Origin of the sequence: Pseudoalteromonas sp. BDTF-M6, assembly GCF_018334135.1 — a bacterium.
GTDB lineage: Bacteria > Pseudomonadota > Gammaproteobacteria > Enterobacterales > Alteromonadaceae > Pseudoalteromonas.
This window is the reverse complement of the sequence record NZ_JAGXTQ010000002.1, coordinates 57,672-173,014: the sequence shown is the minus strand read 5'-3', so window position 1 is coordinate 173,014 and position 115,343 is coordinate 57,672. Positions and strand designations below refer to the sequence as shown.

Here is a 115,343-nt window from a genome sequence, read left to right as displayed (position 1 = left end):
GGGACGATAAACACCTTGCCTCAGGTGCCGATGCAGGGCCAAACCATCACCACCGGTGAGCAATAATTGCACATCTCGTCCACGGCCGTGATGCGCCAGCGCATATTCGATGGCACCGAGGGCACCGATAAGAGCGCCATTTTTAACCGCTGCCGGGGTTGAACGCCCCGGTTTGGGGTCTGCAACCAGGTCATCGACGGTAAAAACCTTTTCGGCACGGCTCACTATGCTGTGCTCACTTAGACTTAATCCCGGAAGAATATAGCCGCCAAGATGATTATGAGCATCATCGATTAGATCTAGGGTCAGCGCCGTGCCGGCGTCAACCACTAAGGTGTAGCCATTGGGGTTAGCACAGTAGCCGGCGATCACCGCTAGCCAGCGGTCGATGCCCAGGGTGTGATAATTGTTATAGGCACAACTAAGTTGTAGCCACTGTGCCGCCACTTTGGCGCGGCGCACCCCAACCCCATGCGCTTCGGCTTCTTTTACCATTGCATTCAAAGCGTCTGAATCCGCTACCGCAGAAACAACTACTTCGTCTATCTGTGTCCACGGTAGAGCCGCAGGCTCTACTTGCTGTAGCTGAATGTCCTGCTCCGTTTCGGGGCCCGAGGCCAACATCATTTTAAGCGCCGTATTCCCGGCATCGATTAATAGTTTCATGACTAACCCGTAGACTTAACGCGCAAGCTGATTTCACCGCCAAAGTAACGCTTGCTTTGGCCATCGACACGCAGCACCACGGCACCTTGCTCGTCGATACCTTCACAGATGCCACGCCAGGTATTGGTGCCCGAGCTCAGCTCCACATATTGGCCGCTGAAGGCATGCACCCTATTCCACTGCTGATACATACCCTGCAGACCGGTTTGGCGATATTGGACCAGGCGCTTTTGTAAAAAGCAGGTGAGCACGGCCACCAACTGGTTTTTATCCAGCTCACCGGCGAACTCGTTGAGATCGCACCAGGGCTGGTCGATCTGCTCGGCCGCGGCCTGAGGCATGGAAATATTGAGGCCTATACCGATCACCAGATGACAAGGCCCCTCGGCGGTACCATCGAGTTCCACCAGCACGCCCGCCAGTTTGCGGCCATCAACCAGCACGTCGTTTGGCCATTTCAGCTGCACCTCTAGATCATAGAGGGCCTTTAGACTGTCATAGACCGCCAGACCCACGGCAATGGACAACCCCATGGCCGCATGCATGCCATCGTCTAAGCGCCAGTAATAGCTGTAATAAAGGTTTGCAGCAAAGGGAGATTGCCAGGTGCGGCCGCGCCGCCCCTTACCTTTCTGCTGCATTTCTGCCACCAGCACACTGTTGTTGCTTGCCTCGGCGCTTTGCACCCGGCGCATCAGTTCGGTGTTGGTGGAGTCGATAATGGGCTGTACTTCAAAATGACAGCCGCTGCCGTCTAACTGTTGATAGGCCAGCTCGATATCCGCTTGCTTAAGCAGGCTCAAAGGTCGACTGAGGCGATAGCCCTTACCATTGACCTTGTAAATATCCAGCCCCATTTCCTGCAAGGAGGTAATATGCTTGGCCACGGCGGCACGGCTAATGCCCAGTTGCTCGCCCATGGCTTGCCCGGAAATAAACTCGCCCTTATTTAAGGCCTGCAGTATGGCCAGCTTGTTACCGTCAGGCGCCTTCATGAGTGGTCCCTACATGAATTTCTTGCAGCTCGCCCATCAATCGCACCTCATGCTCCAGGTCAATGCCGAAACGCTGTGCTACCACGCTTTGAATATGCTTGATCATCTCCAACAATTCTTCAGCCCGGCCCGCACCACGATTAACCAGCACTAAGGCCTGTTTATCATGCACGGCGATATCACCAATATGAAAGCCTTTCAGTCCGGCCTGCTCTATCAGCCACCCGGCGGCCACCTTTTGCTGCTCGGCATCGACGTCATAGCAAGGCAGTTGCGGATATTGCTCTTTTAAAACGGCGACCTGAGGGCGTGGCAGGATGGGGTTTTTAAAGAAGCTGCCACAATTGGCCAATACCTTGGGATCCGGCAGTTTTGCCTGACGCACCGCCACCACCTCATCAAACACCTGCTTGGCGCTGGGCTGCTGTAAACCCTGCAAGGGCCCATAGCTGATATTCGGCTGCCATTGTTTAGGTAGGCGCAAGCCGACCTGGGTAATAATAAACTGGCCTTTCAGCTCATGCTTAAAGATGGAATCACGATAGCCAAAGCGGCACTGTTCGGCACTGAGCCGCTGGGTTTCGCCACGAGCGATATGATAGCCCTCGACATATTCGACAAACTGCGCCAGCTCGACCCCATAGGCACCGATATTCTGCACCGGCGCGGCGCCAACATTGCCGGGAATGAGTGCCAGGTTTTCCAGCCCGGGCATATTCAAAGCCAAAGTGTTCTCCACCAGCGCATGCCAGTTTTCACCCGCCGCACAATGTAGCAACCAGCTTTGCGCCAACTCCTCAATACGCACCCCTTTATTGGCTATCAGCATCACAGTCCCTTGATAGGGCGTGGTAAAGATGGTGTTGCTACCCTCACCGAGCACACAAAACGCTTGGGTGTAATCGAACTCGCAAAGCTGTGCCGGGTCTGTGATGGTCACAAGCTGGTGACAGGGGACGTCCAGCGCAAAGGTATGATGGCGTTGTAATGCAGGCAAAAGAAATATCTCTATTAGCTATTTGCCCTAAGTGTACCCCAAGCCAGCGAACAGACATAGCTGTCAGTCATTGTCTATATCTGATATAACAAGCACTTCTTATTTCACCCGTTCTGAGGATGCTATGAAATTAAAACCTCTTGCTCTTGCCTTAGCGCTTGGCGGCGTAAGCCTGCACAGCCTGGCGGCCAGCGACGAGCACACCTATGCCAACCTAGACGATGTGGTCTCCACGCATCTGTATTTAGATCTTGATGTCGACTTCGCCGACAAGCAATTAGAAGGCTTCGTTGAGCATAGCCTGAACTGGAAAAATGACGCCGCCCGTACCCTGGTGCTGGATACCCGCGACCTTGAAGTCGACCGCGTGATCTATCAGGATGCGCAAGGTAAATGGCACAAGGCAAAATTTGATTTAGCGGCTCGTGACGATGTGAAGGGTTCAAAACTGACCATTCGCTTTAAGAAACAGGCACCTAAGGTGCGTATTTATTATAACAGCTTGCCACAAGCATCTGGCCTGCAATGGCTGACCCCAGAGCAAACCGCCAGTAAAACCCAACCCTTTATGTACAGCCAGTCGCAGGCCATTCACGCCCGTAGCTGGATCCCGGTACAAGACACGCCGGCCATGCGCGTAACTTACAGTGCTCGTATCGAAACGCCGGAAAATGTTCGTGCGGTAATGAGTGCCGACAACACAGGTGCCTTTATCAAAGATGGCGACTACTTCTTCGATATGCCACAGGCCATTCCGCCTTATTTGATCGCCATCGGTGCCGGTAACCTGGAATACAAAGAAATGTCGCACCAGACCGCGATTTTCGCCGAGCCGCAAATTCTCGACGCTTCAGTGGCTGAGTTTAACGACACCCAGGCGATGATCGATAAAACCGAAGTCATGTACGGCGAATACGCCTGGGGTCGCTACGACTTACTCATGCTACCTCCTAGCTTCCCATTCGGCGGCATGGAAAACCCGCGTTTATCTTTTATCACCCCGACCGTAGTGGCGGGCGATAAGAGCCTGGTTAACCTAATCGCCCACGAACTGGCGCACTCTTGGTCAGGTAACCTGGTTACCAACGCCACCTGGGAAGATTTATGGCTGAACGAAGGTTTCACCTCATATGTTGAAAACCGCATCATGGAAGAAGTATTCGGTCGCGAGCGTGCGGTCATGGAGCAATCTTTGGATGCCGCCGGCCTAAATGCCCTGCTGAAAGATATCCCGGCGCCGGATACTCGCTTGAACCTGGAGCTAAACGGTCGCGATCCGGACGACGCTTTTAGCTCTGTGCCTTATACCAAAGGTCAGCTGTTCCTAATCTATTTAGAAGAAAAGTTTGGTCGCGACGTCTTTGATGAGTTCGTGAAGGGTTACTTTAAGGCCTATTCATTCCAGTCGGTGACCACGGCGGAATTTGAGCGCTACCTGGAAGAGAATCTGATCAACAAACACCCTGGTGTGGTCAGCATGGAGAAGGTCAATGAGTGGATCCATCAGCCGGGTTTACCTGCCGATGCACCACAGCCAACCTCGGACGTATTTGACAAGGTCGATGCCGAGACTCAAGCCTGGTTAGCTGGCAGCAAAAAAGCCAGCGAATTACCTACCGCAAACTGGACCGTGCATGAGTGGTTGCACTTTATCAACAACCTGCCACGTGACCTGGCTGGCGAGAAGATGGTAGAGCTGGATACCCAGTTTAACCTGACCGCGTCAACCAACAAGGAAGTCGCCTTTGCCTGGTTTATGCTGGCGGTGGGTAATGGCTATGAAGCGATTTACCCGGCGTTGGACAAACACCTGAGCGGCATAGGTCGTCGTAAATTGATCGTGCCTCTATACAAGGCGCTGATCAAAAACAACAAGCGCGATTGGGCGTATGAAGTATACCAGGGCGCTCGTCCGGGTTATCACCCATTGGCGCAAGGTACGATAGACGCGTTATTTAACTAATAGCGACACGCTAAGTAAAAAGGGTGCAGATGCACCCTTTTTTATTGCCTAAAGGCAGGCAACTACCTCCTTTGTCGACGCAGAGCATCGACCTACAAGGCGCAAAGCATCAAGATTGGCGTGGAACCTTGTAGGTCGGGCTTTTTGCCCGACAAATAAGCAACGCGGGAGCATATTGCCGATAAGCCCGACAAATGAGCAACACTGAAGCACATTGCTGAGAAAGCGCCCCCGCTGTCGACGCAGAGCATCGACCTACAAAACGCAAAGCATCACTGTTGCGACTGCACCTTCTGTAAAAATGCCTGGCGCTGTGCCGGCGTAGCCTGCTGCCACCAGAACTCTAGCATGGCGGCGGCACTGACATTGCCACCGGCTTGAGAGGCAGGTGCAACTGCCGATGCAGACTTGGTCGAAACCGCCGGAGCCGGGGCTATATTGGCTGGTATCAAGGTTGGTGCTGCCAGCGCAGGCGCGGCTACGCTGGGTGCAACCACACTAGGCGCGGCCGCTTTAGGCATAGGCACTTCCAGCTGCTGACCCTCGGCGCGTAAACGCACTATGGGGCTTTGCGCATACAGTTTAGCGGCGGCCACCGTGTCTGCTCTATCGAAAATGACCTCGTAATCCTGCCCAGCAGCCACCTCTAAGGTCACCCAAAAGGGTTCCGACTCGATCACCTCGTGGTCGTCAAAGCCGCTTTCGTACAGATCACTGTATTTAAGCTTAAGGCGATAGTTACCCGGAGCCAACTCAAGCTCGTCGACGGTATTAAAAATAGAATGCGAAATGGTTTTATCGTTCACCTGTAAGGGAATGATTTCGCTCGCAAAGGACACAGTTTCGGCGTAAGCCGAAGGCGTTAGCAACAAAGCCAGTGCCGCTGCACTAGAGAGTTTTTTCCACATGAGGTACCTACCTTCCATTTAAGCTTTGGTTCTCAGTTTGACACTTATGCTTTTCTTTGTCATTACTGACACTCTGACAGTTAAACTAAGGAGCTCGCCGTGAGCACAGAGACCATTTTCACTAAAATTATCAATCGCGAGATCCCCGCCGATATCATTTACGAGGACGATCAGGCGCTGGCCTTTACCGACATCAATCCTCAGGCTCCCTTTCATGTCTTGATTATCCCAAAAACCCCAATAGCGACCATTAATGATGTGACCACGGAAAATGCCGCCATTGTCGGTCACTTACATGTGGTTGCCGCCAAGCTGGCTAAAGAGCATGGCTTTGCTGAGGACGGCTATCGCGTGGTGATGAACTGCAACAGTCATGGCGGGCAGACCGTGTTCCATATCCACCTCCATATGCTAGCCGGAAAAGCCATGGGCTGGCCTCCATACCAGGATAAGCTAAAAGTATAGTAATCATCATCTTATTAACTTATTCACATACTTTTTTATGGTGCGATTAGGCGCGTTTTGGCGCCTAATTCTGGGCTTTCGTAACCTATTGTTTACAAATGTCGAGCAAATAGCCATTAATCATCTTTTTTCACTATTAAATCTAATCCCCCTAATACAAAAGAAGTGAATAGCGTGTTAGGATAGTGCAAATAGTTTTGAATGAGCTAACCACCCAATGAGTAAGACCGTATTTTTACTGCTTGAGCAGGAGCCGATTAACCAAATCGGCCTGAATGTCTTGGCACCGCTGTTGCGCACCCAAGGTTTTGATGTCCACAAAGGCACCGATGTGAGCCAGGTGCAACCGGATACGGCTTATTTATTTATCGAGACATCGAACGAGGATGCCTGGGGTCGCTTAAAGCACCACTTGGTCAATCTTAAGGTGGAATGCGATATCGTTCTTTTCAACCTGGATGAAAACCCTGAATTGGCTAACCGTGCGCTGTTAAGCGGTATTCGCGGGGTGTTCTATACCTCGGATAACGCCGATGTGATGATGAAGGGCATTCGTTTATTGCAAGAAAACCAATTATGGTATCGCCGTGACGTCATGTGTAACGTGCTTAATCGCATGCTGCAGTTCAACAAGGACTCATTACACAAGCTGACCGAGGGCGATATTGAGCCGGTTAAACTCACCAAGCGTGAAAAAGCCATCGTTGGCTTAATGAGTAAGGGTGCGAAGAACAAAGAGATCGCCGAGCAACTCAGCATCAGCCCGCATACGGTTAAAACGCACCTTTACAGTGCCTTCCGTAAAACCAAATGCCGTAACCGCATCGAGCTGTTGTCTTGGGCTCAGACCAATATACCGAACGAATTACGTTAGGGTCTGTTTTTAATCTCAAAGCCGGCGACATGCCGGCTTTTTCTTATCCGCAATAAATTGCCTCTCGATACTTACACATAGCCAAGCAGAGATTTTTCCGTATAGTAGAAACTAAATACCCATAACCAATACATATCACGGATGCTAGACACGTCGACCCTCTTCTATACCAGCGCCGCGGCCATCTTTGTGATGACCTTGCTCAATTTTATTACCTGGCGCGCCAATCGTAACTTCGTCGGCATCGGCCTGTATGTGTGGTACCCGGTGTGCTTACTGGTGGGCATTATTATCTCCGCCATCGAAGCACCACAACAACACGATCACTTTATTACCCTGGCTAACTTTTTCTTTATTTGCGGCTCGGTGATCCATGTTTTGGCCATCAATCGCTTCCTCAACTATAACGGCCTGCTGACCTACTTCTTTATCTTTGTCAGTGGCTGTTTGTTTATCAGCTTTACCTACTTTATGTTTATCGCCGCGGATATTTCCGCCCAGGTGCTGCTGATCGACTTGCACCGCTTCGTCGAAGCCGCCTGTCTGTTCTACATCATTAGCCGCTATGGCCGCAGCAAATATCCCAGCGCCAGTTTGGTGTATCTGATCGCCTTAAGCATGTCGCTCCTTGTATTTGCCGCCCGCGCCCTGGTGATGACCCACAGCGATCACACCACCCAGTTTGATAACGATTGGTTTAGCGCCGCACTGCTGGTAAAGGGCGTGCTTGCGCCCATGCTGTTTGCCGCCGGCGTGGCGCTGTTTTGTAATGAGCGCCGCGAACTCAACCTCAATCAACTGACGGCAAAAACACAAAAGGATTTAGAGATCCGCGGCATGTTTTTATCCACCATCAGCCACGAGATCCGCACCCCTTTAAACGGCATACTCGGCAGTGCTCAGCTGATCATGAATCAGGCCAGCACGCCAAAAAACAAACCCTACTGCGAAGCCATTATCAACTCCGCCGAATCCCTGACCCTGTTGATCGACAAGGTATTGGAATATGCCAGCCTGGAGCAAAGCGACGAGGCCCTGTATGAAGAGGATGTGGAGTTGCACACCTGGCTCAATAACCTGTGCTTGTTGCTGAGCCCGCTGGCGGAGCAAAAAGGGGTGAAATTTGAGCTTAATTATAATCTGGCAAAGCAGGCCTGTTATTACTGCGACCACCAAAAGCTCAGACAAATTCTCATTAACCTGGTGGGCAACGCCATTAAATTTACCGATCAGGGTAAGGTCACCCTCAAGGTCGACCTGCTCCATGGCGGTCAGGAGGAACATACGCTCGGCTTTAGCGTTATCGACTCTGGGCCGGGCATCGAAGAAGATGAAATCCAGTATTTAACCGAACCCTATGTGCAAAGCAGCGCCGGTAAGCTCAAGGGCGGCTCCGGGTTGGGGCTGGCGATCACCAGCCGTCTACTGGCCCATCTTGGCAGTCAGTTACATATTACCAGCCGCCTGGGTGAGGGCAGCACCTTTAGCTTCGCCGTTAAGCTCACGGTCGGTGAGCTCAGCCTGGTGGAAAAACGCCCGAAGTCAGACAATTACCGCACCGGTTTAGATGTACTGTTGGTTGAGGATTTAGAACTGAACCAGAAAATCGCCATTGAATTTATGGCCGAGGATGAACACAGGGTCAAACTGGCCACCGACGGTCGCAGCGCCATTGAGCTGCTCAAGCAGCATCATTTTGATGTCGTGCTCTTGGATATGAACCTGCCGGACTTCAGCGGTCAGGAGGTGATCCGCAAACTCAAAACCATGGATCACCGCAATCATCGCACCCCGATTTTGGCCTTTACCGCCAGCCTTAGCCCGGATGAAGTCAAGGAATACCTGGCCCTGGGCATCAAGGACATAGTGGGCAAGCCAATTAAGCAGGAAAAGCTGAGACAGGCGCTCAGCGACTCACAATCGAACCAGACCCCGAATATCAGCGTCGCCCTGAAGGACGTACTCTATGATGAAACCGCCGCCGAGCTTATGGCCAACACCTTTGCCGAGCAAGAGCTGAGCTCCATTTACAATGAGTTTGTACTTTCGGCGCGCAACAAGCTGCTGCGCTGTCAGCAACTGGTGGGCAATGATAAGGAGCAGTGCATCAAGCTGCTCCACCGCCAAGCCAGTACCGCCTTGCAACTGGGCTTTAATCGCTATGGCATGGCGTTGAAAAAAATCGAGCGGCGCCTGCTCGAGGGCAAAACCATAGATGAGGGCTTGGCGGAAGGTCTTGACCTTTGGCAGCAAAGCCTGGAGCAATACCTCAAGTTTATGCGCAGCCAAACGCTGCGCTAGCAGCAGTGCCTTAGCGGCCGTAATCGTCGTCAAAGCGGATAATATCGTCCTCACCGAGATAGTCGCCGCTTTGCACCTCGATGATGATCGCCGCCTCAGTGCCGACATTGGTCAGGCGATGGCGCTGCTGTGCCTGTATATAGATGGACTGGCCACCGCTGAGTCGATGCTCCTGCTGCTCAACCTGAACTAAAACGTCGCCACTGACCACCACCCAATGCTCCGAGCGATGCTGATGCGCCTGCAAGGACAAGCGCGCCTGCGCATGCAGCTCTATGCGCTTCACCTTGTACTGCTCTCCCTCGTTCAACACTTCGTAATGCCCCCAGGGGCGGAAGGTTTGCCTGTGATAACGGCGTTGCTGCGGATGCTCGGCCGCCACCTTGGCCACCAGCTTAGGCATCTCCTCCAGATGCGCCTTGGCAGCCACCAGGATGGTGTCGCCACTGTGCACTATCACCGTATCCTCAATGCCTAAGGTCGCCACCAGATGCTGTTCTTCGGCGGCGATCAGGTTACCCCGGCTATCGACGCACACCGCGCTGCCGAGCACCACATTATCATCCTGGTCACGGCTGTGATATTGATACAGCTGCGCAAAGCTGCCGAGATCAAACCATTGCAGCGGTAGCGGACAAAGCAACAGCTGCTCACTGCGCTCAAGCAGCGCATAGTCCAGGGAGTCCCCTTCCAGCAGTTGCCAGGCGTGTTCATCGACACGGGTAAAGTCCAGATCACTGCTAAATGTTGCGGCGCTACGCACTTGGGCCAATAACTGCGGCCGATGCTCTTGAAACTGCTCAATAAGCACGGCGCAACCGGCCAGCAACATGCCCGAATTCCAATAATAGTGGCCCTGCTGAAGATAATACTCGGCGGTGACCCGGTCGGGCTTTTCGGTAAAGCCGGCAACTCGATACAAACCTTCGGTGAGTCCTTCGGTACAGTCTGCAGACGAAGCAAAACGTTTGCCCTTTCGGATGTAGCCAAAACCGGTTTGCGGCTCGCTGGGGGTAATCCCAAATAAGACCAAGTGCTGCTGCGCTATGGCGTCAAGCTCGCCGAGTTTGTCGCTGAGGAGTTCGAAGTTGGCAATGGCATGGTCGGCGGGGGCGAAGAACAATCTGGCATCCGGCTGGTGCTGCTGCGCCCACAGTGCCGCCAAGGCCGCCGCCGGCGCGGTATTTTTCCCTTCAGGCTCGAGAATAATGGCACTGGCACACATATCTATCTCCAGCAACTGCTGCGCCACCATAAAGCGGTGCTCGGCACTGCAGATCACCAAAGGCGCCAGACAGCCCGCACCACGAAAACGCAACGCCGTTTGCTGTAGCAAGGAATGCTCGCCATTAAGACGCAAAAACTGCTTGGGATGATCCTGGCGCGACAGCGGCCATAACCGGGTGCCGCCGCCACCGGCGAGAAGTACGGGTAAAATCAAGATAGGGGCTCGGGTTCGCTAAGTCATATTAGCATTATACCACTGCCCCGGGGCTCCTGCCGATGACCTTACAACTACCCTAGCGCAAGTCAAAAGCGTCGGCATCCTGCCAGGCGGGGAAGGCCTGGCGGTATTCCTCTAACGCATCTTTATCCAGAGTCATAGTGAGGACTTGTGGCTGGTCATCTGTGGCCTGAGCCAAAGGTTCGCCGCCAAAGTCATAGGCCGCAGTACCACCATTATGCGCTATGCCGTGACCATCATCGCCAATACGATTGACAGCCAACACATAACATTGGTTTTCGATGGCGCGTGCGCGCAGCAAGGTATCCCAGGCGCTGCGCCGGGACGCCGGCCAATTGGCGATATTGATCATCACTTCATAGTCATTGCGGTTGCGGGCAAACACGGGAAAACGCAAGTCGTAACAGATCTGCGGCAAGATGCGCAGACCCTTTAAGGTAAAAATGACTCTTTGCTTACCTGGGCTCAGGTACTTACCCTCTTGCCCGAGACAAAACAGGTGCCGCTTATCATAATGCTGCAGCGCACCATCGGGAGACACCCAGTACAGGCGGTTAAACTTTTGCCCTTGCTCGGCGACAAGCACGCTGGCGCACAGCACCGCCTGGTGGCGCTGCGCCTGCTCCTTCAACCAATCCAGGATCCGCTCGGCCGCCTTATGCACCTGGCTATCGGCCACGGCGAATCCGGTAGCGAAGGTTTCCGCAAGGATAATTAAATCGACCTCGCCGATGGACTCAAGGCACGCACTTAACTGAGCAAGATTGGTATCGGCATCGAGCCAACGAATGTCGTGCTGAACCAGGGCGACGCTAAGACTCATGGGCTTGGTCCCTATACCCCGGCGTTATAGGGCCAGGTACAAAAGGTTTTGATATACAACTGCTCAACCTGCTCTCGCGCCCAGGGAGTACGGCGCAAAAATTTCAGCGACGATTTCACCGAGGGGTCTTTCTTAAAGCAATTGATGTTAATCTGCTGCGCCAGCTCCGCCCAGCCATAATGTTCTTCCAGGCGCGTAACGATTTGTTCCAGCTTAACGCCATGTAGCGGATTTTTGGGTTGTTCTTGATGCATGAAACTGCCTCGAAACATGTGATAACCCGCAGTTTAACGCAGTTAGCAAGCACTCGCCATGCACTACTTGTACATGGCGTACATTTCATCCAGGGTTTGCGACAGCCCATCCTCTTGCACCACGCGCACATGCTTGCGATTAAGGCAGCGGATATTATTGACGCCACAGGAATGGGCGATCAGGCCAATACCATAATGAATATACTTGTTGTAATTGGCCACCCGCTGGGTTTTATCTACCACATCCAAGCCCTTCATTAATTTAGGGTTATGCGTGGTAATACCGGTCGGGCAGGTGTCTTTATTACACTGCAGGGCTTGAATGCAACCCAAGGAAAACATGTGGCCACGAGCCGAAACCACAAAGTCGGCCCCCAGAGCCACCGCCCAGGCCACCTTGGAGGGCACGATCAGCTTGCCCGAGGCGATAATGCGAATGCGCTCGCGAAGGGCGTGGCGCTCAAGCAGGTTCACCACCCAGGGCAGACTTTCTTTTAGCGGCAAGCCAACCGAGTCCAAAAGTGGCTGGGGCGCTGCGCCGGTGCCGCCATCAGCGCTGTCGATGGTCATAAAGTCAGGGGCCGATGCCGGGCCGCGATTATTAATTTCTTCGGCCAGCTCTTCTAACCAGGAGGTTTCACCAATCACCGCCTTAAAACCCGTGGGTTTGCCGGTTACGGTACGCACATGGGCTATCATATCGAGTAAATCGCCCACACTCCTTATTTCCGGATGACCATTGGGACTAATGGAATCTTTGCCCTCGGGAATACCGCGGATTTGGGCAATTTCTGCATTGACCTTAATCCCGGGCAGCATGCCGCCCTTGCCCGGCTTGGCGCCTTGGCTCATTTTAATTTCGAACATTTTTACCTGTTCATGGGCGGCGATTTCCTTGAGCTTGGCATCGCTTAATTTGCCATGCTCATCGCGCACCCCATATTTGGCGGTGCCGATTTGAAAGACGATGTCGGCGCCTCCTTCCAGATGATAAGGACTCAGCCCCCCTTCACCGGTATTCATCCAGCACTCGGCCTGGCGGGCACCTCGAGACAGTGCCAGCACCGCGCGCTTGGACAGAGCGCCGTAGCTCATGCCGGAAATATTAAACACCTTTTTTGCCCGGTAAGGATGAGGGCACTGCTCACCTATGGTCACCGGCTCGGGTTCAATGGCGTCTTCTTCCAGGGTCGGAAAGGCGGTATTCATAAACATGATGGTGCCCGTGGGGTCCAGGCTTTGCGTGGAGCCAAAGGCGGCGGTGCGGTCGAGGTTCTTGGCCGCCTTATATACCCAGCTGCGCTCGGCGCGATTGAAGGGCATTTCTTCACGATCCATGGCGAAAAAGTATTGTCGGAAAAACTCCCCCTGACGCTCGAAAAAGTAACGAAAACGGCCGATAACCGGGTAATTTCGGCGTATTGCATGCTTATTTTGATGGATATCGACAAAATAATAATACATGGTCAACAGTACTAAAAAGCCGATAAAGAGTAAAAAGAGACTGCTCATCAAGTCGATGGCATGGATCAAAAATTCGCTCATGGTCATACACTTTTTCTATCCCTAGTAAAGCTCAGATTTACATAAGATTAGGTAATTGACCAGCATAAAAGTAAGGTTATTTTCCCTCCAGACCCAAGACAAAACAGGCGACCCTGGCGCCGTCGTTATGCGGCATTCGCAGGGACATCATGCTAGTATGGCGGCACCCGTATTTCCTGGTCTTGCTATGTCCACTTGCATTCGTCTTGCCAAGTATTTGTCCCATGCCGGAGTTTGTTCCCGCCGGGGCGCCTCGCGCCTAATTGATGCAGGCAGGGTAACGGTCAATGGCCGCGCCGCCAATCATATCGACCATGTCAGCGAGCAGGATGAGATATTCCTTGATGGTCAGCGTATTGATGGACTGGCGCCCAAGCGCTATTACGCCTACCACAAGCCGGTGGGCATAGATTGCAAACTCAAAACCGAAGATCCGAGCAGCCTGGTCCATCACTTACCGCCCGAGCAACGCACCTACCCCATTGGTCGGCTAGACAAGGACTCCCGTGGCCTGCTCATCCTCACCAATGATGGCGAACTTTGTAATCTACTGGCTCATCCGGATCACAACCATGAAAAAGAGTATTGGGTTGAGGTGGACAAGCCCTTGGACGAGGCATTTTTTTCTCGCATGAGCGCAGGTGTACCCCTGGATGGCACACTCACCAAACCTTGTGTTTGCACGGCGCTTTCAGCCACACGTTTTAAGATCATCCTTACCCAGGGTCTCAATCGACAGATCCGTAAAATGGCCCGTTATTGCGGCTATCGCGTGGTCGACCTGCTGCGTGTGCGCATCGGCCAACTGCACCTGGACCCAACGCGCTTAGCCGAAAATCAATTTACCGAGCTCACCACGGAAGAAGTTAACTTGTTGAAAAAATAGCTTGATCATTTTGACTACAAGTGTAATCCTAAGTTCAAGGATTACATTTGTGAGCAAAGTTATGATCGAGTTATCCAAAGCAGAGTTTGAGGTCATGGAAGCGCTGTGGCAGGGCCACCCGGCGAAATCGAGCGAAATTATCGAACGCCTCAGCGATGACACCCAATGGCATGATAAAACCATCAAGACCCTACTGGGTCGCCTCGTTAAGAAACAAGCGGTGAGTTTTGAAAAGCAAGGCCGCCTCTACCAATACAGCCCCACCATTGGCCGCGAAGATTACACCCTTAAACAGAGCAAGAATCTGATCCAGCGTTTCTTCAGTGGCCGCATTGCGCCTCTGGTCAGTGGCTTTGCCAAAACCGAACAGCTGTCACAGCAGGATATCAACGAACTCAAAGCCGTTATTAAAGAGTGGGAAGACCAACAAGGAAAGTAATATGTTGTCATGGCTTATTTCACAACAGGCACTGCTGTGCACCTTACTCGCCGCCTTGATTATCGCGGAGCGTTATGCCCTTAAGGCACTGAGTGCACGCTTTATCTATGGCCTCTGGTTGTTGCTCCCAGCGTTGCTGCTGGCGCAAAGCATAGAGCTAAAAAATACGGTAGCCGCTCCGGCCATGATTGGCCAGTATGTGGTGACACCCTTGCGCCAGGCAAGTGCCGAGGTAAGCATTAGCTGGGAGCTGGCCTATTGGCTTATTGCCGCCGCCTTGTTCGCCCTGGTTGCCTCCCAACATCTGGTATTTCAGCGCCGCCTGAACGCCGCCCCCCTTGATAACCAGCTGCCGGGACAGGCAGGCAATACGACTCTGTATCGCAGCAAGGCGATCAGCTCACCCATGGTGGTTGGCTTCTTTAACCCACGCATTGTACTACCGCAGCGTTTACAGCAAGACGTCGATGCCTCGGCCCTCACCCTGATGCTCGAACATGAGCGGGTGCATCTGGAGCGCCGCGATAATGTCATCAACCTGATTGCTCTGAGCGCCGCCATTTTAATCTGGTTTAACCCGTTTGGCTGGGTGGCTTATTTCAGCCTTAGACGCATTCAAGAGCTGGCCTGCGATGAGCGGGTGCTAGCCGATAAATCCGCCGCACAGCGTTTGCAGTACGGCAAATCCATGGTCGAGTGCGCCAGCCAGTCACGGCTGCATAGCTTGGCTTATTCTTACTACGGAGATAAAAACATGATGTTACAACGCCTATACAATATGCAATCGGCCAATAAGGGCTATGTCCTGGCCAAGGTGCTGGCCCTGCTTATTGCCCTGGGAAGTTTCACCCTGGTTGCCGGCACTCAGGCTGGTGAAGGCCATAAGCAAAAGTCTGCGAGTCAGCCAAAACCCCTGATGCGTATTGAGCCCATTTACCCTAAAGAAGCAGCGGAGCAAAAAATTTCTGGCTCTGTGGTTTTACGATTCCAAGTTGACGAGGAAGGCGCTGTTCGTAATGTGGTGGTGGTGCAGTCTCAACCGGCCAAGGTATTTGATAAAGAAGCGGTGCGTGCGCTGCAACAATGGCGCTATGAGCCTTACGCATTTCCACAAGAAGAACACCTAGTACAACTGGATTTCGCACTCAGCGCAGATGTGCAACTACCTGATTTAACAGAGCGTATTAATGTAATCTCACACTAATTCGCAACGACCAAGAGTATAAAGCAAGCCCCTTAATAAAGGTGCTTGCTTTGTGTTTTTATAAAAACTAATCAGGTTAAATACATAGGGCGATCATGGCCAAGGGGCAGGCCAGGGACAGGGCCCAAATCAGCGAACGAGCCACATGCCAGTTATACCAATAACACAGGCAGTAAAGCACACGGGCAAGCAAATAGGTAATGGCAAGCATATCCATCACAGCCCCCGAGTTGTTGGTGCCCAGCACCACGGCCAGGGCCACGGCGAACACGATCAGGGATTCGAAGCTGTTTTGATGTGCCGCCAAAGCGCGGGCGCCAAATCCGGTTAAGGCCTGCTGTTGTGCCCGAGGGTGGCGGTTATCGTAGCCACCGCTTTGTTGCTGGGCCCAGGCCAAAGGGGCTTTAGCAAGGAAGGGAATTAAACACGCCAAGAGCGCGCAAATCACTAAGGTACTCATGCTTGATCCTTATTTTTCTTCTTGTTTTTATCATTGTGCGCCGCTTTGCAAGCAAGCTCAATAGCCAAATTGAGAGCAAAAAAATGGCCAGCATGGCTGGCCGAGCTTCCACTCACAAGATGTAACATCACCGCCCGTATAAAGAGAAAGCACAAATTGCCGCACCCATCAATTATTGCGCTTTTATCACCACAAACATAAGAGTGATAAGGCATTAAGACGGTTAGGTTAAATATTTGTAACAATTTCCTTGCATTTGTACCTATTTAGTCTATTTTCCGATCGGAGGTCACTCCTCCAACCAGAAAGATAAAAATAGAATCAACAGGAATACACATGAAAACAAAACTACTCACATTGGCGCTGGCACTGGGCATAAGCCAGGGTGCCATGGCCGCGCAAGGAGTCGCATTTATCCATGGCACCGGCCAGCAAACCGACGCCTATAACGACTATTGGACCGGCGGCTTCATCAATACGGTGCGCCAAGGCCTGACCAATACCAACAACTACACGGTTATTAATTGTGATTTTGAACAGTATATGTGGACCGACGGTGCCGCCGGCTGTTTAGCCTCACAACTCACCAGCTTTATTAATAATAAAAACATCACCGAGCTGACGCTGATCACTCATTCCAACGGGGGCAACGTGGTGCGCTGGATTTTATCCAACCCCACCTGGGATAACCGCTACCCCAACATCATTAATAAGGTCACCCGTACCATAGCGCTGGCGCCTTCCAGTGGTGGCACCCCCTTAGCCGATGCAGTGGTAGCCGGCAATTCCTTTGAGCAAAGTCTTGGCTGGCTGTTGGGCTTCGCCAATGATGCGGTAAAGCAGCAACAGGTATCCTGGATGGCGTCATACAATGCTCAGTGGCTTTATGGCACCCCCAATCGCCCCAGCCTACCGTCCTATTTTGAAACCGTGGTCGGCAGCGACGTGGACTCGGCCATTTGGGATAGCGACAGCTATTGCGGCGGCTACCAAAATCAGGTGTCGCTGGAAGTCACTCAGAATTGGTTAGACAGCTGCTCCGACGGCTTCTTAAATTGCAGTTCACAATCCTTGGCTGGCGCGGTGTGGTTTCAAGATAAATCACGCACCCGTGGCAGCGAACCACTCAGTCACCAACAAAGTCGCCGTGACTGTTTTGGCCTTGGCGACATGCTGAAGAACCGTATCTAGGAGCTAAAAAATGAAAAAATTAACCACAGTCTACGCCCTGATGATGTTCAGCAGCACAGGCGCCATGGCGGATGCCGGCAACACCCAGACCGTTTATCAATTCCCGCAGGTGCAAGCCACACCCGCAACGCCCTTACGCTCATTGGAAAAAACCAGCGTTGAATACTGGCAACAAGTCTCGGGTAAAGAACTGAAGCAGGGGGTGCCGGTGTTTGTTAACCAAGCCGATCACCTGATCCGCGTTGCCCCCAAGGCCCGCTTTGAAAACGGCGAGGTGATCAAGCCCTATGACCTGCAACTTGATAAATTTTCCGTTCGCGATGCCCAAAGCCAGCGCCTAATGCCAGTGCAGGCCATCGCCGCGCGCGAGCAGATGCAGCAAGCCGGCTTTAACGACGGCAGCGTCGGCCTCAAGCTGGGGCAGATTAATGGCAAGGGCCAGCCCATGCTGCACACCACTCAGGCACTCAATGACCAGGATATCTATCTGGTTCATGTAATCGAAAAAGGTTCAGGTAATGCGCTGCAGGCTCGTACCCAGTTTACCCTGTCCGAGCACCAGCAACGCCTAGGGGTCGAGCTCAACATGGGATCGCAAAAGCTGCAGGATAAAAATGTGCAGCTTAAGCTCCATAGCCCAACGGGAGAGCGGATAGGTGCTCGCTACCAAGGTGGCGAAGCGATTTTCGATCAGCCACTGACCTATCTGGGCGCCGCCAATGGCTACTACGAACTGGAGGCCAGTGTCGACACCCAGGTTAACGGCAAAAAGGTCAAACGCTCGGTGAAAATGCCCTTTGTGCACAGCATGCAAACCATCAGTATGAGCGATGCCAAGGTACAGGCCTTAGGTGGTAATCAATACCGGGCCAGCGTCCCGGTGGAAGTAACCGACAGCGGCCGCTATGCCATTCGCGCCACCCTGACCGGCCGTGCCGATAATGGCGAGCGCATTAGGCTGGCAACGGTTGAGGTAGCCAAGGAACTTGATAGCAACGGGCAGTTCCTTATGCCCTTTAGCGCCACACAAGGCGCCAATGCCCCCTACCGCCTGGTGGACATTGAATTAACAGACCAAACCAGGATGCTGAAGTTTACGCCGCAGTAATCACTGCTCTGAAAGTTATGGACCCAACCCAAGTCGGTGCCCAGCACCGGCTTTTTTGTGGCTGGAGGACTTGCCAGCTCATAACGCCAAGACCCAGCATTTGCTGTACAAAATCAACAGGCTAATCTAGGTTGTTAATTGAATGAACTTAAAAAACGCTCTGCAAGCGGTGCGTGATACTTGTATCCAAATAAGGAGATAAGCCATGACTCAGGATGAAATTAATCAGGCTGAATGGAGCAATGACGATAACTGGACAAGATTAAAGTGGATGGGGCTCTATTTTAGCAAAAAAGACTCACGAGCCTGGGTACCGAAGCCCTACCCGATCCTAGGGTGGACGGTAAACCTAGCCAACCCGGGTGGTGTGCTTTCATTAAGTAGCATTATTGCCATGCTCATGTTGATTTCGGGTCTTGTTGGCTACAACTTGGCACTATAAAACCGGACAAGTGGTGAATTACTGCTGTCTCACCCTTGCCAAAGAGAATAACATACGCCCCTGTCGAATTGGCCTTGTACAAGCCTGAGGTTAGCACGCCCAATAATTTGCTCACCTCTGGATAAAAGGAGGCCTCCCACTCAAGTTACCAACTTGTTTTTATTAAGGAAGTTTAGATGGGGATATTTGAACGTTACTTGTCTGTCTGGGTAGCAATCGCCATTACCACGGGTGTCGCTGTTGGCGTTATTTACCCACCCCTGTTCGAATTTGTTGCCACGCTGGAAGTGGCGCATGTCAATGTCGTCGTTGCCCTGTTTATCTGGGTAATGATTTACCCCATGATGATACAGGTAGACTTTAGCACCATAAAAGAAGTGGGAAAAAACCCGCAAGGCCTGATACTCACCTTAGTGATCAATTGGCTTATTAAACCATTCTCTATGGCGGCCTTGGGTTGGCTGTTCTTTGAAGGTATTTTTGCAGACTGGGTCTCTCCCGAAACCGCGCAAGAATACATTGCCGGCATGATCCTGCTTGGCGTAGCCCCTTGTACCGCAATGGTGTTTGTCTGGTCGCAGCTCACCAAGGGCGATGCGAACTACACCCTAGTGCAGGTCTCGGTCAATGACATCATAATGATCTTTGCTTTCGCACCCATAGCCGGCTTGCTTTTAGGGGTTACCGATATTCACGTCCCCTGGAAGACCCTGTTTATTTCGGTGGTACTGTACGTGCTTTTACCTTTGATAGCGGGTGTTTTGACTCGCAAAACGCTAAACCGCTCCGGAAGGAATGAAGCGGTGGTTGCTGATTTGCTGGCACGACTTAAGCCATTTTCTATCATGGGCTTGTTAGCCACCGTGGTGCTGTTATTTGGCTTTCAGGCCAAGACCATTCTCGCCCAACCCTTAAACATAGTCTTGATCGCGATTCCGCTGATACTGCAAACCTACGGCATCTTTATTCTGGCTTACTTTATCGCTGTGAAGCTCAAGCTCAAGCACAACATAGCCGCTCCCGCATGCTTAATAGGCACGTCAAACTTCTTTGAATTAGCGGTCGCGGTAGCAATCTCTTTGTTTGGCTTACATTCGGGAGCGGCCCTGGCCACGGTCGTGGGTGTGTTGGTTGAAGTGCCGGTTATGCTGTCCCTTGTAGCCATAGTCAATAAAACTCGACACTGGTTTAGCCATTAGCGCCCAGCTGTGCCATGCCCGGGGAGGGAGGTGACAATCACTCTCCCCTATTACCAGTATGTAAATTCCTCATTCGCCAGCTCTGCATGGCCATGCTAACTTGGTTTTTTAAGTCCCTATTAACCCGCTATGACTTGGATTTTCTTTACTTTTTTAGCCGCATTCAGTCAAAGCTGGCGCAACGCCCTGCAAAGCAAATTAAGCCAGCATACGGCCAGTTTAGCCGTGACCTTAGCGCGCTTTATTCTTGCCGGACCCATTGCCGCCTTGTATCTGTTTGGCTTATATCAATTCGAATCCGCGCCGGCGCTTGAGCCCTCAGGCTTATTTATTTTTTACATTGTCGGAGCTGCGGTTATGCAGATCATCGCCACCGCCCTTATGGTGCGCCTATTTAAAATGAACAACTACGCCGTGGGGGCGGGGCTGGCCAAGAGTGAGGCCCTGGTCGCGGCGATTCTCGGCATGCTGTTCTTTGGTTCGGCGCTGAGTTTACTGGGTTGGCTGGGTGTCATACTCGGTGCCGTTGCCGTCATCTTGCTATCCGGCCCCAGTATTCGCGGCTTAAACCTTAAAACCGTGGGGATGGGTTTAGCCTGCGGCAGCAGTTTTGCGCTTACCTCACTGTGGGTGCGCGAAGCCAGCCTGTCGTCGGGGTTGCTATTTCCTCACAGCGCAGCCTGGGTTTTACTCTTGGTGATTGGTTTACAAACAATACTGCTGCTGATTTATCTGGGAATTAAGAGCAAAAGAGCCTTGCTCAGTCTGTGGCAACATAAGGGCTTAACAATGTGGATCAGCCTGACCAGCTGTATTGGTTCCATAGGCTGGTTTAGTGCCATGAGCTTGCAGCATGTGGCTTATGTGAAAACTCTGGGGCAGGTCGAGGTGTTCTTTACCATCGCCATTTCATATTTGTGGTTAAAGCAGCCGGTAAAACGCCGCGACAGCCTAGGCCTGGTACTGATTGCCCTGGCCGCCATCGCGGTCATGTGGGGTTAAACCCTAATCGATTTCAAGCCACTGTGTCGCCGTATCAAGATCATGGAAGCGCTTGCCCGTCACTTGCATCAGAATAAGCTGTTCGCCAACGTGGCTGCTCATTAAGACGCTTTGCCCCAAGGGTATTTGTTCACTTTCACTGCTGGCTTGCAGCCAGTCCTGCTGTTTGATCTTATAGTTCATATTGGCGCTGTAATATTCCCCGTCATCACTGGGAAACAGGGTAACCGACAGTAAATGCTTATCCTGCTCACCGATTTCAATCCGCGCTTCTTTACCGGCACTGGTTATGAGGCGTGGTTGATGCTCCAACTCAGCCCGATTAAAGGCGGCAATAATATTTGGGGGCGACTGGTCCGTTTGCATGCGATAAATGTCAACCTTAACGGCCACCAGGGGCGACTCGGCCAGAGCTGGCCAGGCACCTAGGGCTAGTATTAAAGCGGTTGCTAGGTATTTCATGGTCTTGCTTCCTTCTTGTTATTTGCCCCTTAATGCTAATAGCAAATCGCGACATCATCTACGTAAGCCAATAATATTCCTAATATTCTTACTAATGAATATGATTCAAACACTAGGCATACTTAACATACTAGGCAACAATAGAAGAAAAACCCAGGCTTTAACATGGAACTGGCCGAGCAGCTTATCACCTTAAGAAAACAACAAAACTGGACCCAAGCCTTTGCCGCTCGGGAAATTGGCATACAGCAATCCTATTTGTCCAAACTGGAGAACAACAAGGTGCTGCCCTCCAATGAGGTTTTAGCCAAGCTGGCGCAGGCCTACAACGTAAGCGCAGCCGATTTGCTGCCAAGGGCACAGCCTCAATCCCCACAAGGCTCGCACCGACTTCCTCTGTGCTGGATATTATCGGTCGCTGGCTTGCTAGTCTTAGCCACTGTGTTGTGGGCGCTGGCATATTTCGAGCTTCTCTATGCACAAACGCACTATACCTATCAGTTTGTCAGTACCGACAACGCCCATTCCCTAAGCGGTTATCATCTAACTCAGACTTATTTAGGCGAGGCGGCGATCAGCGCCGATGGCAGCACCCAGTATCGCTTTTATGGAGAACGTGATATCAGTCGAGAGGAAAATCGCTGGTTGTTTGCCATCAGCATTTTACTGCTGATAACGGCGCTTATCGTCACCGCGGTGGGGGCCTTAAAAAAGCCTACGCGCATACGCTCGTAGGCTTGCCAATAGGCTTCTTTTAGTAACAAATATTAAGCGCTTAGTGAGCTAGTTTCAGGGTGATCACCCCGGCAATAATCAATAGCACGCCAAAGTAGCGCATCAGCGATGAGCTGTCGCCGTAGAAGAGAATACCCACCAGGAAGGTGCCAGCGGCGCCGATGCCGGTCCACACCGCATAGGAAGTGCCCATGGGAATGGTTTTTTGTGCCAGCCAGAGCAAAAAGCCGCTAATGGCCATAAAGATCACCGCCATGGCAATGCCAAACCAACGGGTTTGCGGCTCCTGCGCCAACTTCAGTCCCACCGGCCAGCCAATTTCAAATAATCCCGCACAAATCAAATACACCCAGGCCACTAGCCGTTCTCCTTAACCAATTTTACTTCGTAGAGATCGCCGCGACGATCCTTCAAGTTGCGCACTGTACCTTCACTGTGCAGGATCTTCAATTTATCCATGTCCAAATCGGAGAACAGCAGCATTTCGGTGTTAGGGGTAGCCTCATTAAGGCAGGCATCATGGGGGAAAGAAAAGTCCGACGGTGTCAGCACCGCGGCCTGCGAATACTGCACGTCCAGGCTTTCCACCTCAGGCAGGTTGCCGACGCTGCCGGCAATCACCACATAGCATTCGTTTTCTATGGCCCGCGCCTGGGCACAATGGCGCACTCGTAAGTAGCTGTTTTTGGTATCGGTCCAAAAGGGTACGAAGAGAATATCCAGCCCCTGCTCGGCGAGAATACGTGACAGCTCTGGGAATTCCACGTCATAACAGATCTGAATGCCGACGCGCCCGGCATCGGTTTCAAACACGGCAATTTTATCGCCGCCCTGAATCACCCAGTCATAGGCCTCGTGCGGAGTAATATGAATTTTGCGTTGCTCGTCCACCTTGCCGCTGCGATGGCACAAGTAGCTGGCATTATAGATAATGTCACCGTCTGCCAAGGGCATGGAGCCGGTGATGATATTGGCGTTGTATTCCACCGCCATACGCGACATGGCCTTAACGAAGGTGTCCGTGTATTCCGCCAGACTGCGAATGGCCTCGGTTTGGTTGCGGTGTTCATGCAGCCCCATCAATGGCGCGTTGAAAAACTCCGGGAAGAGGATAAAGTCGCTTTGATAGTCGGACACGGTATCGACAAAGTACTCCACCTGTTTAAGCAGTTCATCCACGCTTTCCACTTGGCGCATCTGCCATTGAACCGCACCAACCCGCACCACGGTCTTGGTGCTTTCAAGCACAGTATCGGTCGGCTCAAAGAGAATGTTGTTCCACTCTAACAGGGTGGCGTAGCCCTCCGACTCTTCATCCTCCGGCAGGTATTTTTTCAATAGCCGCTTTACCTGAAAATCATTCGCCAACTGGAAGCTCAGAATAGGGTCATACACCTCCCTGCGGTCCACCTTTTCGATGTACTCCATGGGTGACATTTGCTCGCGGAAGTTGTGATACAAAGGGATGCGGCCACCGGCCAGAATCGCTCTCAGGTTATACTGGCGGCACAACTCCTTGCGCGCGTCGTATAAACGCCGGCCCAGGCGCATGCCGCGGTGGCTCGAGGCAATGGCCACATCTAAACCATAAAGGGCGTCGCCGTTGGGGTCGCTAAACACCCGGTCATGGCTATCGACGATATCGTCATAGGTATGGGGGTTAGAAAAACGCCCGTAATCCACCTGCACACTCAGGGCAATGCCTACCAGCTTGTCATCGTCGACTATGCCTATTTGTCCCTCGGGAAACTGGTCTATCAGCCGGAAAATGGTGTGACTGGGCCAGGCTCCGCCGAGCTCTGGGTAGGTTTCATCCATCAGGGTTTTGATTTGCGGGTACTGCTCTTTCGCCAGATTACAAATAGCCAAACGGGTTGTTTCGACCGACATGCTCATCTCCTAATAATTAGGGTCTGTTGACCTTTGTTGTTTGTTTCTGCAGCAATTTGTAGTGTATTTATACAAGGCGGCACATGTGTGGTGTAGTTATTCTACATAAACATGTAACAACACGGTAGAAATGCGCTACAAGCGCTGCCCTGCGGGTTCATCTAAACGCATCCTGCTCTGTGTTGCTCGCTATGTACATAGGCGAGCAAGACCGAAGCAATGCTTCGCAGCTTAGCGAGGTGAGCGCATGGATGCGCGATGTAACCAAGCTTCATGGATGAATTTAACCACATAAATCAGTGATTATATTCATCAGAATGCGTTTAGATTGAACATAAAGTAAACCGCAAAGATAAACAGACCCTCAGACTATTGTGGTGATAATCTCACCAAAACGAAAGACTATTCGCGATGAAATGCATAACGATTGATATTGGAGAACGCCATCAGAATATCGCGGGCATAATTCACTCGTGGATGCGCCAAGGCGCCCTTGCGCCAGGCCAGATAAATATTATTCTCCGGTCCCTGAGGCCCGAGGCTGACCAGGCGCCCACTGCGTAGGTCGTCATAACATAAATAATCGGGTAACACGGAATAGCCCACGCCGGTGCGCACTATGCCGGCCAGGGCGCGGATATCCGGACAGGTGGCAATAATCTGCGAACGGCAATGGGCCTTAAACACCACATCGAAATACTCACGGATCAGCGGCAACTGGGTGCTATAAGCGACTACCGGCAGGGTGTTGAGCAAATTGGCATCTACCTCCTGAGTCGGCAATGAGTCGGCCAGCAGCTTATGGGTCACTAACATCAACCGTTCCGAGTCCAGCACCTGATAGTCATACATGCTGCTATCGGGCAAGGAGGCGGTAATGGCCAAATCCGCGACGCCGTTATCCAGGGCCGAATAAATCTGCTCACGATTGCCGGGCAAAATACTGACATCGACATGGCCACCCTGCAGCAGGTTGGCCAACTGGGCCGAGGCTACATAACTGATGTATTCCGCCGGCCCGGCCAGGGTAATGGAGCCACGTACTTCATTTGAACGGCTGCGGGTCGAGGCCATTTTCTGCTCTATGGCATCAAAATGACCGCCGATTTGCGCCGCCAGCTCATGAGCCAAATTGGTCGGTTCAACCCCTCGGTGCCGTCGGGTGAACAGGGTCTTGCCCACGGTCGACTCCACACTTTGAATATGTGCGGTTGCCGCCGGTTGAGACAAACCAAGGTTTTTCGCCGCCCGGGAAATATTCAGGCAGCGATACACCTCAACAAAGGTACGAAGCTGGACAAAGTAAGACATCAGATATTTTATACCTAACCCAAATTAAACTGAATTCTACTTATTATAGAGCTTAACTATACTGGATACATCTTTCACCTAACTTGATTAGGGTCTGTTGACCTTTGTTGTTTGTTTCTGCAGCAGTTTGTAGTGAATTTATACAAGGCGGTACATGTGTGGTGTAGTTATTCTACATAAACATGTAACAACACAGTAGAAATGCGCTACAAGCGCTGCCCTGCGGGTTCATCTAAACGCATCCTGCTCTGTGTTGCTCGCCATGTACAGAGAATGACTATGCAGCATAACGAGCGTCGTGATCAGAATGCGTTTAGATTGAACATAAAGTAAACCGCAAAGATAAACAGACCCTATTAACCAGAGGCACAGATGAGTTTGAAAAAAATTGCCGCGGTCTTCGCAACCGCTCTGTCACTGACGGCCACCAGCGCCGCACAGGCACAAGAAAATAGCGAACAGATACTGGTGTTATTATCCAGCGAAACCCAAATGCAACTTGCCGATGGCAGCAGCTATGAAACCGGTTATTACCTCAATGAATTCGGGGTACCGGCGGACGAGTTACTTAAAGCCGGTTATGAACTGGTTCTCGCCACCCCCAAAGGCAACGCGCCGGCGGTTGATAAAAATTCGGTGCAGGCCATGTATTTTGGCGATGACGAGGCCGAAATGGCACGCATTCAAGAGGTGATTGCCAACCTTGAGGGCATCAACGACACCCACACGTTGAGGGAGGTGATCGAACAGGGCCTGGACCAATACAGCGGTGTCTTTATTCCCGGTGGCCACGCGCCGCTAATCGATTTAGCCAATAACGAAGATGTTCGCACCATATTGCAGCACTTTCATGAGCAAAGTAAGCCAACAGCCGCAATCTGCCACGGCCCCATCGCCTTGCTATCGGCCCAGCAAAGCCCAGTGGAGTACGAGCAAAACATTGCTCAAGGTGCCGAGGGAAAAGCAACTGACTGGCTGTATGAGGGTTACAGCATGACCATCTTCTCTAACCCTGAAGAGGCGACTTTTGAAGGCTCATTAAATGGTAAGAAGCTACGTTATTACCCGGCAAAAGCCATGGCCACCGCGGGCGGCAAGATGCAATTTGCCGCCGATTGGCAACCCAATGTGGTGGTCGACCGTGAATTAATCACAGGACAAAACCCCTTTTCAGACAAGCAATTAGCTAAGGCATTAATTTCTGCTTTGCAGCAGCGCAGCAAATAAGAGGTAGTAACAGCACTATGTTGAATTTTGAGTTTAAAAACACCACGGAAATTCTCTTTGGCCAGGGCCAGGTAAAGCAAATCAGCGCACGCCTGGCGCCCAGCGACAAGATTTTATTCTTATATGGCGGTGGTTCGATTAAGAAAAATGGCGTGTATGACGATGTTGTCAACGCACTGGAAGGATTCGATTTTGTTGAGTTTGCCGGTGTCGAACCCAACCCCACCTATGAAACCCTGAGCGAGGCCTTAAACGTGGTCAAAGCGCATAATATTAGCTTTATTCTCGCGGTAGGCGGCGGCAGTGTCATCGATGGTGCCAAATACATCGCCGCCGCGGCACACTATGAGGGCGATGGCTGGGATATTCTCGTCAATGGCGCCGAGGTAAAAAGCGCGCTGCCCATAGGCGCGGTACTCACCCTGCCGGCAACCGGCTCGGAAAGTAATGGCAACTCAGTGGTTACCAAGAAGGCGACGCAACAAAAACGCGCCTTTGGTACACCCATAGTGCAGCCACAATTTGCCGTGCTCGACCCTACCTACACCTATTCGCTGCCACCACGCCAGGTAGCCAATGGTGTGGTTGACGCCTTTGTGCATGTGATTGAGCAATACCTCACCTACCCGGTTAATGCGCCGCTGCAGGACCGTTTTGCCGAAGGCATTTTATCGACCCTGATCGAGCAAGGCCCACAGGCACTGGCCGAGCCGCAAAACTATGACGTGCGGGCCAATGTGATGTGGTCGGCGACCATGGCACTCAATGGCTTAATCGGTCAGGGCGTACCCCACGACTGGGCCACCCATATGATCGGCCATGAGCTCACGGCGCTTTATAACCTGGATCACGCGCAAACCCTGGCCATAGTATTACCGGCGTTGATGTTCGAGAAAAAAGCGCAAAAACGCGAGAAAATCCAACAACTGGGCCGTCGTGTATTTGCCCTTGAAAATGCCGATGAAGAAGCCTTGATTGACGCCACGATCAAAGCAGTTCAGGACTTTTTCGAGCAAATGGGCGTTAAAACGCGCTTAAGTGATTACGACCTACAGGAGCAAGCGGTGACCGAGGCGGTAGACAACCTGCGCCGCAATGGCCTGACGGCACTCGGTGAGCACGGCGATATAACGCCGGAGGTCGCCACCAAGATCCTGACGTTAGCGCTTTAAAATCTTGTCTTCAAAGGCCGCCTGACGGCCTTTTCTCTTGCCCATCCCCCATCGCTTTGTTAGCGTGTTCGCTACTTAATCAGTACCTTCTAACCCCTTAATGCGCTTTATTACCATCACCGCCGAACTCAACGAGGCCATCGCCTCCCTGTTACACCGTTTTAATGAGTGTGGCTCAGCCCATCAACATGTGGCGCAAGCGCTGGCGGTGATCTACAAGCCCATAGAACTGCATGCCCTGGGACGCATTTTAGCACACAGTGAATTACGTGGCCTTGAGGAAATTACCGACAAGGCGCTCAAACATATCATCGCCGATTTATGCACCCTGGAGTTGGTACAACAAAGCCGTCACGGTTACATCATCAATCGCCTGATTGCCAATGCCCTGGTAAAACGCAGCATAGGCAAAAACCTCTTCGTTACCCTGTTAACCGCCGCCGAGCAGGTGGCGCCCGTACTTAACAGCTACCAATGGCAAGATAACACCACAGACAAGCGCCGCTTGCTGCGCGATATGTATTTTCTTGGTGAGCTAGGACGAGTGAAGGAACTGATGGGATTAGCTAAAAATCCCATGCAGCTTGATTGGCAGCACACACCGGCGCTATGCAGCCTGGTGTTTTACCCTTTTAATCTTGATGAATTTCAGCTTCTGGATGAACGCCTGCAGTACCAGGCCTTCGCCACCTTGCTGGCGGCACACAGGCACAAAGGGCAAAGTACCGCGCAGCTTTTACATTGGCTGCATCAGGCCTGCGACGCCTTACCGGCTAACCGCTGGCTGCATTATTTAAAGGCCGAGCAATACCTGCTGTCGGGGCAACTGGACAAACTAAACGCGCACCTCGATGAGCAAGATAACTCTCTCTATAGTCTGTTATTGCAAGCCAGCTGGGCATTTTTGCAGCAGCAATACGCCAAGGCCATGCGCCTGTTTACCCAAGCCGAGCAGGAAAAAGGCCGCTATCAAAAGCGGAAAAAGCCCTATATTGAAGGGCTGTACGGTATTTTCTATCAGCTAACCCTACTGGTGCTGGACAAAGGCCAGCAGGGCGACACCTCATCCTGGCTGACGCTGCAAACCCAGCTCGACAACCAGCAGCAGGACAAACAGCGTGGCGAATTTGCCCTGTCCATTGATTTGGTGCTGCGACGCCTGTTATTGCATCTGCAAGGGCGAGATACTTATCTGTTTCGTCAGGAATATTTAAGCTACTGCCAAAAAGGTGAGCTGAACTATTACCTCTATGTCTGTTTTGCCCTGGCCGCCTACACCTGGAGCGCTCGCACACCCGAACCCTGGCTGCTGGCATTAAAGGCCGATGCGATACGATTCTTTGAACACACCCAACTCCCGTTATTTGCCGACTTTTTAAGGCAACTATCCGGTGAATCGCCAAAGTTAACGTTCGATATAACCCAACTTATGCGCTCGCAGGAAAGCTGGGATATCGCCCTGGAGCAATTGCTGGCGTTGGATACCCCAGCGGCTAAAAACAGTGAAGAGCCGAGCCGCATAGTGTGGCAACTGGATATTGGCCGTTTCGAGTCCAGCCTGAAAGCGAAAGAGCAAAAGCGTACTAAGCAGGGCTGGAGTAAGGGCAAGGCACTGAGTTTAAAACACCTGGTTAACGAACCAGAACGCTTTCATTTAAGCGAGCAGGACAAGGCCATCTGCGCCCTTATTGAAACAAGCACGGGCAAGGATTATTACCGCAGTAAGGAGTATCGCCTCAACCTAAGTAACGCCCTCCCCGCTGTGGTGGGTGCCGCTAATGTGATTGATAGCGAAGGCCGCGCCCTTGAGCTGGTGCAGCGTGAACCGACCATTCGTATCGTCGCCCACGGTCCGGACTTAAGCGTGAGTATCGCTCATCTTCCCGCGTTAACCACGCACTCTGAGCCCCCCTTGGTCAGCCTTAAGCAGGTCCGTGACGGTCTGGCAGAATTTAGCATTTTCAACGCCAATCACCTTAAAGTCGCCAAAATTATCGGCGAGTCCGGCTTGGTGATACCGGCCCATGCAAAACAAAAGGCCATCGATGGCATTAAGGCCATAGCGCCGCTGATCAATATCGAATCGGATATCGACGGCATTGGCGAAACCCTGGCCCAAACCGAGCCGGATAAACACCTGGTGATCAATATCACGCCGCTGAAAACCGGCTTGAACTTCGATTGTGTGGTCATGCCCTTTGGCGAGCAGGGCCCGGCAATGAAGCCCGGCTTAGGCAGTCGCCATGTGAGCGCCCATGTCCAAGGCAAACGCATCGCCCTGGAGCGCGACCTCGCCTACGAGCAACGCTTGCTGGAGCAACTGGATAGCCAATGTCCGGATTTTCAATCGATGCAGGACACCTGTTTGGCTCAGACGGATTGGCAGCTGGCATTGGCCACCCTGGAGCAACTACAACTGGCCCTTGGCAAGCCCAATCAGGAGCTGCCGATAAAGCTGCGCTGGCCCAGGGGCAAAACGCTGCATATGACTAAGCCGCTGAAAAGCGAAAACATTCAATTAAGTATTAACCAGCATAACGAATGGTTCGATATTAGCGGCAGCGCCACCTTGGACGATGGCAAGGTGCTGGAGTTACGCCAGCTTCTCGATGCCCTGGCCACCAGCGGCGGGCGCTTTATCACCCTGGAAGACAACCGCATACTCGCCCTTAGTGAGCAATTAAAAACCCAGCTGGATGTGCTCAACGGCGCCGCCGTTCAAGGCTTCTATCACCCCCTCAGCAGTCGCCTTATTCGTGACCACACCACCGGCATGCGGATGCAAACCGTACCCGGCTGGGAGCAATTACATCAACGCATGAGCGAGGCCAACGCCCTAACCCTGACCCTGCCCAATACCCTGCAGGCACAGTTGCGTGACTATCAGGTCGATGGCTTTGATTGGGCCATGCGCCTGGCCCACTGGGGCGCGGGCGGCTGTTTGGCGGACGATATGGGGCTGGGTAAAACCCTGCAGGCGTTGGCGGTCTTGGTGGCACGCGCAGCAAAGGGGCCAGCATTGATTATTGCGCCCACCTCGGTCTGTTTTAACTGGCATCATGAAGCCGCTAAATTTGCCCCGACCCTCAGGGTGCGGCTCTTTAGTGAGTTAAAAACTGCCGAGGCGCAGCAAGCAACCATAGAACAAAGCGGTACCTTTGATTGTTTGGTGATCAGTTACCAGCAAATGCAGCGTCATATTGAAACGCTGGAAAAAATTCGCTGGCATACGATCGTGGCCGACGAAGCTCAGGCCTTGAAAAACCCGTTGGCCAAGCGCACCCGTGCCGCCTATGCCCTAAAAGGGGATTTTCGCCTGATCACCACGGGCACGCCGATAGAGAATAACCTTACCGAGCTGTGGAGCCTGTTTCGATTTATCAACCCAGGGCTGCTCGGCAACCTAAAGCGTTTCGGTCGCCGCTTTGTGCTGCCCATAGACAATCAGGAACAGGAGCCCGCCAAGGCACTCAAGGCCAAGCGTGTACTCAAAGAGCTGATCAAACCCTTTATTCTGCGCCGCCTGAAATCCGAGGTGCTAACCGAGCTGCCGCCGCGCACCGACATTGATCAACTCATTACCCTGAGTGAAGACGAGCAGCACCTTTATGAAGCACTGAGACAAAATGCCCTGGAGCAATTAGCGCAATTACAGCAGCTCGATAACCCGGGGGAACAACGCATTCAATTGCTGGCCCAGTTAACCAGATTGCGCCAGGCCTGCTGCCATCCCCAATTGGTGGCCAAACAAAGCACGCTAACCAGCAGCAAGCTTTCGGCCCTGGGACACCTACTTGAAGAGTTACGAGAAAACAATCATAGGGCGCTGATATTCAGCCAATTTGTTGGCCACTTGCAGTTGATCCGCGAGTACCTGGAGCAACAGGGGATTGGCTATCAGTATCTTGATGGTTCGACGCCTGCGGCGGCCAGACAAACCCGCATTGACGCCTTTCAAAATGGCGCTGGCGAGGTGTTTTTGATCAGCCTTAAGGCCGGTGGCTCTGGCCTGAATCTGACCGCCGCCGATTATGTCATACATATGGACCCCTGGTGGAACCCGGCGGTGGAGCAGCAGGCCTCGGATCGCGCTCATCGCCTCGGGCAAACCCGTCCCGTTACCGTCTATCGCCTAATTGCCAAGGGCACCATAGAAGAGAAGATCCTCGCCCTGCACCAGCATAAGCGAGATCTCGCCGACAGCCTGCTGAGCGATTACGACACCCCACAATCCCTCTCGGTTGAGGAAATGATGGCCACCCTGAAGGAAGTGTTTTAAAGGCGGTTCCCACCCATAAAAAAGGCCCGCATACAGCGCGGGCCAAAGGTACTCACAATAATTAACGACGTTACGGCGTGGGCATCAGCACGGAATCAATAACGTGGATCACCCCGTTGTCTGCAGCAACATTAGCGGCTACCACCTGCGACTGGTCGATATACAGCATGCTGTCTTGAACCGACAAGGTAGCCATATCCCCATTAGCCATGGTGATTTCCGGATTATCCGAGTTGGCCACGGCAATGGCGGCATCCGATTGCACAGTCGTATCGGGCAGAACATGGTAGAGCAAGAGATCGGACAGGGCCTCGGCATCGGCAAACAAGGCCTCTACGGTCGCTTCGTCTAACTTATCAAAAGCCGCATCATTAGGTGCGAAGACGGTGAATTCGCGCTCCATATCGGCCAGCACCAAGTCCAACCCAGTGGTTTGCAGCGCTGCAACCAAGGTGGTGAAATTGCCATCGGCAACGGCAATATCAACAATTGACTGAGCCGGTGCGGGCACTTGAACGTCGCCGACCACCACGGTGTCGAGCACGTGGATAATGCCGTTGGTTGTCATGATATCCGTCATGGTCACGGTAGCGTCACCAAATTTAAGGGTGTCGGATTCGGGGTCAATCATAATATCAATCATGTTGCCGGACAGTGTCTCGGCTTGCGTGCCGTTCAGGCTGAAAGCCGTGACCGCATCAACCTCGCCGCTGACCACATGCTGAAGCAAAATTTCGCTTAGCACCTCGGTATTGTTTAACAGGGTATTGATGGTCTCTTCGCCCAACGCCGCAAAGGCATCATCGGTGGGCGCGAAGACCGTATAGGTTTCACTCTCGTCGCTTAGCGCGGCGACCAGATTAGCGGCCTCAAGGGCGGCGGCCAGAGTTGTAAAGTTACCTGCGGCGACGGCCGTTTCGACTATATTCATGGTCGGCATTTCGTCGCTTTGCGCGGGCGGCATCAGCACCGCATCGATCACATGGATCACGCCATTAGTCGCGGCGATATCCACCTGAGTGACCGTTGCAGTATTCACCAGCAGGTCGTCTCCAGATAAGGATAAGCCAATCGAAGCACCATTGACCGTTGCCACGGTGGAGCCCGCGGCGGAGACGGCGGCACCCGATTCAACGCGAGAGTCGAGAACATGGTAGGTGAGAATCTCAGACAAGGTGTCCGGGTCTTCAAGCAGTGCGTTAATGGTGTCTTCGCCCAGCAAGGCAAACGCATCGTCTGTAGGCGCAAAGACGGTGAACTGGGCGTTCATGTCGCTGAGCGTCGCATCCAACCCGGTTGCTTCGAGTGCTGCAACCAGGGTCTCGAAATCGTCAGACGCAGCAGCCACATCCACCACGGAGGTTTGCGGCTGTTCCGGTTGCATCGGAGTCTTATCGTCGTCATCGTCACTACAGGCCGTAGTAAGTACCAACAAACTGGGTAACAACAGGGTTTTAAGTAATTTATTCACGTTTTAATCCCTCATTAGTGTAACTAGATAGCCCTTGTTACTACGAGGGGGTGAGCAAAAAGCGATCAAAAAATTTACTGTTTTTTCTTAGCGCCAGCATAACCCGTTGAAAATTTTGGCCATTACCGAGGACTCGGAGTGCTTAAAAAGAAGGGAAATTACCTAAAGTATTAACATGGCTCAGGCGAGCGTTTACCGAAGAGTTCGCTGCAGAGCTCGTCGGGGGGTAGGTATAGGCATACCGCACTAATCATCTTAATGCAGTATGCCAAGGCACTTACTTCTCTTTCATATTCCAAAGAATACCCTGATCCGAACCCATAACCGTGGTTGGCATTTGTCCGTTCCATGTTTGTGCACGCATGTACTCAACCAAGGTGGCGTTGTTCTTAATGGCTTCGGCTTTCTTTTGCATGGCTTCGGCTTCAGCCAAACCCTTCATACGAATAGCCTCCGCTTCGGCCTGGGCTTCAACCTTGATCGCATAGGCCAGACCATCGGCCTTGGCCTTGGCGGCATCACGTTGCGCATTAGCTGTGTTCACTTCCTGCTGCGCCTGCAGATTCTGGCGCTCTAGCTTGTGCTTTTCTGCCGCCGCCAGGTTTTTCTCGGTTTGCTTGGTTTCGATGGATTGAATGTATTTAGGTGGCAATACCAGGTCTTCAATTTGCGCCGAGTCCAGCTTAACCGGATAGCTCTTCATTTCTTCCAGCAATAACTCTTCAATGCGGGCGATAACCTGCGAGCGATTTTGGATCAGCTCTTCGGCCTTATAACGAGCCAGGGCATCCTTAGTCGCGGAACGCAATTTAGGGTCAAGAATACGACTTTCGAACTGAGTTAAACCACCATAGCTTTTGAATAGATCAAAGGCCTCTTCGCGATTAACCGTCCAGTTGATGCTCACTTCTGCGGTCAGTGGCATTTGCTCATGGGTGGCGGCGCGCAGCTTTTCGACGTTTTTACGGGTACGGATCTCCAGCATTTCCACAGTGTCGACAAAAGGGATCTTGGTATGCAGACCAGGGTTAACCTGCTCGGTGGCTTCACCAAAGCGCTTGATAATACCGACATGACCTTCATCCACGGTATACATGCTCTTGAACCCCACAAGTAGCAATACCAGCACCACGAAAATAGTGCCGATCAGCCCCTTCTTTTTGCCCACCGAGGCAGTGAGATCTGGCAAGTTATTGTTGTTATTCATTCTTTATACTCCTTGTGGTTAAGAACAAGGAGTATAAAGTAAGCGATTACAGATGTTAAATTAAGGTTTCAATACTTCACCACCCAGACTGCGATAAAACAGGGTGATCACCCGCTCTTTCGGCAACCAGTCCGCGTATTTTAAATTCAGTTCGGCAAAGGGGTCGGCGGCTATCACGGCATCCAGGGTCTGCTCTTTTTCCATGGCATCGAGCATAAGGGTCTTGGCCTTGGCGACCAAAGCCTGATACCGCATTAGCCCGGCCTTGTCGCTGACCGGTCCATGACCCGGGATCACCTGGGTATTGTCATCGATTTGCTCGCCGATACTTTCCAGCGCCGCCAGGATACCATCGACACTGCCACCGCCATCAACATCGACAAAGGGCAGGCCTCCGGTGTTAAAGTAGATATCTCCCATATGCACCACATTGGCATCGCTAAAAAACACCACAGCATCGCCATCGGTATGGGCGTGGGCATAATGTACCAGGCGTGCGTGCTCACCGTTAAAGTGCAAGGTCAGGTCGGCACCAAAGCTCAAGCGCGGTAAAAATTCAGAACCCGCACCATGCTTTTCTTCCAGGCGTTTGTGGACATTGTGATGGGCGATAACATGGGCACCCGCCTGCGCAAAGACCTCATTACCGCCGGTGTGATCGCCATGATAATGGGTGTTCAACACGAATTCTGCGGCATTGGGGTTAAGTTCTTTAAGCTTGGCTTTGATTTGCGGCGCCAGCTTGGCGAATTGGTCATCGATAATATAGGTGCCGTCTGCGCCCACATGAGCGGCAATATTACCGCCGCGACCGAATAATACGTAAATATGTTTATCCAGCTGCTGACTGGTTACCTCAACGTCCGCTGCCTGAACGGCCTTTGTCGTCAGCGCGGTCACCACACCGACGGCCAAAATGGCGAGCATCATGCTGTTTTTATTCATTATTGTATCCTTGGTAGCTTGTTTTCGATAAACCTAGTGTAGTATATCGCCGGCAAATTGCCCGAACCGATAAGCCCTATTCACCAGTTAACAAAGGCCGCAACCTAACTCGGGTTGCGGCCGCTGATGGAGCTAGCGAGCCGGACGGATCTCCAATCTATGCTCTGGCGCGCCGGGCAGCAGGGGCGTGGCCTGGTGAGTGGCATACTGCTCATAACCAGCACGGTAAAAGGCCGACAAGGGATGCGCCGATTGGCCGCCGGGAATGGCCATAATCGCCTGCTCTAGCCTTCCAGGCTGGGCAATAAAGCGTTGTGAGGCGCCAAAGTCGGTGCGCTGTACCGCCGGCATAAAGCTATCGCCAAAGGCCTCGACTTTAGGCATGTTCAACCAGCTTCCGAGCTGCGGAATTTGCTTGGCAAAAGGATGCTTCAGCTCCAGGGCATTAACATTACCCCAGCGCCAATTCGCCGTATCTTCGCCAAATTTAGCGCGCAGACGCGCCAGTGCCAGATTAAAGCTCTTACTGAGCAGCTGCTGTTTATCGGCAAAGCCCCAGACACTTGGGTTTTCTAGCAGCTGCCAGGTGGCCGGCTCTAAATTTCGCTTAATGGGCCCGAGGGACAGCTGATGCCTTGCCAAACTGCTTTCAATATCGGCAAACAGGGTATCCATCACGGCGCTGCGAAAATAGCGCACCATTGTATAACCGATGGAGTCAGCACAGGCACAGCCCTGCCATTGCTCAACCAATGGTAAATTCTGGGTGCTGCCTTGCTCTTTGAGCGTTGCGACTAACAACGCCTGCCACTTAGCCAAGAAGCGCGCCTCATTATCGAGCTGCAAGGCTAAGAACGCCTGCTCGTCGAACCTGGATTGGGCGAAAAGGCGGTCGCGAATTTGCTGCTGGCGGGCACCGAGGGCATAACCGCCATCTCCCAACCTTTCGTGCTCCCGGGTCGATATCACCCGGGCATTGGCACTCCATAAACGACCTGAGTTGGGGTTCATAACTCGCGGGCGCTGTGGCTCATTACTGAGCCACTCAGCCTGAAACTCTTGTGCATCGAGGGCGACATCGCTGGGGTTTGTGCGTGCCGCAATGGCGCCCATGGGTTGCCAGCCAATTTGTCCTTGCTTATCCACCACCATTAAATTTTGTACCGGCATCCCGGCGTTATCGGCGATTTGAAAGGCTTGGGTGACAGAGGCGGCGGTGGCAAGGTTCGCCAAGTCTAGGTTCACGGCATAATCGTAGTGGCCCACCCAACTAAGCGCATAGCGCTGGCCATTAACCTCTTGTACCGGGCCATACTCACTCACCGACAGGCTGAATGCATGCGTTTTACCGCCGGCAATGGCGATGGTTTCCTGCACCTTTTCCACGGTGTCATCGCCGTCGAGGCGGATCCAATCCGAGGTATCAACATAAGCATTGGTAAAGCCCCAGGCGATATTATCGTTACTGCCAACGACGATGGCCGGTGCCCCGGGGAGCGACACCCCGGTAACCTGTATATCGGCAATGTTCAGCTGAGCGCGATACCAAATAATGGGCACGGCCAAACCCAGGTGCATATCATCGGCGACCATAGGCTGGCCACTGCTGGTCAGCTCCCCGGAGACCGCCCAGTTATTGCTGCCCACCTCGCGCGAGGCGATAATTTCTGGCACCGAGGCGCTGAGTTTCGCGGCTGACAGCATGGGAATGGCCTGCTCTTTCAAGCTGATTTCACTGCCATCCAGCGCCGATTGATAGGGACTGGGCTGAGTTAAAAACTCGCGCATCTGCCTAGAGTAAAGCCGCTCGATTTGCTCCAGCACCATGTCGCGCTCGAAGTTACTGGCCTGCAAATCCAGATACATGCTGTAGATCACCAGCAGGCTATCCTCTGGCTGCCAGGGTGTGACCTCGGCGCCGCTCAGCAGGTACTCAAAGCCTTTGAGGGTCTGCGCCTGCTGCGCCTCATTGACGCCCCGGCTATAGCTGCTCAACAAGGCCTGCTGGGACTGGGGTAATTGCGCGAAAATACGTTCACTGCGCTGGCGCAGCTGATGAAAACGCATTTTTTTATCCAGCTCCAGTGCCGCCTCGCCGAATAATTCACTGAGTTCACCGGCGGAGTTGCGACGCAATAAGTCCATTTGGAAAAATCTGTCCTGACCATGGGCAAAGCCCAAACCATAGGCGGCATCATTCATGCTTTGTGCATCGATAATGGCCTGCCCCAGGGCATCGCGTTTAATAGTAACCGTGCTCTCGAGCGCATCACTGCTGCCGCGCCCGTCCAGGGTTGGTAGACTCAGAGACAATGCCCCGTACACACCCGCGGTGCCCAGTAACAGTAAAATGATCACGCCGACCACCAGACGCTGCACCCACCTCAACATAAATATCCCATCCTTTTAACCAGTTATTATTATTCTGCCCATCAGTGTATGACATTTTTTCACGTTTGTTGGCGTTATCACCGAGTTTGCGTCTTTTGCGTGAAAACATGATGACCAAAAAGGGCGGTTATTAAGGGCTAGGCAGCGTTTTGGCCCCTTGAAACAGGCCACAACTCAGGCGCTTGGGGATGTAGATGGGTGCGCCTTATCCGCGCTTTAACTTTTAGTTAAATACTTACATAATAGCGACTCACCATTGAGCTCAAGCGGGGGAGTTATGCGAGCCGAAATCGTTGCCGAAATGAAGGTGCAACCAAGCATTGATGTTAACCAGGAAATTGCCCGTCGTGTGGCATTTATTAAGCACCGTCTACAGCAGGCCCATTGCCATAGTTTGGTTTTAGGTATTAGCGGTGGCGTCGATTCCACCACCTGTGGCCGTCTGTGCCAGTTGGCGGTGAACGAACTCAATGAGGAACATAACACCCAGCGCTATCAATTTATTGCCGTGCGCCTACCCTATGGCGTGCAGGCCGATGAACATGAGGCCCAGTTGGCCGTTGACTTTATTCAGCCAAGCCAGCGCGTAACCGTAGATATCAAACCGGCCAGCGATCATATGCATGAGCAGGTTTTGGCTGGCATCGCCTCTGGCACAGCCGAAACTTCAATGACCCTGCCGGCCCAGTCGCAGGTGGATTTTGTTAAAGGCAATGTGAAGGCCCGACAGCGCATGATAGCCCAGTATGAGATCGCCGGTCTGACTCAGGGTCTGGTGGTCGGCACCGATCACAGCGCCGAAAACATCACCGGCTTTTATACCAAGTTCGGCGACGGCGCCTGCGATCTTGCTCCTTTGTTCGGCCTGTCCAAACGCCAGGTGCGTACCCTGGCCGAGGCCTTAGGCGCGCCTCGTGATCTGGTACACAAGGTTCCCACCGCGGATCTCGAATGTGACCGCCCGGGACTGGCCGACGAAGTCGCCCTTGGCTTAAGTTATGATCAAATCGATGACTTTTTAGAAGGCAAGCCGGTGAGCGCCGAGGTTGAAGAGCACATTATCGGCATCTATCAGCGCACCCAGCACAAGCGTCAGCCAATCCCCACTATTTACGACTGATCTGGTCGGGCACCGGTGTCTTATCGGTGCCCTGCTTAGCCACCTGCCCAATACCTTTTCTTTGCTAACACAGTGATCGCCCACGCTTTTGTAAACGTAAACACTGCAATCACGAACTCATTTGTTTATAGTAAAGGTTATAAGCTCTTAGCCTTTGGAAGTTATGTCTTTTCCTATTTTAATTACAGGCGCCGGGCAGCGCATTGGCCTTGCTCTGGCCACCCATCTGCTGGCCCAGGGTCACGACGTCATTATTAGCTACCGTACCCGCCACCCGGCGGTGGACGAATTGGCGGCGCAAGGGGCGACCTGCATCGCCGCCGACTTTAGCGACGATCACAGCATTATGCAGTTTATTGACGAGCTACGCGGCCACACCCATGGGCTGCGGGCCATCATTCACAACGCCTCGAGTTGGGATTGCGAAGCCAACAACAGCGATTATGCTCAACTGTTCGACGCCATGATGCGTATTCATGCCAAGGTGCCCTATTTGATCAATCAGTACTGTGCCGATATGCTCCAGCAACAGCAGGGCTACGCCGATGTCATTCATCTGACCGACTATGTGGTCGAAACAGGCAGCCCGAAACATTTGGCCTACGCAGCCTCCAAGGCCGCACTCGACAATCTGACCAAGTCGTACGCCGCCAAATGGGCGCCAAAAGTGAAGGTCAACGCCATTGCCCCGTCGTTGATCATTTTCAACGACCACGATTCTGAGCAATATAAACAAAAAACCTTAACCAAATCCCTTATGGGCATCGAGCCCGGCTGCCAGGAAATTATCGCCGCCGTAGAGCTGCTGCTCAATAGTCACTATATTACCGGGCGCAGCCTCGCCATCGACGGCGGCCGCCATTTAAAATAGACGAGAACACTATGCACGACGATTTAAAAAACAGCTTTAAGCAGATCATCAGCGCCGTCGGCGAAGACCCACAGCGAGAAGGCCTGCTCGACACCCCCAAGCGCGCCGCCAAAGCCATGGAACACCTGACCCAGGGCTACCGACAAACGCTGGAAGAAATCACCAACAATGCGGTCTTCACCTCGGATGCCGATGACATGGTCTTGGTTCAGGACATAGAGCTTTATTCCATGTGTGAGCACCATTTACTGCCCTTCGTCGGTAAGGCTCATATCGCCTACATCCCAGATGGCAAGGTACTGGGACTATCGAAATTTGCCCGCATCGTCGACATGTTTGCGCGACGCTTCCAGATTCAGGAGCAGCTGACCCACCAGATCGCCAAGGCGGTGGAAGAGGTGACCGGCGCCAAGGGCGTGGGCGTTATCGTTGAGGCGCAGCATATGTGCATGATGATGCGCGGTGTGGAAAAGCAGAATTCGAAAATGCGCACTTCGGTGATGCTGGGTAACTTCCGCACCGATCCGAAAACCCGCAATGAATTCCTACAGCTGGTGAAAAGCTAGGACCGTTTATGACCAATGCCATTATCAATGTGACCAACCTCAGGCTGCGCACCTATATCGGCTTTAACCCCGAAGAGCGGGAAAAAAAACAGGATGTGGTGATCAATCTGGAGATTCATTACCCCGCCGACAAAGCCTGTGAACAAGATGAAGTCGAGCAGGCGCTAAACTATAAAACCATCACCAAGGCGGTGATCGAGGTGGTGGAGCAGGGGCACTTTCTATTATTGGAAAAACTGGTGGCAGAGATTCTGGCCTTGTGTCATCGCCACCCTAGCGTGCATTACGCCAAGGCCCGCGTCGACAAGCCTCATGCGCTGCGCTTTGCCGACTCGGTATCACTGACCCTGGACTGGCAGCGACCGAGCGCTTAAAACAGCTCTTCAAACCCAAGCGCCATCAGGATCACCAGCAGGTATCGGGTGCCCTTACCTATGCTCACCAGCAGCAAGAACAGGCTAAAGCGCACCCGAAACACCCCGCCAATTAAGGTCAGCGGGTCGCCAACGACCGGCAACCAGGCGAACAGCAGACTGTACACACCAAAGCGGTTGAATTGCCGCTGCGCCCTCGCCATGGCCTTGGCGGAAACGGGAAACCATTTTCTATCGGCAAAACGCGTAACCTGGGTGCCAAGGGCATAGTTCACACAACTACCCAGCACATTGCCACAGGTAGCACTGAGCCACAGCAGGGACAGAGAAAAGCCGCCCTTGACCACCATGGCGCTGAGCATCAGCTCCGAAGAGCTGGGCAGCAGGGTGGCAGCAATAAAGGCGCTCAAAAACAGGCTTAAATAGGGCAAAACAGCTCCCTGGCCTTAACCGCCGAACACCGAATTGGGCATCTTGCTACCGATCTCACCGCTTATAAGAATCTAATCGTCAACGGATAACTAAACTCTTTGCCCTCGTAGGCCTTAATCGATGCCACGATCACCATGATAAAGGAGAACAAGGCGACGATTGGCAGTAGCAAAAGACCCACGGCCACGAAAATCAGTAAGAAACAAACGATGTAGGCGATCAACATGGTGAACTGGAAGTTCAATGACTCACGGCCATGGCGATCGACAACAGGCATGTCTTCTTTTTTAACCAACCAGATAATTAAAGGCCCTAAGATTGAGCCAAAAGGCACGATAAAGCCGGCTAACGCGGCCAAATGGCAGAGCATCGCCATGCTCTTCTCATCATTGCTCTTCGCTTGGTTGTTGTTCTCAGGTAATACCGGTTCCATGTTCACTCCTGTGATTGTTGTTAAGTTACTGAGATTCTCAGTTTTATTGCTTAGTGTCCAGCTTTTCGCCAAAGCAAAATTCTATCCTTCATCAACAATTGCCGCTAGACTAACGGCATTGTCATTCTTTCTGTGGGAGTCAGTGTGAACACAGACGTCGTTAATATTCTCACCATGGCAAAGGTGATTCAAACCGCCGTTGCCCCAGTTTTCCTTATCACCGGCATCGCCGCCACCCTAGGGGTGCTATCAAGTCGCTTGGCACGCATCACCGACCGCGCCCGCACCTTAGAGCGCAAGCTTAAAATTAGCAGCGATGAAGATTTTAACCACTCCCTGACCACAGAATTACGTGCCCTGCTCAAACGCGCCCGCTATATCCATTTTGCCTTCAGCTTGAGCGTGCTCAGCGCCACCCTGGTCAGTTTTGTGGTTATGTTACTTTTTATGGCTAATATTCAATCTGTTAACCTAGGCACCGCGATAGCCCTGTGCTTTATGATCGCCATGGTGTTGCTGATCCTGGCGTTTATTTCCCTGCTCGCCGAGGTTTATCTCGCCTTTAGAAGCATGCGCCGAGGAATGATTTTTGCCGATATCGACCTGGGTGAGTAAATACTTCTTAACATTACTCATAGGTCTGTGCAGTGATTAATGCGCCACTAGGCTTGTGTTCACTGCATCCCTTAGGTAAAAAGGGACATAATTTTTATAATAATGGACTAATGGAATGAAACTACACTCTATTATCACTGCAATCGCGCTGGCTGCCAGCTCATCATCTGCCCTAGCAAACTCGGTTTTCGAAAAACCAGAAGATGCTATCGACTACCGTAAATCGGCTTTTTCACTGATCCGTGTACAAATCGCCGACATGGGTGACATGCTTAAAGGCAAGGTGCCTTTCGACGCCGAGCGCTTTGCCATGCGCGCCAACAATGCCGCAGCACTATCGCAAATGCCTTGGGAAGCCTTCGGTGCTGGCACAGATAAGGGCGACACCAGCGCACTTCCGGCCATCTGGGAAGACCGTGCTACCTTTGACGCTAAGGCCGATGCCTTTGCAAAATACGCACAAGAACTAGCAGTAGCGGCGCAAAGCGGCGACAAAGAAACTATCGTACCGGCTTTCCAAAACTGGGCGAAAGGCTGTAAAGACTGTCATAAGTCGTTTAAAGACTGAGCTCTTTAAGCAATAAAAAAACGGCGCAATAAGCGCCGTTTTTTGTGCCCGGATATAACTGAGCATTGCTACAGCAGGGCTTGCAGCGGCTCATATCCCCAGGTTGTTGCCAGCACACCCAATAAAACGGCAAAAAGAGCAAAGGCCGGCCAGCTGGCTTTCAGTCGTGCGGCGTTGCTCACTTGCTGATTACGGCCGGTCACCATAGCCGGGACCAGTTTTTTACCACGCAGGGCATAAACAATAATGGCGACAAGGTGCAAACCTATGGCGATTAACAGCCAATCAAAATTCTGATGATGCAGCGAGGAGGCCCATTCAACCCACTCATAAGAGACGTATTGCACCAAGGGACCGTCAACCATAATGTCGTCGGTGGCCATCAGGCCGGTAACCAGTTGCAACAAAATTAAGGCAAAGAAGACCAACACCATATAGCTGCCGGCGGCATTGTGTCCGGGCGTTAAATGCTTGGCCTTGAGTGCCTCTGCAACCGCCTTAGGGCCGTGCAGTAACGCCGATAGCCGTGCGGTATCACTGCCAACCAGGCCCCAAATTAAACGCGTTACCAACAGCGCCAGGGTGATATAACCCAGTACAAAATGCAGCTCCATGGCTCCTTCCTCGGCGGAGAAATATAAGCCGACTAAACAGCTCACCAGGGCCCAATGGAAAAACCGTATATATCCATCCCAAACTTTCATAACTGCTCCACTTCTTTTGCAATAGCCGTGATTATGCCAAACTCTAGCGTCGGTGCGAAATCAACTTGGTTATTTTTTAACTATGAGTAATTCAATGGGCCATGCCAAAGGCTACTCCAGCCACACAAAACGCGCTGCTAAGCTGCGGCAAAGAGCCTTTATTAAGGGGCAACTCGATATGATGCCCCTTAACCTGGCCGTGCTGCCCTGGGGGCTATTATGCGGCTCGCTGGCGATGCAGAATGGTTTTAGCCTTATAGAAGCGCAACTGATGTCTTTATTGGTCTTTGCCGGCTCGGCACAGTTGGTGGCCATTGAGCTGATAGCAAACGACACTCCCTTACTGACCATAGCCATCACCACCTTTATCATCAGCTCACGGCACTTTTTATATGGCTTGGCCATTCGCCAGAAGGTGATCGCGCAACCCCTCAGGTGGCGTTTGCCGGTGAGTTTTGTGCTGACCGATGAGCTCTTTGCTTTTTCTCACCACCCTAAGGCTTATCAGACCCAAGTGCGGCTAATCTATGCCCTCAGTGCCGGTTTTAGCTTTTATGTCGCTTGGAATATCTGGACCCTGCTGGGCATAGTCGCGGGGCAATTGCTGCCGGACTTAACCAATCTCGGGCTCGACTTTGCCATTGCCACCACCTTTATCGCCCTGGTGATCCCGGCCATTAAAAATTGGCCCACTCTGGCGTGCGTGTTGGCATCAGGGATAAGCGCCGCGTTACTGAAGTCCTGGGGAGTGGAATTGTGGTTGGTGTTTAGCGCCCTTATTGGCATGAGCTTTGGCTATGTTCTCAGCCGCGGGGAGCAGCCATGATCACCACCATCTTGCTGATGGCGGCCATTACCTTTGGCAGCCGTTATTTGTTTTTACACCGCGCCCTGCCATTTCGGGTCGGCCCTAAAATGCAGCGTTTTTTAAGCTTTAGTGCCCCGGCGGTGCTCACCGCCATCTGGGTGCCTATTGTCGTGTTACCCGGCGGACAGTGGCAACTTAGCTACAGCAACCCGTATCTTGTCGCCGCTCTCGTTGCCATCATTACCGCTTATAAAAGCCATAGCATCTACGCCACCACCATACTGGCCATGGCGGTCTTTTTTGTGCTGCGCTAACAACAAAGGGGCCAAAGCCCCTTTAATTATTCATTCAAATAGTCGTCAAAGTCATCGCTACCAAGATGCTTTCTTAGCTTTCGCTGCTCCAGGTAGTCGTCCAGCTTTTTCTTAACTTTGCGCTTGCGACGGTCATTTTGATTGCGTCCCATCGCTTCATATTCATCTGCAACAAATTCGTCTTCAAACGCATCATAGGAATATGTTTTACCCACAATACACTCCAATAAATCTAAATCAGTTCTCACCCTTCCCTTACTTGGGTCCGGCGAATTCAGGGCTAGGCGCCTTCGAGTGAATAAATAGCCGCTAAAGCCCAAACTGAAAAGTGAGATTTTTTTATCGTTTCGACAAACATCTTTTATTAATCATTCTCGACTTCAAAATAACCCGGCTTACCGCCGTTGTTAATTTCGCTAAATGTTAGCCATAGGCACTAACCCTGGCCTCAACCGCCTTAACGCCAAAAACACAAGATTCTGATTTTTAATGATTTTATTATTTGGCATCGAAATTGTATTGCTCATTAGGTCAACAGAATAACAGGAAATATCATCATGAATACCAGCACGCTAGCCATAATCTCTGCCCTTAGTCTTTCAGGCACGGCCATCGCCGGGGAAGCAAATTCGCTGTCGTTTGGCTCTGAGCAATGCAACATTGAATTTAAAAATGATGTGCGTATCGAGCCGCAACGCCTACAGATCACCAATGCCAATAACCAACACCTGGTGTATAGCCATGGCTTGCTTGAGGTCGATGGTCAGCCCGTTGAGTTAAACGCCGAGCAGCAACAGGCCTTGGCAGATTACACCGACAAGGTTCGTACCTATATGCCCGAGGTGGCCCAGATAGCCCTGGATGGCGTGAAAATAGCCGGAGTGGCATTAGAAGAAGTCGGGGCGGCATTTGGCATCAGTCACAATGAAGCGCTTAGCGATTTGGTCGACAATATCGGCGTCAATATTGAGCAAACCTTCTACCAGGACGGTGCCTTTGTGATGGGTAAACAAAGCTTTGAACAGCTAGGTGATGATATTGAAAGCCAGTTTGACGAAGACTTTGAACAAGCCGTAGAACAGGCCATAGTGCAGTCTATCGGCAGCATCTTTATCGCCCTGGGCTCTGAACTACTGGGTTCGGGCGGCGACATGGATGAGTTTGAGCAACGCATGGAGCGCCTTGGTGAGCAGGTCGAGCAAAGAGTCGAACTGCAGGCCGCTCATATTGAAGAGCGTGCCGATGCGCTATGTCATTCGTTTAGCGAACTGGCGCAGCAGGAAGCACAATTACTTAGCATGATCCCTGAACTGAGAGAGTATCAGCTGCTAGGCAACTAAGCTTTAGCCTTTGCCTTACCCTTTTGCACTTGCAGGCAGAGCGCCCCTAACCGGGCGACTGCCTTTTCTACTTCCTCGCTCCACGGCACCCCAAAGCTCAACCGCAGACACTGGCGATATTTATCGGTAGCACTGAAAATAGCCCCGGGAGTAATGCTGATCCCAGCCTCCAAGGCCAGATGAAACAAGGCTATCACGTCATATTGCGCCGGCAGTTGCAACCACAACACGCAGCCCCCTTGCGGGTTGGTCATCCGGGTCCCCGGCGGGAAATGTCGCTGCACTAAGGCACGCATTCGCTCTTTATTGAGCGCCAGGCGCTGGCGCATAACGCGCAGGTTTTTATCGTAATCGCCGCTATTCATAAATTCATACAGGGTCCACTGATTCATCAGTGAAGAAGCGCAGCTCATGGCACGCTTTAAGCGTCGCGCCTGAGGTGCAAATTTTCCAGCGATGATCCAGCCCACGCGGTAGCTTGGCGCCGCAGTTTTTGACAGCGACGAACAGGTGATCACATTGCCCTTGGTGGAATAATACTGTGCCGGTTTGGCACCATCTTGCTCGTAGGCTAGCTCACCATAGACATCATCTTCGATAAGCACCGCGCCTTGCTCTTCCACCAAACGCACCAAACGTTGGCGCCGCTCCTCGGGCATTTTCGAACCCAATGGATTGCTTATACTGGTCGAAAAGATACAGGCCTTAATATCGTGCTCAGCAAACGCCTGCTGCAAATCATCGACGCACACGCCCTGCTGTGGACACATGGGAATTTCAATCACCTTGAGCCCCAGGCTTTCCAGCATTTCAATAATGCCAAAATAGCAGGGTGACTCGATGGCGACGATATCGCCCGCCTGGGTCACACATTGCACCGCGATATGCAAGGCTTCCTGGGCACCGTTGGTGATGATCAACTCATCACTGTTAACGCCGATAGCAAAATCCAGATAACGATTGATAATCTGTTTTTTCAGCGCCGCAAAACCATCCAAGGGACCATAATTGATCGACTGATGCCCGGCCACGTTCATCACCTTACGCATGGTGCGACTTAACACCTTGTCGGTGGGGTTCACCGCCACCGGGTTGGCGATCCCCAAGGGCACCACGGCGGCGCGATGGAGGCCATCAAATACCTGCTCTATCAAAGCCTGCTTATTAACCGCCACCGGTTGGCGCGCCAGTTGAATGCGACGGGGCTGGTGACATTGCTCGGAGCCGGCATTGAGATAGAAGCCGGATTTTTCTCTGGCACTGATCACGCCCTGACGCTCGAGCTCTTGATAGGCTTGCTGAATGGTGGGAATGCTAATGGATAACTTTTGTGCCATCGAGCGTAAAGACGGCAGCTTTTCACCCGCACTTAAGGTGCCATGCGACTGCATATCTTTAATCAAGTCAATCACTTGCTGATATAGATAAATATTACCTTGCTTATTAATAATGCGCGACATAGCAAATCTGTACAGGTGTAAAATAATGTTTTCTGTTTATGTACAGTATACAGAATAACTTTAAAATACCAGCTTTAATTGCCTCGAGAAAAACGCCATGAACAACGCCCTGCTGTATTTTATTACCGTCCTGATCTGGGGCTCAACCTGGCTGGCCATCGAATTCCAGCTTGGCGATGTCGCGGTGCAGATTTCGCTGTTCCTGCGCTTTGCGATTGCCGCCGCCATTATGTGGACTTATGTACTGCTTAAAAAGCTGCCGATGCGCTTTAGCGCCCGCGATCATGGCTTCTTTACCCTGCTGGCCCTGTGTAACTTCGGCGCCAACTACCTTATTCTCTATTGGGCGCAGCATTATCTGACCTCGGCCATGAGCTCCATCGCCTTTAGTACCTTGCTGTTGATGAATATCCTCAACACCCGCTTGTTCTTTGGCAAACCCATAGCCAAACGCATCTATTTTGGTGCCTTGTTAGGCATAGTGGGCATAGTGATCTTATTCTGGCCGGCCATCGCCACCTTAGATCTCAGCAATGAGCTGTTAATTGGTCTGTTATTGTGTTTGGCTGGCACACTCGTGGCTTCCATTGGCAATATGGTCAGTGTGCGCAACTCCCATGCTCAGGTCGGCGTGCTGCAAGGCAATGCCTGGGGCATGCTGTACAGTGCCCTAGGCTTGGCATTTTTTGTTTTACTCAGTGACGTCAGTTGGGACTTTAGCACCGCCGGCATGGGTTATTGGGTATCACTGCTTTATTTGAGCACCTTTGGCACGGTGATCGCTTTCGCCTGTTATTTTGTCTTGCTAAAGAATATCGGCCCGGAAAAAGCCAGTTATGTGATTGTGCTCTTCCCACTTGTGGCGGTCATTTTAAGCACCCTGTTCGAGGGCTTTGTGTGGCAGCTCAATACGGTCTACGGCTTTGTGTTTGTCCTTCTGGGCAATGCTATCGTCCTGACACCTTTCGATAAAATTGGCCATTTTTTCAAACGTACACAAGCTCCGGCTTAAAGCATCTGCCTAGAGGGGTAGAACAAAGTGCAGGGCATCGCGCTGCACGCAAAAGAGCGCTGGTGTGGTGCCAATATACTCCCCATCAGCCTCTATCCCTATGTTAGCGGTGTGCACATCAAGCTGGGATACAGGGACTATGTTGACCTGTTTAAGCCGAGTGTGGGCCGCAAAATAGCTCAAAATCAAGGCCTGCACCTGCCGCCAAAATGACGCGGCGCCTATTTGCACGCAACTCAATTGGCCATCATTAATATTCGCCTCAGGCGCCAGGCACATGCCGCCACCAAAATAACGGCCATTGGCCAGACACATCATCAGTAGCCTTTGCTCTTGCTTCTTGGTAGTTGAAAACTGCAATAACGAAGGGGCATAACGATACAGCATTTTCACCCCCTGCCACGCATAGCTCAAATGCGCCCAGCGGCCACGTTTATTTTGGCTGGCACCGACAACCGCGGCATCGTACCCCACGCCTGCGACATTGATAAAGTAGCGCTCGTTCACCTTACCCAGATCTATGGGTACACACCGACCCGCGATGGCACCCTCTATCCATTGCTGCTCGGAACAGCGCCATTGCCGAGCAAAATCATTACCACTGCCACAGGGAACAAGGGCAACCTCAACATCACTGTAGGCAAAGGCATTCGCGGCCAAATTGAGCGTGCCATCACCACCGAGCACAATCACCCGCGCGGTGGTGGGGATATAGCTTTGCAATCCCTGTAAGTCGGCGTAAAAATCACCGCTGGTAGCCACCTCAACATGGGATATGGATAGCTGCTCCAACTGCTGACGAACTGTTTTTAGCTGTGCCTTTGCTTGCAGCGGATGATAAAGCAGTAAATAACCAGCCTGATGATTCAAAACACCCACCTATAACAAATATGGTTTATCTGAATAAATATGCACGATATTTTAAAACAGTGGCTGCCACAAGCTAAAACACCTTGATTAATGTACCTTTACCTAGGTTTTGACTTAAATATTCATGCAAAAACCACTTCAACCCAAGCTTAATAAAACATTAATCGCATAAGTAAAATTTATCCGAAAGGGCCAAAAATTATCGTTTTATTTTTAACCAGAAGAGCTGCAAAATACACTTGTTTTCAACCACAGGCACAACCCGGAGCAAGCGACCATGAATCCAGTAAACACCCTAAATCAAACAGCAGCCAGTCACGTAGCAGTTAAGCCAAGCAAGCGTAAGGCAAAAATGATGGCCAAGCTAAACCGCTTTGGTAAAGAGCTCGCTCTTAGCGGTGTTGTGCGCTACAAGTAATTAATTACACTAATGTTACTACTCGGTATTACCGGCTAGGTGCTAAGACCCAACTAGCTTAGCACCTAAAACCCCCTCTCTTTACAGCTAGCACACTGAATTAGCACAAAAATCAAGCAAACGATTCATTATCTATTTACACTGGCCACAAGCCTCAGTATTATCCTACCCCATGGAGAGATGGCTGAGTGGTTGAAAGCACCGGTCTTGAAAACCGGCATAGGTTAATAGCCTATCTAGGGTTCAAATCCCTATCTCTCCGCCAAATTTATCAAACTGATTCGCGCCGGAGAGGTGGCCGAGTGGCTGAAGGCGCTCCCCTGCTAAGGGAGTATAGGGTTTGTAGCTCTATCGAGGGTTCGAATCCCTCCTTCTCCGCCATTAGTTTTAAAAGAACCGCCTTTACGGCGGTTTTTTTTATAACTAAATTTCGAGCAGGCGGACTTGGTTCGAACCCTTGTTCGACAAAATGTCAGGAACATTTTGAGCCGCGCAGGCGCCCGTAGGGGCGAGTGCCTGGAGGCACGAGCGCTCATCCCTCCTTCGGCGTCTCAAAACTGCGAAGTATTACTTCGGTTTCTGAGACCCTTCTCCGCCATTAGTTATAAAAGAACCGCCTTTACGGCGGTTTTTTTATAACTAAATTTCGAGCAGGCGGACTTGGTTCGAACCCTTGTTCGACAAAATGTCAGGAACATTTTGAGCCGCGCTGCCGCCTATAAGGGCTAGCACAGGGACGTGCTAGAGCTACAAAATGCCTGGAGCATTTTGAGCCGCGCAGCCTCCTATAAGGGCTAGCACAGGGACGTGCTAGAGCTACAAAATGTCAGGAACATTTTGAGCCGCGCAAGCGCCCGTAGGAGTGAGTGCGGCTGCAAGCGCTGGAGGCACAAGCGCTCTTCCCGAATAGAAGCCATTAGTTAAAAAAACCGCGTATTGTCGCGGTTTTTTGCTTTTCGGCGTTCGGTCGCAAGCGTCCGAAATTCAATCGCGCCCCCACCTCCTTAACTAAAGCTTAATTAGAGCTTGGTACTATCGGCAATATACCTATACACAGCACCCACTCTGTCAGCGGAAATAGCCGCTACTAATATATTAGATTGTTAACGGGGTGTTGATTTCCCAATGGAAAGTTCTAGAATCTTATAACCCTAACCATACGGACATGTCCTATGAAATACCCAGTTATATTTGCCGCGGCACTTTGTTTGACCACCTTGCCCAGCTATGCGGCGGTTTATAAATGCACCATCAATGGCGTGGCAACCTTTAGTCAGCAGCCCTGTGGCAAAGACGCGCAAATTATTAAGGTGCGTTACTCTGGCGCTAAAACAGTGACGGCCGTGACCAGCGAAGAAGACGATTCTCAACAGCCCAATGTGAGTGAGGTAGACAGCTACCTGAAGTCGCAAGAATACGACCGCCGCATCGCCATGCACGAACGTAATATCAGTGACTACGAAACGCGTATGGCTGAAGATCTGGCGCAACTTGATAATATGAATCAGGCCACCGCCAACTATTTAGGCAGCGACTCTATCGACAATGCGAAGAAGCAGCAGGCCACCATAGTACGCGCCAACTATCGCGCTCTTATCGACAATGAAAAGAAGGCGATCAGCGAATTGCAAAAGTACAAAGAAAATATCAACGCGGCGGCCAAGTTAAATAAACCGCTTTAACGCTGATACCAGCTGCGCCACATCCTGTTCGTCGTTATAGATGTGAAACGACACTCGGGCTCCGAGGTGGCGCGCGTCAACGCTGATATTGTGTTGCTTTAATTCCTGCATCATCTGCTCTTGCCTGTCGCCGGCATGAAGAATCAGGGTACCGCTGCGCCGCCGTGCATCCAGTGGTGATGCCGCCAGGCTGGCACATTCTTCAAGTAATTGCCCTTGCAGCTTCAGGTTATGCGCGCGTACCTTGTCGATGCCAAAGTCATTAAACCAATTGATACTGTGCGCCGCTAACACATAAGGGGCAACGCTGGGTGTGCCCCCCCAAAAGCGCAGCGCACTGTCGTGATAGGCAAAATGGTGGATATCGAATTCGAATGGATTGGCATGGGAGAACCAGCCTACATCCTTAGGTTCACAGCCAGGTAATTGCTCGGCGCTAAGCCATAAATAGGCGGCTCCCGGGCCACCGCAAAGCCATTTTACGCTCGATCCTATTAGAAAATCCGGTTGCACCTTGGCTAAATCCAGGGGCAGCACCCCGGCTCCCTGCGCCACATCGACCAGACTCATAATCCCCAGCTGCTTAGCGGCGCTCACTATCTCGGCCACCGGCGCCTGGCGCCCGGAATTAGAATACACCTGACTGATAAACACCAGATCCATATCCGCTTGCATATGCTTCTGCCACACCTGGATATCGCTGACATCCTCGGCGGCGGGAATAAACACTATCTCACTATCGGGAGCCAGAGACTTTTGCAGTGCAAAACCCATGCTGGGAAAGTCTTGTTCCGACATCAACACCTTGCATTTGGCTTTGCACAAACCCGGGTGCGCCATCACCAGCTTGCTCAGAGCGCTGGAAAGGTTCAGCTGGGGACAAAACAACCTGGCATCCGAGTTAAACAGACGTGCCAGCGCAGCGGTAAAGTCCTCTACCGCCCCCAGCCATTGGGGCCAAGGCTCGCTTTGTCCCTGTTGCCAGGGAGCAAAAAAATGCTCATGAAAGTGCTGCTCTGTCGAGCGCAGTGGACGACCAACCGAGTGACTTAAGAAATAGGGCCCTGCGGGCAAACGAAACTGATTTTTCAAGGCTTAATCCACCATCTTAGTTAGTCGCTGTACATCATCGAAGCGGGTAAAAATATCATCGCGAGGACGAGCGGCGCGACGGTCACGGAGTTTTTCCAACTGCGCCAACAGCACAGGCAAGGGCGGACCACTGGCGGTGACCTTTTCTTGATGCTCGGCCCCGAGTTGCTCATTCGGCACGCGAATGTATTTCTCCACCAGCTGATTGTGGTGCTGAATGGCGGTTTGCCCATGCAGCTTGCACACGGTTAAAAAGGCTTTGAGGTTTTCCTGGAACCAACTGGCCTTATGATGCTGCTCACCGACTTGAAGAAATTCATCCATAAAGGAAGGCAAACGCATGCAGTGGCGCAGGATCTGTTGATCTTGAGGCATCATATAAAGAAACTTATCCAGTAGCAGTTGCGAATAGCTGACCTCATTGGCCTGACAAAGACCTAACAGCATATCAATGACGTTGATACCGGCAAAATCACCCGCATTGGCACCACGATACACCTCTTTACCGACACGATAGGGCTTGTAATAGGGTCGCACGCAATAGAAGAAACGATCGGTATCCAGGTGTTGAAAAAGATAGCGGTTGCTCGCCATGACATCCTTTAGAGCCTGCTCGGCCACCAACAGGAGATCGGCAGCAATGGGATGAGAAATCCCTAAGGGTTGCAAGCGCAACAGAGCATCGGCGGCACGCTTATAGGCGAGAATGCCTTTAGTATTGTAATCGACAAAAAGTTTCTCGTCGGCCAGATCGGTAAAGCGTTTATACAGCCCGTTCTCGGCACTGTTATGCGTGGTTAAATGGGCGGTGGCAAAGCGTGGCGTAACGCCAATCGAGGCACCGATATGCATGGCCAGGGTCGAGGCTGCCGTCAATGGCGATTGGGTTTCCCGCGACGGTTCGGTGATCTCATGGCGACGACAAGCGGCCATAAACAAGCCCACATTCCCTAACAGATCAAAGGCCTTATCAAAGCCTTGGTCGGTATTGCCCTCATCCACCAGGCGCTGAATAAGTGCGTTACCCTGTAACACCATGGCTTCTTTAATTTCCTCACCAACGCCAACAACATTGGCCTTGTCCTCTTGTTGCCAATACAAGTCTTCTAGTTCGTTATTAAAGGAAACGAAATCGGTGCGGATCCAGCGATCAAACGCGGCTGAGTGGCTAACCATAATACGCTCGTAAATTAGTCGATAATGACTACAAATTAGCATAGCTTTAAAAGTGAAATTACTTAACTTTCACCACAAACACCGGGTATATTTGAAGGGATACTCTAAAAAAGATTAGACAATGAGTGATTCCAACCAAAAAATAAAAATCGACCAAAAAGACCTGCAATTGCTGGCCCTGCTGCAACAAGATGGGCGCATGGCGGTCAGCGAGTTGGCGCAACGGGTTAACCTTTCCGATACGCCGGTGCTGCGCCGCATCAACAAGCTTCAGCAGGCCGGTTATATTCGCGGTTATCATGCTCATCTTGATGCCGCCAAGTTGGGTTTTGCAATCTCTGTGTATGCGCTGATCAAACTAACCCAAAATGCCGCCAGTGCCGCCCAGCGTTTTGAGGATCATGTGGCCTCACTGGCTCAGGTACAGGAATGCTCGGTGATCACCGGCGAATACGACTACCTGTTAAAAATCGTGGCACGGGATCTGGTCAGCTACGAGCACTTTGTCAAACACGCCCTGGGCAGTTGCCAGGATATCGCGGCGATCGAGTCCACCGTGGTTCTTAAACAAACCTTCTCGCGCTGGCAGTTGCCCTTGTCCGATTAGGGCTCGCGCTCAGGGCTGGCGCTCAGGGCTCGCGATTAGGGCTAGGCGTAAAATCACCGCTTTGTTATGCTGCCCGTTATAAATTATCCAGAGATCAAAGCGATGCGCTTGTTTTTATGTTTCCTACTCGGCCTAACCAGTTCGGTAACCTGGGCACAAACCTGCCTTAGTCATATCGACGATATCGACTACATCATGGCGGCTAAAAAAAACGGCACCCATCGCTTTGCCAATGACGCCTCCGTGCGAGCGCTCAAGCTTGACACCCTGCCGCCCTTCAGCGCTTATCTGGCCTCGGCCCGGGAGTGGATAGAGACGCGAAACCCCAGAGCCGGCCTGCCTTGCCCGGTGCACACGGAAACCGTCAAGTTACTGCAAGCCCAAGGAAGCCTAGAGGCCGACTTAACCGTGAGCGACCTGCTGAGTCCCTTTGAGCTACGACACCCCACTAGCAATAAAGCCGTACTGTTACTGCATGGCCTGACCGACTCTCCCTTCAGCTATCACTCATTAGCGGCCTTTTTCTATCGCCAGGGCTTTAATGTGCGCACCGTGCTGCTCCCCGGCCATGGCAGTGCCGCCAGCGATCTTCAAGAGGTGAGCTTTAAACAATGGCGGGCGCTGGCAAACTACGCCATCGCCCGCACCAGCCAAGACTTCGATCAGGTCATTATCGGCGGCTATTCCACCGGTGCCGCGTTGGCCTTGGCTAATCTCATCGAACAGCCGGTACCAAGCCAAGTTCAGGCCTTGATGCTGTGGTCACCGGCAACCGAGCCCCATAATAAGCAGGGCTGGCTGGCGAAATGGATAGACCGTATCCCCTTCGTAAACTGGATAGATAAAGACGCCGATATCGACTTTGCCAAGTACGAGTCCTTCCCTTTTGCCGCCGCGAGCCTGGCCCATGAGGCCATGCGCCGTATCGACAACGAACGTCTAGCCAAGGCAACTCTGCCCGACTTGCCGCTCTTTATCGTCCAAAGCGAGGTGGATACCACCATAGACGCACACGCCACCCTGGCCCTGGCTAAGGCCTGGCATAATCCCCAGGCACGCCCCAACAGCGCCAAGGATATGTTGGTCTATTATGGCAATCCACAAGGGGCACTAAACTATTTAGGCGATGACTTCCCGCTGCGCAACTATGCCTGCAAAGCCAATCAGGCACCCTGTAACAAGATCCTCGACTTATCGCATATCAGCGTGGTTAATGCGCCAAATCATCCCTATTACGGGGCTCAGGGACGCTATCGCAACTGTGGTTCCTACCTTGAAGACGACCAAGCATACCGCCGCTGTAAAACCCAGCCTCAGGTACTGATTGGCGAGCGCACCGCAGCAAATCTGGCCAAAGGACCACTTAAGCGCCTGACCTATAACCCCTTTTATGCCGAGCTGGAGCAGGATATGCGCACCTTCCTCGAGCGTGTGCATGAATAACTTCAGTGTCCGCTTTGTTCCCAGCATACAGGCGGTGGGTCGGTCGCTCTGGCAGCGCTTTTTTGCCGCCGCCGAGGATCCCTTTTCCAGCTATGAGTTTATTCGTGCCCTGGAGCAAACGAACTGCGCCAGCGCTCGCACCGGCTGGCAACCCCACCATTTGCTGCTGTACCACGAGAAAGAGCCTGTTGGCCTAGCCATAGGCTATATTAAAAGCCACTCTTACGGTGAATACGTGTTCGACTGGGCCATCGCCGAAGCCTACGAGGCACATGGCTATGACTATTACCCCAAGTGGCTGTGCGCCGTGCCCTTTACGCCGGTGACGGGGGCGCGTTTAGCCCTAAGCGAGGCGGTGGATAGGCAACAGGCTCTCGCAGCCATAGGTAACGCCCTGGATGAGCAGGCGCGGCAATTGGGCTGGTCCGGCTGGCATATCAATTTTTGCTCGCAGGCCCTGGCCGAGCAATTACAAGATCAAGGCCTGGCCAGACGCATTACGGTGCAGTTTCAATGGCACAATCAGGGCTACCGTAACTTTGATGAATTTTGCCGGCAATTAAAGGCCCGCAAACGCAAGAATATAGTGAAGGAGCGTGCCGCGGTCACCGAGGCGGGCCTGCGAATAGAAGTTGCCAGCGGTGATAAGATCACGCCAGCGCATATGCAGGCGCTCAGCGCCTTTTATCAACGTACTTACCTAAAACGCTCGGGTCATCTCGGCTATTTAAATGCCGACTTTTTTACCCGGCTCAAACAGGGACTGAGTGAACAGTTAGTGGTGATCTGCGCCTATGATGGCGATAACCTGGTTGCCGCCAGCCTGTTTCTGCGCGGCAAAGACACCCTATACGGGCGCTACTGGGGCTGCCTTGAGCACTATGACAGCCTGCACTTCGAGCTTTGTTATTATCAAGGCATTGAATATTGTATCAAAGAGAGGTTGGCGCACTTTAATGGCGGCGCCCAGGGGGAGCATAAATTAGCCCGAGGCTTTACCCCCCAGCTGACCCATTCCTGCCACCGTTTTATCAACAGCCCCTTTGAGGCGGCCATTGAGGACTTTATCGTTCGCGAAACGCAGCAATATAGCCGGTATATGCAACAATGTGCAGGATTATCTCCGTATAAAGTGCAGTAAACGGTTATTGGCCGGCATGGCAATGTCGGCACAGAGCTCGAGCCCGGCGGCCTCGGCCAAACCCACCACCCATTGCTGCTCACGCAAACCACTTTGCGGGTCGCGCCCGCGCAAACTGGCATCGAAACGAGCATTGCTCTCGCTGGTATAAGTACCGTTGTAATTAAAGGGCCCATAGATGCACAAGTTGCCGCCCCGGCTCAGGTGCCGCTGCACCCCATGGAAAAATGCCCGCACCAGCTCCTCGCTGACAATATGCAGGGTATTGGCGGTGAAAATGCCGTCAACTTGCGCTAACGGCCAGCTATGTTCGAGATCCAACGCCAGCGGCGGCAGAATGTTATCGCCCTCGGCAGTGCCGATCACCTGGTTGATCAGCGCATGGTTATAAGCCAAATCGCTGGTTTGCCAAAGCAGGTGGGGAAGATGCGCGGCAAAATGCAGCGCATGCTGGCCGGTGCCCGAACCAATTTCCAACACTCTCTGAGTATGGGCAAAGATCTGCGTTAATTCGGCGAGGATAGGCCCCTTATTATTCTCACATGCCTGGGATAAGCCGCTAATTTTCATAGTCTAGGGTCGTTAAGAAGAAATTAAATTCCAGCGCTTTTTCCTCCAGGCTTTTAAAGCGCCCAGAAGCCCCACCATGACCGCTCTCTAAGTCGGTTTTAAACAACAGTAAATGGTCATCGGTTTTGTATTCACGCAGCTTGGCCACCCACTTCATGGGCTCCCAATATTGCACCTGCGAGTCATGCAAGCCTGTGGTCACCAAAATATGAGGATAGGCCTGGGCACGAATATTGTCATAGGGTGAGTAGGCGGCTATGGTGCGGTAGTCTTGTTCATGATTGGGGTTGCCCCACTCGTCATACTCATTGGTGGTAAGCGGAATGCTGGTATCAAGCATGGTGGTCAAAACATCCAAAAACGGTACATGGCAGCCAATGGCACGATATAAATGCGGCGCCTGGTTAACCACGGCTCCCATCAACAGGCCACCTGCACTGCCGCCACTGGCAAAGATCTTATCGGCGGCGCCATAACCCTGCGCCACCAGTGCCTGAGTAACGTCGATAAAGTCATTAAAGGTGTTCTGCTTTTGGGCCAGCTTACCGGCTTCATACCAGGCGCGGCCCAGCATTTCGCTGCCGCGAATATGAGCAATGGCATAGACAAAACCACGGTCCAGCAGGCTTAAAATGCTGCTCGAAAAACTGGGGTCTATGGTGATACCGTATGCACCATAGCCATATTGCAGTAATGGGTTGCTGCCGTCTTTATTGAAGGTATCGCGGCGATACACCAGGGAAACGGGTACCTGCACCCCATCACGCGCAGTGATCATCAGCCGTTCGCTTTGGTAGTGGGCCGCATTGAACTCACCCAGTACCTGTTGCTGTTTCAGCAACTTGCGCTCCAGGGTATTGAGATCGAATTCATACAGGCTTCCCGGCGTCGTCAAACTGCTGTAGTAAATACGTACACTGCTAACATCCGGTTCGGGGTTCACCCCTACACCGGCGTAATAACAGGGATCGCTAAAACCCAGGATGTGTCCTTCGCCCTGCATTTTGCCTTGCTGATGTTGATAAACGACAAAACGGATCTGCCCCAACTCGCGCTCGGTTACCAGCCAGTGGCCATTAAACAGGTCGACGCCTTCCAGCAAGACATTATCGCGATGCGCGATCAGCTCACGCCAGGCATTGGGGTCGGCTATGGTGGTGGCATCCGCCTGCATCAGGCGAAAGTTTTTCGCTGCGCGGTTGGTGATGATATAAAAATGTTCACCGAGTTTATCGACATCATAAAGATGGCCCATTTCGCGGGGCATAAGCGGCTGAGGTTGAGCCTGAGGATCATCGGCATCAAGTACATAGGTATGGCTGGTTTCGGTGGCTTCCAGATCGATAAAAATCAGGCTTTCATCACGGCTTTTACCCAGGCCCATGTAAAAGCTTCGGTCCTGCTCTTCATACACCAGCTCATCATCATTTTGGGCGCTGCCCAGACGATGACGAAAAACCTGAAACCCTAGCAGGGTTTGTGGATCTTTCTTAACATAGTACAGGGTGCGATTGTCGTTGGCCCACACCACTTGCCCTTCACATTCATGCAGCACGTCGTCGAGCAACTCACCGCTTTGCAGGTCTTTTATACGCACCTGATAAATACGACGACCGCTGGTGTCTTCACAATAAGCAAGGAGTTGTTCATTGGGGCTTACCGTCATATCGGCCAAGTCATAAAACTCATGGCCTGCGGCAAGGGCGTTAACATCGAGCAGCAGGGTTTTGTTGTCGCCGCTAAAACTGCTGGCGCGATAGTGCCTAGCGTATTCGTCATCCCCCGACACCTCGCTATGATACCAGTAGTGGCCATCACGTACCGGAACCGTGTTGTCATCTTTTTTGATGCGCGCCTTAAGCTCGGAGAAAATTTGCTCCTGTCGTGCGGAGCTAGCAGCTAACTGGGCATCGCAATAGGCGTTTTCTGCACGTAAATGCTCGAGTACTTCCGGATTTTGGCGCTGATCGTCACGCATCCAATAGTAATCGTCTTGTCGTTGTTGACCATGCTGAGTAAGCAAATGGGGGATTTTTTTGGCGATGGGAGCTTGCACGCACAACCTCGAAACACTGAAACAGGATTGTCAGTGTATCATACCAATTCTCTTAAATAGCTAATCATTCTAACGGGCTAAATATCATGCTAACCGCGTTGGAATTTTTCTATGGAGAATAACTACATAAGAAAAATTCCGCCTTGCTATCACATCATTTATCCAACGCTATACCTGCTCACATACTTAACAGAATTAGTATCACTTGTACTTTTCGCGACTACGACTCTATTTCTTGCCACGCGGTACGCCAATTAAGGCCCACTCCTGGCTCGTATTGTTCTCGATTAGTTCCGCCTAAACGGCACAGTTCTGTGTAGGGCCAAGGCTTGCAGCGGTATACCTTGCCGGTAGCTAGATGCAAGACACGATCACCGGCGCAATACAACTCATGGTCAATGGGAAAGATATGATCATAACCCTGGTTATTATGCTGACCCTGATGTTGATTTTTTGCCACACAGTTGTAGTTAATCACCACCTCACTGATACCACTGCTTGAGCAAGCAAAAATTTCATTGCCACGATAGGCGACGATCAGTCCATGTTCGGTGATCTTTCCCGCCTGCATCAAGGGAATATGGGTATTAATATAATTGGCAACTTCGCGAGACCAGTTTTGCGGCTCACCTTGCTGATCGGACTGGATATGAAGCTTAAAACTCAGCCCTTTCACCAAACCTTGTCGGTCATAGACCTCAACTTCGACAATATCCCCGCGAAACAGCTGAGTATGGCTGCTTAGGGTACCGACACTGAGCCAACTGGCCTCGGGAAGAGATCCGCTCATGTACGAGTAAATGTCTGTATGTTCGGCTAATTGCAACTGTTACCCCTTGCATGGCCAGCGACCAAAGCACACTTCATTGAACACCAAAGTAGTGGCTATTGTAGTGACACCCTAAAAAAGATAGCAACTAATTAGGGTAAAGGGCCACTCAATACCATACTTTATAACTAGAAGGTGTTGACCTGTTAAGTTCATCTCTAGCAAAGTCACTTGGGTGTAATGCCTTTTTAAAGCTAAGCCCAGACGCGTAAAGAGCATACAGGCCAGGTAAAAATACACCCAAGACTATCAAAGGATAGAAGTGCGAATCTTAACGCTAACTGAAAGCGGGTAACTTTCTCAATTTATTACGCTTTAACCTCATTATGACGGGGCACCGTGCCTCTGATACGCTGCCATACCCAGCGGAACGCGGCCCGTATATCGCCGAGGATCACATACAAACAAGGCACCAGGATCAGCGTGAGTAAGGTGGCATACATTACCGCAAAGCCCAGCGCCACCGCCATGGGGATCACAAACTTGGCCTGCAAGCTGGTTTCAAACATGATCGGCAAGACCCCGGCAAAGGTGGTAATCGAGGTCAGGGTAATAGCGCGGAAACGCGCACAGCCGCCTTCGACCACGGCTTGTTTTACCGTATAACCCTCACGACGAGCCTGGTTCACATAATCTGTCATGACCAAGGAGTCGTTAATCACCACCCCGGCGGCGGCGATTAAACCAAAGAAAGACATGGTACTTAAGTCCAGGCCGAACCAGAAGTGACCCCACAGGGCTCCGGTCAAGCTGAAGGGGATCACCGACATCACGATCAGTGGCTGGCTATAGCTCTTAAGCGGCACCGCCAAGAGGATATAAACAATGATCATCCCGGCGATAAAGAAAAGAATTTGTTCATTGGCCTGGGCCTGCTGCTCTTCAATGGAGCCACCCAATTCGGTTTTAACCGAAGGGAACTGCTCTTGTAATTGTGGTAACAGGTCCTCTTTAATGCGTTTAACCACCTCGGTGGGCTCCACCCTTTCTTCATCTATGCTGCCATAGATGTAGACGGTGCGATAACCCCCCTCGCGACGAATGTAACTGATCCCCGGGCGCTCCTGCAGCTCAACCACATCACCAAGCAGTACTTCCTGCCCCGCCGGAGTCATCACCACTGCATGCTTAAGGGAGGCAAAGGCTTCACGGGTTAACTTGGGATAACGGACCATCACCCGCACCTCTTCACCGTCGCGGATCACTCGCTGCGCCTCACCACCGTAGAAGCTGGCGCCGACCTGGCTGGCAATATTTTGCAGGTCCAAACCAAGATCATAGGCCACCGGCTTAAGACTCATTTGCACCTCTTTACTGGCCGGGTCTATGGTGGAGCTGATATCGAACAGCCCCTGTTGCTGCTGCAGCATATTAATAAACTGGCGACCGGCGGCATTGAGGGTCTCAATATCCGAGCCATATAGCAGATAACCGAATTCGCCATCACCACCTGGGTTACCATTAACGTCATCATAAATGGTTAAAGACTTCACCCCGGCAATTTCCGGCATGGCTTCGCGCCAGCGTCGCGACAACTCAAAGGCATCGAATGGGCGCAGATCCTCATCAACCAAGGGCGCCAATACTTGTGCTTCGGTACGGCCCTGGTTGAATACCAAGAGGCTGCGCACCATTTTTTGACCAAATTCCTGTTCTATTTGCTTATCCACATCAAGCACCATGCGCTCGATTTTCTGAATCGCGGTGATGGTCTGGATGTCCGACGCATTGTCGTTCATTTCTACCCTGATTTGCGGGAAGTCATGGGGCACTTTAGGGGCCGGCATCACGCGAATATGATTGCTACCGATCAGCGTAAAGCTCAGGATCAACATGCCTAAAAATCCAAGCAAGACCACATAGCGCCACTCTATGCTTTTCTCCACACAGCGGCGATAAGGGCCATTTACAAAGCCGAAGAATTTATCATTAAAGCGGGCACGAAAGCCGCTGGAACTGATGGGGCCAAAACGGGTATGGGCGATATGCGCCGGTAATATCAGTTTTGACTCGATCAAACTAAAGGCCAGGCACGCCATCACCACCACGGCGATGCCGAAGAAAAATGCCCGCTCCGGTCCACTCGATAAGGTAAAGGGCGCAAACACCGCCATGGTGGTTAATACCCCAAAGGTTGCCGGGGTGGCCACGCGCTGCGCGCCGCGCACCACACTCTCGACGCCGCCGCCTTTTTTCTCGATCTCTGAGTAGGCGCTCTCACCTATCACAATGGCGTCATCAACAACAATCCCCAGCACCATAATAAAGGCGAACAAGGAGACAATATTAATGCTGATGCCAAAGATCGGCATGGTCATCAGTGCCCCTAAGAAACACACAGGTAGACCAATCATCACCCACAGCGCCAGCTTAAAACGCAAAAACAAGGTGAGCATCAAGGCTACCAAGATGGCACCCTGAAACAGGTTTTTTAGCATCATATCGAGGCGCGCATTCAGGTAGTAGGTCATGTCCATAAGCGGCTCGATGGTGACCCCGGCGGGCAAGGTTTTATTCTTTTGGTCGATATAGGCCTTAACCGACTCCGCTACGGGGATCATGTTCTGCTCTTTGGTCGCCTTAACGCTCAGGTAGATGGCATTTTTACCGTTAAACTTAAAGTAGCGCTCGCCTTCGACAAAACCATCCTTGATGTGTGCCACATCCTGTAACAGCACCTTGGCACCATTTGCACCTATCTTCACCGGGATATTGCGAAACTCCTCGCCGGAGTATGATTGTGCCTCAACCCGCACGGAAATGATGCCCGCATCGGTGCGCAACTGGCCGGCGGAAAAGTTGGCCGAGTAACGGCGCACCGCATTGACCACCTCGCCCAAGGTCAGGTTATAACGGCGCAGGGTATCTGGTTTGATTTCAATGGCAATTTCGTCCAGCGGCACATCGTTTTGTACTAGGGACACATTGCCCAGTTGTAGCAGCTCATCCTCTATTTCATTGGCGATGGGCTTAAGCTCGGTGAGTGGCAGGTCGGCCACCAAAGACATGCCGATAACGTCCTGACGGAACTCTACCTGGCTAATGGTGACCGGCTCCATGCCCGCCGGGAAGGTGGCGATACCATCGACCCGCAGTTTCACCTTATCCAGCACGTCGCTGAGTTCGGCATCCGGATCTATCTCTAACGAGGCGCGCCCGGAGTTACGAAACGCGCGATAAACGCCCTTCTCTATCTCGGTCACATCTTTTAGTGACTCTTCGATTTTGATCAGTATGCTTTCTTCTATTTCCTGCGGCGAAGCACCTGGGTAGTTGGCGGTCACATTGATGTAATTAATTTCGATATTCGGGAACATCTGCCGCTGAATGGTGAAATAACTGACGATGCCCATAATGATGATAAACACCATCATCAGGTTGGCCGCCACCGAATTATTGGCGAAGTAGGCGATAATGCCGTTTTGCTTTGGCGTTTGCATGGCTACCTCCTACAGCTGCTCGTTGCTTGGGCTGGTGCTCACCTGCCCGGCGATACGTACTTCCATGCCCTGCTGCGGATATTCCGGCAAGGTCAGCACAATGCGATCGCTGTTTTCCAAGCCTTCACTGATCAGGAAGAATTCATCTTCTTCACGCACTACGGTGACCTGGCGTGGCTGCAACAAGTTTTCGTTATTCACCACCCACACGGTTTTATTGTTAACTAACTCCTGCGGTAAGCGGAAAATTTCTCGCAGGGTTTGCCCAGGAAATTGCACCTGCACATAGCTGCCGAATTTTACCTTAGGTTGCTGCGTGTGGATGGCATAGGGGTCGTCTATACGCACCACCAGATTGCTCATGCGCGTGGCACTGTCAACTATCCCCAAATCACGGTCGATCACGGCACTGCGGCTGTAACCGCCGAGCCCCTCCTGAGTAATGGTCGCCGTTATGCCGCCAACGCGCGGCGGTAAGAAGGCACTGTCAAAGCCGGCGATGGGGAGGATGATCTCCGCCGTTTCAATATTATTAAGCTCCGCCACCTTGCTGCCGGGACTGACATACTGACCCTGACCAACATCGCGGGAGATCACCAGGGCATCATAGGGAGCGCGAACTTCGCAGTTAGCCAAATCTCGCTGCGCCCGTTTTAATGCGGCTTGTGCAGACTTCAGTGCTGCCTGAGCACTCAGCACCTGAGGCTCTCGCAGGAATAAGGCCGAACGCTTAACACTTGGGGTGCGAGCGGCTTCATCCTCAGCCACCCGTTGCTGTGCCTGCTCTTCAATCAATGCGGCCTGTGCTCGGGCAACCTCGGCTTCGGCCTGCAACACCGCCGCTTCATAGTTGTCCTTTTCTATGGTGAACAACAGCTCGCCGCGGGCGACAATGCCACCGGCAACAAAGCCCTCGTTCCAACTCACCACTTCGCCGCTGACCTGCGCGGCCAACAGGGTGTGTTCGAGCGGGCGTACTTCACCATAGCTGGTCAATAACACCTGGTGATCGCTGGCGGCCAGGGTTTTCACCTCGACTATGGGTCGGGTATCGACCTGCTTGGTTTCATCCGGCTTTTTTGCCGATGCCATGATACCGCCCGCGGCGGCCACCGTGACCACAACGACTGCGAGTGCGACTAATGATTTTTTTAATGCCTGATGCATGGCCGATCACCTTGATAAATTTATATTCAGCATATATTAACAATCTGCTGCTTTTTAGTAATGTCTCATTTGTAAGCAAGTATTAATTTTAGCAACAGCCAACATCAGTTGCTTTGTAATTGATTAATCGGTTTTTTTTATGAGAATACGCGGTGCATTACCTTCCGGATCAGCACCCAACACGCATCAAGGCCAGACTTTCAACCCCGAACCAAGCACATGGAATGCGATAAAGCATCTTTTGCCATACTTTGTTACAAAGTAAAAACTCAAATTTATCAATGCATTAAATATAAAATAACGATGTCCGGGCGGGTTCTCAACAGCTCGCGGTTTTTTCAACGGCCAGTTTCAGTAAACTGATTTGCTAACAACAAGCAACATCAGGGAACCCAATGAAACTTTCTACTCTTACGCTGGCCCTTAGTCTCGCGCTAGGCAGCCAGGCCTCCTTGGCCAAAGACAAAGAAGAAAAAGAAAAAACTAAAACACTGGCGCAAACCACCGCCGAGCATATCCTTTACGATGGCGTATTCGACTTTTATCAAGACCCGAAAAGCGGCGACAACCTGATGGTGATCACCGAAGCGCAACTTAACAAACCCTATGTTTACTTCGCACATACCGTTGATGGTGTGACCGATGCCGGACACTTCCGTGGTGCCTACCGTGAAACCAAACTGATTGAATTTCGTCGCTACTTTGACCGCATCGACATAGTTAGCGAGACCCCGCGTTATCAGTTTAACGCCGACAGCGCCATTGCTCGCGCTGCTGAAGCCAATATCAGCGAAGCCGTGCTCGCCAGTCTGCCGATTGAAGTGGAAGAAAATGGTCAAATCGCTTTTAAAGTAGACCAGTTATTCCTAAGCGAAGCGCTGCACAAGGTATCGCCGTGGAGCAACCCGGATGACAAAGACGCCAAGAAGCGCTTTAAACTGGGCAAGCTGGACGACAAAAAATCACGCATTATTAAACATCGTCCTTACCCCAATAATATCGATATCGTCGTCGACTACGTATTTAACAACGCCAACCCCAGCGTGCGTGGCTCAGAAGCCATTAGCGATCCGCGCTCGGTTTCCATCAAGGTGCAACATTCCTTTGTGGCCTTGCCAGAGAACAATTATCAGCCGCGTTACGACGATGCGCGTATCGGCTACTTCAGTAACCAGTTCGATGACATGACCTCGGCGGATTGGGCGCCTTATAAAGACGTGATAAAGCGTTGGAATCTAGTAAAGAAAGATCCGAGTGCCGAGCTATCCGAGCCGGTTGAGCCCATCGTCTGGTGGATTGAAAATACCACTCCGGTAGAGTGGCGCGAAACCATCAAAGAAGGCGTACTGGCCTGGAACAGTTCATTCGAAAAAGCCGGCTTTAAGAATGCCCTAGTTGTGAAGGTACAGCCAGACGATGCCGATTGGGATGCCGGTGATATCAACTACAACGTATTACGCTGGACCTCTTCACCTCGCCCACCATTCGGCGGTTATGGCCCGGCCTTAGCCAGCCCACTCACAGGTCAAATCCTCGGCTCAGACATCATGCTTGAATACGTGTTTATGAAAAACCGTTGGATTTACGACACCCTGTATTCGCAGGGTGCCGCCAGCCTTGAAGCTACCTATCTCGCCAATAACCCAGCCAACGGTCAGGAGCTCAACTGTTCGCTTGGCCATGAGCTGCAGCAAAACATGATCCTGGCCAGCACCCTGGCAAGCGGTGCCGACATTAGCGACAAAGAAATCCTGCGCCAGGGCCTCACCCAGTTGGTGTTACATGAGGTCGGCCACACCTTGGGCCTGAACCACAATATGAAATCATCCATCTTATGGGATGAAAAGCAGGTGCATGATAAGAGCCTGACTCAGGGCATAGTCACCGGCTCGGTGATGGACTACGCTCCTGCCAACATAGCGCCAAAGGGTATGGAGCAAGGCGACTTTTTCCAAACCAAGCCTGGACCTTATGACGATTGGGCCATTGAATTCGGCTATAGCCAGGCCCTGGAAGATGCCAAGGCCGAGCAGGCACGGCTAGAGCAAATTCTTTCGCGCTCGGGAGAACATCAACTGGCCTTTGGTAATGACGCCGACGATATGCGTGCCCCGGGCCGCCATATCGATCCACGCGTTATGATTGGCGACCTCTCGTCTAACCCTGTCGCCTATGGCGCGGACCGTATGGCACTGGTGGAAAGCCTGCTGGCCGAGCTTAAAACCAAAGCCCTGGTCGAGGGGGAGAGCTACCAGCAGTTAGTGGTATCGGCGAATATCCTTGCCGGTCAGTATAGAAGGCAGGCCGAGATTATTTCTCGCCAAATCGGCGGTATTTACGTCGAACGTAACGTGGTTAGCAGCGATAACGCCAAGGCACCATTTACACCGGTGCCGCTAGCACGTCAAAAGGAAGCCATGCAGGTGTTGGCCGATAAGGTCTTTGCCCCAGATGTGCTTAAAGACATGCAGCCGCTGTACAACTACTTGCAGCAACAGCGCCGTGGCTTTAATCACTATGGTAAGAATGAAGATCCAAAAGCGCATGCGATGATACTGACCATGCAGCAAGGGGTTCTTAATCAGCTACTGCATAAGAATGTGTTGCAGCGTATTTCGGACTCCAGCCTATACGGTAACGAGTACGATTTAAGCACCATGATGCAGGATCTAACCGCGGCTATTTTTGTTGACGCCAAGGAAGCCAGCAGCCTAAGCCATAACCTGCAGGTGGAATACGTCAACCGCTTGATTACCATCGCCGGCGTGAAGAAGCCAAGTGGCTATGACAACCTAGCCAAGGCGGCGGCATTATCGCAGCTGCAGCATATCCGCGACCAAAATGTTGCCTGGGGTGCCAGCGCAGCGGCCAAGGCCAATAAGCAGTATATCGACCTGCTTATCGACAAGGCATTAACCGTTTAAGCTTGCGAACTCAGAAACAAAAAAGGCCACATCATGTGGCCTTTTTTATGATCTATTTTCCCCTAGGCCATGGCCGGGCGTTGGCGATAATATTGAATACACGCCAGCTGCGCCGCATTGGTTAAGAGGATCATCACAAAATTCAGCACATGCGCCACACTCGGCGTGGTCATGGCCAGCTCCGCCAGCAGACCAAACGCGCCGGCAATAAACTGTAGAATAAAGTAACGGGCACTGAGATTAGACACATCGCCACTGCGTATGGTTTTGTAGGTTTGCGGCATAACGCGAATAGAACTCATCAGCAGCGCCACAAAGGTTAAGGCATTGAGCAACTCACCGGCATCAATCTGCGCGCTGAGCAGCAGGACAAAGGGTAACAAGGTACCGGTCAATAAAATTAACAGGCGTCGACGCTGGCTGGCACTGGCGTTATACCGGATAAAATAGTAGAGGATCAGCGCACTGAGCAGCCCTGTTACGACAAATGGCAGTACCATGTAATAGCGCTCAAAAAAGAGGTTAAAAGCGATAAAATAAATGCTCTGTGCCACCCCAAAGCTCATCATCAGCAGAGAAACCCCGGACACACTCCGATTTCTACGGATTTTATTTAGCATCGGCAAAAAGCTAAAAGCCAGAATCAAGGACGCAAGCAGGGCTAAGTACTGAGTCAAGGCAACCTCTTTTAGTAATTAAAAAGTTAACTATTAAAAATCAGGGTTAATGCCAAGTTTCAACTTGTAAATATATGATTTTTAACGATTTTAAAGGAGGCGCGCATTGTATATTTGCGTGAATTGTTGGCAAGCATGAAGGGGCAGACGGTCTAGGGGCCGCTGTAAATATTTTCGTACAAAGGAAATACCGAGCCTTAGGCATAGCCAGGCCACCTATAGCGGTAGCCGGGCCAAGGCTTTAAATAGCGCTGAGCTTAACCCCAGCGTATCAGGGTGCTTAGGGTGTGGCTTTCACCCGGCGCCAGCTCCACCTTATCGTCCAATACATTGGCCGCTTCCAGGCAAAGCATGCGGTGATATTCATCATCGGCGAAGTTAGATAAACGTTTGGATTTTTCTACCCAAGGATTCCACAGCACACAAGAATGTGAATTGTTCCGCTCGACCTCTATGGTGCCATCGGGAGTGCGAATACGCTGCAGCGCAGCGGCACCGCTGTATACCATGTCGGTTTCGCGACCAAAACGCACCACCTCTTGTTGCTCAAAAGGCCCTTCGCCAAACTCAATATATTGCGCTCCTTGCAAACCATCGACCTCGGTTTGAGTAATATCCGGTGTCGGAAAGTAAGTATGTAGCGCCTGAGTTAGCTGGATAACATGATCATCTAGATTGGTATTGGTTAGACGCACCTCAAGCTGCTTGGCGGTGAGCACGTATTCAACCTTTAACTTGGTTTTATGGGGCCAGAACTCGCTGTCGACCTGAGTCATGGGCAAGGACAGGCTGATGCGTATCTCGTCTTGGGTTTCCTGCACTTCTTCGGCTCGCCACAGCAACACCCGGGCAACGCCATGTATCGGCCAGTCCGGATGTTGATGCACCCCAAACCAGGGCCAACAAATGGGAATACCGCCACGCATGCTCTTGCCTGGTTGAAAATCTTCTTCTGCGGATACCCAAATGAGCGCTTTACCGCATGCAGGAGTGTACTGGGTAAGCTGTGCGCCTTGCAGAAAGATGCGCGCCTGGCACAAAGGCGAGTCCACCTGCAAATACTCAAGACCGGAATCACAATGGTTAATAGAAACACTCGATGAAAGCTGCATTATTCAATCCTTAACGATAAAGCGGAGCTGATTCACCTTACCCAAAGTCCTGCACTAAATAAACATATGGGCAAAATAATTCATCACCCTGTCATCAACACAGCAACTCTGCAACGACTTCCGCTTAGTCGAACCCGTTTGTGCGCAGAGGGTGCTCGAGGCGCTTTTTACGGGTATAATGGCGGGGTTACATGTTGGAGATTGGAAATGCAAAAGTATGATGAGTTGTTAATTGCCCTACGCAAGGTTATTCGCGCTATCGATCTGCATTCCAAACAGCTGAATAAAACCTCGGGATTAACCGGCCCCCAGTTGCTGATCATGAATGAGGTGGCTCAAACCGACGGTATTACCGCCAGCCGCATCGCGCAAAACGTGAATCTCAGTCCGGCCACGGTTACCAACATTCTCGACCGCCTGGAAAGCCGCGATCTGGTTAACCGGGTACGCAGTCAGCTCGACAAGCGCCGCGTCAGTCTCTATCTTACCGAACAGGGAACGGCACTGCTAAACAAGGCGCCGCAGCCACTGCAAGAGCACTTTATAGACAAATTCAGCAACCTTGCCGAATGGGAACAAACCCTGCTGCTATCGTCCATGCAACGCATCGCCGCCATGATGGATGCCGACAACCTGGATGCTTCTCCTCTGCTTGAGGTAGGCGCTATTACCAAGCACCCAGAGAGCAACAAGGGCGAGTAATCCCCCATTAACCTAAGCTTCTGCTTTTGCTACACTAATTAATCATCTTTGGGCTCGATGAGACGCATAGCCACGGCCACCCGTTTTTCACGGTTGAAAAACTCGGTTGAAAAACTCGGTCGCTAAACTGCTAGAGGCCTCGAATCCGGGCCTACCTTCGTAAAAACTCGAAACTTAGTCTAGGCTAGGGGAACGGGCCACAACAAAAGGTTATTATGATTAATTTCAACAGCACAGCATTGGCGGTAAGCTTAGCCCTGATATCCGGCTCGGCACTGGCCAACCCTGAATTGGAGGCCATGAAAAAGCAACTTGAGCAAATGCAACAGCAAATGCAACAGTTGCAGCAAAAGCTCGAAGCGGCAGAACGCAAATCCAAGCAGCAAGAACAAGAGCAACAACAAATCACGCGGCGCATCGCCCAGCAGGAGCAGCAGCTTGAGCAGAGCGCAGCGCAACACGGCGAAGAGAAGAAAGATGGCATCCGCGTAGGCGGAGCTGTTCGCACCAACTATAGCCACACCTCCTACGACGACGATAATAAAAACCGTGGCGGCGACTTCGATTTCGATATATTCCGCATTAACTTCGCCGGCGACATTGGTGACGTGGAGCTCAATGCCGAGATCCGCTTCTTCGACTATATGACCGCGGTAAAATATGCCTATGTGGGTTATGATTTTGCCGACGACTGGCAGGTGCAAGCGGGTATCACTAAGGTACCTTTCGGTAACTGGCCTTATAACTCGCACAACTATTTCTTCGGCACCACCTATTACGTGGGCCTGGAGGACGATCACGACCTTGGCCTGCTGTTTAAGCGCAAAATTGCCGACAATTGGCAGCTCGATCTCGGCTTTTTCAAAAACGATGAACTCGGCGGCGTCGACGGCTATGTCGATAACCGCAGCGATCGCTACTCCTACGATGTCGTTGGTTTTCGAAGCGCCGATGACGGCATCTATGCCGAACCAACCAACCCCATTGGCGAGTACAATACCTTCTCCGGTCGCTATGGCTACCACCTTGACCACAAGGGTGGCAAAACCGAGCTAGGGGTGTCTGGCTTGCGCGGCGACCTGCACGATGGAAACGACCGTGTGGGCGATTACTATGCCTGGGCGGTTCACCTAAATAGCACCCTGGGCCGCTGGAATTTCCAGTTGCAGCATGGTGAATATAACTATGATATCGATAATGTCGATCGCATGGCGGTAGGCGCATACTCCTTCTACGACAGCATCGCTGCCGAGGCAACCATGACCAATGCCAACATTGCCTACAGCCTGCCAGTAAAATGGGGCGCGGTAACCGGACTGCAGTTTTACAACGACTACGGCATCATCTACGACAAATCGGATAACAGTGCCGATACCTGGATGAATGTCACCGGCTTCTCGGTGGCCGCAGGCGGCTTGTTCACCTATTTCGATCTGGTGCATGCGAAGAACCAGCCGTTTGTTGGTGGCTCCATCGCCGGCGACAGTGACGAAACCGAGCGTCGCTTTAATATCAACATCGGATATTACTTCTAAAAAAGGGCCGCGAGGCCCTTTTTGCTAAATCAACCGTCAACCAGTGCTGGGCTTGATCATCGCTAGAAAAAAGCCATAGCGGCCTTAACCAGGCTTTAGTACACTGCCCCTAACAGGGGTTGTGGAATTGTGTGGTGAGCCTGATAACTGCCCTTAGTCGGCATCTAAAACGCTACAAGAACCTTGCCTTGCAAGCGCTAGGCTTAGGTTTTGTCGGCCTGGGCATAGTGGGCATTGCCCTGCCCGTGATGCCGACCACCATCTTTTTTATCGCCGCCCTGGCCTGCTTTACTCACTCCTCCCCGCGCCTTGAAGCCTGGTTGCTTGAGCACCCCAGGTTCGGACCCATTCTATCGGCTTGGCGCCAGCATAGGGTGGTCCCAACCAAGGCCAAATGGCTGGCGGCCCTAGGCATGAGCATCGGCCTGTATATGATGATGTTTTCAGCGGCCCCAAGCTATGCCGTGGTACTGGTGGCGGCCGTCGAGGCCAGCGTACTGGCTTACCTGATCCGCCGCCCAAGCCGCACCGAGTCCCTTTACCCAAGCTCTCCGCAATTAACTGCCTTTGTGGCCATCTTCTTCCTCACACATCACTTATTTTTGCTCTACTTAACAAGATATTAAGTTACGAAAAAACAACATTACCCCTTTCTAATTCTACTCCCTGGTCACAGCACATTAACGCCTTATAGGACTTATTTCCCAGATGATTTGGGACCTTTGATCGATTACATCCGCTCCTGTGCTGATGAATAATCACTCAGTTCTCAATACAACAAGTCATTAACAGGAGTATCTATGAGGTTTCTTCTATCGGCAACAGCGCTCGCTGTTAGCATGAGCATGACACCACCAGTGTTAGCAAAATGGGGGAGTGATACTTCCTCTTTTGTGACAGCCACTGAAGGTGCCGCATCACACCAAACACTGGTTGATCATCAGGGTAATATCGTTATTGGTTACTCCGATCCAACAACCGGCTACGATTTTCTAATCAATAAGCTGGACCGCAACGGCGATTTCGCCTGGGAGCAGGGAGCAAAAACCCTCTATGAGCGCCAACAGTCATTCATCCTGACCTGGTCAATGATGTTAGATGACGAAGGGGCTATCTACACTGGCATTGAAGATTTAAAGGTGTACCCCTATGGCACCATGATTTTTAAAACCAATGCGGATGGCACGCCGGGCTGGGAGACACCATTCATACCCGCTCCCGAAGATGCAGGACGCACTTTACCTGTGCACCTCACAAGCGCTGGTGACAAGCTCTTCTATGCACTTGATTACGACACCATGTCTCGTTCAGCCAAAGTGGCGGTTGGCATGCTCGACAAGCAAGGCAACGAGCTTTGGAGCACGGCGGAGCAAATGGGCTCAACACGCTTCTCCTCATTTACGCCGGTAAAAGATGGCCTTGTTGTTTTATTCACCGGAGTCCGCGAGAGCGATGGCGCCAACTCTCTGTTTATCCAAAAATATGATTTTGATGGTAAGCCGCTGTGGGGAGAGTCGCCACAGCCCATTATGTTTGGTGATATCAAACTGCCCCCCCGCTCTTTTGGCGCAGCCTCATTAGTCGCAGATGGCATGGGCGGTGTCACCCTGGCCTGGTCTCACCCAACGGAATTTAACAGTAACATTCTCTATCAACATATCGATGCCGACGGCAAATTGCAGTTCCCCAACTCGGGTTTGCGTTTGTCTCATGGTGATGACTTTTTATTCGATACTGTCGCGCACCCATCCATTGTTGCCACCGATGAGGGCTATGTGGTGACCTGGGCGGCACAGCTTTCGCGCACCAACTTCGGTAACTATGGTCTGTTTATGCAACATGTGGGTCATGATGGTACCCTTACTCTTGGTTCCGAGCCGGTGTCGTTAGCGCCTATCCTGTATGGCGACGAGCAAGATTCTGGTTATTATTCAGCAGGTTATTTGAGTCGCTATAACGATACTTTTTCCTGGGTTTACTCCAAATCGGAAGACTACACCTCGCAAACCGAAAACCTCTACCGCGTTGACTTTAGCCAAGATGGCCAGGTGTTCAATAATCAAGTCATTGCCGATGTCCAGGGTGTGATCAATGGTCACAGTATTGCCCATTCTCCCTTTGGCGAAACCATTGCCAGCCTGCGTGTTTCGTTCGCGAGCGACGCCCCGGTGCAAGTACAAAGTATTCGCCAGGACGGCGAGGTTGGCACTGAATCAGGTCTGCGTTTGGCATGGCCCGAAACCCCGCTGCACACCAATGAAGATGAAGCGTTTGCGTTTAGCATCCCCTTTGTGGACGAGCTTCAAAGCGAATATAGCGTCACGGTTGCCAGCGTAAACACAGAAGACGACACCCAGTTCAGTGCACAAGTGAGCGCAAATACGCTTAATCTGAGCATCACCCCCGCCCCGGAATTTTCAGGGCAACTGCCGTTTGTGGTCACGCTTGCCGATAAAAACGACAGCAGCCGTTCAACCAGCATGACCTACACACTCAACATTGCCGCAATCAATGATGCGCCAACTATCGCGCTCCCGGAGCAGGTTCAGGCCGGCGAAGATGAAATGGTAGTGGTGTCTGCGGAAGTAACCGATCCCGACAATGCGTCTTTGGATATCGAATGGTTGCAAACCAGCGGTCCCGAGGTCGATTTTGATCCGGCGGCGATGGAGCTTAAATTCACCAGCCCGGTGGTTAAAGAAGAAACCAGTCTGACCTTCGCCTTGGTCGTCGACGACGGCGATACGGTCACCACCAAAAACATCACCCTGATTATCGAGAACGATAAACAGCCCAGCTTATCTGGTACCCGCAGCGTGAATGTGGAAGAAGGCAACCACTTCAACATAGATCTGGCGCTCAGCGGCGCTAAAGGCCCAGTTAACATTGAATGGCAGCAAGTTAGCGGCCCAAGCATCACGCTCAGCAACAACCAGTCGCTTACCACTCAGGGCAGTGCTCCTTTTGTTGATAGCGACGAGGTAGCCACCTTGGCGGTGACCGTCACCGATGCCCATGGTGAATCTGCGACCCACCAGGTGGACGTCAATGTAACCAACAACAAATCGGGTGGCTCCTTTGGCATGAGCCTGCTGGCTCTATTCGGTGCCTGCTTATTCCGTCGTCCACGCCACGCCAAGTAACAAGTGAAGAGAATTATTATGAAGAAGTCATTAATCGCCATCAGCATGGCTATGAGCTGCATGGCCAGTGCATCAGGCCCACAGGCCCTATTCAGCAAACCCTTTTCTTTTGAAGATAAGGTCAACACGGTCCTAAACAAGGACCACGAGGGCGCAACCAATCGTTATTTTGTGCACTTACGTGGACAGCCCCTGGCATTTGCGGCTCAGAGTGAACCTTCGTTTAAAGGCAAGCTCGATACTCAGACTCAGTTTGCTCAACAATTTAAAGCGCAGGTAAAAAGCCAGCAGCAGGCCTTTCATCAAGAGGCGCAAAGCCTGTTGGGTGAAAAGAAAGAGATCCTTTACAGCTACGACACCGTCTTTAATGGCGTGTCTATGGAGCTGACCGAGAAGCAGGCCGAAAAGCTGCTCAGCCTACCGAACGTGTTGAAGGTAGAACGCCAAATCAGCTATGAAATGCAAACCGATGTAGGCCCGGAATTTATTGGTGCCAAGCCTATTTGGAATGGTGAAACGATGCAGGCCATCGGCGCCAAGGGCGAGGGCGTGGTTGTCGGTATTATCGACTCGGGCGTAAACACCGACCACCCTTCATTCCAGGCCACCGGCGGTGACGGTTATACACACACCAACCCGCTGGGCAGCGGCAACTACCTTGGTGACTGTGTAGAAAATAAAAGTCTTTGTAACGACAAGTTGATCGGGGTGTTCAGCTACGCCAGCATCACAGATAGCTTTGGTGACGTTCGCCCTCATGTGGGCGAAGACTACAATGGCCATGGTAGCCACGTTGCCTCTACCGCAGCGGGAAATGTGCTTACCAATGTGCCGGTTCACAAACCAGGCAACACGCCAGAAAGTGATGGCACTCCCCTTGCGGGCACCAACTTCGCACAGATATCCGGGGTCGCTCCACACGCCAATATTGTCTCATTCCAAGTCTGTTTACCGGTTTCCGGGTGTGACATGGGCGCCATGGTGAAAGCGGTGGAAGATGCCATTAATGCGGGCGTCGACGTTATCAACATGTCTATTGGCCCCAGCGTTGAAGGTCCTCAACCTTGGAACTCGGCGTTAGACCTGGCGTTTCTATCGGCCACCGAGGCGGGTGTTTTTGTTTCTTTATCCGCTGGTAACTCAGGTCCGGGAAGCAACACAGTCGGTCACCTGGCGCCATGGACAACGCAGGTTGCCAATGCCAGTCATGACCGAGTTGTGGAAAAAACCCTGAGTGCGGGTCCCGGTGTAACCGTGTCTTTCACCGATATCAAAGGCCTGGGTGGCTTTAGCGAAGCCGTGAGTGCCGAGCTGGTGTATGCCGGTGATGTTGATAGCTTTCGCAAGGAGTGTAATTTCTTTACCTGGCGCGACTACCCCGAACTAGAAGGCAAAATTGTGCTCTGCGATCGCGGTGGCATCAGCCTTTATGACAAAGTTGATCGTATTGCTCAACTCGGTGGTGTGGGCGTGGTGATCCGTAACGTCGACGGCAGCAACACAGAGCAATATTCAATTCCATACCCTATCGCAGGTATGCAAATTACCCAGTCTCAGGGTGAAGAATTACTGGCCTGGGCTCGCTCCGAGTCAGCGCCCGTGATCAGCATCAATGCCGGTGCTGCTACGAGAAAAAGCGACCAGGGCAACATCGTCAATATCAGCTCTTCTCGCGGACCTACCAGCTTTCTTCCTGAGTTGCTCTCGCCACATCTGGCCGCTCCGGGAACCGATATTTACGGCGCCTACGCCGACGAACAGCCGTTCAACGCAAACCCGACGCCCAGCGACTACAACTTCTTGTCAGGGACGTCGATGGCTTCGCCTCATGTTGCTGGCGCTGCCGCCCTTCTCAGACAAATCAACCCGAGTTGGACACCCGCGCAGATACAGTCTGCCTTGATGATGACGGCAAACAGTCAAATGACCCGCGCCGAGGATGGTCAATCCGCAGACCTCTGGGATCGCGGTGCCGGTATGATCCGCGTCGATAAAGCAGCCAACGCAGGCTTAATCATGGCGGTCAGCACCGAAGAGTTCATGGCGGCCAATCCGGCTCTGCAAGGCGATGCGAAGGCACTTAACGTCCCTTATCTAATCGACAGCAACTGTCCCGGTACCTGTACCTGGGAGCGAACCTTCACCGCGACTCAAGCGGGCACCTATCGCTTTAGTCAAAAGGGTTACAACTACTACATCAGCGAGATGACCTTTACCCCAGCCGAAGTCACCTTGAGTGCCGGCGAGCAAGTGACGGTGACAATTGCCGCCACATTCAGTGAATGGGCCGCTGACGAATGGATCGATGGCAATGTGCAGATAACCTCGGATGTTGTTACACAGCCCTCGTTAACCTTGCCTTTGCGCATTAAACCCTTGGTCGCACATGTGCCAAGTACGGTGTCGCAAGAATATTACTGGCAAAACGCCGGGTTCGATATCAAAGACTATGCTTTCCGTCGCCCCGAGCAAATCTTTATCACCCATAGCCCACTTATCAAGGGGCAAACGACTGAGCTGAAAATTTCAGCGGATGATAACAACACGCCGTTCGACAGCTTCGACAAGGGCGCCGCGTTTTTCATGTTAGATGTTGCTGAGGGTGCGCCGCTGGACATTATTATTGGTCGCTCGCAAGCAACGGATGCCGACCTGTTTGTTGGCTTAGACACCAATGGTGATGGTCTACCACAAGCGGTGGAACGCGTCTGTGTGGCCGCAAGCACACGCAATGTGGGTGAGCAGTGTACCCTAAGCGGCGATGCCCCAGGCCAATACTGGGTAATGGCATGGAACTATGAAGGCTCGGGTGCCGAAGAAGACCTTATCGCCATCGACGTAGTGCGCAGCACACCGGAAAACTGGGTGTCGATGAATGTCTTACCGGCAACCAATAGCAGTGCCTTTGAAAAGATGCCCTTCACCATCTTGTGGGACAAACAACTCGACGCTAACACCAATTATTACGGCAGCATCGAAGTGTTCGAACAAGACCAATACACGGGCATGTCGGTATCTCACGGCACGACCAGCGTGATTGTTAACCAACTTTCAAGTGCCATGACCTTAACCGCGGCCAATACAGACATCAGTACGGGTGTGCCAACAGAGCTGACGCTCACACTCGCACCTAACCCCCTTGATGAAGACGTAAGTTACACCGCCAATATCGCCCTGGCGCCAGGCTTTATTGCCAGTTCAGAAAGCGAACATGTACGTGTTGAGGGTAACACCCTATTAGTCAACGCCACACAGCCGGCAAATACAACTGAGCCACTGGCGCTGATCCTGAGCCCCGTCCTGGCACAGCCTCTTGAGGGAGAGTTCGTTCATACGTTTACCTTGAGCAACTCTAAAGGCGACAAGCTCTCTGGTAACTTGGTGCAGCAAAACCCTAACCATGCGCCGGTAGCGACCGTATCTAACTCGACGCTAAGCGTTAAAGAAGGACAAAGCTTTACCCTGGATGCGACCGCCAGCAGCGACCCAGATGGGGACCAACTTGAAATTGTTTGGCAACAATTACAAGGACCTGCAGCGATGGCAGCGAATACTTCGGGTGCCCAACTTACGCTTGAAACACCGGACGTAGAGCGAGATACCACTTTGGTGTTTGAAGTCACCGTCAGCGATGGCGAATTCGCGACGACGGCCAGGGTCAATGTTGAGGTCGAAAACAACTCCTCATCCGGTAGTCTCTTTTGGTTGCTAATTCTCTTGGCGCCAGCCATAGTTAGACGAAAGTTGCTATAAACACATTCGGAGCTCCCCAATGGGGAGCTCATTTGCTTATGCTGTCTCGCTTACTCATCCTACAATGCCTGTTTTGGCTAAGCAGTGTTCAGGCTATCGAACACCTGGCTCCATATGCCACGCGCTGGGATACCACCAAGGGGCTGACGCATAACAGTGTTTACGACATCGAAAGAGATGCATTTGGCCGACTTTGGCTGGCCACCCCCGGCGGGGTGAGCATAGTCGACGGGCTCGGTGTAATCCAACTCAAAAAAAGCGCCCAAAAAGACAAGGGCATTCGCTTTAATCCCATTACCCAAATTCATGCCCGCGATGACTTCATCTGGGTGCTGGGCCTGGGGGGGATCGAGTTAATTGAACCCAAAAGCCTCCGGGCACACCCCTTTCCGGATCCCAACAAACTACTGCAGCGTGTCACTAACATGATTTTTGTTAGCGAGACCAAGGCCTATGCCGTGGCCAATCGGCAACTGCTCGAAATAAACCTACGCACTTATGAACTGACGATTATTTCCAGCGCGCTTTACCAAGGCGCGCAGGTAAACTCATTTGCGCACTATGACCAAGCCCATATTTTGCTTATGACATCGAGCGGTCTGGTGCTTTATAACTGGCAAACGGACAAACACCGGCTGTTCAATTTAGAGAACCTGGCCCGTGGCAAAGAAGATATTCGCGCCATTTGGGTCGACTTCAGCAATCAACATGTGTGGCTCAGTATTTTCAACAAGGGCCTGTTTGTCTACGACCAGCAAAACCGCCTTAAAAAGCATCTGCGCGTACAAAATAATACCCTGCCCTCGAATATGATTTCGAATCTGCAGGTTAGGGAGGAACAAGTGTATGCGGTCACTAAACGTGGCGTGGTCATTATCGACCGATACCGGGCCATACCCAAGCAGGTGGTCTTACCCACCAGCCTTAATAACAGCTACCGCAACTCGGAAATGGCACTGGCTGCCGACATCGGCGACAACAACGAGCTGTTTATCGGCACCAACAACGGCTTTTATCATGTCTCTCCTACGGCCTATGAATTTCATGCACTGAGCGAGCAAGCACCTGATTTTAAAGGGCCCATCCTCACGCAATTTATCGATCAGGATGAATTAGTCATCCTAACCCAAAGCCAACAACACAGATTTTCTCCAGCGCAGGGCTGGCAGACCTTGCCGCATAGACTCGACACCGCAAATCTGCGTTTTATCAGTGATCACACCACCGCGGTGAAAAACTTCCATGATCTTGCCCTGTTTAATGGCTTAGACTATACCTCGCACCCCATTCATGGGCGCCCGGATCCACAAGCGCCCATCACCTATCTAGCCTATCTTAAAGACGCCGATATCTATGTGGTGGTCGATGATAAATACCTGCACCTGGCCCAATTTGATAATGCGGCGCTGCAAGTAATGCGCAGCTTCCCCCTGGAGCTCGCCTCTGTAATCGATACGGCCTATGCCCATGGCAAGCTCTATATCTCCAGTCAGCGTCATGGTGTTATGGAACTGGCGCATGAGCAACTGGCCCAAAACCAGCCAGCCCGGTTGCACACCATCGACGGTGCTCAGGCCGTGACCAGTCTGTTTTTAGACTCCTCAGCTCGGCTGTGGATCACCACCCTAGACGAAGGAATCTTTACCCTGGATACGAGGGCAGGGACAGGCAGTATGACGCGCTTGCCACTTCCCAGTGATGGGTTCATTCCCTCTGCCAGTTGCGTGGTTGAGGACAGCCAGCAGCGGATATGGATAAGCTCTCGCCATGGTGTGAGCGTCTATCACAGTCAAGATAAAACGCTGCACAGCTATACTGGCGCGCAAGGGTTAGGGGCTATTCCCATCACCGACTTTTGTGGCCGCCTGGATCGGTTTATCTATTTCGCCAATAACTCAGAGTTGCTGCTGGTCGACCCAGAGCGCTTAGGTAGCCACAGCAAGCCAACCTCAATCACCTTTACGGATTTGTCCATTGACGGCCAATCGACACCGCTTAGCGAGGGGATCCGCATTACCGACCCGAGTGTAATCGAGTTTTCCATGAGTGCCAGCTTGCCCCATGATGAGAGCGGCCAATTACTTTATCGATTAATTGGCCAAAACTCGCAGGCATCGCAATGGCTGCCCAGTCGTTCTCGCTATATCACCTTGATCAAACCCAAGCCCGGCCAGTATCGCATCCAGGCCAAGGTGCTCGGCTATGACTCGGTAGAAAAAGCCTTTATCCAATCAAGCTTTGAGGTTAAACCGCCTTTTTACCTGCTGCCCTCCATGATTGCCCTGTATATCGGCCTCGCCTTCGCCCTGGTTGCGCTGGGCTTTGTGGTTAAATTGCGTTTAAAAAATGCCGAGCTGGCGCTTTCTCGCCATAAGCATCAGGAGCAAGAGTCGTATGCCAAGCGGCTGGCGCAGGAAGTAGCAGCGAAAACAGAGCTTTATAAAGAACAACAACAACTTGCGGTGAAAGCCAACCTGGATAAGACCCGTTTTATTGCCTCCGCCAGCCATGATTTGCGTGCCCCCTTGAACGCCATTCGCTTAAAGCTGCTCAATACCTTGCCTGCGGACAGCTCCAATAGCGATGCGATAATCAATGAAATTACACTGTTAGATCAATTGGTTGATTCTATCGTCAGCATCTCTAAATTTGACGCTAAGATGGTCAAGCCAACAATAAGCGAAGTAAACCTATGCGCCCTGGTTGCAGAGAGTGTGAGTCGCTTTTCCCATCTTGCACAAAAAAGGTCACAGCAACTGACCTTCACCACGGCGCATTCCGAGGCCTGGGTGCAAACCGATCCCTTTTTATTGGCACGGGTGATAAATAATCTCGTGGATAACGCCATCAAAAACACCCCGGAAAAAGGCAATATAGAGCTGCGACTAGCAACGCAGGAGCAGACCTATACCTTGGCTATCATAGATTCGGGTAAAGGCATCAACGAGGCGATTAAGGACAAGGTCTTCAACAGTTTTTTCCGAGGCACCGAAAGCTATGCGGGCAGCGGCCTGGGGCTGACCATAGTGCAGCAAATCTGTCAGATACTCACGCTTAATATAGAACTGGACTCCAGCGCACAGGGGTGTACCTTCACTCTCACTCTGCCTAAAAGCACTAAGCGAGTAACGACACAACAAGCCCCCTCGGTCACAAGAAACGTTTTGATAATTGATGATGAGCCAACCTACGCCAATGAAGTGGCCGCCATGGTCACAAAGCGTGGCTTTGCACCGAGTGTGTTTTTAAGCGCTGGACAAGCGCTGTGTTACCCTGGGCCCAAGCCGGAAATGATTATTTGCGATTATCATCTTGATAACGGGGCCTTGGGGACAGAGGTCGCAGGCCAGATAGCAGCGCGCTTTGCGCTGCATAAAAGCCACATCATTATCATGTCGGAAGACATCCGCATAAGAGAGCAAATAAGACTTAACTTTGGTTATCGCTTTTTAAACAAACCAATTAAATACAGCCGCCTGTCATGGCTTATCCAACAGCTGGGAGATGCACAGAACAATGAATAAGATCCTCATCGCCGATGATCATCCGCTTTTTTTAGCCGGCCTAAAAGGTGCGCTCTTAAACCGATTGGAAAATACCTATATCGAGCACGCCGATAGCTACCTGGCTCTGTTTTCAAAGCTGCAAGAAGATGATGGCGAACTGGACTTGCTGATCATGGACTTAAACATGCCAGGAGCGACCGGTGCCAGTGGCATCTATTTCCTGCGGCAAACCTATCCAGAGCTGCCCATTGTCGTTCTCAGTGCCCATGATAGTCAGGATACTCGCCAGGAATGCTTGCAAGCCGGCGCGTCAGAGTTTTTATCGAAATCGGTGGATATTAACGAGCTAGTTAGCAGCCTTACGCGCATCTTTGCCGGTGAATATCAATTCCCGACAGCTGTCGGCGTCACTCCCTTACCCAGCGCACAGCAACGGCATTATGAGTTACTGGCAAGCCTGACCCCTTCGCAATTCAAGGTCCTGCACCTCATGGCCAATGGCGATGCCAATAAGCAAATTGCATCCACACTCAATATCTCTGAGAAAACGGTCAAGAATCATATTTCTGCCATTTTCGCTAAACTCGGGGTCAGTAATCGCACGCAAGCCAGTAAGATATTTATCGAGCAAGAAGGCCGCTAACATTAGGACATCTGCATTTAAGATCGCAACCGTCCTATTTAACGGTTATTAACGGCGCGTCCACACCAGCGGTTTAACCTAGCCCTTAGCGCATCGCGACTTGGCCTGCGCTATGGCCTGAGCACACTCGGATGAAAGTGGCATGGGCTTAAATGGGCTTACATTAGCGCCCCCTGTGTTGCCCGTTGGCAATAAACCGATGGCGGTTTTGCTCAGGGCGCCAACAAGACGTAAAACCTGCCCCGCCACCTCGGGGTAGACCTTGTGTTGCCAACCCCACACCAGCATCCGCCAATGGGTGTAGGTATGCCAATAGGTGGACTCCTGCCCTAGCACATGGGCATTCTCCAAATGCTTAAACTCTTGCGTCCTGAAGGCTAGCCGGCGGGCTCTGCGCGCCTGTGCCAACTCACGCAGGATGGAAAAACGAATTGCTTGGGTAAAGTTCATGCTGTGCTCCTGTGGTAAGAATTTCACCAGCATAAACCTTAGTGTTCACTCCAAGGCAAGGGTTTTGTGGACTCAATGTGCAGCAGCCTGAAGACAAGAAGCCTGAGCAAGGGAAACAGGCAGCAAGGGCTTGCTGCCTCGGTCATTCAGAGATTAGGGCATTAACAATTTAATGCGCTGTGTAAGGTGTCGAGGTGGTTAACCAAATCCAGCCCCAGGTCGGTCAGGTAGCCGCCATCCGGGCTATCGGTAATCCCCTTATCATAAAGGCGCCGCGCCGCATCGCGCATGGCCTCATCGGCATCACTATGCACCTTAATACCCTGCATATGACTGGCGCGAGGAAACTTAGCCAGCAACTCCATCTCGTCTACCATGGCTTGATTTATACGCATATTATTTTCCTTTGTTGCTTTTATTATCACGCTTGTATTAATGCTAGACGATGCAACAAATTTTGCCCTGCGGCAAATCATATTTTCGTATTTCAATATAAGCCACGGGCTTGATTGCCCGCATCCCGCTTGCTGATTCATCGGCACCCAGCCCCGCTTTATCGCATCCGACTGTTGGCAACTGGGCACCGCTGTTAGTCTCAGTAAAAATGAGGAGATAACGATGAAAAAACTTTTCCCGGCGCTGTGCGCCACCTTGCTAGTGAGTGCCTGCAACAGCACTCCCGAGCCCTTGCAGGCCGATGTGCTTATTTCCCAAGTGGATATTATCGATGTGCGAACCGGTAACATTGATGCCGATCGGCAGGTAGCAATCCGCGGCGATCAAATCATCTGGGTAGGCGAAGACGCCGAGCATATTAATGCCACCACCCAGCTCGATGGCACGGACCAATATATTATGCCGGGCCTTTGGGATATGCATGTGCACTTTGGTGGCGGCGACAAACTGATTGAGGAAAACCGGGACTTGTTACCACTTTACCTCGCCCATGGTGTGACCGCGGTGCGCGATGCCGCCGCCGATCTGAGCGATTCGGTGTTAACCTGGCGTGCGGCAATAAACAACGATGAACTGCTCGGGCCAACCCTGTTTACCTCGGGACCCAAGTTAGAGGGCAAAGACTCGATTTGGGCCGGCGACCTTGAAGTGGAAACCGAGGCGGAAATGAATGCAGCCCTGGATCAACTTGAGGCCATGAATGTCGACTTTATTAAGATCACCGACAGTGCCCTGACCCCCGAACTCTACCTGAAGGCGGTAGAGGAAGTGAAAAAACGCGGCCTGCCGATCAGTGGTCATATTCCCTTTGCGCTCTCGGTCACCGATGTGTCTAAAGCCGGGCTTGACGGTATTGAACACATGCCATACCTGCTTAAGGCCGGTGCTCGTAATGAAGCGGAGATCTCCGCTAAGGTCCGCAGTGGCGAGCTAGGCTATTGGAGTGCCCTGCCCATCATTCGCGCCAATTTTGATGAGCAAACAGCACTAAGCAAATATCGCGTCCTAGCCGAAAACGAAACCGCCGTGGTGCCTACCCTGATAGGCAGCCAGATTATCGCCTTTATCGACGAAGACGATCACCTGAATGACCCGGAGCTCGATTTACTTGGCCCAGGCCTTAAAGCCACCTACAGTTGGCGAGTGGAGCGTGCCGCGCAAAAGGCCGCCGCCGATGCCAATGAGATCAGCGAGCGCAAAGCCCGCTATCGTGCTACCCGGGATCTGCTGCCGCTGCTCGACCAGGCCGGTGTGACCATCATGGCCGGCACGGACACGGGTTACCTAAATTCTTATATTTACCCGGGTAAGGCATTGCATGACGAGCTCGCCATTTATGTCGACGGAGGTCTCAGCCCGCTGCGCGCTTTGCAAAGTGCGATTCTTGCGGGACCAAAGTGGCTGGGCAAAGAGGCGGAATATGGTGCTGTGGAAGCGGGAAAAAAAGCCGATTTGCTGCTGCTTGGCAGCAACCCGCTTGAAGATATCAGTCATACCCGTGATATCCGCACCGTGATCAGCCGTGGCCAGGTCTACAACAGCGCCAGTCTACAAGCCATGCTCGATGCGGCGAAGGCCAAGGTTGCTAAAGCACAAGCTCAATAAGGGCTGCGGCGTTTAAACAACAAGCAATAAAAAAAGCCATCAACTCAATAAGCTGATGGCTTTACCAATGCCCAAAACATTGCTTTGAGCCCAGTGAATGCCTGCTGTTCAGGCATTCACTATCCTTGGCATTTGTTCACCTTAGTCCACGATATCCACATCAACCAGGCTACCTTTAACCGCACGCACTTGTTGCACTGTCACCATGTGCTTGCCAACAAAGGCTTTTGCGTAAGAGCTTCCGGAAATAGTACCGCCTTCTGCTACCGATACTTCATCAATATCCACTTCCGCACTGGCGCGCGTCATAAAGTGCGCTCTAATTTCATAATTTCCTGCATCCATATTCGGCAGAATAAAGTTAAAGTGATGAGCGGCCAGAGTATCTTGCATTAAGCCGATTTGTTCATCAGTAGTCGTACACTCAAGGGCCGCATCGATAGTGCCATCCGGGGTATCGACGTAACCTTCATCGCCAGGCATAAGGCCGTTTTCATCCATGCCACCGGTATAGTCGGTGCAAGTATCAAGCACACCGCCAAGGGTGGCATTGAGCTCTTGAATACGCTTAGATAACATCACGGCACCGGGCGCAGCATTAACCGATTCACCACCGCCCACAGGCGTTGCGGTGAGCAGTACCCAAGCGCTGCCATCGGCAATGGCTTTTGCCGCGCCGCCATCTTTACCTTTTAAAGAAGTATCCGTGGTCAGGCCAATTTCCGCAGACACACCCACCAAGAGTTCTTTATCTTGCGGAACCTTAATGGTAGTGACCAAATAGCCATCATTCGTTGCCATTACTTGAGCATCAGCTATCGCATCCGTGATTACGGCGACAGATACAAAGTTAACAGGGTTGTCATTCCAAGCAGCCGCAAATTTTGCCGATGCAGCACCGGCGGCATGAGCGGAAAAAGCAGAACTTGCGATGGATACGGCGAGTAGAAGAGTGTTTAATTTCATGTGAACTCCCTGGTTTGTAAACCATAGTTTTTGATTAATAACTGTGAGCCATAAAACTACTATGGGATCTTCAATATCTTGCTACTGCGGTACTCCACATAACCGTTCTGGTTAAAAATGTGGTCTAAACATTTTAGTCAATTTAAAGAGATTGCAAGTAAAAATTCATTCTTAAGGGTGAGAAAAACAAGGAATATAAAATTTTTTTTGATTTATCGGAAGTTACTTACTATCTTTTCAGATCTTTTTGAATTTCGAAGCGCCAAATGAGCTTTCAAGCGCCCTCCACCTAAAAAATTAACGCATTGTTATTTATCTGTTTTATTTTATCCCCTTCAAGGTCACTGATTCAGTTTGTTCAGGCAACAGAAAAGGAAAAATAAATTTATCGCTCTGCGTAATTTAATTTTTTAAACACCACCTATTTTATTAGCTTGCCCGATAAATTTACTGCTATTTCATTACCTAGCGAAACTTCAGCCCGCACCTGGTCTTGAGACAGCCCTACTGGCACAAACATTCACGCCAACCGGCTAAACAAGGGTTTTTATCCACTTCGACTCATTCCCATTAGCAAAGCCGCATTAAGCACCGCTTTGCGACACTTTTGTACAATTTTGGGTCTTGAGTTAACCACCAACTCTCCCTATGTTTGAGTGACTAGCAACCCAAAGTAATCGCTTTTTTCTCGGCCAATCACTGCCAGTTATAACGCCTTAAAAACAACGATTTCTAATAAAAATAAATAGGTTTTATAAACTATGCTCCGACTTATCGCTTGCTTCGCTGCCACCGCCTTGCTTATTTCCTGTAAATCCATCCCTGAAGACGCTTACTATGCACAGGAGCCAATCGATGTGGGATATTTTGGAAAGTTTGACTATTGGCAGCCCGCAGACAACACATTTAGACTCACCAACACAGCAAAAAAGGCCAGAAATAAGTTAGTAACCGATGGCTTAAGCGTGCTGATATTCGATTATGAGATAGATTCCAATGGTTACGCCCGCAACCTGCGCTTAGTCGAAACCCTTCCCGCGAACTTGATAACCCAGCAAGACTTACTAGACATGGACTATGCCTATCAATCTTGGCAACCAACCAAAGCAAATAACCAGCTTACGCCCGTGACGGTCCGGGAACGCATCATTACTCTGCCCAATGGTGATATCACCATGCCGGAAGATGAACAGAGCATTGAAGCGCGCGTCAAAGCGGTGATCGAGCACTTTAAACAGCGCCAGGATAAGGATAATGCTGCTTGATAGGTAGCCTGAAGGTTTAGATGAAAAGGTAGTTCACGCTTAAACACATAGAAGAAAATCATTCACGTCAGCAATCTACACTTGGAATGGTACTTGAGACTGAAGATAGGATTTCATTACTCTGCGAAATGAATATGTTAAAGCAAAAGTTATTTATTGTTTTCATTATAAATTTACTTTATTTAGTAGTAATAATGCCTATATTGCTTAAATTCAGTGAAATTTATGTTTTCTCGATTTTTTTAGTTGGCTACCTTTCAAATAAATATTTAACAACTCAAATTTGCCCAGTTTGTAAGCGCGAACTCGGCCTAGATTTTTTCTACGCAACCTTAAATGGCAAATGTAAGAGATGTGGATAACATATGGAGTCTCCAAAACTGACACCCACTCTAAATTTTGCTGCATGATGGAATGTTCATGAGTGCTCTCAGGTTTGTGATAAGAACACTAGGTGCATTGCTAGGAACCGCATTTATAATTCTGGGCATCTATTTATTAGTTGATATTAATAGTCGAGACTTTTTGTATTGTTTATCTCTGGTAAGCCTTGGCTTAATGTTTTTAATCTGGTCACTGAGCTCTAGATATCACCAAGGCACCAATAAGGAATAGGAGCTGTAACATTAACGTGAGTTCCCAGGCCAAGGGAAGCTGCCTGATTATTCTTGTTTAATCATCAGGCTCCTGTTCTCGACCGACTTGTCAGCATAAAAGGGATCGCTGCGGCGATAAATCCGCTGCCCATGGCTACCAGCCAGTCGTCTAAATGCAGGGATGACAGGTGTAGCAAGTCGGCCAAAGCCGGGACCTGAATCAGCAAAACACTGACAAGCATGGTTAAGACCACCAAGACCCGGGACGCCAAGGTGCGCAGCCTACTCAGAGTAATGGTAATACCGGCACTGACGCTGGTCAGCGCAACCAGGGCCATGGCTCTGGCATGCTCCACGTCTTCCATCGCCCCCAGGCTGCGGATATAGGCAAAGGTGATCAGCAAGGTAAAAACAACCCCACTGAACACAATGACGCCCCAGTGTCGCCGCGAGAAAAACCGGGCCGGCCCCTTGGCTTGAGCGGGGGCAAGGTGCGAGGTGTCGGCACTGTTTTGAAACACCAGCAAGGCCGTGGGATGAATGATCATCTCCAGCCAGACGATATGTATGGGCAGATAGAGCACGGGGTACCCAAGAAAAGGAATGACCGCGGCGGTCAAGACCAAGGGAATGTGGACCAGCAGCAGGTATTCAAAACTCAGGCGTAGATTGTTAAAGAGCTGGCGCCCCTCGGCGATCGCCTGCACTATGCTGCGAAAGTTATCGTCGAGTAAAATAATCGCCGCGGCCTCATGGACACTGCGGGTACCGCGCTCGCCCATGGCAATGCCGATATCCGCCGACTGAATGGCCGGCACGTCGTTTACCCCATCTCCCGTAACCGCCACTATATCGCCACCTTGCTTAAGGGCGCGCACCAGCGCCAGCTTTTGCGCGGGCACGGCGCGTGCGATAACATCAACCCCATCCAACACTCGGCTATCCTGGTTGGTTAGACTGCTTGCCAATGCTTCCCCTTCTATCACCCTGGGCTTCCCCTGATGCAGGCCTATTTCGCTGGCAATGGCCGTCGCCGTAGCAGGATGATCCCCTGTCACCATAATGACCCGAATTCCCGCTTGCTGGCAGATCTCCACGGCTTCTTTTACACCGTCGCGAAGCGGGTCTTCAAACGCCAGCAGCCCGGCCAACGTAAAACCCTGTTCGGGCTCCTGATCGCACTGGGCCTGGTCATCCAGCTCTTGCCAGGCGCAGGCGATCACCTTGTGCCCGCTTCCCGCCAGCTTTTCGACCTGATGTTGCCACCGCTCTAAATCAGTCTCACCAAGATCGCACAGCGCCAAAATGGTTTCCGGCGCGCCTTTGACCGCGATAAGTTTTGTTGTTCCCTCCCTAATCACCGCCGTCTCGCGCTTGCGATCTTCGGTAAAGGGAAAGGTATGTAATACAGCATGATCCAGTGGAGCACCTGATGCGAGGATAGCCTGATCCATAGGGTCGCCGCTGTCCGCTCGGGATGCATAGGCAGCAATCTGCAGCAGCCGTGTATCGTCCATGCCGCCGACCGCGTAGTGATGCGCGAGTTGCAGGCGCCCCTCGGTTAAGGTGCCCGTTTTATCCGTACAGATACAAGAAACCCGGCCTATGTTCTCTACCACAACGGCACGCCTCACCAAGGCCTGACGACGCGCCAGACGATACACTCCCACCCCGAGAAAGAAGGTGAGCACCACGGGAAACTCTTCCGGCAGCGCCGCTACGGCCAGGGTCAGCCCGCTCAGCAGCGCATCGATGAGGCCATGCCCTTGGTAAAGACGGGTTCCGGCCAAGAGCACACAAATAACACTGGCAATAATAAGCAGCACCTTAACCAGCTCGGCCACGGCCAACTGCAAGGGTGTGCGCTGATGACCGCCATGGATCACCGACTGAATAATTTCACCGTACAAGGTGCCTTTCCCGGTATGGGTTACCAGCATGCGGCCCGACCCGGTCAGTACACGGGTGCCGGCATATCCCCAGTGCGCCGCCGCAACCCGCTCGGTCGCCTTTAGCTTGTCCGGCTCTTGCAGTGCCAACTTATGTACCGGGAAGGCTTCCCCGGTCAAGGTTGACTCATCGACCTGAAGTTGCTGCACAAAAACAAAGACCCCGTCTGCGGGCAGCGAGTCGCCGGGGTCTAAAAGCACCAAGTCACCGGGTACCAGCTCCACGGAGGGAATAATTTGCTCTCCCGCCTGGCGCACAACCCGCGCCTGGGAAGCCAGACGACGCCCCAGGCTTTGGGTTGAGGCTTGAGTGCGCCGATGAAGGTAAGCATCCATGCCAAGAAAGGGTATCAGTGCCAGCAGCAAGATGCCGGCTTCGGTCAATTCGCCAGTGACAGCAAACAGGCCACTGGTGATCAGTAAAAACCACAACATAGGATCTTTAATGGTGTCGATAATCAAAGCCCTGAGGCCGCCGCTGACCTGCTCGGCAATGCGGTTATCGCCATAGCGCATGCGCCGTTGCGTTACTTCCTCACCATCGAGCCCAGAGCCGACTTTTTTCAAGTCATCCAGTCTCTCGGGAGGAATTGTGCGTTGCATAGCGGCGCTCTTGGCTCAGGTTCATAACCCACTAAATATAGGCCGCTTTATAAAGGGGCGATAGGGAAACATCAGCCCGGTTGGATGCTGCGCTATCGCAAAGGGATTGGGTAGAAGCATGATTTGAACAACTCGATGAAAATCAAACGGTACCGAATATAAAGTGGCTGGCTTGGTTATTCCTACTTTAGGGGAAGTGTCTTAGTGAAACATTCACTCGTCCTCATCAAGAACAAGTGCCGTAACGCCTGCTTCTTTCAAAAAAGCCAAAAGTTAACAAAAATGACCGAATATTATACTTTTCTGCACTCGGTCATTTTTTACATTAATTTTATCCATACAAATCAAAGCATTAACATTGGAACAAGGTTTGCTTAGTTAAGCCTCTAAAAACTTATAAAAAGGAACGCTTTTATGAAGGGCAACGTCATTATCGGGGCACTTTTACTGTCGATAACAAGCTTCTCCAGCATAGGAATGAGCGAAGAGGATAAAACAACAATCAGTAATACGATTAAGCAACTTGCGACCGAAAACAAATTAGTAGGGACCCATATGCTGGCTGTCGTAGATCAGAATGGACTTGTACTGTTCACCGGTTATACGAAAGAAAATAAAGCCTTCACTGCGGATACCCCCTTTCTGCTTGCCTCACATACAAAGGCAATGACCAGTACGCTATTTGCGATTTTAGCAGACCAAGGCCAGCTAGATCTAAACGCTCCTCTCGGCACTTATGATGCAAACCCGATAGCCACACCGAAAGTCGACACCTCAGCAATAACAATTAAGCAGCTGCTGACCCACACCGCCGGTTTTACCAGTGTTCAACATTCGTTTAAAACCGCATTTTTAGGATTCGAAGACCAGGTAGACCTTGTTGCTTCTCTCAATAACAAGGTTCTGGTTGCCCCTGACTACTCCTTCAGGTATTCCAATACAGGACCTATCGTTGCCAGCATGATAGCCGAAGAAAAACTCGAAAAAAGCTGGAGTGAACTGATGGATGAGCACCTTTTCTCTGCACTTGGCATGCACAACACCACAACTCGCATCAGTGAGGTGAAGAATATCCTGCCGGGAATTACCAGCGCTCGCAATGGGGACGTTTTTGCATATGGGCACCACAAGGTTGATAAAACCATGCACCCTGCCGGCGGCGTCGTTTCCACCATGGGAGATATGGCAATCTGGCTAAAAGCAAATATTAACCGGGATTACTCGCCCCTGGCCGACCACGATATTTTTACAGCGTTACACAATACGCAGGTTAAACAGAGTAAAGAGTATTTCACTTATAGCCGCGACGGCTATACCTTGGGCTGGGATAGTGCCAGCTACAATGGAGAGCGACTATTAACCCGGTTTGGCAATTATGGCGGATATAGCGTCCACGTGTCGTTTATGCCCGAGCAGAAGCTGGGGATCATTGCCATGACCAATCTGGACACCGCATATGTCTTACCTCACGTAATGGCTAACTTTGCGTATAACACCCTGCTAAAAAAAGACAACGCCCAACAAAACCTTACTGCAGAAAAGGAGCGTTTAACCAAGTCTATAGAAAAAGAACGCGCAAGCGCCCCCGATCTTTCACACATAGTACGGGGAGAAGCCTTAAACCCAGATTTATTGGGCACTTATAACAACAATGAGGCCTGGCCAAATATGCACTTCTATGTAGATAAAGGGCAGGTAAAAGTGAAATGGGGCGAATTGACGGGCACCTTGCTGAAAAATGAGGAGCAATACTACGCCAACTTCGGCGTATTAGAGCGCCCGATATCCTTTTCACCAGCTGGAGCTCAGGCGTATTCACTGACTAATGGCTCGTTGAAATACAGCCAATTAAAATAATACTTGCGTGGTGAAGGGGGAAATGTGAGGACCCATTTACACCGACAAAAAAGGCGCGAAAGCGCCTTTTTTATTTCCTCTCAACCTGTGATTACTCCACGGTAACCGACTTGGCCAGGTTACGAGGCTGGTCGACGTCCGTGCCCTTGATTACGGCTACGTAGTAAGACAGTAGCTGTAATGGGATGGTGTAGACCACAGGGGCAATCACGTTTTCAACATGATTGACGTTGATCACGCGCATGGTGTCGTCAGACTCAAAGTGTGAGTCCTTATCCGCGAACACATAGATGATGCCGCCACGAGCGCGCACTTCTTCCACGTTCGATTTCAGCTTCTCCAACAACTCGTTGTTTGGCGCCACTACAATGATCGGCATATCCGCATCGATTAACGCCAGTGGACCGTGCTTCAACTCACCCGCCGCATAGGCTTCGGCGTGAATGTAGGAAATCTCTTTGAGTTTCAGCGCCCCTTCCATGGCGATGGGGTACTGAGAGCCACGACCAAGGAACAGCGAGTGATGCTTGTCGGCAAATTCTTCCGCCAGGGCTTCGATACCATCAGCAAGCAGTAGCGCTTCTTCCAACTTGTTTGGCAAGGTCTTAATGGCGTTAACAATTTCCGCCTGGTTTAGGCCCTTTTCCTGGGCAATCGATGCGGTTAGCATCAACAAGCCTACAAGTTGCGTGGTGAAGGCCTTGGTTGAGGCCACGCCGATCTCGGCGCCGGCCTTGGTCATAAAGGCCAAATCAGACTCACGCACCAATGACGAGCCAGGTACGTTACAGATAGTCATAGAGGCCATGTAGCCTTGTTCTTTGGCCAGGCGCAAGGCGGCCAGGGTATCGGCTGTTTCACCGGATTGAGAAATGGTTACCAACAGGCTGTTCGGGTGCACAAACGACTCGCGATAACGGAATTCGGAGGCAATCTCGACATTACAGCTGACGCCGGCAAACTGCTCAAGCCAGTAACGGGCCACCATGCCCGAGTGATAAGAGGTACCACAGGCAATGATCTGTACGTGCTGCACGTCTTTAAAGATTTGCGTGGCGCTGTCGCCAAAGGCATCAACGGCTACGCGGTCGTCTTGTAAACGGCCTTCCAGGGTATTGCGCACCGCCATCGGCTGCTCGTAGATTTCTTTAAGCATATAGTGGCGATATTCGCCCTTGCCCGAGGCGTCCTGAGTGATGTTAGATTCCACCACCTCACGCTCCACCGGCTCACCGTTCAGGTCGAAAATTTCCACGCTGTCACGGGTAATACGCGCCACATCGCCTTCTTCCAGGAAGATAAAGGTACGAGTAACGGGTAATAGCGCCAGCTGATCGGAGGCGATAAAGTTCTCGCCCAGACCCAGACCAATTACCAGCGGGCTGCCTGAGCGGGCAACGATGATTTCATTGTCGTTGGCCTTGTCGAATACCACGGTGCCGTAGGCGCCTTCAAGCTGCTTAACCGCCGCTTGCACCGCACTTAACAGGGTATCGTGTTGCTGGCGTAGCTGATGGATAAGGTGCACCATGACCTCGGTATCGGTTTCCGATAGGAAGGTGTAACCATCGCCCTTCAGCGCTTCACGCAGGCTGCTATGGTTTTCAATGATACCGTTGTGCACCAAAGCCAGTTCATTGTTGGATAAATGCGGGTGCGCATTGGCTTCGGTTACACCGCCGTGTGTTGCCCAGCGGGTATGAGCGATACCCGTAGTGCCGGAGACGCCGGCATCGTTTAAGGCGCTCTCAAGCATGGCAACCTTGCCCACGGCTTTAACGCTGTTTAGGGTGTTGCCCTGCAACAAGGCCACACCGGCCGAATCATAACCACGGTATTCAAGGCGCTTTAGGCCTTCAACTAAAATCTTGTTTACTGGGCGCTCTGCAACGGCACCAACTATTCCACACATAAATTCTCCATTTGCACGTATGTGTTGTATTTTTGCCCGATATTGTCGGTCGGGCTTATTCGTTTACCTCGGCACAGATCACCTGCACGCCATGGGCGCTTATTTCCCGGCGCAACTCAGGCGCCAGCTTGCTGTCGGTGATCAGGGTGCTAACCCTTTGCCAAGGCAGTTCTAAATTCGGGATGCGGCGACCGATTTTTTCCGACTCCACCAGCACCACCACATCGCGAGCGGCTTCGGCCATCACCTGGCTTAAACCGATAAGCTCATTGAAGGTGGTGGTTCCACGGGAAACATCGATACCATCGGCGCCTATAAACAGGGTATCGAAATCGTAAGAGCGCAGTACCTGCTCGGCTACTTGGCCCTGGAAGGACTCGGAATGCGGGTCCCAGGTGCCGCCCGTCATCAGCAAGGTGGGCTCATTCTCCAATGCCAGTAGCCGGCTGGCCACATTGATGGCATTGGTCATCACCACCAGGCCGCGTTTGGAGGCCAACTCGGGGATCATCGCCGCCGTGGTGCGGCCGCTGTCGATAATGATGCGGTGGTGATCTTTAATCAACTGCGCCGCCGCCTTGGCAATGGCGCGCTTGCGCGCCGAGTCTAGCGACTCGCTGCCGGCGACTATTTCTTTCGGCAGCGCAATGGCACCGCCATAACGGCGCAATAACAGGCCGCTTTGCTCTAACGAGGCTAAGTCCTTTCGAATCGTAACTTCTGAGGTCTGTAACTGCTCCGCCAGGGCTTCAACCGACACTTCACCCAGCTCATTAACCTGGTTGAGTATGGTGTGGCGGCGCTGTTGAGTGTTACGTTTGGTCATTTAGCAATAAATAAGTTTCGATTCGAAAGATGCGCATTATAGTCGAAACTTTCACCAAAGCTCAATTGCTAAATTGTTACTAAAGCGCGGACATTGATGCCATTGGTTAAGACACCGATAAACGTCCGCACCTTTCTTTAGGGAGGGGCTAACTGAGATGGCGTATCTCAAGATCGGCAATATGCTCTTCCAAGCCGTCATTTGGCCCCAGCTCTTCATAAGCCGATTGCATCTTTAACAGCGCCTGGGTGGCACCGAGCGCCGATAACGCCCGCTCCGCTTCACGCAGCGAATTAAAGGACTGGGTGACATCATGCTGGTCGACCAACATATGGTAATTACCCAGGGTATCTATCACCCCGGCCAAATAATGATTGGCATCGGCATAGCTGAGGATAATGGCACGGTAGTGGCTGTCTGCGAGGGCAGCTTTCAGTAGATTGGCTTGCATGGTGTTGCTCCTAAAATGTGCTCACCTATATTAAACGTAGCAGAGGAACAAACAGATTAAAAAAGGCGCAATCAATGTGCGCCCTATTATTTGTTATTCATACCTCAGGGTAAGCGATGGTCGCGTGCTTGCCGCTTTAAAGGCCAATGTAGCCACGGTAAGCCAGGTGATTGCCGCTACCGTAACAGCAGCAACACCATACACCCATAGTGCCTGGTCGATACGCTCATTAAAGTTTGCCAACCATTGACCAACAAACCAATAAGTTAGCGGGAAGGCGATGACGGTGCTAATGGCCACCAGCAGTAAATATTCCTTAGCCAACAGGTTCACTAAGCTTATACGCGAAGCGCCCAGCACTTTACGCACCGCCACTTCTTTTTGACGTCGCAATGCGGAAAAAGACGCCAAGCCAAAGGTTCCCAGCATGGTTAAGAAAATTGCCAATAAGCTAAACACGTTCACCAACACCGAGATACGTTGATCGTTCTTGTACAAGGCTTGGTAATTATCCGCCACCAGCTCCAGGTCCGGGTTATATACCTTGAGTTCGTCGGCCAGCAGCTGTTTTACCTGAGCCTTAACCGACTCAAACAATTGTGGCTCAAACTTGATGATCAGTTTGCCTTCATTGGCCCAGCTTAAACCACAGATCAAAATAAGTGGCGACGATTCGTCTCGCGCGGAACCCATGGTGATATCGGCAACCACACCGACGATTCGCATCACATCCTGACGGTCATCATCCTTGCTGTACCACAACTTACCGATAGCATCCTCGGGATTACTGTAACCCGCCTGCTGCACCAAGGACTCGGAAATTAAGATGCTGGCGCGGCTGTTGCCTTGCTCGTCTTGGTTATACCAGTCGCTACCATGCGCACTATTAAAGTCACGACCAGCCACCAGTGCCAAACCTAAACTCTCGACGATATCAAAGCCCACGCCAACGAAGGGGATCACGCTATCACGCAAGACGCCATTATCCGAGGTGATGGAAAAGCTGGTATTAAAGGTGGAGGTAAACGAGGCATCACTAATACTGCTCGCCAGCACGCCATCGATGTTATTAATACGCTGAGTAAGGGCATGGTTTTGGCTTATATACAAATCCCTGGCAGGGATATCATCCACCTCCAAACGGTATTGTTTCTCGTAGCCCACCGGAATGGACTGCAGATGCTGCAACTGCTGTTGCAATGAGAAAGCCCCGATGATCAGCGCTATCGATAAGGAGGCCTGCAGGATAAGCAGGGTCTTGCGCACTAAACTGGCGGTACGGCCACGTTGAATATCGCCGCTTAACACCCGTTTTGCACTAAATGCCGACATAAAAAATGCCGGATAGGCGCCAGCCAGCACGCCGACCAGCAAGACAATGGCAATCAGCAGCAGGCCAAAATCAGAGAAATACGCCAACACCAGGTCGCGCTCAACCAATTGATTAAAGGTGGGCAAGACCAACTCGACTAGAATACAGGCCAGCAGTGCGGCAAGCAGGGTAATAAGCACAGACTCCAGCAGGAACTGATTGATAATCTGTCGTTTGCTCGCTCCCAGGGCTTTACGCACACCCACTTCTTTGGCCCGCTTTGCCGCCTGGGCAATGCTCATATTGATAAAATTAAAGGCCGCCAAAACAATCAGCAAAATGCTTAAAGAAAAACTGATCACCACCACGGTGGAGGAGCCGTTTGCCTTAAGTTCATAGCGACTATTGGCATGCAGGTGAATATCGGTCAGCGGCTGAAAGCTGACCTCAACAAAGCCCATTTCCTGATTTGGATAGACGAGCTGCGCATAGGCCTTGGCAAACCGAGCTTGCTCTGCAGCGATATTGGCGTGCTCGCTAAAGCGCACATAAGTGTAGAAGTTGTTGATACGGTAATTTGGCGCTTCTTTAACCATGGCCACCAGGCCGGCAAAGGCAAAGTGAGTGCTGTCGGGCAGATCCTTAAAAATAGCCGTGACCTGATAGCGGGTCTGGCCCTTGCTGATGGTTTCGCCAAGGGCATCGGCACGGCCGAACAGGCGAATCGCCTCGCTTTCGCTCAATGCCATTTTATTCGGAGCCGCCAGAGTCGCATCCAGATCGCCATAAAGCACATCGAGCTGAATAAAATCCCGGATATTGGTGGTTGCCGCAAACAAGTCTTCCATCTTGAAGAAGTTGCCATTGGCATTAAAATCTCCCGACAGCCTGGGATGCATTTGCAATGCAAAGATGTCTTCAATATCGGTGCCTTTCGCCAGATCCCTTACCGCGTATAAATTGGTGATAGGTGCGGAGGTACCCATGGCGGTAAAGTACTGGGACAGGCGATAGGTGCGCTCGGCATTGGGCTGGTACTGATCCACTGCCATTTCAAAACGAGTAAATAAGGCCACCAGAATGGCCGCCGCCAAGCCCACGCTCAAACCGAACAGATTCAAAAAGAAATGCTGTTTGTGCTTGATAAAAGCCCGTACCGCTGAAGATAAATAACTGGTAAACATGATGTCACCTCTAAGTTTTATCGGCTAGCGCTTCCACGGAAGCGCTAACTTATTGTTATTCATATCGTAAGATAAGCGATGGTCTGGTGCTTGCGGCCTTAAAGGCTAAACTTGCAACGGTAACCCAGGTAATCGCTGCCACAGCGGCGGCTGCTACTAAATACACCCACATAGCTTGTTCGATGCGGTCATTAAAGTTTGCTAGCCAATCACCTACTAGCAAGTAAGTCACTGGATATGCAATAGCAATACTCACTGCTACCAGCACTAAGAACTCTTTAGCAATGATATTAACAATACTGATGCGTGATGCGCCTAGAACTTTTCGAACAGCCACTTCCTTCTGACGACGCACTGTTGCAAACGAAGCCAAACCAAAGGTACCTAAGCAGGTTAAGAACACGGCAAGAGCGGTAAAAATTAAAACTACATTCGAAATACGCTCATCACCTTTTAACAAGGTTTTGTAGTTGTCTGCGAGTAAGTTAATTTTAGGCTCATAGATATTGGCTGTACTTGCTAATACCTCAGCGAGCTGAGTTTTAATGTAAGGCAAGTTTTGCTGATCAATCGTTAAAATTAATTCAGATACAGGTGTTAAGAAGTTAAAGCCACACAAAAACATGATATTAGAGTTGGCATCTTTAGCGTTACCTACTTTTACATCTTCAACCACACCCACAACACGCATATCTACGCCGCTACCTGAGTCTTTAATTACCTTACCGATAATGTCACTCATGTTAGTGTAACCCGCTTGTCTTGCGACAGATTCAGTCACAATCGTACCTGTACTTGTTACCCCATTTTCACGGCTTGCCCAATCACCGGCAAACTCGCGGCTGAAATCACGCCCAGCAACCAGTTTTAAACCTAGGGTTTTTACCACATCGTAGCTTGCGCCTACTACAGGAGTTAAGCTGCCAGATGCTTCACCATTTGGCCACGTTGGCATAAGTGTATTATTGATTGAAAGCGTTAAACGGGTATCAATCACTGTTGTTTGCTGTACGCCTTGAATTGCACTAATACGGTTAACTAAGGCATTTTTTTCTTTCGTGAATACTTCCCCTACAGGTAGCTCTGAAATAACCAATCTTTGTGTTGTTTCATAGCCTAAAGGCAAGCTTTGCAAGTAAGTTAACTGCTTTAACAAGGTCACAGAAGCAATAATTAAACCTACTGCCAACGATGCCTGTAGGGTTAGTAAGCTCTTACGAACCCATATTGCTGTATTACCACGCTGTAAGTCACCACTTAAAACTCGTTTTGCACTGAATGACGAAATAAAGAATGCAGGATAAAGCCCAGCTAATATGCCCACAGCAATCGCTACCACAATAATCGCAATACCAAATTCAGAGGCATAGTTGACTACTAATTCGCGGTCTACTAATTGGTTAAAGCTTGGTAAAAAAAGCTCCACTAAGGCACAAGCAATCACCATTGAAAGCATCGAAACCAAAACTGACTCAGATAGAAACTGAGTTACTAATTGGCCTTTACTTGCCCCTAGCGCTTTACGCACACCGACTTCTTTTGCACGTTTAGTCGACTGGGCTACCGTCATATTAATGAAGTTAAAACCTGCAATAAGAATAAGTAACACGCTTAAACCGACACAGATCATCACCACTTGTTTAGCACCGCCCGCTTTCATTTCAAAAGGAGATTTAGCCGTTAGGTGTAAATCAAGTAATGGATGTAGTTCTAAACTAACTTGTTCAAGCATAGAACCGCTAAAAAAGCGCTCTGTTAAGGTTTTAGCTAATGCGTCTGTATCGGTACCCGCAGCTAAACGCATATAAACATAACTACTGTTCACATTAAATTCGCTTGGCTCATGCTTAACATAAACAAGGTTTTTAAAGGCAAAGTGAGTGTTGTCAGCTAAGTCTGCAAACACTGCGCGAACGGTGTACTGTCCTTGTTCGTGCGTCAGCGTTTCACCAACCACATCAGTGCGGCCAAAAATGCGCAGTGCTTCTGTCTCACTTAGGGCCAGGCTGTCTGGTGTACTCATTGCGGTTTTTAAGTCACCCGCAAGCGTTTCCATAGCAATAAAGTTTTCAATATTTGCTGTAGCACCATACAAGGCATTTAACTTATAGCCTTGGTTACGGTAACTCACATCAACCATGGCTTCACGGGTCAGCTCTACCAGAGTTAATCCAAAGACTTCTTCAACCTGACTGTAATCTTCTGCCTGCTTTGACTGCGCATAATTAAAAAGAGGTATCACAGCTAAACCGAGTTTTGAGAAGTCTTGGCCAACGCGATAAACACGCTCAGCATGGGGCTGCTGGCTATCGTAAGACAGCTCATTGATGGCAAAGAGCGCCACCAGAATGGCCGCCGCCAAGCCTACGCTAAGGCCCATCACATTCAAAGCAAAATGCTGTTTTTGCTGCTTAAATGCGCGCAGGGCCGTTATAAGGTAACTGGCGATCATATTAGGCTACCTCAGCGGTCTTAGTGCTCACCGCATTGGCTTTGTCGACCATGATCTGACCGTCCAGCAGGCGCACCAGGCGATCGGCATAATTACCTTCTTTCTCCGAGTGAGTCACCATGATCACCGTGGTGCCCTCGCAGTTAAGCTCGCGCAACATGGCCATTACTTCATCGCCATTTTTGGAGTCCAGGTTACCGGTCGGCTCATCCGCCAAAATAAGTTTAGGGTTAATGACCAAGGCTCTGGCCACCGCCACGCGTTGCTGCTGACCACCGGAAAGTTGCTGCGGTAGATGATCACCGCGATGATCGATGCCGACGCGCTTTAAAATGGCCTCTACACGCTGCTTGCGCTCACTCTTTGAGATATTTTGATACTGTAAAGGCAGCTCAACGTTTTCAAATACAGTCAGTTCGTCAATCAGGTTAAAGCTTTGAAATACAAAGCCGATGGATGCTTTTCTCAGCTCGGCTAACTGTTTTTCACTGTAGCCGGCGATGTCTTCGCCTAGAAACTCAAAGCGGCCGCTACTCGGTGAGTCCAACATGCCCAAAATGGATAACAGGGTCGATTTGCCGCAGCCGGATGGCCCCATGATGGCCAGAAACTCGCCTTCATTCACCGCTAGGTTAATGTCATTTAGTGCTGTTGTTTCAACGTCTTGAGTTCGAAATACACGAGATAAATTAGTAAGTTTAATCATTGTTGTTCCCTTAAAACTGTAATTGTTGTGCTTTATCAAAGTTGCTGTAGCTGGAGGTGATCACCCGATCACCGACCTCAAGACCACTGAGCACTTCGTAGTAATCCTGGTTTTTTCTGCCGAGGCGAATCTCACGGCGCAGCGCCTGGCTGTTGTCCTCACTCATCACATACACCCAGTTACCACCGGAGCTGGTAAAGAAGGCGCCGCGTTTAAGCAATAGGGCATTGGCCTGGCTATCACCCAGCATCAGCTCTATGTCCAGGCTTTGGCCGCGCTTGATGTTGCTGATATCCTTAGGTAAATCGACTTCGATTTGAAACTGTGACTGCTGCACTCTGCTATCTATTTTACTGACCTGAGCATTTACCTTGCCCTGCTCCAGCTCAATGACCACATCCATCCCGGATTGAACCTGGTTGAGATAAAACTCATCGAGGCGTACCACCAGCTTGTACTCGTTGGGGATATCAATTTGCCCTAGTCGCGCGCCACGATCCTTGGACTCACCAATTTCCACATCCAGCTCACTGAGGTAACCGGCAACGGGCGCGGTGATCAGTAAATTTTCCAGATTCTTACGCGCAAACTGCAGGTTTTTCTCCAGCATTTTCGCACTGTCCTGCAGCTGGGCTAATTGCACCTCGCGGATACTGCTTTCCTGCTGCTGGCGTTCCAGTGTCAGCTCCCTGCGTGCCTGGTAATAGGCAAGGTCTTCTTTAATTTCAGCCAACTGCTCCTTGGCCAAGACGCCTTTACTGACCAGGGGTTCGGTTTGTTTTAATCGCCGGCTTAGGTGGGTAATTTTCAGATCGATTTCCAATAGATCGCGGCGCAGATTCAAGCGGCTGGTTTCCATGGTCATCTGGGTATTGCGCAAAAAGTTAAGCTGCTCGGTGACCTGGGCTTCGCGACTCATTACATCCAGCTGCAAGTTGGTGTTGCTTAAGCGCACCAGGGGTTGGCCTTTTTTAACGTACTCACCCTGTTCGACGAGCCGCTCTTCCACCTGGCCCCCGGCTATGGTGTCGAGATAAATACTGGTTCTCGGTACCACCTGACCACGCAGGCTTAAGGCATCGACAAACTCGCCCTGGTGCACCGTGCTTACACTGAGGTTTTGGTCATTTACCGTTTGACTGCGACCCTGGGCATCGCTTTGGGTCAGGCCATAGGCGGCTGCGGCCACCACCAGGCAACCAAGCCCAAGAAGTGATTTCTTAAGGTATTTATCTGTTGCTGAGCGGGCAATTTTCTTATCCATGTCAACGCCTTGCGATTGTTCTAAATGCTAATTACCCATGAATGTAACAATTCCCGTGCCAAAATTTATTTGTCAATAAAAACATATGGTTATATGAATTTTACAGAGTAGGCTCAAGAACATGTGTCCGCTGGTAGAACACTTACCCGATGACTCAACGTCCATTAATGGACACTGTCCCTATTTTGGATTAGGCTACTGAAAACACACAATAATAATTACAAATATGAAACATGCCGGTGCCATTCTCATCGTCGATGACAACCCAGATATTCTGATCGCCGCACGACTACTGCTAAAACAGCACTATCAGGTGGTGAAGACCACGGATAACCCCTTCGATATCGAGGGCATTATCAATGCCCAACAGGAAGCGGATCAGCCCATCGATGTCATCTTGCTGGATATGAACTTTACCCAGGACTCCATCAGCGGGCAGGAAGGGTTTTACTGGCTGAAGAAAATTGCCGCGCAGGACCCCAGCATAGTGGTCTTGTTGATGACCGCATACAGCGATATTCAACTGGCGGTGGATGCCATTAAGGCCGGAGCCGCCGACTTTATCGCCAAACCCTGGCAAAACGAGCAACTGCTGGCCAGCGTGGCTGCGGCCTTTAATCACGGTAAAGATAAGCGCCAGGTTGGACAGCTTAAACGCCAAACCCAGGGGCTTAACGATGCCCTCAACAGCAACAAGTTTGCATTTTTAGGCCAAAGCCAGGCCATGCAACAGGTGTTCGACACCATAGCGAAAGCCGCTCAGACCGACGCCAATATACTGATCACCGGCGAAAGCGGCACTGGCAAGGAGCTCACCGCCCATGCTATTCACCAGCAGAGCCTGCGTCATCAGGGCCCCTTTATCGGCGTAGACATGGGGGCCATGAGCGCCTCCTTGTTGGAAAGTGAACTGTTTGGCCATAAAAAAGGTGCCTTTACCGATGCCAAAGAAGATCGTGTCGGCCGTTTTGAACTCGCCAACGGCGGCAGCCTGTTTTTAGATGAGCTTGGCAACCTGCCACTTGAGCAACAGGTGAAGCTATTGGCGGCGCTGCAAAACCGACAAATCACCCCCCTTGGCGGCACTAAAACCATAGATGTGGATATTCGTTTGATCAGCGCCACCAATGACAATCTGCACCAAAGCGTCAGCGAAGGCCGCTTTCGTCAGGATCTCCTGTATCGTATCAACACGGTGGAAATCGCCCTGCCATCACTGCGCGAACGTCGCGAAGACATTCCCCTGCTGGTGGACTACTACCTCAATCATTTTGGCCAGAAATATAAACGCGAACTCGGTGTCTCAGCTTCAAGCATGCGGGCACTAAGCGACTACCCTTGGCCGGGCAATGTGCGCGAACTGGCCCATGCCATAGAGCGGGCGGTGATCCTCTCAAGTGGCACCGAGCTGGACATAGGCTCTGTGGTCACCTCAGTCACCAATGCGGCCTCGCAAAGCCCACAAGGCGGCGACACTCAGGCATTTTCCACCTTCAATCTTGAAGAGCTGGAACACCAAGCCATTCGCGCCGCCCTCACCCATTATCAGGGCAACGTCAGCCATGCCGCCAAGGCTCTGGGGTTAACCCGGGGCGCCATGTATCGCCGCCTTGAAAAGTACGGACTCTAGCTCGACATGCAAGCACAGACAAAACTCGCCCTTCTCTTGGCGATGCTGCTGGCCAGCATCCTTGGGGCTCAGTATGCCTATACCTTTTGGCACCAGCCCGCCCTGACCTCGGGCCTAATGATTGCCGCCTTGGTAAGCTGCTACGGAATTGTCGTGTTGTTTAGGCGACAAAGCCGCCAGGCGCAACTGGCACTTAAAGCCCTGGCCAATGGCGACAGCAGCCTGGGCCTGGCCCAATCGCACCCGATGCGGGTGCAGTATGACGAGGTTAAAGAGCAAATTCTGCAGGCGCGCTTAGCCGCCGAGCAACAAGCCCAGTTTATGCAGACCCTGCTTATCCACATCGATATGGCGGTGCTGGTGTTTGATCATAAGGGTGACGTCATAGAGCATAACCCCGCGGTAGCCAGGTTACTCGGCAAAGCCATTAAACACACCCAGGATCTAGAGCAAATTGGGCTCTTTATTGAAGAAGCTCAGAGCAACAGCCAGTCCACGGCGCTGTGGCAACGCGGTGAGCAGCAGGACACCCTGTCGGTGCAACTAAGTATTGCCACCATCCAGGGTCAGGCGCTAAAAATCGTGACCCTGCAGTCGATCCATGAGCAGCTGTTGCACAAAGAGCAGCAAGCCTATAAGCGCCTCACCCGGGTGTTGACCCATGAAATCGCTAATTCCATCACCCCGCTGTCGTCTTTGGCGCAAACCTGCACCGGCTTATTGCCCGAGCAATTAAGCTTTGCCGATCAGGAAGATAAGGAAGACCTTGAGCTGGCACTGGCCACACTCAAAAGCCGCACCCAGGGCCTAAGCGACTTTATCGCCCGCTTTCGCTCCATCAGTAATCTGCCAAAGCCGGAGCTTAGCGTGCAATCGTTAGCGACCGTGGTGGAGCATTGCTGCACCCTGTTAAAGCATGACCTGGCACAGCAGCAAATCCACCTTGAGCTGCAGATAACCGCCGACCCCCTGGTGATGTGTGACGCCCGGCAAATTGAGCAGGTGCTGATCAACCTGATTAAAAACGCCATCGAAGCCATGAGCCAGGGCGACAATCGCAAACAACTGCGCCTGGAGATAGATAAAAATGCCCAGGGCCAACTCTATATTGCCGTCAGCGATAGTGGTGGCGGGATCAGCGAGCGGGCTCAGGAAATGATGTTTGTGCCATTTTTTACCACCAAACAACAGGGCTCAGGCATAGGCCTGGCGCTCAGCAAACAAATCATGGTCAGTCATGGCGGCGACCTTATCTACCAGCCGCTGCCCGATGGCGCCTGTTTTCGCTGCATGTTTGGTTAGTGCATAGGCCGGGTAAATTTACGCTCTAAATCTTTCTCTGTGCTATGCTCAAGCCCAGAAGGAACCACCATACGAATCAATGGTCTATCTTGAAGCAAAAAACTAATATTCAGGTGTGGCTCAGTCACTTAAGCTGGCGCTCAGTTTTAGCTCACTTTGTGTTCAGGCTAACCGATTAAGCTCACACCCTTTCGCTATGAGCACCCAAATAGCGCACATGTAACTTTTTATCTTAATAACACTGAATTTTTATGTATCGAATTTTATGTATTTCTTTTCTTCTGGTGTTGGCGGGCTGTCAAAATACGCCGCCGGTTGCCGACCCGGAGCAACAGCAAGAGATGGCGCCGGGCGAGAACAGCACGGCCAACAACACAAATAACACCACCGACACGCAGGACGACCAGCAGGCCAAGGTTGAAACCAAGCTCACGCCACAAGAGGTTGATGATGTATGGCAACGTATTCGTATGCAACTGCGCTTTGCCGACTCCAATCACCCTGCGGTGCAGCGACGTATCGATTGGTATCTGGCACACCCTAACTACATGGAAGAGATCAGCCGCCGAGCCGAGCCCTACCTGTACCATATCGTCACCGAGGTGGAAAAGCGCGACTTGCCCATTGAGTTGGCGCTGATGCCACTGATAGAAAGCGACTTTGATGCCAGTGCCTACTCCCATAAGCATGCCTCGGGTTTATGGCAGCTCACCCCGTCTTTAGCCAAGTATTTTGGTGTAAAAATAAGCCCTTGGTATGACGGTCGCCAGGACGTGTTCGACAGCACTCAGGCGGCGCTGGACTTTATCGAATATCTGCATAAACGCTTTGACGGCGACTGGTATCACACCATTGCCGCCTATAACGTCGGTGAAGGCCGCGTCTTAAAAGCCATTGAACACAATAAAAAGGCCGGTAAAAGCACCGACTTTTTCGCCCTGAAACTGCCCAAGCAAACTCGCCACTATGTCCCTAAACTGCTGGCGGCGGTACAACTGCTTAAGCATCAAAAGATGGAATTTCCGGCCATCACTAACCAGCCAAGCATTACCACCTTGCCGCTGTCCGGTGCCGTGGTGCTGGCGGATAAGAGCAAATGGGGCAAACTGGAGCAGCTCAACCATGGAGTGATCCGCTTTCCTGCCATCATAGATGCCCCGCATGTTGTTGTGCCGTTAGAGAAAAAACAGCAATGGCAAACACTCATCGCCGACCAGCAAAGCGGCGATTACAGCCAATGGCAGCACTACACCATAGCCCGCGGCGATAGCCTGAGCGTGATTGCCGCACGTTATGCGCTCACGGTGCAGCAACTGAAAACCTTTAATAACCTAAAGTCGGACCGCATCCGCATTGGCGACAAACTTATTTTACCGGTGCTCGCGGATGAGCAAATCGAATACAAGGTGGCCCGTGGCGACAGTCTGTGGAAAATAGCCCGTCGTTATCAGGTGAGCGTGGCCAAGCTTAAGCAGTGGAACAACCTCTCTAAAGACACCCTGCGTATTGGCGACACCCTAACGCTGTTTTTATCACGCAGCTAACCCCATAGAAAGAAGGCCGCTAAAAAGCGGCCTAAAAAACGATCCGCACGCAGGCACCCTTTAAGGCCGCGCTTTGCTCCAGTTGAATATCGGCGTCATTCCACAGACACAACTTGCTGACGATGGATAGGCCTAGTCCCACGCCGGTGTGCTCGCGCTGGGCAACCTGATGATTTTTGACAAAAGCCTGGAGTAGTCTGGGACTGAGCTGGTCATTAAAGCCGGGGCCATCATCGGCCACGGTGAGCTCAATACCATGGGGATGAGCACGCAGACCGATATGAATCTGGGTGTGGGCAAAGCGTACGGCATTGCTCATTAGGTTGGTAAGAATACGCAAGAAACTGCGCCTATCCACCTCAATCACCTCGCAGTGACAGTCTATATGTATGCTCAAATCGCTATAGATGCGAAATTTATCACAGCCCTGCTCTAACAACTCCCTGGCATCATGGGCGACCGGGCGGATCGTCGGCTTGCACTGATTAAGCTCGGCATAGGTTAGAAACTCCTCCACCAGCATTTCCAGCTCGGTGAGGTCTTGCAGCACGCTATTACAGTCGACGGCACCGCTTGGCTGGTGAGCGGCCATTTCCAGGGCAAATTTAGCGCGGCTGATGGGCGTGAAAAAGTCGTGGGATACGGCATTGATCAACTGGCGCTGATAATCACTTTGGTTTTTTAATTCTTCGGCCATCTCATCAAAGGCATCGCCGATGCGTTTAATTGCACTTAAACGCCCCAGCCGGGCCTGGGCGCTAAAGTTACCCACGGAGATTTTTTTACTGGCCTGACGTAACCGGGTGAGATCGCGAAATAATGGCCAACACACCAGCAGCACGGCCACCGCGACGCTGGTATAAAACAACATACTGATCAGCGTCTGTTGCGAATCGCGTTGCGCTCGCGGCAAGGGGCCGAGCATCAAGATCCGTTGTTGGCTACCATCGAGGTAGTAAAAAAGTAACTGACTATCTTGATCCAGCATGGGCACTACCGCACCACTGCGCAGCTGCTCGTCTATGTGGGGGTCAAAGTGAATATCGCTCAGGGTTATTGCGCTGATCAGGTGGCTAGTCTGTGGGTTCGGTGTTTGCAGCATGCCCCGAGCTAGGGCAAGCTCGGCGTCACTGGCAATGGCGGTGTCGCCGAGATGGCTGTTAATCAGCCAAGCGCTTATGCCTAGACACAGCACCAGGGTTGAGAAAAGGTAACCATAAACCTTGAGCACTTAGCTCACTTCCACGCATCCGGTGAAAGGATATAACCCTTACCCCATACGGTGATAATGCGACTTGGATGTTCATCGGCATCGCCCAGCTTTTTGCGCAAACGGCTGACACGACCATCTATGGTGCGGTTTTGACCATCGTACTTACGGCCGATAGCGGCTTCGAACAAATGCTCACGACTGACCACCTGACCAACGTTAAAGGCGAGTTTTTCCAACAAGTCGAACTCACCCGTGGTGAGCTCAAGGCGGTCGCCATTTAAGCTCGCCTGACGCTGATAACGATTGATCACCAGGTTGCCTATGGTCAGGGTTTGCGACTGAGCGGCGTTCTTGGCACAGTATTTTAGCTCATTGCGACGCAAGCAGTGATTGATACGCGCCAACAAAATAGAGGGCGAAATAGGCTTTGTAAGGTAGTCCTCGGCACCAAGCTCCAGGGCATGAATGTGATCCACATGACTTTGTCGCGCGGTGAGAAAAATAACCGGCACCGAATACTGGCGCTGCAGCTCTTCAAAAACTTTAAAGCCGTCGCTCTCCGGTAGACCGATATCGAGTAGCACCAGGTCGTAACGCCGCTTCACCATCTCAAATGCAGCGATATGGGGTGAACTAATATGGGTCACGGCAAAACCATTAGAAATTAGGAAGGAAGAGATAAGCTCGGCCAATTTCAGGTCGTCTTCGACATAAAGAATAGATTTTTGTTGTTCACTCATTAAAAAATACTCCAAGCTACCTTGCGACGCTTTTGATTTAGAAAGTGGCGTTGAACGTCGATCATCACCTGCGCAACTTTCTGTTTATCTTGCTTGCGCACTAAATAAATCATCACATCGGAAGCGGATTCTAATGCCAATTTATAGTGCTGGGCACGATTGGGGACGTCACAAATTAGTTCTGGCTCACGGGCTTCAACCTGCAAGCAATAGGTCGTGGTGGGCTCTCCTTGCCAACTTAATAATAGGTTTATCTGGCAGCTGGGCTGGGTTGTTACGCAGGTCTCCGGTTTGGCCTTGATATAGTTTTTTTCAAGCGCGCTGGCGTTGCCGCTGTGTATCAGCAACAGGAATAAGGGGAGGATAAACTGCATAGCCACACGTTGACTCATCAGAAACTCCACGCCACCCCAGCGTAGTAAGAAAGCAGGTGCTGCTTCGATACTAGCGGACTGTCGGCAATTTCGCTGTCGAGCACCTGCCACTTAAGATCGGAAATAAATCGCCAATCTTCATTAATTTGATATTGGTAGGTTAACTGTAAGCTCTTATTGAACGCGTGCTCTGGCTGATAGCGGGAAAAGCCAGCAACAATTTCCTGGCGCTGACTACCGTAATAGTATTTGGTTATCTCATTACTTTGGTACTGAATTTCCGCCGCAGCCAGCAGTAAGTGCTTGTGCCATTGCTGATAACGGGAAAGCACCAGCGAGCCTTCTTGACCATGATGATAGTGAGTGATTTCAGTAAAGTAGCTGGCACTAAGACGCCATTGTTGCCAATCATATAAATATTGGGCACCGGCCAAAAAAGACAGCTCACGATCACGAATTTTGGTGATATCACCGATTTTTTTGGTGTCTCTAGGCTGTTGCTGCGCACTGGGTGGACGCGGAGCCCCCGGCATCACGGTGGATGTCAAGGACGCAACAACCGAGCTCGCTGCCAGGCTGTCAATAAAATACAAACCATCACGATTCATTTTACTGACGAAGGACAACTGGTGGTTGTCATTACTCAAAGGGGTCCAAGACAGTTCAAAATTGCTAAAGGCAAAGTCGCCGTAAAACACTTCGACCTTGGGGATCACATACAGGGGAATATCATCGGCATCATGAATCGGGTTTTCGATTTCACCATAACCGGCACTAAGACCAAACTGCCATCCTGAATGAGCGGTGTAGATTGTCTCTTCACTCGCACTCAGAGCGCCACTGAATAGCGCAATAACCAGTAATAGCCCTGCCTTATACACCTTGCTACCGACTCTCGTTAATGAATAACACCGCTTAAATTGAGGTAGCAGCATCGCCTGAGGGGGGGTCTCAGTCAACGCAATTAATGTACACTTTTGTAACAATTTGGAAACTCTATTAATAATTAAAAAATGTTTTTGCGTAAGAAAAAAAGCCAATTGTTTCCAATTGGCTTTTACTTACTAGGGTCTATGAAAGTTAACCGTTACGAGCTCTGCGAAGCAGCGCTAACGGCATGAATAACAACAGCATCCACGCCATTGAACCGCCTGAAGATTTTGCTTTTTCTGGTGGCGTAACTTCAACCGGATATGTACAGCTACCGTCATCGGTATTGGCTGATGCATCATAGTTTGTTGCACTGGCATCAGTACAACCTAACTCTTCACCATCAGACTCAACCATGAGTAGGAAACTTGTTGATGACATATCAGAGCTGTTAACACTGTCATGTACCGTCACAGTCACTTCGGTCTCACCGTGGAAGTGAGCCGTTGGTGTTAGCGTCACGGTAGAGCCTGACTCATGACCACTGATTTCAGAAGTGAAGTTATCACCAGATACCGTGATCACATTGCTTACCGCGTTTTCATCAGCATATACAACATCAAATGAGATTGTTTCATTCTCAGCGACCGTCATATCACTTAGTTCCAGCACAGTCAGATTGCCATGAACTTCAAGATCAACGCTTAGGCGCTCGGTCTCAGAACCTTCAAGGCCGTTGTTCAAGTACAGGGTATGCACCTGGTTAGCCGCTTTCTCTGACACATATGCATCGAAGCTAACAGAGAACTTGGAGATTTCCGGACCCGTATAGTCCATACACACAACCAGACCGTCTTTAACAACTTCATCCATGTTGTTATAGCCAACGCTGTCACCTAGGTTGATATCCATGGGCATATCACCATTAACCAGGATACGACCATCGGCAGCTTTAAAGCCGATTGAGCCCTGCTCGTCAACTAGGCTTACATTGTCGTAAGCGAATAACATTTCGTATTCACCCGGCTCGTAGTTGATGCTCATACGCATGAACATTTCAAAGTCTATGTTCTGACCTTGGCTATAAGCACGCTCAACGTTATCCCACTCAAGTACCAACCAATCACGTGAATAGGTGTAAGTTGGTGTAATACCTGCGTTTGGATCACCAGGAACACGTGAACTTGCATCGATACGTTGTGGAATGGTGTTATCACCTACCCAGAACGGCGCAATCATGTAAGGAGGTGGCGGCGGGAAGCTCGCAGCACGCGGGAACTCAACATGGAACGGCGTTGTACGACCTTGATCACCGAAGGTAACTAGACCGGCAGGGTTTAGCTTGATTGAATCAAAGTGATACTTGTTAAAGAATGGGAAGGATACATCCATATCCGTATTCATTAACTCTTTGAAGGTGAAATGGAACTCGTTGTAATAACGGCCTTCAACACCCTCAAGTGTACGCCAGCCTAGATCACGTAAGTTCAAGTAGTCTGGGTAAGGAGAGTTCGCAGCAGTTAATGAACAGCTTTGGTCTGTCACATTGGTAGTAACAATATAGTTACGCTCAACGTCCTTAGTGGTTTCCTGTACGCCAACTAATGACAGCACATTATCCGCAACTTCTGGTGCAACCGGTGTTGACGCAGTTGTGGTAACGCTATCCGGAATGATCTGAATGCCTTCAGGGAACTCGGTGCTAAGCGCAAAGTTACGCGCTTGCGCTTCGTTGTTTGCAATCACATCAACTGTAAAACTAACGAGATCACCGGCACTGGCTTTGTTCTTGTCGATGCTAAAAGTCACATCGTCATCAACCTGGTTAATGATCACAGGTACAAACCCTAGATTACCTAAGTCAGTTCCATTCGACGCAAGGTCAAAACCACCGAAGTAAATATCACCGATCTCCATTTCAGGAAGATTGTAGGCAAGGTTAAGGTTGTACTGCTCATAACCTGCAACTTGTTGTTGCTCAGCAGTGACCATTAAGCCACCCACATCATTCATTACCACACCGGTGGCGAAACTGATGTCACGGCCCATATCTTCTTCACCCCAAGGGATGTATTCCGTGTTCATTATTACGGTGAAGTATTCACCGGCATTAGGCTCAACGATGTTACAGAAGTTAGAGATGTTGTAGTTAGTCGACATACATAGCACTTCATCCATGCTCGGCAAGCCGTCTTGGTTAACATCCTGACCCATAAACATGATCGCACGCTTAACTGGCCCATCGCCTAGCATACTGGCGCTATACATCTTCGCGCCTTCGGGTACCGTGGTCCACTCAACATGGTTGATGTTGACCATTTCACCGTCTTCTTCGTGAAGATCAAATGGGTCACCCGCGGTTGTATCTGAGAACAGCTTCACTGTTTTCGCATTTCCTTTAACCATGCCAAAACTGCGAGATGTGAAATCGGTAATTTCCGCGGTGTTGAATGGACCCACTTCTAGTTCTGCAGATGTACGGTGTGCATCGATACGAACATAATCGGGAAGACCACGATCACCTGAGAAGGTCCATACCGGCAGTTCTAGCACAGGCGAATTGCTGTTACTTGAAACCAGCGTTACCTGGCCTTGGTTACCCGTTAAGTCTGTAAATTCAACGGCGCTAGAGTTTTGCTTGCTGGTGGCGGTAATAACAACTTGCTGTGTTTCACCCGCTTTAATATCAAACTGAGCCGGCTCTGCCGTTAGTTCAAAGTTACCGATCCACTCTTCCGTGTGCACTGTCCAGCTTGCATCTTCCGTAGCGGTAAATTCACGTACGAAGGTACAGGTTTGCGCACAGGTATTATCTACTGCATATGCGGTGTTTAAATCCTTCGTGCGGCCGCCTGCGCTTGGATTCGCATCGGCCATATCAGCGATAGACTGATCAAGTGTAAGCCCTGCTTTATCTGCCAGCTCAACACGCATGCGTCCCGCACCCATGTCTTGCAGGCCTGAAAGGAAGCCATCATCCGCATAGTTGTTAAAGAAACGCGCATTGCTGAGTTCATTACCTGCCGTTAGCATCATCGCCGATTGCACCTGAGCGATTGACCACTCTGGATGCGATTGCTGTAACAAGGCGGCTGCACCGGCAACATGCGGGCTTGCCATTGAAGTACCCGACATGGTTTGCCAATCTGCAGTACGTGGATTATTGGTAAACGGCTGATCATCAGAAGACGGTGCATAAATATCAACACCTGGTGCAGCGATATCCACCATCAAGGTATCAATGCCGAAATATGAAGGTCCACGGCTAGAGAACCAAGCTACACGTTCTTTATCGACAGGTTCGATAACACTTTTCGCACCTGTAATCGTGCCCATATGGCCTGTGCCTGACCCCATCCAGTCAAGGAGTTCCATACCGTCGGCATTGGTAATGTGAATCGTTGGTAGTGGATGTGGAATTACAGGTATCGCACTGCGGTCTTGGAAGCTATGACGGTTGTAAATAATTAAACCTTCAGCACCACCCGCTGCCACGTTTTCTGCTTTGAAATAAAGCGGACGACTGCTACGACGACATACGACGATCACATCTTCTGCGCTTTCATCAATGTCGGCTGTCGCTGGATCATCGGCAAGGTCAAATGTGCCAGCTGGGAAAGGGGCATCACAATCTGCAACCGCATAGCTTGGTGCATTCGGGTTGGAAAAGTTTTCCGCGTTGACAATGACACCGGAAACATCATCAAATGTTAGCGAGAAGCCATCGAAAGGACCCGGAGCCGGTGTATCACCGCCACTTAGGCCCTCTAGCGTTTTCATACCATAGTTTACGACAGAAGAAGGCGTATGTGCCGCAACCGTTGTTACCCAAGGTGAGGAGTGATCCGCCGTAGTTAGCTCTGGGCCAGAGTTACCCGCTGCAACGGCAACGAATACACCGGCATTGGCTGCGTTAAAGAAGGCCTGTTCAATTGGGTCTATCCAAGGATCTTCTTCCAAACCACCTAGAGAAGCATTCAATACATCAACATTGTCGACGATTGACTGTTCAATAGCCGCCAGAATGGTTGTTGTCGGACAGCCGGCATACGGATCGCCGCCGCCACCAGCCCAACATACTTGATAAGAAATAATGTTGGCGTGAGGTGCCATACCTGAGACTTCTTCAAATACCAGGTCGGTTTCCAAACCAGTTGATTGAGGTTCGCTTTGGGTTAATTTGAACGGGACATCATATAAAATGTTACCCGCGGCCGTACCCGCTACGTGTGAGCCGTGGCTGTGGTAATCCTCACCAAAAGCCGGGCGCGATTCATCAAAGACAGGGTCGCTAAATGAATCGGTAATTTCAGGGTAAGAGTAAACACCAACAAGTTTGTTGTTACACTTATCTGAGAATTCAGCCTTAGCACAATCGCCTAAAAATTCTGTGCCGTAAGGGTTAGTGTGTACATAGCCGTCACCGCCTACTTCGG

92 protein-coding genes, 2 tRNA genes and 1 pseudogene (2 of these 95 cut by a window edge) are annotated in these 115,343 nt (G+C 51.3%); 47 read left to right on the top strand and 48 right to left on the bottom strand.

What is annotated here, in order from left to right; all coding sequences use genetic code 11:
* The 3 genes in view from KD147_RS05060 to murB are tightly spaced (at most 2 nt apart) and all read right to left on the bottom strand, a layout consistent with a single transcriptional unit that may run on beyond the window.
* A protein-coding gene (locus KD147_RS05060) for a type III pantothenate kinase (protein ID WP_212547126.1) crosses the window boundary here: on the bottom strand, positions 1-666 show its 5' portion. Its footprint begins 45 nt before the window's first position; 666 of the gene's 711 nt are visible here — the first part of the coding sequence; its start codon is at positions 664-666; the stop codon falls past the left edge of the window.
* A 2-nt stretch (positions 667-668) separates the two neighbouring features.
* The gene (birA, locus tag KD147_RS05055) at positions 669-1,661 is read right to left on the bottom strand and encodes a bifunctional biotin--[acetyl-CoA-carboxylase] ligase/biotin operon repressor BirA (RefSeq protein WP_212547125.1); all 993 of its coding nucleotides are present in this window, start codon (positions 1,659-1,661) and stop codon (positions 669-671) included.
* Complete coding sequence (murB, locus tag KD147_RS05050; protein ID WP_212547124.1) at positions 1,648-2,658, bottom strand: UDP-N-acetylmuramate dehydrogenase; 1,011 nt, start codon at positions 2,656-2,658, stop codon at positions 1,648-1,650. Before murB ends, birA begins: the two co-directional genes overlap by 14 nt.
* A gap of 124 nt (positions 2,659-2,782) precedes the next feature.
* Between murB and KD147_RS05045 the strand changes: the two genes are divergently transcribed.
* Positions 2,783-4,621, top strand: coding sequence for a M1 family metallopeptidase (locus KD147_RS05045; RefSeq protein WP_212547123.1), 1,839 nt, complete (start codon positions 2,783-2,785; stop codon positions 4,619-4,621).
* A gap of 272 nt (positions 4,622-4,893) precedes the next feature.
* Here KD147_RS05045 and KD147_RS05040 read toward each other — a convergent pair whose 3' ends face one another.
* The gene (locus KD147_RS05040) at positions 4,894-5,529 is read right to left on the bottom strand and encodes a DUF2057 domain-containing protein (protein ID WP_212547122.1); all 636 of its coding nucleotides are present in this window, start codon (positions 5,527-5,529) and stop codon (positions 4,894-4,896) included.
* Between the two features lie 99 nt (positions 5,530-5,628).
* Between KD147_RS05040 and KD147_RS05035 the strand changes: the two genes are divergently transcribed.
* The 3 genes from KD147_RS05035 to KD147_RS05025 all read left to right on the top strand — a co-directional run bounded on the left by KD147_RS05035 (position 5,629) and on the right by KD147_RS05025 (position 9,169).
* Positions 5,629-5,994 (top strand): histidine triad nucleotide-binding protein, encoded by a 366-nt coding sequence (locus tag KD147_RS05035; RefSeq protein ID WP_105253468.1) that lies wholly within the window; start codon positions 5,629-5,631, stop codon positions 5,992-5,994.
* A gap of 217 nt (positions 5,995-6,211) precedes the next feature.
* Complete coding sequence (locus tag KD147_RS05030) at positions 6,212-6,868, top strand: helix-turn-helix transcriptional regulator (protein WP_212547121.1); 657 nt, start codon at positions 6,212-6,214, stop codon at positions 6,866-6,868.
* A 141-nt stretch (positions 6,869-7,009) separates the two neighbouring features.
* Positions 7,010-9,169 (top strand): response regulator, encoded by a 2,160-nt coding sequence (locus tag KD147_RS05025; protein ID WP_212547120.1) that lies wholly within the window; start codon positions 7,010-7,012, stop codon positions 9,167-9,169.
* 10 nt (positions 9,170-9,179) lie between these two features.
* On the opposite strand, the gene KD147_RS05020 is transcribed toward KD147_RS05025, so the two are convergent.
* The 4 genes from KD147_RS05020 to KD147_RS05005 form a co-directional block, all read right to left on the bottom strand.
* The gene (locus tag KD147_RS05020) at positions 9,180-10,610 is read right to left on the bottom strand and encodes a mannose-1-phosphate guanylyltransferase/mannose-6-phosphate isomerase (protein ID WP_212547119.1); all 1,431 of its coding nucleotides are present in this window, start codon (positions 10,608-10,610) and stop codon (positions 9,180-9,182) included.
* Between the two features lie 79 nt (positions 10,611-10,689).
* Positions 10,690-11,457 (bottom strand): amidohydrolase, encoded by a 768-nt coding sequence (locus KD147_RS05015; RefSeq protein WP_212547118.1) that lies wholly within the window; start codon positions 11,455-11,457, stop codon positions 10,690-10,692.
* A gap of 11 nt (positions 11,458-11,468) precedes the next feature.
* Positions 11,469-11,711, bottom strand: coding sequence for a VF530 family protein (locus KD147_RS05010; RefSeq protein ID WP_105253463.1), 243 nt, complete (start codon positions 11,709-11,711; stop codon positions 11,469-11,471).
* A gap of 63 nt (positions 11,712-11,774) precedes the next feature.
* Complete coding sequence (locus KD147_RS05005) at positions 11,775-13,256, bottom strand: FMN-binding glutamate synthase family protein (protein WP_212547117.1); 1,482 nt, start codon at positions 13,254-13,256, stop codon at positions 11,775-11,777.
* A 187-nt stretch (positions 13,257-13,443) separates the two neighbouring features.
* Between KD147_RS05005 and KD147_RS05000 the strand changes: the two genes are divergently transcribed.
* The 3 genes from KD147_RS05000 (at position 13,444) to KD147_RS04990 (ending at position 15,785) form a co-directional block, all read left to right on the top strand.
* Positions 13,444-14,142 carry a pseudouridine synthase gene (locus tag KD147_RS05000; RefSeq protein ID WP_212547116.1) on the top strand — a complete coding sequence of 233 codons (699 nt, stop codon included), beginning with the start codon at positions 13,444-13,446 and terminating at the stop codon, positions 14,140-14,142.
* A gap of 61 nt (positions 14,143-14,203) precedes the next feature.
* On the top strand, positions 14,204-14,581 hold the full coding sequence (locus tag KD147_RS04995) for a BlaI/MecI/CopY family transcriptional regulator (protein WP_105201223.1): 378 nt from the start codon (positions 14,204-14,206) through the stop codon (positions 14,579-14,581).
* A 1-nt stretch (position 14,582) separates the two neighbouring features.
* On the top strand, positions 14,583-15,785 hold the full coding sequence (locus KD147_RS04990; protein WP_212547115.1) for a M56 family metallopeptidase: 1,203 nt from the start codon (positions 14,583-14,585) through the stop codon (positions 15,783-15,785).
* Positions 15,786-15,861: 76 nt separating this feature from the next.
* Here KD147_RS04990 and KD147_RS04985 read toward each other — a convergent pair whose 3' ends face one another.
* Complete coding sequence (locus tag KD147_RS04985; RefSeq protein ID WP_212547114.1) at positions 15,862-16,245, bottom strand: MAPEG family protein; 384 nt, start codon at positions 16,243-16,245, stop codon at positions 15,862-15,864.
* Positions 16,246-16,575: 330 nt separating this feature from the next.
* Here KD147_RS04985 and KD147_RS04980 point away from each other — a divergent pair, with 330 nt between their 5' ends.
* The 5 genes from KD147_RS04980 to KD147_RS04960 all read left to right on the top strand — a co-directional run bounded on the left by KD147_RS04980 (position 16,576) and on the right by KD147_RS04960 (position 21,187).
* A complete protein-coding gene (locus tag KD147_RS04980) occupies positions 16,576-17,436 on the top strand; it encodes a lipase family protein (RefSeq protein ID WP_212547348.1) in 861 nt (286 codons plus the stop codon).
* Between the two features lie 10 nt (positions 17,437-17,446).
* Positions 17,447-18,544 (top strand): DUF4785 domain-containing protein, encoded by a 1,098-nt coding sequence (locus KD147_RS04975; protein ID WP_212547113.1) that lies wholly within the window; start codon positions 17,447-17,449, stop codon positions 18,542-18,544.
* 205 nt (positions 18,545-18,749) lie between these two features.
* Entirely contained in the window at positions 18,750-18,986 is a 237-nt protein-coding gene (locus tag KD147_RS04970; protein WP_212547112.1) for a DUF5808 domain-containing protein, read from the top strand.
* Positions 18,987-19,162: 176 nt separating this feature from the next.
* Positions 19,163-20,185, top strand: coding sequence for an ACR3 family arsenite efflux transporter (gene arsB, locus KD147_RS04965; protein WP_212547111.1), 1,023 nt, complete (start codon positions 19,163-19,165; stop codon positions 20,183-20,185).
* A gap of 129 nt (positions 20,186-20,314) precedes the next feature.
* Positions 20,315-21,187 carry a DMT family transporter gene (locus tag KD147_RS04960; RefSeq protein WP_212547110.1) on the top strand — a complete coding sequence of 291 codons (873 nt, stop codon included), beginning with the start codon at positions 20,315-20,317 and terminating at the stop codon, positions 21,185-21,187.
* 3 nt (positions 21,188-21,190) lie between these two features.
* Here the strand turns inward: KD147_RS04960 and KD147_RS04955 are convergent, their stop codons facing one another.
* The gene (locus tag KD147_RS04955; RefSeq protein WP_212547109.1) at positions 21,191-21,649 is read right to left on the bottom strand and encodes a hypothetical protein; all 459 of its coding nucleotides are present in this window, start codon (positions 21,647-21,649) and stop codon (positions 21,191-21,193) included.
* A gap of 165 nt (positions 21,650-21,814) precedes the next feature.
* Between KD147_RS04955 and KD147_RS04950 the strand changes: the two genes are divergently transcribed.
* Positions 21,815-22,384 (top strand): helix-turn-helix domain-containing protein, encoded by a 570-nt coding sequence (locus KD147_RS04950; protein WP_212547108.1) that lies wholly within the window; start codon positions 21,815-21,817, stop codon positions 22,382-22,384.
* A gap of 40 nt (positions 22,385-22,424) precedes the next feature.
* Here KD147_RS04950 and KD147_RS04945 read toward each other — a convergent pair whose 3' ends face one another.
* The 3 genes from KD147_RS04945 to KD147_RS04935 form a co-directional block, all read right to left on the bottom strand.
* Positions 22,425-22,742 (bottom strand): DMT family transporter, encoded by a 318-nt coding sequence (locus KD147_RS04945; RefSeq protein ID WP_105201118.1) that lies wholly within the window; start codon positions 22,740-22,742, stop codon positions 22,425-22,427.
* Positions 22,742-24,274, bottom strand: a complete 1,533-nt coding sequence (locus KD147_RS04940) for a carbon-nitrogen hydrolase family protein (protein WP_105253452.1) — start codon at positions 24,272-24,274, stop codon at positions 22,742-22,744. The genes KD147_RS04945 and KD147_RS04940 overlap by 1 nt, the downstream gene beginning before the upstream one ends.
* A 402-nt stretch (positions 24,275-24,676) precedes the next feature.
* Positions 24,677-25,585 carry a LysR family transcriptional regulator gene (locus KD147_RS04935; RefSeq protein WP_105253451.1) on the bottom strand — a complete coding sequence of 303 codons (909 nt, stop codon included), beginning with the start codon at positions 25,583-25,585 and terminating at the stop codon, positions 24,677-24,679.
* 372 nt (positions 25,586-25,957) lie between these two features.
* Between KD147_RS04935 and KD147_RS04930 the strand changes: the two genes are divergently transcribed.
* The 3 genes from KD147_RS04930 (at position 25,958) to KD147_RS04920 (ending at position 32,263) form a co-directional block, all read left to right on the top strand.
* Positions 25,958-26,812: a type 1 glutamine amidotransferase domain-containing protein gene (locus KD147_RS04930; RefSeq protein WP_212547107.1), complete on the top strand. Its 855-nt coding sequence runs from the start codon at positions 25,958-25,960 to the stop codon at positions 26,810-26,812.
* Between the two features lie 17 nt (positions 26,813-26,829).
* Positions 26,830-27,984 (top strand): iron-containing alcohol dehydrogenase, encoded by a 1,155-nt coding sequence (locus tag KD147_RS04925; protein ID WP_105215097.1) that lies wholly within the window; start codon positions 26,830-26,832, stop codon positions 27,982-27,984.
* A gap of 100 nt (positions 27,985-28,084) precedes the next feature.
* Positions 28,085-32,263, top strand: coding sequence for a DEAD/DEAH box helicase (locus KD147_RS04920; protein WP_212547106.1), 4,179 nt, complete (start codon positions 28,085-28,087; stop codon positions 32,261-32,263).
* A 70-nt stretch (positions 32,264-32,333) separates the two neighbouring features.
* Here the strand turns inward: KD147_RS04920 and KD147_RS04915 are convergent, their stop codons facing one another.
* The 4 genes from KD147_RS04915 to KD147_RS04900 form a co-directional block, all read right to left on the bottom strand.
* Positions 32,334-33,734 carry a fasciclin domain-containing protein gene (locus tag KD147_RS04915; RefSeq protein ID WP_212547105.1) on the bottom strand — a complete coding sequence of 467 codons (1,401 nt, stop codon included), beginning with the start codon at positions 33,732-33,734 and terminating at the stop codon, positions 32,334-32,336.
* A gap of 277 nt (positions 33,735-34,011) precedes the next feature.
* Complete coding sequence (locus KD147_RS04910) at positions 34,012-34,941, bottom strand: SPFH domain-containing protein (protein ID WP_105253445.1); 930 nt, start codon at positions 34,939-34,941, stop codon at positions 34,012-34,014.
* A 60-nt stretch (positions 34,942-35,001) separates the two neighbouring features.
* Positions 35,002-35,868, bottom strand: coding sequence for an MBL fold metallo-hydrolase (locus tag KD147_RS04905; RefSeq protein WP_502710221.1), 867 nt, complete (start codon positions 35,866-35,868; stop codon positions 35,002-35,004).
* Between the two features lie 150 nt (positions 35,869-36,018).
* On the bottom strand, positions 36,019-38,277 hold the full coding sequence (locus KD147_RS04900) for a penicillin acylase family protein (protein ID WP_212547103.1): 2,259 nt from the start codon (positions 38,275-38,277) through the stop codon (positions 36,019-36,021).
* 277 nt (positions 38,278-38,554) lie between these two features.
* Here KD147_RS04900 and nadE point away from each other — a divergent pair, with 277 nt between their 5' ends.
* The 4 genes from nadE (at position 38,555) to folX (ending at position 41,208) form a co-directional block, all read left to right on the top strand.
* Positions 38,555-39,397, top strand: coding sequence for an NAD(+) synthase (gene nadE / locus KD147_RS04895; protein WP_105253443.1), 843 nt, complete (start codon positions 38,555-38,557; stop codon positions 39,395-39,397).
* Positions 39,398-39,560: 163 nt separating this feature from the next.
* Positions 39,561-40,268 carry a dihydromonapterin reductase gene (folM, locus tag KD147_RS04890; protein WP_212547102.1) on the top strand — a complete coding sequence of 236 codons (708 nt, stop codon included), beginning with the start codon at positions 39,561-39,563 and terminating at the stop codon, positions 40,266-40,268.
* A gap of 11 nt (positions 40,269-40,279) precedes the next feature.
* Positions 40,280-40,834: a GTP cyclohydrolase I FolE gene (folE, locus tag KD147_RS04885; RefSeq protein ID WP_212547101.1), complete on the top strand. Its 555-nt coding sequence runs from the start codon at positions 40,280-40,282 to the stop codon at positions 40,832-40,834.
* An 8-nt stretch (positions 40,835-40,842) separates the two neighbouring features.
* A complete protein-coding gene (folX, locus tag KD147_RS04880; RefSeq protein ID WP_105188673.1) occupies positions 40,843-41,208 on the top strand; it encodes a dihydroneopterin triphosphate 2'-epimerase in 366 nt (121 codons plus the stop codon).
* Here the strand turns inward: folX and KD147_RS04875 are convergent.
* Both KD147_RS04875 and KD147_RS04870 read right to left on the bottom strand, forming a co-directional pair.
* Entirely contained in the window at positions 41,205-41,639 is a 435-nt protein-coding gene (locus KD147_RS04875) for a YqaA family protein (RefSeq protein ID WP_212547100.1), read from the bottom strand. The genes folX and KD147_RS04875 overlap by 4 nt on opposite strands.
* Positions 41,640-41,701: 62 nt before the next feature.
* Positions 41,702-42,073: a DUF4870 domain-containing protein gene (locus KD147_RS04870; RefSeq protein ID WP_105253439.1), complete on the bottom strand. Its 372-nt coding sequence runs from the start codon at positions 42,071-42,073 to the stop codon at positions 41,702-41,704.
* A gap of 144 nt (positions 42,074-42,217) precedes the next feature.
* Between KD147_RS04870 and KD147_RS04865 the strand changes: the two genes are divergently transcribed.
* Positions 42,218-42,688: a DUF2721 domain-containing protein gene (locus tag KD147_RS04865; RefSeq protein WP_105253438.1), complete on the top strand. Its 471-nt coding sequence runs from the start codon at positions 42,218-42,220 to the stop codon at positions 42,686-42,688.
* A gap of 115 nt (positions 42,689-42,803) precedes the next feature.
* Positions 42,804-43,256, top strand: coding sequence for a c-type cytochrome (locus KD147_RS04860; protein WP_212547099.1), 453 nt, complete (start codon positions 42,804-42,806; stop codon positions 43,254-43,256).
* Positions 43,257-43,324: 68 nt separating this feature from the next.
* Here KD147_RS04860 and KD147_RS04855 read toward each other — a convergent pair whose 3' ends face one another.
* Positions 43,325-43,960 (bottom strand): cytochrome b/b6 domain-containing protein, encoded by a 636-nt coding sequence (locus tag KD147_RS04855; RefSeq protein ID WP_105253435.1) that lies wholly within the window; start codon positions 43,958-43,960, stop codon positions 43,325-43,327.
* Positions 43,961-44,138: 178 nt separating this feature from the next.
* Between KD147_RS04855 and KD147_RS04850 the strand changes: the two genes are divergently transcribed.
* Entirely contained in the window at positions 44,139-44,786 is a 648-nt protein-coding gene (locus KD147_RS04850) for an AzlC family ABC transporter permease (protein ID WP_502710220.1), read from the top strand.
* Complete coding sequence (locus tag KD147_RS04845; protein WP_105253433.1) at positions 44,783-45,082, top strand: AzlD domain-containing protein; 300 nt, start codon at positions 44,783-44,785, stop codon at positions 45,080-45,082. Before KD147_RS04850 ends, KD147_RS04845 begins: the two co-directional genes overlap by 4 nt.
* A 26-nt stretch (positions 45,083-45,108) precedes the next feature.
* Here the strand turns inward: KD147_RS04845 and KD147_RS04840 are convergent, their stop codons facing one another.
* Entirely contained in the window at positions 45,109-45,297 is a 189-nt protein-coding gene (locus tag KD147_RS04840; protein WP_105188682.1) for a PA3496 family putative envelope integrity protein, read from the bottom strand.
* A gap of 342 nt (positions 45,298-45,639) precedes the next feature.
* Between KD147_RS04840 and KD147_RS04835 the strand changes: the two genes are divergently transcribed.
* Positions 45,640-46,422, top strand: coding sequence for a YggN family protein (locus KD147_RS04835; protein WP_212547098.1), 783 nt, complete (start codon positions 45,640-45,642; stop codon positions 46,420-46,422).
* On the opposite strand, the gene KD147_RS04830 is transcribed toward KD147_RS04835, so the two are convergent.
* Entirely contained in the window at positions 46,419-47,882 is a 1,464-nt protein-coding gene (locus KD147_RS04830; protein ID WP_105253431.1) for an aminotransferase-like domain-containing protein, read from the bottom strand. The genes KD147_RS04835 and KD147_RS04830 overlap by 4 nt on opposite strands.
* 97 nt (positions 47,883-47,979) lie before the next feature.
* Here KD147_RS04830 and KD147_RS04825 point away from each other — a divergent pair, with 97 nt between their 5' ends.
* Positions 47,980-48,894 (top strand): DMT family transporter, encoded by a 915-nt coding sequence (locus KD147_RS04825; RefSeq protein ID WP_212547097.1) that lies wholly within the window; start codon positions 47,980-47,982, stop codon positions 48,892-48,894.
* A gap of 9 nt (positions 48,895-48,903) precedes the next feature.
* Here KD147_RS04825 and KD147_RS04820 read toward each other — a convergent pair whose 3' ends face one another.
* On the bottom strand, positions 48,904-49,764 hold the full coding sequence (locus KD147_RS04820) for a diacylglycerol/lipid kinase family protein (protein ID WP_212547096.1): 861 nt from the start codon (positions 49,762-49,764) through the stop codon (positions 48,904-48,906).
* Between the two features lie 277 nt (positions 49,765-50,041).
* On the opposite strand from KD147_RS04820, the gene KD147_RS04815 reads away from it, so the two are divergent.
* From KD147_RS04815 to KD147_RS04800, 4 genes are all read left to right on the top strand, one after another.
* Positions 50,042-50,182, top strand: a complete 141-nt coding sequence (locus KD147_RS04815; protein WP_199882998.1) for a hypothetical protein — start codon at positions 50,042-50,044, stop codon at positions 50,180-50,182.
* A 174-nt stretch (positions 50,183-50,356) separates the two neighbouring features.
* Positions 50,357-50,447, top strand: a tRNA-Ser gene (locus KD147_RS04810).
* Positions 50,448-50,470: 23 nt separating this feature from the next.
* Positions 50,471-50,563 (top strand) — tRNA-Ser (locus KD147_RS04805).
* A gap of 791 nt (positions 50,564-51,354) precedes the next feature.
* Complete coding sequence (locus KD147_RS04800; RefSeq protein WP_105253428.1) at positions 51,355-51,864, top strand: DUF4124 domain-containing protein; 510 nt, start codon at positions 51,355-51,357, stop codon at positions 51,862-51,864.
* Here KD147_RS04800 and KD147_RS04795 read toward each other — a convergent pair.
* Both KD147_RS04795 and KD147_RS04790 read right to left on the bottom strand, forming a co-directional pair.
* Positions 51,847-52,956 (bottom strand): aminotransferase class V-fold PLP-dependent enzyme, encoded by a 1,110-nt coding sequence (locus tag KD147_RS04795; RefSeq protein WP_212547095.1) that lies wholly within the window; start codon positions 52,954-52,956, stop codon positions 51,847-51,849. The genes KD147_RS04800 and KD147_RS04795 overlap by 18 nt on opposite strands.
* A 3-nt stretch (positions 52,957-52,959) precedes the next feature.
* The gene (locus KD147_RS04790) at positions 52,960-54,132 is read right to left on the bottom strand and encodes a PrnB family protein (RefSeq protein WP_212547094.1); all 1,173 of its coding nucleotides are present in this window, start codon (positions 54,130-54,132) and stop codon (positions 52,960-52,962) included.
* Positions 54,133-54,253: 121 nt separating this feature from the next.
* Between KD147_RS04790 and KD147_RS04785 the strand changes: the two genes are divergently transcribed.
* The 3 genes from KD147_RS04785 to KD147_RS04775 all read left to right on the top strand — a co-directional run bounded on the left by KD147_RS04785 (position 54,254) and on the right by KD147_RS04775 (position 57,323).
* Entirely contained in the window at positions 54,254-54,739 is a 486-nt protein-coding gene (locus tag KD147_RS04785) for an Lrp/AsnC family transcriptional regulator (RefSeq protein WP_105253425.1), read from the top strand.
* 102 nt (positions 54,740-54,841) lie between these two features.
* Entirely contained in the window at positions 54,842-56,182 is a 1,341-nt protein-coding gene (locus KD147_RS04780; protein ID WP_212547093.1) for an alpha/beta hydrolase, read from the top strand.
* Positions 56,175-57,323 (top strand): GNAT family N-acetyltransferase, encoded by a 1,149-nt coding sequence (locus KD147_RS04775; protein ID WP_212547092.1) that lies wholly within the window; start codon positions 56,175-56,177, stop codon positions 57,321-57,323. The genes KD147_RS04780 and KD147_RS04775 overlap by 8 nt, the downstream gene beginning before the upstream one ends.
* Here KD147_RS04775 and KD147_RS04770 read toward each other — a convergent pair.
* The 5 genes from KD147_RS04770 to KD147_RS04750 all read right to left on the bottom strand — a co-directional run bounded on the left by KD147_RS04770 (position 57,300) and on the right by KD147_RS04750 (position 65,385).
* Complete coding sequence (locus KD147_RS04770; RefSeq protein WP_105253423.1) at positions 57,300-57,893, bottom strand: DUF938 domain-containing protein; 594 nt, start codon at positions 57,891-57,893, stop codon at positions 57,300-57,302. The genes KD147_RS04775 and KD147_RS04770 overlap by 24 nt on opposite strands.
* Entirely contained in the window at positions 57,883-59,949 is a 2,067-nt protein-coding gene (locus KD147_RS04765) for a S9 family peptidase (protein WP_234399067.1), read from the bottom strand. The genes KD147_RS04770 and KD147_RS04765 overlap by 11 nt, the downstream gene beginning before the upstream one ends.
* 220 nt (positions 59,950-60,169) lie before the next feature.
* The gene (locus tag KD147_RS04760; protein WP_234399065.1) at positions 60,170-60,775 is read right to left on the bottom strand and encodes a chitin-binding protein; all 606 of its coding nucleotides are present in this window, start codon (positions 60,773-60,775) and stop codon (positions 60,170-60,172) included.
* 311 nt (positions 60,776-61,086) lie between these two features.
* On the bottom strand, positions 61,087-64,218 hold the full coding sequence (locus KD147_RS04755; RefSeq protein WP_212547091.1) for an efflux RND transporter permease subunit: 3,132 nt from the start codon (positions 64,216-64,218) through the stop codon (positions 61,087-61,089).
* Between the two features lie 9 nt (positions 64,219-64,227).
* Positions 64,228-65,385 carry an efflux RND transporter periplasmic adaptor subunit gene (locus KD147_RS04750; RefSeq protein ID WP_212547090.1) on the bottom strand — a complete coding sequence of 386 codons (1,158 nt, stop codon included), beginning with the start codon at positions 65,383-65,385 and terminating at the stop codon, positions 64,228-64,230.
* Positions 65,386-65,780: 395 nt separating this feature from the next.
* On the opposite strand from KD147_RS04750, the gene KD147_RS04745 reads away from it, so the two are divergent.
* The gene (locus KD147_RS04745; protein ID WP_212547089.1) at positions 65,781-68,309 is read left to right on the top strand and encodes a zinc-dependent metalloprotease; all 2,529 of its coding nucleotides are present in this window, start codon (positions 65,781-65,783) and stop codon (positions 68,307-68,309) included.
* Positions 68,310-68,371: 62 nt separating this feature from the next.
* Here the strand turns inward: KD147_RS04745 and KD147_RS04740 are convergent, their stop codons facing one another.
* Positions 68,372-68,929 (bottom strand): PQ-loop domain-containing transporter, encoded by a 558-nt coding sequence (locus KD147_RS04740; protein ID WP_502710219.1) that lies wholly within the window; start codon positions 68,927-68,929, stop codon positions 68,372-68,374.
* 314 nt (positions 68,930-69,243) lie between these two features.
* Positions 69,244-70,098 (bottom strand): D-hexose-6-phosphate mutarotase, encoded by an 855-nt coding sequence (locus tag KD147_RS04735; protein WP_105188697.1) that lies wholly within the window; start codon positions 70,096-70,098, stop codon positions 69,244-69,246.
* Between the two features lie 207 nt (positions 70,099-70,305).
* On the opposite strand from KD147_RS04735, the gene KD147_RS04730 reads away from it, so the two are divergent.
* The 7 genes and pseudogenes from KD147_RS04730 (at position 70,306) to KD147_RS04700 (ending at position 83,380) form a co-directional block, all read left to right on the top strand.
* Positions 70,306-70,800 (top strand): MarR family winged helix-turn-helix transcriptional regulator, encoded by a 495-nt coding sequence (locus tag KD147_RS04730; protein WP_105188698.1) that lies wholly within the window; start codon positions 70,306-70,308, stop codon positions 70,798-70,800.
* Positions 70,801-71,015: 215 nt separating this feature from the next.
* Positions 71,016-72,335: a porin gene (locus KD147_RS04725; RefSeq protein WP_105188699.1), complete on the top strand. Its 1,320-nt coding sequence runs from the start codon at positions 71,016-71,018 to the stop codon at positions 72,333-72,335.
* A gap of 143 nt (positions 72,336-72,478) precedes the next feature.
* Positions 72,479-72,859, top strand: a pseudogene (locus KD147_RS04720) (YbaN family protein); the annotation flags it as partial.
* Between the two features lie 369 nt (positions 72,860-73,228).
* On the top strand, positions 73,229-75,478 hold the full coding sequence (locus KD147_RS04715; protein ID WP_105253413.1) for a hypothetical protein: 2,250 nt from the start codon (positions 73,229-73,231) through the stop codon (positions 75,476-75,478).
* An 18-nt stretch (positions 75,479-75,496) separates the two neighbouring features.
* Positions 75,497-79,231, top strand: a complete 3,735-nt coding sequence (locus tag KD147_RS16920) for a S8 family peptidase (RefSeq protein ID WP_212547088.1) — start codon at positions 75,497-75,499, stop codon at positions 79,229-79,231.
* A 38-nt stretch (positions 79,232-79,269) separates the two neighbouring features.
* Entirely contained in the window at positions 79,270-82,755 is a 3,486-nt protein-coding gene (locus tag KD147_RS04705) for a hybrid sensor histidine kinase/response regulator (RefSeq protein WP_212547087.1), read from the top strand.
* A complete protein-coding gene (locus KD147_RS04700; RefSeq protein WP_158677979.1) occupies positions 82,748-83,380 on the top strand; it encodes a response regulator transcription factor in 633 nt (210 codons plus the stop codon). Before KD147_RS04705 ends, KD147_RS04700 begins: the two co-directional genes overlap by 8 nt.
* A gap of 78 nt (positions 83,381-83,458) precedes the next feature.
* On the opposite strand, the gene KD147_RS04695 is transcribed toward KD147_RS04700, so the two are convergent.
* Positions 83,459-83,830 (bottom strand): DUF3703 domain-containing protein, encoded by a 372-nt coding sequence (locus tag KD147_RS04695; protein WP_212547086.1) that lies wholly within the window; start codon positions 83,828-83,830, stop codon positions 83,459-83,461.
* Positions 83,831-83,991: 161 nt separating this feature from the next.
* Complete coding sequence (locus KD147_RS04690; protein ID WP_212547085.1) at positions 83,992-84,225, bottom strand: TIGR02647 family protein; 234 nt, start codon at positions 84,223-84,225, stop codon at positions 83,992-83,994.
* Positions 84,226-84,448: 223 nt separating this feature from the next.
* Here KD147_RS04690 and KD147_RS04685 point away from each other — a divergent pair, with 223 nt between their 5' ends.
* The gene (locus KD147_RS04685) at positions 84,449-85,891 is read left to right on the top strand and encodes an amidohydrolase family protein (protein WP_212547084.1); all 1,443 of its coding nucleotides are present in this window, start codon (positions 84,449-84,451) and stop codon (positions 85,889-85,891) included.
* A 141-nt stretch (positions 85,892-86,032) separates the two neighbouring features.
* Here KD147_RS04685 and KD147_RS04680 read toward each other — a convergent pair whose 3' ends face one another.
* Positions 86,033-86,857, bottom strand: coding sequence for a hypothetical protein (locus tag KD147_RS04680; RefSeq protein ID WP_212547083.1), 825 nt, complete (start codon positions 86,855-86,857; stop codon positions 86,033-86,035).
* 761 nt (positions 86,858-87,618) lie between these two features.
* On the opposite strand from KD147_RS04680, the gene KD147_RS04675 reads away from it, so the two are divergent.
* Positions 87,619-88,122, top strand: coding sequence for a hypothetical protein (locus KD147_RS04675; protein ID WP_212547082.1), 504 nt, complete (start codon positions 87,619-87,621; stop codon positions 88,120-88,122).
* A 679-nt stretch (positions 88,123-88,801) separates the two neighbouring features.
* On the opposite strand, the gene KD147_RS04670 is transcribed toward KD147_RS04675, so the two are convergent.
* Positions 88,802-91,270 (bottom strand): cation-translocating P-type ATPase, encoded by a 2,469-nt coding sequence (locus tag KD147_RS04670; protein WP_212547081.1) that lies wholly within the window; start codon positions 91,268-91,270, stop codon positions 88,802-88,804.
* Positions 91,271-91,684: 414 nt separating this feature from the next.
* Between KD147_RS04670 and KD147_RS04665 the strand changes: the two genes are divergently transcribed.
* The gene (locus tag KD147_RS04665) at positions 91,685-93,127 is read left to right on the top strand and encodes a serine hydrolase domain-containing protein (RefSeq protein ID WP_212547080.1); all 1,443 of its coding nucleotides are present in this window, start codon (positions 91,685-91,687) and stop codon (positions 93,125-93,127) included.
* A 91-nt stretch (positions 93,128-93,218) separates the two neighbouring features.
* On the opposite strand, the gene glmS is transcribed toward KD147_RS04665, so the two are convergent.
* The 7 genes from glmS to KD147_RS04630 form a co-directional block, all read right to left on the bottom strand.
* Positions 93,219-95,039, bottom strand: a complete 1,821-nt coding sequence (gene glmS, locus KD147_RS04660; RefSeq protein ID WP_212547079.1) for a glutamine--fructose-6-phosphate transaminase (isomerizing) — start codon at positions 95,037-95,039, stop codon at positions 93,219-93,221.
* A 55-nt stretch (positions 95,040-95,094) separates the two neighbouring features.
* The gene (locus KD147_RS04655; protein WP_212547078.1) at positions 95,095-95,865 is read right to left on the bottom strand and encodes a DeoR/GlpR family DNA-binding transcription regulator; all 771 of its coding nucleotides are present in this window, start codon (positions 95,863-95,865) and stop codon (positions 95,095-95,097) included.
* 148 nt (positions 95,866-96,013) lie between these two features.
* Positions 96,014-96,316 (bottom strand): DUF6482 family protein, encoded by a 303-nt coding sequence (locus tag KD147_RS04650; RefSeq protein ID WP_212547077.1) that lies wholly within the window; start codon positions 96,314-96,316, stop codon positions 96,014-96,016.
* 93 nt (positions 96,317-96,409) lie between these two features.
* Positions 96,410-98,812 (bottom strand): ABC transporter permease, encoded by a 2,403-nt coding sequence (locus KD147_RS04645; protein ID WP_212547076.1) that lies wholly within the window; start codon positions 98,810-98,812, stop codon positions 96,410-96,412.
* Between the two features lie 55 nt (positions 98,813-98,867).
* The gene (locus KD147_RS04640) at positions 98,868-101,264 is read right to left on the bottom strand and encodes an ABC transporter permease (protein ID WP_212547075.1); all 2,397 of its coding nucleotides are present in this window, start codon (positions 101,262-101,264) and stop codon (positions 98,868-98,870) included.
* 1 nt (position 101,265) lies between these two features.
* On the bottom strand, positions 101,266-101,970 hold the full coding sequence (locus tag KD147_RS04635; protein ID WP_105253397.1) for an ABC transporter ATP-binding protein: 705 nt from the start codon (positions 101,968-101,970) through the stop codon (positions 101,266-101,268).
* Positions 101,971-101,980: 10 nt separating this feature from the next.
* Complete coding sequence (locus KD147_RS04630; RefSeq protein WP_105253396.1) at positions 101,981-103,234, bottom strand: efflux RND transporter periplasmic adaptor subunit; 1,254 nt, start codon at positions 103,232-103,234, stop codon at positions 101,981-101,983.
* A gap of 226 nt (positions 103,235-103,460) precedes the next feature.
* On the opposite strand from KD147_RS04630, the gene KD147_RS04625 reads away from it, so the two are divergent.
* The 3 genes from KD147_RS04625 to KD147_RS04615 all read left to right on the top strand — a co-directional run bounded on the left by KD147_RS04625 (position 103,461) and on the right by KD147_RS04615 (position 107,710).
* Complete coding sequence (locus tag KD147_RS04625) at positions 103,461-104,864, top strand: sigma-54-dependent transcriptional regulator (protein ID WP_212547074.1); 1,404 nt, start codon at positions 103,461-103,463, stop codon at positions 104,862-104,864.
* 6 nt (positions 104,865-104,870) lie between these two features.
* Positions 104,871-106,166 (top strand): sensor histidine kinase, encoded by a 1,296-nt coding sequence (locus KD147_RS04620; protein ID WP_212547073.1) that lies wholly within the window; start codon positions 104,871-104,873, stop codon positions 106,164-106,166.
* A 251-nt stretch (positions 106,167-106,417) separates the two neighbouring features.
* The gene (locus KD147_RS04615; protein ID WP_212547072.1) at positions 106,418-107,710 is read left to right on the top strand and encodes a LysM peptidoglycan-binding domain-containing protein; all 1,293 of its coding nucleotides are present in this window, start codon (positions 106,418-106,420) and stop codon (positions 107,708-107,710) included.
* Positions 107,711-107,741: 31 nt separating this feature from the next.
* On the opposite strand, the gene KD147_RS16985 is transcribed toward KD147_RS04615, so the two are convergent.
* The 5 genes from KD147_RS16985 to KD147_RS16910 all read right to left on the bottom strand — a co-directional run.
* Positions 107,742-108,941, bottom strand: coding sequence for an ATP-binding protein (locus KD147_RS16985; protein ID WP_212547071.1), 1,200 nt, complete (start codon positions 108,939-108,941; stop codon positions 107,742-107,744).
* A 5-nt stretch (positions 108,942-108,946) separates the two neighbouring features.
* Complete coding sequence (locus KD147_RS04605) at positions 108,947-109,663, bottom strand: response regulator (RefSeq protein WP_105253391.1); 717 nt, start codon at positions 109,661-109,663, stop codon at positions 108,947-108,949.
* The gene (locus KD147_RS04600; protein WP_212547070.1) at positions 109,663-110,055 is read right to left on the bottom strand and encodes a DUF3019 domain-containing protein; all 393 of its coding nucleotides are present in this window, start codon (positions 110,053-110,055) and stop codon (positions 109,663-109,665) included. Before KD147_RS04600 ends, KD147_RS04605 begins: the two co-directional genes overlap by 1 nt.
* Complete coding sequence (locus KD147_RS04595) at positions 110,055-110,918, bottom strand: MipA/OmpV family protein (RefSeq protein WP_212547069.1); 864 nt, start codon at positions 110,916-110,918, stop codon at positions 110,055-110,057. Before KD147_RS04595 ends, KD147_RS04600 begins: the two co-directional genes overlap by 1 nt.
* A 199-nt stretch (positions 110,919-111,117) precedes the next feature.
* Positions 111,118-115,343, bottom strand: the 3' portion of a protein-coding gene (locus KD147_RS16910; RefSeq protein ID WP_212547068.1) for a S8 family serine peptidase. Its footprint extends 703 nt past the window's final position; only the last 4,226 of its 4,929 coding nucleotides appear in the window; its start codon lies beyond the right edge, outside the window; it ends in the stop codon at positions 111,118-111,120.

Coding starts and splice junctions, on each gene's coding strand:
- KD147_RS04855 (WP_105253435.1), bottom strand. CDS start 43,960: ATGAAAGTTTGGGATGGATATATACGGTTTTTCCATTGGGCCCTGGTG.
- KD147_RS04665 (WP_212547080.1), top strand. CDS start 91,685: ATGAAGGGCAACGTCATTATCGGGGCACTTTTACTGTCGATAACAAGC.
- KD147_RS04985 (WP_212547114.1), bottom strand. CDS start 16,245: ATGAGTACCTTAGTGATTTGCGCGCTCTTGGCGTGTTTAATTCCCTTC.
- KD147_RS04685 (WP_212547084.1), top strand. CDS start 84,449: ATGAAAAAACTTTTCCCGGCGCTGTGCGCCACCTTGCTAGTGAGTGCC.
- KD147_RS16920 (WP_212547088.1), top strand. CDS start 75,497: ATGAAGAAGTCATTAATCGCCATCAGCATGGCTATGAGCTGCATGGCC.
- KD147_RS04850 (WP_502710220.1), top strand. CDS start 44,139: ATGATGCCCCTTAACCTGGCCGTGCTGCCCTGGGGGCTATTATGCGGC.
- KD147_RS05030 (WP_212547121.1), top strand. CDS start 6,212: ATGAGTAAGACCGTATTTTTACTGCTTGAGCAGGAGCCGATTAACCAA.
- KD147_RS04830 (WP_105253431.1), bottom strand. CDS start 47,882: ATGTCGCGCATTATTAATAAGCAAGGTAATATTTATCTATATCAGCAA.
- KD147_RS04815 (WP_199882998.1), top strand. CDS start 50,042: ATGAATCCAGTAAACACCCTAAATCAAACAGCAGCCAGTCACGTAGCA.
- folM (WP_212547102.1), top strand. CDS start 39,561: ATGTCTTTTCCTATTTTAATTACAGGCGCCGGGCAGCGCATTGGCCTT.
- glmS (WP_212547079.1), bottom strand. CDS start 95,039: ATGTGTGGAATAGTTGGTGCCGTTGCAGAGCGCCCAGTAAACAAGATT.
- KD147_RS05040 (WP_212547122.1), bottom strand. CDS start 5,529: ATGTGGAAAAAACTCTCTAGTGCAGCGGCACTGGCTTTGTTGCTAACG.
- KD147_RS04740 (WP_502710219.1), bottom strand. CDS start 68,929: ATGCTAAATAAAATCCGTAGAAATCGGAGTGTGTCCGGGGTTTCTCTG.
- KD147_RS04700 (WP_158677979.1), top strand. CDS start 82,748: ATGAATAAGATCCTCATCGCCGATGATCATCCGCTTTTTTTAGCCGGC.
- KD147_RS04835 (WP_212547098.1), top strand. CDS start 45,640: ATGAATACCAGCACGCTAGCCATAATCTCTGCCCTTAGTCTTTCAGGC.
- KD147_RS04800 (WP_105253428.1), top strand. CDS start 51,355: ATGAAATACCCAGTTATATTTGCCGCGGCACTTTGTTTGACCACCTTG.
- KD147_RS04635 (WP_105253397.1), bottom strand. CDS start 101,970: ATGATTAAACTTACTAATTTATCTCGTGTATTTCGAACTCAAGACGTT.
- KD147_RS04600 (WP_212547070.1), bottom strand. CDS start 110,055: ATGAGTCAACGTGTGGCTATGCAGTTTATCCTCCCCTTATTCCTGTTG.
- KD147_RS04975 (WP_212547113.1), top strand. CDS start 17,447: ATGAAAAAATTAACCACAGTCTACGCCCTGATGATGTTCAGCAGCACA.
- KD147_RS05015 (WP_212547118.1), bottom strand. CDS start 11,457: ATGAGTCTTAGCGTCGCCCTGGTTCAGCACGACATTCGTTGGCTCGAT.
- KD147_RS04615 (WP_212547072.1), top strand. CDS start 106,418: ATGTATCGAATTTTATGTATTTCTTTTCTTCTGGTGTTGGCGGGCTGT.
- KD147_RS04825 (WP_212547097.1), top strand. CDS start 47,980: ATGAACAACGCCCTGCTGTATTTTATTACCGTCCTGATCTGGGGCTCA.
- KD147_RS04675 (WP_212547082.1), top strand. CDS start 87,619: ATGCTCCGACTTATCGCTTGCTTCGCTGCCACCGCCTTGCTTATTTCC.
- KD147_RS04605 (WP_105253391.1), bottom strand. CDS start 109,663: ATGAGTGAACAACAAAAATCTATTCTTTATGTCGAAGACGACCTGAAA.
- KD147_RS04625 (WP_212547074.1), top strand. CDS start 103,461: ATGAAACATGCCGGTGCCATTCTCATCGTCGATGACAACCCAGATATT.
- KD147_RS04670 (WP_212547081.1), bottom strand. CDS start 91,270: ATGCAACGCACAATTCCTCCCGAGAGACTGGATGACTTGAAAAAAGTC.
- KD147_RS04730 (WP_105188698.1), top strand. CDS start 70,306: ATGCAAAAGTATGATGAGTTGTTAATTGCCCTACGCAAGGTTATTCGC.
- KD147_RS04920 (WP_212547106.1), top strand. CDS start 28,085: ATGCGCTTTATTACCATCACCGCCGAACTCAACGAGGCCATCGCCTCC.
- nadE (WP_105253443.1), top strand. CDS start 38,555: ATGCGAGCCGAAATCGTTGCCGAAATGAAGGTGCAACCAAGCATTGAT.
- KD147_RS04950 (WP_212547108.1), top strand. CDS start 21,815: ATGGAACTGGCCGAGCAGCTTATCACCTTAAGAAAACAACAAAACTGG.
- KD147_RS04770 (WP_105253423.1), bottom strand. CDS start 57,893: ATGAAAATTAGCGGCTTATCCCAGGCATGTGAGAATAATAAGGGGCCT.
- KD147_RS04995 (WP_105201223.1), top strand. CDS start 14,204: ATGATCGAGTTATCCAAAGCAGAGTTTGAGGTCATGGAAGCGCTGTGG.
- KD147_RS04935 (WP_105253451.1), bottom strand. CDS start 25,585: ATGTCTTACTTTGTCCAGCTTCGTACCTTTGTTGAGGTGTATCGCTGC.
- KD147_RS04680 (WP_212547083.1), bottom strand. CDS start 86,857: ATGAAATTAAACACTCTTCTACTCGCCGTATCCATCGCAAGTTCTGCT.
- KD147_RS04940 (WP_105253452.1), bottom strand. CDS start 24,274: ATGTCGGTCGAAACAACCCGTTTGGCTATTTGTAATCTGGCGAAAGAG.
- KD147_RS04910 (WP_105253445.1), bottom strand. CDS start 34,941: ATGAATAACAACAATAACTTGCCAGATCTCACTGCCTCGGTGGGCAAA.
- KD147_RS04695 (WP_212547086.1), bottom strand. CDS start 83,830: ATGAACTTTACCCAAGCAATTCGTTTTTCCATCCTGCGTGAGTTGGCA.
- KD147_RS04620 (WP_212547073.1), top strand. CDS start 104,871: ATGCAAGCACAGACAAAACTCGCCCTTCTCTTGGCGATGCTGCTGGCC.
- KD147_RS04900 (WP_212547103.1), bottom strand. CDS start 38,277: ATGTTGAGGTGGGTGCAGCGTCTGGTGGTCGGCGTGATCATTTTACTG.
- KD147_RS04655 (WP_212547078.1), bottom strand. CDS start 95,865: ATGACCAAACGTAACACTCAACAGCGCCGCCACACCATACTCAACCAG.
- KD147_RS04905 (WP_502710221.1), bottom strand. CDS start 35,868: ATGCTCGCCATTTTGGCCGTCGGTGTGGTGACCGCGCTGACGACAAAG.
- KD147_RS04750 (WP_212547090.1), bottom strand. CDS start 65,385: ATGCATCAGGCATTAAAAAAATCATTAGTCGCACTCGCAGTCGTTGTG.
- KD147_RS04785 (WP_105253425.1), top strand. CDS start 54,254: ATGAGTGATTCCAACCAAAAAATAAAAATCGACCAAAAAGACCTGCAA.
- folX (WP_105188673.1), top strand. CDS start 40,843: ATGACCAATGCCATTATCAATGTGACCAACCTCAGGCTGCGCACCTAT.
- KD147_RS04790 (WP_212547094.1), bottom strand. CDS start 54,132: ATGGTTAGCCACTCAGCCGCGTTTGATCGCTGGATCCGCACCGATTTC.
- KD147_RS05010 (WP_105253463.1), bottom strand. CDS start 11,711: ATGCATCAAGAACAACCCAAAAATCCGCTACATGGCGTTAAGCTGGAA.
- birA (WP_212547125.1), bottom strand. CDS start 1,661: ATGAAGGCGCCTGACGGTAACAAGCTGGCCATACTGCAGGCCTTAAAT.
- KD147_RS04725 (WP_105188699.1), top strand. CDS start 71,016: ATGATTAATTTCAACAGCACAGCATTGGCGGTAAGCTTAGCCCTGATA.
- KD147_RS04990 (WP_212547115.1), top strand. CDS start 14,583: ATGTTGTCATGGCTTATTTCACAACAGGCACTGCTGTGCACCTTACTC.
- KD147_RS04745 (WP_212547089.1), top strand. CDS start 65,781: ATGAAACTTTCTACTCTTACGCTGGCCCTTAGTCTCGCGCTAGGCAGC.
- KD147_RS04735 (WP_105188697.1), bottom strand. CDS start 70,098: ATGCAGCTTTCATCGAGTGTTTCTATTAACCATTGTGATTCCGGTCTT.
- KD147_RS04930 (WP_212547107.1), top strand. CDS start 25,958: ATGAGTTTGAAAAAAATTGCCGCGGTCTTCGCAACCGCTCTGTCACTG.
- KD147_RS04775 (WP_212547092.1), top strand. CDS start 56,175: ATGAATAACTTCAGTGTCCGCTTTGTTCCCAGCATACAGGCGGTGGGT.
- KD147_RS04845 (WP_105253433.1), top strand. CDS start 44,783: ATGATCACCACCATCTTGCTGATGGCGGCCATTACCTTTGGCAGCCGT.
- KD147_RS04690 (WP_212547085.1), bottom strand. CDS start 84,225: ATGCGTATAAATCAAGCCATGGTAGACGAGATGGAGTTGCTGGCTAAG.
- arsB (WP_212547111.1), top strand. CDS start 19,163: ATGGGGATATTTGAACGTTACTTGTCTGTCTGGGTAGCAATCGCCATT.
- KD147_RS04755 (WP_212547091.1), bottom strand. CDS start 64,218: ATGCAAACGCCAAAGCAAAACGGCATTATCGCCTACTTCGCCAATAAT.
- KD147_RS04705 (WP_212547087.1), top strand. CDS start 79,270: ATGCTGTCTCGCTTACTCATCCTACAATGCCTGTTTTGGCTAAGCAGT.
- KD147_RS04870 (WP_105253439.1), bottom strand. CDS start 42,073: ATGGAACCGGTATTACCTGAGAACAACAACCAAGCGAAGAGCAATGAT.
- KD147_RS05025 (WP_212547120.1), top strand. CDS start 7,010: ATGCTAGACACGTCGACCCTCTTCTATACCAGCGCCGCGGCCATCTTT.
- KD147_RS04955 (WP_212547109.1), bottom strand. CDS start 21,649: ATGAAATACCTAGCAACCGCTTTAATACTAGCCCTAGGTGCCTGGCCA.
- KD147_RS05000 (WP_212547116.1), top strand. CDS start 13,444: ATGTCCACTTGCATTCGTCTTGCCAAGTATTTGTCCCATGCCGGAGTT.
- KD147_RS04645 (WP_212547076.1), bottom strand. CDS start 98,812: ATGTTTACCAGTTATTTATCTTCAGCGGTACGGGCTTTTATCAAGCAC.
- KD147_RS04960 (WP_212547110.1), top strand. CDS start 20,315: ATGACTTGGATTTTCTTTACTTTTTTAGCCGCATTCAGTCAAAGCTGG.
- KD147_RS04780 (WP_212547093.1), top strand. CDS start 54,842: ATGCGCTTGTTTTTATGTTTCCTACTCGGCCTAACCAGTTCGGTAACC.
- KD147_RS04925 (WP_105215097.1), top strand. CDS start 26,830: ATGTTGAATTTTGAGTTTAAAAACACCACGGAAATTCTCTTTGGCCAG.
- KD147_RS04640 (WP_212547075.1), bottom strand. CDS start 101,264: ATGATCGCCAGTTACCTTATAACGGCCCTGCGCGCATTTAAGCAGCAA.
- KD147_RS04860 (WP_212547099.1), top strand. CDS start 42,804: ATGAAACTACACTCTATTATCACTGCAATCGCGCTGGCTGCCAGCTCA.
- folE (WP_212547101.1), top strand. CDS start 40,280: ATGCACGACGATTTAAAAAACAGCTTTAAGCAGATCATCAGCGCCGTC.
- KD147_RS04650 (WP_212547077.1), bottom strand. CDS start 96,316: ATGCAAGCCAATCTACTGAAAGCTGCCCTCGCAGACAGCCACTACCGT.
- KD147_RS04970 (WP_212547112.1), top strand. CDS start 18,750: ATGACTCAGGATGAAATTAATCAGGCTGAATGGAGCAATGACGATAAC.
- KD147_RS05005 (WP_212547117.1), bottom strand. CDS start 13,256: ATGAGCGAATTTTTGATCCATGCCATCGACTTGATGAGCAGTCTCTTT.
- KD147_RS05045 (WP_212547123.1), top strand. CDS start 2,783: ATGAAATTAAAACCTCTTGCTCTTGCCTTAGCGCTTGGCGGCGTAAGC.
- KD147_RS04630 (WP_105253396.1), bottom strand. CDS start 103,234: ATGGATAAGAAAATTGCCCGCTCAGCAACAGATAAATACCTTAAGAAA.